The organism is Hoeflea sp. AS16, assembly GCF_038900095.1.
In the GTDB taxonomy this organism is placed as follows: Bacteria; Pseudomonadota; Alphaproteobacteria; order Rhizobiales; family Rhizobiaceae; genus Hoeflea.
Map to the genome: position 1 here is coordinate 461,374 of NZ_JBBMQQ010000003.1, position 111,913 is coordinate 573,286.

Below are 111,913 nucleotides of genomic sequence, written 5' to 3' on the forward strand. Positions count from 1 at the left end.
CTGGAAACCGTCGCGGTGACCGTCGACATGGACGATGCCGGCCTCGACGGGATCGTTGCTGCGGTCAAACCCGACTGGTTGCAGTTGCATGGCAGCGAAAGCCCGCAGCGCACCGCTTATGTGAAGGCCCGGTACGGTTTGCCGGTGATGAAGGCCTTTGCCATTCGCGAAGCCTCCGATCTCGAGCGGATCGCGCCCTATCAGGGCATCGCCGACCGGTTCCTGTTTGACGCCAAACCGCCAAAAGGATCCGATCTTCCCGGCGGCAATGGCGTCAGCTTTGACTGGCGGCACCTTGCCATGCTTGACGGGGCTGCCAGTTACATGCTTTCCGGTGGGTTGACCAAAGACAATGTCGGCGAGGCGCTTGATATCAGCCGGGCGCCGGGTGTCGATGTCTCCTCCGGTGTTGAATGCGCGCCCGGGATCAAGGACCTCGGCATGATGAATGACTTTGTCCAGGCCGTCCGCGATGCGGACAATGTGAGAACAGGCAAGGGACGGTCTCAGGAGTAGATGATTTGAACCAGACAAGTACCCCGAATTCATTCCGTACCGGCCCTGATGAGCAAGGCATGTTCGGCATCTTTGGTGGCCGTTTCGTTGCCGAAACGCTGATGCCGCTGATCCTTGAGCTGGAAGAGGAATGGACCAAGGCGAAAGCCGATCCGGCCTTCCGCGCCGAGCTCGACCATCTCAACGCGCATTATGTCGGACGGCCGTCGCCGCTCTATTTCGCCGAGCGGCTGACCGAGCATCTCGGCGGCGCCAAGGTCTATTTCAAGCGCGACGAGCTCAACCACACCGGTTCGCACAAGATCAACAACTGCATCGGCCAGATTCTTCTGGCCAAGCGCATGGGCAAGACCCGGATCATCGCCGAAACCGGTGCCGGCCAGCATGGTGTGGCTTCGGCCACCGTTGCCGCGCGCTTTGGCTATCCGTGCGAAGTCTACATGGGCTCCACCGATGTGCAACGGCAGGCGCCGAACGTGTTCCGGATGAAGCTGCTGGGCGCGCAGGTGCACCCGGTCACATCGGGTCACGGCACGCTGAAGGACGCTATGAACGAGGCGCTTCGGGACTGGGTGACCAATGTCGACGATACCTATTACCTGATCGGCACCGCCGCAGGTCCGCATCCCTATCCGGAAATGGTTCGCACCTTCCAGTCTGTGATCGGTCAGGAAACCCGCGAACAGATGATGGCGGCAGAAGGCCGGTTGCCGGACATGCTGATTGCAGCTGTCGGCGGCGGTTCCAACGCCATCGGCCTGTTCCATCCGTTCCTTGACGACAAGGACGTGCAGATTGTCGGTGTCGAGGCCGGCGGCAAGGGCCTGGAAGGCGAAGAGCACTGCGCCTCGCTGACCGCCGGTTCGCCCGGCGTGCTGCACGGCAACCGCACCTACCTGCTGCAGGACAGCGACGGGCAGATCAAGGAAGGCCATTCCATTTCGGCCGGCCTCGATTATCCCGGCATCGGGCCGGAGCATTCCTGGCTGAAGGAATCCAACCGGGTCGAATATGTGCCGATCATGGATACGGAAGCACTGGAAGCCTTCCAGCTGCTGACCAGGCTTGAAGGCATCATTCCGGCGCTGGAGCCCAGCCATGCGCTGGCGGAAGTGATCAAGCGGGCACCGAAAATGGGCAAGGACCAGATCATCGTGATGAACCTGTGTGGCCGCGGCGACAAGGACATCTTCACCGTCGGCAAGATTCTCGGCGTGGAGCTCTGATCATGGCCGGATTTTCCGATCTCAAGGCGGTGTTCATCAACACCACGCTCAAAAGCACGGCACAAGGCGAAAGCCACACCGAACGGCTGATGCGCAACGCCATGGCGATCATGGAGACCAATGGCGTGCAGGTCGACTATTTGCGCGCCGCGGATCATCACATCGCCTTCGGCGTACAGCCCGACATGCGCGAACATGGCGCCGACAGGGATGACTGGCCGGAGATCTTCTGGCCCAAGGTTCGTGATGCCGACATCCTGGTGATCGGCACGCCGTTGTGGCTGGGCGAGGAATCCTCGCTGTGCCGGGTGATCATCGAGCGGCTCTATGCCCATTCCGGCCAGCGCAACGACCGCGGCCAGTACATATTCTACGGCAAGGTCGGCGGATGCATCGTCACAGGCAACGAGGACGGCGTCAAACACGCCTCGATGACCTGCCTTTATGCCATGCAGCATGTCGGCTACACGATTCCGCCGCAGGCCGATTGCGGCTGGATCGGCGAAGTCGGACCGGGTAAATCCTATGGCGATGACGGTGCCGGATACGACAATGATTTCACCAAGCGCAACACCACTTTCATGAGCTGGAACCTGATGCATCTGGCACGGATGCTCAAGGACGCGGGCGGCATTCCCAATCATGGCAACGATGTCGGAGCCTGGAACGATGGCGCACGTTTTGACCACCCCGAGATCGGAAAATCCTGAATGACCACTCGCATCGACACACGTTTTGAGAGACTCAAGGCCGAGGGACGACCGGCGCTGGTGACCTATTTCATGGGCGGCGACCCGGATTACGACACCTCGCTGAAAATCATGCAGGCGCTGCCAGGCGCCGGTTCCGACGTGATCGAACTCGGCATGCCGTTTTCCGATCCGATGGCCGATGGCCCGGCGATCCAGATGGCAGGGCAGCGGGCGCTGAAAGGCGGTCAAAGCCTCAAGAAGACGCTGGCGCTGGCGTCTGATTTCCGCAAGGGCGACAACGAAACGCCGATCGTGCTGATGGGCTACTACAACCCGATCTACATCTACGGTGTCGAGCGCTTTCTGGTCGACGCCAAGGAAGCCGGGATCGACGGACTTATCGTCGTTGACCTGCCGCCGGAAATGGATGAGGAACTGTGCCTGCCGGCGCTGAAGGCGGGCATCAACTTCATCCGGCTGGCGACGCCCACCACAGACGACAAGCGGCTGCCGCGGGTGCTGAGCAACACGTCAGGTTTTGTCTATTACGTATCGATGACCGGCATCACCGGCTCGGCGATTGCCGACACTTCGAAGGTCAACCAGGCCGTCGACCGGATCAAGAGCCATACCAGCCTGCCCGTGTGTGTCGGCTTCGGGGTGAAAACCGCCGAACAGGCGCGCGCCATCGGCCAGTCGGCAGATGGCGTCGTGGTCGGCACCGCGATCGTCAACCAGATCGCCAACACGCTTGACGCCAAGGGTGCAGCGACCTCCGACACGGTCGAGAGCGTTGCCACCATGGTGCGCGGGCTTGCCACCGGCGTGCGCGCCGCACGCCTTGCACCAACGCAATAACAACCCCACATTGGGTGACGAACCGGAGATAACGCGTTGAACTGGATTACCAACTACGTCAGGCCCAAGATCAATTCGATTCTGGGTCGCCGCGAGGTGCCCGAGAATCTCTGGATCAAGTGTCCCGAGACCGGCGAAATGGTGTTCCACAATGACCTGGAAGAAAACCATTTCGTGATTCCCGCCTCGGGCTATCACATGAAGATGTCGGCCGAAGCCCGGCTCAAGCACATGTTCGACGAGGGCAAGTACGAGCTGCTGCCGTCGCCGAAAGTGCCGCAGGATCCGCTCAAGTTCCGCGATTCGAAAAAGTACATCGACCGGCTGCGCGACAGCCGGACCAAGACTGGTCTCGAAGACTCTGTCGTCGCCGCACACGGCACGGTCGAGGGTGTCGAGATCGTTGCCTGCGTGCATGATTTCGCCTTCATGGGCGGCTCGCTCGGCATTGCTGCCGGTGAAGCCATCATCCAGGCCTTCGAAGCAGCAATCGCGCGGCACTGTCCGCTGGTGATGTTTCCCGCATCCGGCGGAGCCCGCATGCAGGAAGGCATCCTGTCGCTGATGCAATTGCCGCGCACCACGGTGGCCGTCGAAATGCTCAAGGAAGCGGGTCTGCCCTACATCGTGGTGCTGACCAATCCGACCACCGGTGGCGTGTCAGCATCCTATGCGATGCTTGGTGATGTGCATCTGGCCGAGCCCGGTGCGGAAATCTGCTTTGCCGGCAAACGGGTGATCGAACAGACCATCCGCGAGAAGCTGCCCGAAGGCTTCCAGACATCGGAATATCTGCTCGACCACGGCATGATCGACATGGTGGTGCATCGTCACGACATCCCGGCCACCGTTGCCCGGTTGCTGCGGATTTTCCTCAAGATGGATGCCCCGGCACCGGCCGCACTGCCAGCGCCGGCAGACGAACCTGCTCCGGCCGAGGCCGCCGAATAGGGCTTTCGCGCCAACAGCACACAGGCCGATGACGTCGGCGAGAGGAGCGGTCGTGTCGGCTGCCGAGCAGGAAATCAACGCGCTCATGGCGCTGCACCCGAAGGGCTTCGACCTGTCGCTCGGGCGGATTACACGGCTGCTCGAGCGGTTGGGTAACCCGCATGAAAAGCTGCCGCCGGTGATCCATATCGCCGGAACCAACGGCAAGGGATCGACCAGCGCGTTCTGCCGAGCGATCCTCGAGGCGCAGGGGCTTACGGTCCACGTCCACACATCGCCGCACCTGGTCAACTGGCACGAGCGCTTCCGCCTTGGTGCGGAGGGCGGCGGGCAGCTGGTCGGCGACGAGATGCTGGCCGACGCGGTGCGGCGGGTGGCCGAGGCCAACCAGGGCGAGATGATCACCGTCTTCGAGATCCTGACCGCTGTCATGTTCGTGCTGTTTTCAGAGCATCCGGCCGATGCCGCGCTGATCGAGGTCGGACTTGGCGGCCGGTTTGACGCGACGAACGTGATTGCCCATCCGGCAGTCTCGGTGATCATGTCGATCTCGCTCGATCACCAGGCCTATCTCGGCGACAGGGTGGAACTGATCGCGGCGGAGAAGGCCGGCATCATCAAGCCCGGGTCGCCGGTTGTGATCGGCGCACAGACCGAAGACGCGGCGCGCGAGGTGCTGACCGAAACCGCCGAACGGCTCAGATGCCCCTTCAGCGTTTACGGCCAGGATTTCTTCGCCGTGCAGGAAAACGGGCGGCTGGCTTACCAGGATGACGAGGAACTGCTCGACCTGCCGTTGCCAAGGCTCACGGGCCGGCATCAGCAGGCCAATGCGGCTGCGGCCATTCGGGCGCTGAAAGCTGCCGGGTTCCGTTTGAGCGAAAACGCCATTGCCGATGGCCTGGTCAATGTCTCCTGGCCCGGACGGCTGGAACGGCTGAGCCATGGCCGGCTTGTCGAGGGCGCCATGGACGGTGTGGAGTTCTGGATCGATGGCGGGCACAATCCCGGCGCGGGACTTGTGATCGCCGAGGCCATGGCCAATCTCAATGACCGTGAATCGCGGCCGTTGTTCCTGATCACCGGGATGATCAACACCAAGGATCCGATCGGCTATTTCGAAGCCTTTGCCGGCATGGCCCGGCATGTGTTTACCGTGCCGGTGCCCGGGTCCGACGCCGGCCTGGACGCGGAATTCCTCGCCGATACCGCCGGCGAGGCGGGACTGACCGCCGAGCCTGCCAAAGATGTCGAAAGCGCGATTGCCGCCATCTGCAGCAGCTGGGACGGGCTCGAACGGCCACCGCGGATCCTGATCGGCGGTTCGCTCTACCTTCTCGGTGACGTTCTCAGGGACAACGGCACGCCGCCGGTCTAGACTTCCTTCGATCCGGTTAGCGCATCAAAAAACCCGCCCGGTTTCCCGGACGGGTTGGATATTGCTGCGAAACCGGGTTCAGGCGATGGCGCCGGAAATCCAGCTCGAAAGCGCAGTCTTGGGCGAAGCGCCAACCTTGATGTCGGCCACGGCACCGCCCTTGAACATCGCCAGCGTCGGGATCGAGCGGACACCGAACTGCGAAGCGAGTTCCGGGTTCTCGTCGATGTTGAGCTTGACGACCTTGACGCTGCCTTCCATCTCGTTGGAAATTTCCTCGAGGCTCGGTGCGATCATCTTGCACGGTCCGCACCATTCGGCCCAGAAATCGACGACGACAGGCACGGTTGAATCGAGCACTTCGCTCTGAAAATTGGCGCTGTCTACTTTAACGGTTGCCATGATTGGGCACTCCTTTGGTGGATGACTCAGATGGCCCCAATGTGATGATTCGCCCATGAGTATTCAAGGCATTTCGGCGAGCTTCACCGAGCTGTGATGTTCTTGGGCCGATTACCGGTCGAGACCGGCCATGGCCTGATCCAGCACCGGACCGGGAATCTCGACGAGAAACGGGCCGGAAACATAGACCAGCGCAGCGTCGATTCGCCGCCCCGGGTAGAGTGGTGTCAGCAGCGCGCGATAGATGGCGAGCTGGGAAACATGACCTGACGGCGGTTCTTCTCCGGGAGCCGGGGCAAGCCCTGTCTTGTAATCGATGATCAGAACCCGGTCGTTATCCAGCGCGATGCGGTCGATCCGGCCAGAAACGGCACGATCCTCGCCCTTGATCCGCAAGGTGCCCATGACGGAAACCTCCGCCTCGCCGGGTGCATCGAACACCGGCGCAAAACGCGGATCCTGCAGCACCGCGAGCACCTGGCGCTCGATGGTTTGCGCAGTGGCGGCCTGTGCTTCGGGCAGCGCCCGCGCCAGGTAGCGCGAAAGCACGGTCTGGCGCTCGGCCTGCGGGACAGCCGGCAGCACCTGAAGCAGGCGATGGATCATGCTGCCGCGTTCAAGCGCCGCCGCCGATCCGCTCTGACTGTCGGCAAAGGGTGAGCGCGACGTCACATCTGCACTGTCCTCGAGCACGGCGCTGACGCCGGATGGCGCCAATGGCCGGGGCAGACGCGCGGGCGGTGGCAAGGGCTCGGTCGGGATGACGAGAGCGCTTGCGGACGGTGCTGCCGCGGCCTCGGTTTCGGGGATGACATCGGCCGTAGTCGGTTCGGAGCGGATGCGGCGGAAGCGGCGAACCTCGAAAGGCTCGCCACCGGCATCATGCACGCCATCGGAGACGGTGTAGCCGGTCTCGCTGACAGCGCGCTCCAGGCCGGCGGACGCCATTGAATGCCAGGTCGGAGTCTTTGCTTCCCTGAGGCCGCGGTATCCACAGATGACCAGCCGGTCCGCCGCGCGTGTCAGCCCGACATAGAGAAGCCGGCGATATTCTTCTTCGGCCTGCTCGCGCATTTTCTCACGCACCGGCGTGGTGGCCTCGTTCTCGTAGGTCTTGTCGGGCAGCCAGACCGGGATCGACGGTGCATCGGCGGCGCCGGACGCGGGCGGCAGCAGCCAGAGCCGGGGCTGATGGCTGTGCTGGAAGGCTTCGCCGCCTGAATCGACCAGAAACACGATCGGGGCTTCCAGTCCCTTGGCGGCATGCACGGTCATGATCCGCACCGCGCCCGACTGGCCTTCCATTTCACGCTTGATCTCCGGCGTATCGGTTTCAAGCATGGCAAGGAACGACTGCATTCCGGGCAGGCCCGCCTGCTCATGATCGAGCGTCAGGCCGAGGAACTCGTCGAGCACATCGCCGACTTCATGGCCAAGGCGAGCGAGATAGGCCTTGCGGCCACCATCGGGACCGAGCAAAGCCGCATAGAAATCATGCGGAGACTGATGCGCGGACCGCGCACTCCAGCGCTTGAGCCTTTCAACCACGTCGGCAAAGCGCGGCTCTGCTCCCGCCAGCTCCTGCAAACGACGCCAGACAGACACTCCGGCCGCCCGGCCGGCGGTGACGGCAAACAGGTCTTCCTCGCTCAAATCCAGCAACGGGCTCTTGAACAGTGCGGCCAGCGAGAGATCATCGTCGCCAAGAAGCACAAAGCGGCCAAGCGCCATCAGGTCCTGAACCGCGATATGATCCGTCAGGCGCAAGCGGTCGGCGCCTGCCACCGGAATGTCCGTCGTGGCCTTGAGCGTGCGCAGCAGCGTCGGCACGAAGCCGTCGCGCTTCCTGACCAGCACCAGAATGTCGCCCGGCGCCACCGGCCGCATCTGTTTCGACTTCTGATCCTCGATCACCTCGCGGCCAACCCATTGGCTGAGCACATCAGCGATGCGGTGGGCCAACTGGGCCGCGGGGGCGGTTTCGAGCACCTCGTCGAAAGCGGCCGTCCAGTCTTCGTCATCTCCGGTCTGCTCGCGGGCGATCATCGGCCAGACCTCGACCAGCCCCGGTGCCTGCATCCGGGCCGTTTCGTGGATCACCGGCTCATCGGCAGAGCCCATTCCGCGCAACGCATCGGCGTCGGCAAAAACATGGTCGACGAGTTTGAGCACCTCGGTGGAAGAGCGGAAGGACACCCTCAGCGAGACCTGCTCGAATTCCGCATCCGCCGCACGCGCAATCCTGGCAATCCGGGCGCGTTCTTCGGCGAAGCGTTCGGGCCGGGCGCCCTGGAACGAGTAGATCGACTGTTTCTCGTCGCCGACGGCAAAAAGCGTCCGGGTGGCAGGCCGGGCTCCTTCGCCGGCAAAGAACTCGTCGGACAAGGCGCCGATGACGTTCCATTGCAGCGGTGCCGTGTCCTGGGCCTCGTCGACAAGCACATGGTCGATACCCTGGTCGAGCTTGTAGTGAACCCAGGCGCTGGCGCCGCTTTTCGACAGCAGGGCCTCGGTCGCACCGATCAGATCATCATAATCAAGCAGGGCCTGCCGGGTTTTCAGCCGCTCGAACTCGCCAAGATAGCGCCGCGCCAGGCGGAAGGCGGTCAGCGAGGCCGCCAGCATTTTCAGCCGCGCCAGGCGATCGAAGATCGCGACCACCTGGGCCTGAGCCTCGGCAACGCGTTCCGCAAGATCGGGAAACCGTTCCTGGATCGTTTTCGAGGCCGCACTGCCAAGCTTGGCGGGCGATCCGGACTTGGTGAAGAACACCTGCCTGAGAAGATCCAGCCGTTGTTCTGCTCCGGGCTCCGATCCGACAGCGAGCAGTCCATAGGCCAGATTGTAGGCCTTGGCCGACGACTTGGCCGAACCGGCAAATTCGAAAAGGCCGCGGATATAATCGACCGGCAAGGCATCGAGCGGCCATGCGGTCTGGATCAGCGAGGCCTCGGTTTCTTCCGGCAACACGCCCAGGGCCGCCCTGATCATCGCCTCGGCGCCGCCCTGCGTCCGGGCCTTTGCGTCAAAGGCAAGGTATTCACGGCGGCGGGCATAGAGGCCATCGAGCAGCTTGTCGAAACCGGCCTCGCCGCCGATGTCGAGCGCCGAGGTGACGGCGGAGGCCAGTTCAGGGTCACTCTCGAAAGTCCGGGCCGACATCAGATGGCGGCGCGCTTCGCCGAGCAATTCGGCAGCTTTCTGGTCGTCAAGCACGCTGAAATGGCCGGGAATGTTGGCCTCGAGCGGAAACCGGTGCAGCACGGCTTCACAGAAGGCATGAATGGTCTGGATCTTGAGGCCGCCGGGGGTTTCCAGCGCCGTGGCAAACAGCCTGCGCGCACGCACCAGCTGATGCGGCTCCGCCTCGCGCCCCTCGAGCTCGGCTATCCTTTCGGCCAGCCCGGCATCGTCAAGCCGGACCCACTCACCGAGGGTCTTGAAAATCCGGTTGGACATCTCCGCCGAGGCGGCCTTGGTGTAGGTCAGGCAGAGAATCGCCGAAGGCCGCGCACCGCGCAGCAGAAGCCGGATGACCCGGCGGGCCAGAACATGGGTCTTGCCGGATCCGGCATTGGCCGACACCCAGGCCGACAGCGTCGGTGTCGCCGCAAGGTTCTGGCGCATGGTGGTGTCGGAAATGATGGACATGCCGCTGTCGTCAGTCATCGCCATCACCTCCATCGCCATCCACCGCGGTCTGCCATTCGGCAACCCGGGCCAGGTGGTCATATTCGCCGCCGAAATCCCGAGCACTGCGCGGGATGGCGCGGGACAGGAAACCGCGCTTGCCGGAGCGGAGCAGACCGACAAGCCGGCAGAATTCATCAACCGCCTTTGCCGCCAGATCCGCCGGGCTCAGAAACTCGTCGCGGCCGGGTTTTTCCGGGTCGGTGTCGACGCGCTCGGCAAAGGGATCCCGTCCGGTCAGCCGCAGATAGAACAGCCCCGATACCGGCATTTTTCCGATATCGGCAAAGCCGCCATTGATCAGCGCGTGGGCCTCGAGCGCCAGCTGCGGATCGAGCAGGATCCGCGCCTCCTTGCGCGACGGTGTGCCGCCGGTCTTGTAGTCGATGATCCAGGCGGTTCCGTCACGGCGCAGATCGAGCCGGTCGGCCATTCCGGTCAGCCTGAGCCCGGGGAGCGGCAGATCAAGGCTGGCGCGGGTTTCGACCAGCGAGCGGACCAGGTCATTGGCCGTCTCGGCCTCCCAGTCGGCGATGGCCCCGGCGGCCTTGTCAAAACGCATCCGCCAGACCAGCGCGGTCGCGTCGGGCAATCCTGCGCCGGCGAAATGCTCCGCTGCAATCCGCCGGAGTGTTTCGAGCGACCGGTCGCCGGGACTGGCCGTGGAGACAAACTCCTCGAGAATCTCATGGTAAAGCGTGCCGCGCTCCCGCGGACCGGGATCGGCGAGAAACGGCTCCAGAGGATCAAGTCCAAGAATGCGCCGGGCATAGATCGTGTAGGGATCGCGGCGCAGCTTGCCGACTTCGGAAAAGGAGTAGGATTTTGGCTGCAGATCTTCCGGCGGGCGCGGCTCCGGGCGGGAAGAGGCCGGGCTGGACGGCCCCTGGTCCAGCGTACGGGCATGCGCCAGCAGCGCCTCGCCACGAGACCTGAGCTGGGCGGCCGGTTCCGGACCGATAACGGCGAGAAGCCGCTGCAGCCAGCGCGATGCAACGGTCGGCGCCTTTCCCGAGCGGAAGGAGCGCGACAGCACCACCTCCGGTGCGCCCATCGCCATCTGAAAATCGTGTGCCGCCTGGCCGATCCGGCGTTCGGGCGGCTCCAGACCGATTGCGGCCTTCATCGAGCGCGACAGGAACGGATCTTCCTGACCGGCCTGCGGCCAGACACCTTCGTTCAATCCACCCATCAGCAAGGTGTCGACATGCTGAAGACGCGCCTCGAGCGCGCCCCAGATAAAGGCGCGGGGATGGCCACCGGCGCGCGGCTTGACCATTCGCCCGGAGATCAGCGCATCGAGCGCACCGATCCACTCATGGCCGGTCATGGTCAGCATCGAGCCGCTGTCACGGGTTTCAAGCAGAACGGCGGCGAGATCGGCGCCGGCTTCATCACCCCAGAGCGCATCCAGCGCACCGGTGTCATCGATGCAGATCCGCTCCAGCGCCTCAGCAGTCAGGGCTGCGAATTTGCCGATCGGGATCTCGTTGGTGACGCCGGCGCCGGCGCGTTCGACCAGAAGCGAGGTGAGCGGCGACAGCGCATCGGAAGCGCGAGCGGCGAAGTCGCGGGCCTGATCCGCTTCATCATCGCCGATGCGTTTCAACCATTGCGCCGCATGGCGATCTTGCCGGCCCGCGTCGCGCGCACTGACGAGGGCTTCGAGCTCGTCAATGTCGGCCGAGCCGCTGCCGCCGCGCAATGCGATCCGCTCGACAAAACCGGCGCGGGTTTTCGCCTCACGGCGGGAGAGGCCAAAGCGGGCCAGCGGGTGCTTGATGAGGGCTGCAATCGCCACCGGATCGCCCGGAGTGAAGGCCACATGCACCGCCAGCCGTGCCAGTCCGCCCTGCAGGCTCGACGTCAGGGGAGACCCGCCCGAATCATTGGCTTCGATCCCGTAACGGGCCAGTTCCGTCACCACGCGGCGGGCCAGGTTGCGGTCGGGAGTGACAAGCGCCGCTGTCGGCTCGGGGACACCGGGGCGCGGTTCAAGCGCACGGCGCATGGCGGATGCCAGGGCGGATGCTTCCTCGCGCTCGTTGGCGGCCTCGACCAGGCTGACATGCTCAAACCCCGGACCAATCGAGCCGGGATCGGGCAGAAAGCCTGCCTCGCCCCAGGCTTCCGTGGCGACGGCCGGCAGCAAGGCATGCGACACCATCGTGCGGCGAACTTCCAGTTCGGGCGTAAGCCGGCCCAGCTCCGGGATGCTCTCGATCCCGCCGGTCTCGACGCCGCAGCTGTTGAGCAGGGTGAGAAGACCGTATTGCGGATGGCTGCGAATGGCGACATCAACCAGGATACGGCCATCATCGGATTGCCGGGTCAGGGCCGCCTCGGTCAACGCCTGCCAGTGCGACGGCCGCATGGCATGATCGAGGCCGGGCAGCACCACGGCTCCATGGGGCAAATGCGCGACGGTGGCGATCAGCCGTGCCGTCGATGGCCGGGTACCGGTCGACCCGGCAACGATGACCGGCCGATCGGCCGGGGATTCGGCGAGGCTGCGGGTGAAGACATCCAGCATCGCATTGTGATGGCGGGCCGGGCTGGAACGGTGGATTTCATTGAGAAGCGCGGGCCAGAACTCGCGGGCGATCTTGAGAAACTCGGCTGTCAGCTGCCACCATTGCTGCAGATCCGCGGACGCGACGTTATCGAGACCGGCAAAATCGCACTCCTCGGTCTCCACCGCCTGGATCAGGTCCGACAGGGCGCGGCCAAGCCAGATGGCATCCGCCGGATTGGCGGGTGCAACCAGCGGCACGCCGCCGAGATGATCCCTGACCGTCTGCGGCAGCGCCTGTTTCCAGGCCAGCACCAGGTCCGCCAGCCGCAGGGTGGCGGCAATCGGCGGGATCGGCGGATCCAGCGCCAGTGTTTCGGGGTCGGCGGAATCCAGGAAACCGGCATCGTCATCGGTTTCACCGAGGGGGCGAATCGACGGCAGGATGGCCGAGCCCTTGCCGATGAGATCGGTGAGTTCGGACCGAAGCACCCTTGCGGCACGCCGTGTTGGCACAAACACCGTGGCGCCGGCCAGGGACAGCGGATTCTCGGGGTCATAGGCGAGGCCGGGGACCAGTCCGCCACCTATGATCTGGCCGGCAAGCGTGGCAAGGAAATCCACACCGGGCGGAATGGTTGCAATACGGGCGGACGGCCGGGTCACTGGAGCGCTTCGCCGAGATAGGCGGACCGGGCCGCTTCGGCCTCGCCGATTGCCTCGGGCGTGCCGACGGTCAGCCAATGCCCCCGCATCGCCGTGCCGAACAGGCGGCCCTGGCTTATTGCCGCGTCGAAACAGCGGTTGAGGGAAAAGCGCTTCTCGGAGATACCCTTGAAAATGCGCGGATGAAGCACAATCGCGCCGGCATAGATAACCGGATCACCGGCTCCCTTGTAGCGATGCAGGCGGCCGTCTTCGGCGATGGTGAAATCACCGGCGCCGGTATGGCCCGTTGCCTGGTCGAGCCGGGCGGTCATCAGCAGGATATCCATTGATTCGGGGTCGAAACGATCCATCATCCGGGCAAGATTATCCGGTGTGGCTCCGGGTTCTTCAAGCCAGAACGTATCGGCGTTGAGAACCAGGAACGGCTCGTTCCCGAGCATCGGCAGGGCATTGACGATGCCGCCGCCCGAATCGAGGAGTTCCGTGGTTTCATCGGATATGCGGATGTCGGCACCGGGCCATGCCGAAAGCCAGTCGACCAGAAGCGGCGCGAGATAATGCACGTTGACGACAATATTGCTGACACCGGCCCGGCCGAGCGCCTCCAGCCCGTAGGCGATCAGCGGCTTCCCCGCCACTTCGACCAGAGGTTTGGGCAGTGTCTCGGTGATCGGACGCATGCGGGTGCCAAGCCCCGCGGCCAGGATCATGGCGGTCTTGATGGTCATCGCTCGGGCAATTCCGGTTTATGATTCGCTCTGCCCGATACCAGCCTTTGCGAACCAGTTACGCAAGGGTTGGAGCGCCGGATGAGCCAGGGAAGCCGCAATATAGGCCTCCATTCGCGGCAAATGCCGCAAATATCCGGGTTTTCCATCCCGCTGCTTGAGACGGACGAAGATGCCGAGGATTTTTGCGGCGCGCTGGGCAGCCATGATCGCATAGGCTTCGCGGAACCCGGCCTCGTCAAAACCCGGACCCGCCGCATGCCGGGCGGCGATGTAACGCTCCAGCAGCCGACCGGCGAGGACCGGATCGACGGTCACCCGCGCATCCTGGCACAACGAGGCCACGTCATAGGCAGCCGGGCCGATCATCGCGTCCTGAAAATCGATGATGCCGAGCCGGTCAAACCCGGTCTTCCCGGCCCGCCAGATCAGGTTGGGCGAGTGATAGTCGCGCAGGACCAGCGCTTTCTCGGCATTTTCGAGTCGCCCGAACAGCTCACGCCAGAGCACGAGATATTGCAGGCGTTCCTGCTCGGGAACCGCCGCACCGCGCCGCCATGGAAGATACCAGTCAGTGAGCAGCTCGACTTCGATCTGCATGGCGCGGGGATCGTAAGCCGGCACATGATGGACCGTATTGCCGACGGGAAGCGGGCCTGGAAGCTCCTTGCCGTGCAACCCGGCGAGACAATCGATCGCCAGGCCATAGCGTTCCGGATCGGGGTTTCCGTCGGTGTCGAGGACGCCTTCCGTGCCGAGGTTTTCGATCAGCAGAAATCCCTGATCGAGATCCTCGGCAAGAATTTCCGGTGCTGCGAAACCCTGCGCGCGCAGCCAGCGGGCGATCGCGACGAAGGGAACCACGTCTTCGGCCAGATGGGCGATCTGCGAATAGGGCAGACCGTCGCGCACCGGCGGGCCATCGGGTTGCCGCGGCGCGTTCATCAAAATGACCGGATCCTGCCCCTGCGGCCTGATGGTCTCGTAGGTGCGTGACGACGCATCGCCCTGCAGATGACGGCGGACCACCGGGCAGTCGAGATTTGCCGCGAGAAAGGCGCGGGCGGCGCGGGAGCGTTCCAGCCTGGCAACAAAGGGTTCCGGTGCCGAAATTGTCACGGTGCGACTGTCACCGATGCCGTCAAACCGCATCATGACCTTGTCATCAGGCAGCAGTTCGAGCGCCTTTTCCGGCCATTCGACCAAGGCCGCGCCTTCGGCCAGTGCATCATCGAGGCCGAGTTCATCAAGCTCTTCGGGCGATCCGATGCGGTAGAGATCCAGATGCGCGACCGGCAGCCGCAACTGGTAGCTCTGCACCAAGGTGAAGGTAGGGCTTGGGGCTTCGAGGTCCGGATCGTCGGCAATCGCGCGGATCAGCGCCCGGGCGAATGTCGATTTTCCGGCGCCAAGGTCGCCCGACAGGCACAGGCAATCGCCCTGCTTGAGAGCAAGCGAGACGTCTTCGGCAAACAAGGCTGTTGCTTCAGGGTTTTCCAGTTCCACGCGGAGGGGCGCAGGTGCCATCAAGGCTTACTCGGCCGCGTCGCGGGCAAGCGGACGGCTGGAGGGGAAGCGGCAGACAATGGTCGCGCCGCCTTCTTCGCCGCCCTCGATGGAGACCGTGCCGTTGTGCAGGCCGACAAAGCTCTGGACGATGGACAGGCCGAGACCGGCACCACGGCGGCGTCCGGACTGACCGTTGGTCTCGAAACGGGCAAAGACATCCTTGCGCGCGTCTTCGGGGATACCGGGACCGGAATCGGTCACCGAGAAACAGATTGCCTCGTCGTCCTGGCGGCAGCTCAAACGCACCACGGAACCATCGGGCGCGAAATTCGCCGCATTCATCAAAAGCTTGAACAGGATCTGCTTGAGCCGCTGGTGATCGCCGATCATCTCGGCCGGAGCTCCGGCGGTGTCGATGTCGAGCGACAGATCGTTTTCCTTGAGACGGTCGGCGATCTGCTCGCCTGCCTCGGCAAAAAGGGCCGGAATATTCACCACGCCGGTGTCGAGGCGCATGATACCGGCATCGACGGTGGCAAGATCAAGGATGTCGTTGACGATGGTCAGCAAGACGGAAGACGATGTGGCGATGTGATCGAGATATTCGGACTGGCGCTCGTTGAGCTCGCCAATTCCGGGGGTCTGCAGCAGTTCGGTGAAGCCGATGATGTTGGTCAGCGGCGAGCGCAGCTCATAGGAGACGTGCTGGACGAAATCATTCTTCAGCGCGTCGGCCTTGCGCAGCGCCTCGTTCTTTTCGGTCAGCATGCGTTCGGCGCCGACACTGTCGGTGACATTGACGAACGCAATCATGGTCTGGCCATTGGGCAGCGGCACGATGGCATAGTCGAGAATGAGCCCGGTGATCAGTTCGATGCGGCCTTCATGGGTGCGCCGCTCTTCCTCGAAACCGGTGATCGCGCCGGCAAACAGTTTCCAGCCGTCCGGATCGCGATAGGACGGCTCGCAGGCTTCGGCGATCTGGCGGATATGGGTGCCCGGCTTGACCTGCTGTTCGGTCAGGCCCCAGAGCGCACGGAAGGATGGATTGGACAGGCGGATCTTGCCGTCGGGTCCGAAAACGCCGACGCCTTCGGCCAGATGGTCGATGGTTTCGCCCTGCGCCTGGAGAAGCGTGTTGTAGCGGGTTTCCAGATCGAACTTCTCGGTGAGGTTCTCGAACACCCAGGTGACTCCGCCCTGCGGATGGGCATTAGCGAAGACATTGAGGGTCTGGCCATCGGGAAGATGCCACAGATGCGGCGTTGTCTCGACCGAGCGGTAGACCGAGAGCATCTGCTCCTTCCAGTCGCGCCAGGCATGCGGTTCGGGCAGTTTTCCGTCCGCACGGAGCCGTTCGAGAAATTCGCCATTGTCGGGACGGCGGGAGAGAAACGGCGTGTCGAGTTCCCACAAACGCTGAAATGCCTGGTTGTGGAACTGCAGCCGCTGATCGCGGTCGAAAATCGCCACCGGCGTGGCCAGGTGATCAAGCGTTTCGGCGTGGCTCTGGATGGTGCGCTTGAGTTCCTGGCGCAGATCCTCCTCGACCGACACATCCAGTGCCAGTCCGGCATTGCCCGCAGACGTCTTGGCGTCGGCAACCTCGAAGAAGCGGCGATGACCGCGAATGACAGTCGAAACCTTGTCAAGGAACGGCCTCTCGGGCGTCGCGGTGGCGCGAACCCGTTCGCGCGTCGCGGTTCCGAGCAATTCCAGCCCGCGCTGCAGCGTGTCATGCCGGTCCTCGCCCTCGACCGCTTCCACATAGGCATTGTTGACCCAGACGAGCTTCGCGTCCGGTCCGCGCAGCCACACCGGCATGTCGATGATGTCGAGCAGGGCCTGGAAGGTGTCGAGCGATGTGAGCAGACGGTCGCGTTCGGTCTTGAGTTCGGCAAGTTCGGCGCGAACATTCGACAGGGTGACGAAGCGGACAAAGGCCCGGCCGCCGGAGACCCTGCCCTGCGCTTCGATGACGTGGCCGCGAACGGTTTCAATGATCATGTCAAAGCGTTCGGCATGGGAGCGCAGCCGGTCGATCGATTCATCGAGCCCCGCGGCCGATCTCGGCTCAAGCCAGCGGCCAAAAGCGAGGAATTCGGCCGGTTTCTGCGGCGCACCGGTTTCCGGGGCCAGCTGGCCAAGCACTTCGGCGGGCAGTCCGACGCCATCCCAGACAACAATCTGCCGGTCACGATCGACTATGAGCGCCTCGTGGCGCGAGATTTTGGCATTGGCGTCGGCAAGGGCGGCGCGCAGGCCGACATTTTCGAGGTCGATCTTGCCGCGTTCGCGAATAAGCCAGATGGCCGAGATCATGGCCGCCGAAATGGCGCCGATGACCATGGCGAAATTGACAACTTCCAGCGAGGATACGGCAGCAGCACCGCCAGAGGCCGTGTTGCTGGTGGCCTGCGCCAGAACGGGGAGTGCGGATGCGAACATGCCGCCGCTGAGCAGCGCTGTTCCGGTCAAGATCTTGCGCCGGAAACGGCTCAGGTCCCTGATCACAGTTTGCTTGAGTCCAAGTCGCCCCTTGCGCCCAAGTGAATCTGTCTTCACCGGCATGTCCCAGTCCCCTCGTGGTCTGTCTGACAAGACATCGCCAATCCGTTGGCCGATTCGTTTCCAGCGCCGCCACAACGTGAAAACGAATCATCGGCTAAAAACATACCTGTTTCGCGAATCACGGTGAAGGGGACGACGCGCAAAAAGAAACCGCGCCCTTTTTGTCAAGGACGCGGTTTCAATATCTTGTGGGTATCGATTAGAAAATCAGTACCTGTAGTGTTCCGGCTTGAACGGGCCTTCGACGGTCACGCCAATATAATCGGCCTGTTCCTTCTTCAGCTGGGTCAGCTTGGCGCCAATCTTGTCCAAATGCAGACGCGCGACCTTCTCATCGAGATGCTTGGGCAGGACATAGACCTCGTTCTTGTACTGGTCGCCCTTGGTCCAGATTTCCATCTGCGCCAGCACCTGGTTGGTGAAGGAGGCCGACATGACGAAGCTCGGGTGGCCGGTTGCGTTGCCGAGGTTGAGCAGGCGGCCCTGGCTCAGAAGGATCATGCGGTTGCCCGAAGGCATTTCAATCATGTCCACCTGGTCCTTGATGTTGGTCCACTTGTGGTTCTTCAGCGCGGCGACCTGAATTTCATTGTCGAAATGGCCAATATTGCCGACGATGGCCATGTCCTTCATCTCGCGCATATGCTCGAGCCGGATCACGTCCTTGTTGCCGGTCGTGGTGATGAAGATGTCGGCCGACTTGACCACATCCTCAAGCAGGACCACTTCGAAACCGTCCATTGCCGCCTGCAGCGCGCAGATCGGATCAACTTCGGTGACCTTGACGCGGGCGCCGGCGCCGCGCAGCGAAGCCGCCGAGCCCTTGCCGACATCGCCATAACCGCAGACGACAGCGACCTTGCCGGCCATCATCGTGTCGGTGGCGCGGCGGATGCCGTCGACCAGGCTTTCCTTGCAGCCGTACTTGTTGTCGAATTTCGACTTGGTGACCGAGTCGTTGACGTTGAAGGCCGGGAACGGCAGCAGGCCCTTCTTCTGCAGGTCATAAAGACGATGCACGCCGGTGGTGGTTTCTTCCGAAACACCCTTGATGGCTTCGCGGGTCTTGGTGAACCAGCCCGGGCTTTCCTTCATGCGCTTCTTGATCTGGGCAAAGATGGCTTCTTCCTCTTCCGAGGTTGCCACTTCGATCAGATTGGTCTCGCCGGCTTCAACGCGGGCACCGAGGAGCACGTAGAGCGTGGCGTCACCACCATCATCGAGGATCAGGTTGGGGCCTTCGGGGAACATGAACGAGCGATCGAGGTAGTCCCAGTGTTCGACAAGGCTCTGGCCCTTGACTGCAAACACCGGCACGCCGCTCTTGGCGATGGCCGCTGCGGCATGGTCCTGGGTCGAGAAGATGTTGCACGACGCCCAGCGCACATCGGCGCCCAGTGCTGTCAGGGTCTCGATGAGAACCGCCGTCTGAATGGTCATGTGCAGTGAACCGACAATCCGGGCGCCCTTCAGGGGCTGCTGCGATCCGTATTCCTCACGGAGCGCCATCAGGCCCGGCATTTCGGTTTCGGCGATATCAAGCTCCTTGCGGCCGAAATCAGCCAGCTCGATGTTGGCGACGACATAATCCTGGTTCGCGGTCATATGATTTTCCAAAGTTCTGGGATCCAGCCGGGACAGGCTGGATTGCATGGGCGGTGCCATAGCAGGAAACACCCAAGCTGGCAATACGATATAAAGATGTCTTTATGTCGGAATGTTCAGGCTTCTTCGCCGAAGCGGTCGGCAATCAGCGCCTCAAGCGCGTCCAGCACCTCTGTGGCCTGGCGGCCCTCCGCTTCGACATCAATCGAGCAACCGGTGCTCGCAGCCAGCATCATCAGCCCCATGATCGAGGTGCCGCCGACGGTCGAGCCTTCGCGGGTGACCCGCACGACGGCATCAAACCCCTCGGCGGTCTGGACAAAGCGGGCCGATGCGCGGGCATGCAGGCCGCGTTTGTTGATGATCTTGAAGGATCTCGACAGAACGGGGGAAGCAGACGTCATTTGCCGGTCAGCAGGCGACTTGCAACATTGATGTATTTGCGTCCGGCATCCTGCGCGTCGGCGAGGGCCTTCTGCATGTCGTTGGAACCGCGGACACCCGCGAGCTTGATCAGCATCGGCAGGTTGACGCCGGCAATGACCTCGATGCGCCCGGAATCCATCACCGATATCGACAGGTTCGAGGGGGTTCCGCCAAACATGTCTGTCAGAATGATGACGCCGTGACCGCTTTCCACACGCGAAACCGCTCCGACGATATCCAGCCGGCGCTGGTCCATATCGTCTTCCGGCCCGATACAGACGGTTTCAAGAGCGGTTTGCGGTCCGACAACATGCTCCAGCGCATGCCTGAACTCCTCCGCGAGCTTGCCATGGGTGACAAGCACCAATCCGATCATTTTGCCTCCAGCAGCATGCGGCCAGCGTGATATTTCACCAAGCCATGCCAATTGCTTCGCAGCCGCGAACAGTTCGAAATTTCATCTTGGACAGAAGCAGGCGAAGTTCAAGCCAAAAAACGTCACCGACGCGGCAAAATTCCCTGCGATTGTCTTCAACCGCGGAAAAACAGCTCCGGGCACACGGCCCGCAGACGCGAGAGCGGGTGTGCTGCGCCATCGTGCCACAGACGCATAAGAGGCATTGATGCGCCATCACACGAAAAGGTTTCAGAATCGGCAGGAATCCGGGATGCCGCGGAAGGCTCGGTGAGGGCCACCGCGCAATGCATCACCGCCCGGTCAATCTGCCGAAACGGGATGATGCCGGTGCCGCGCAATTCGATCAGCCCGCGGATCGGATCCGGACAGGATGCGATGCAGCGGCCGGCATGAACCGTCAGGATGGTCCGGTCATCGGCGACCAGCGCCGCGTTCCAGCCCAGCGCCATCGCTTCGCAAAGACAGGCAAAGGCCGTGCTGCTCTTTCCCGAACCCGAAGGCCCGAGAAACAGGATCCCGGTCTGGCCGATGACAATCGACGTTGCATGCAGGCTATCACCCGCGCTCACGGAACTGCCGGTCATTTGGTTTCGGCCGGCAATTCGATGATGAACCGGGCGCCGGCCCATTTGCCGGCCTCTTTACCGGGAATGTTCTCGGCCATGATCGTACCGCCATGCGCCTCGATAATCTGGCGGCTGATCGAGAGGCCGAGGCCTGAATTCTGGCCGAAATCCTCGCCATCCGGCCGGTCTGTGTAGAACCGCTCGAACACCCGCTCGATCACTTCGGCACGAATTCCCGGGCCATTGTCCTCGATGACGACCTGAACCATGCCGCGGCGGCGGCCAAGGTGGATGGTGATGCGGCCACCGGTTTCGGGCACAAACGAGCGGGCGTTCTCGATCAGGTTGGTGACAACCTGGCCCAGCCTGAGATCATGGCCGAGCACAATGAACGGGGACTTGCCGGCGCTGCGTTTGTCGACTTTCAGCTCGATGACAACGTCCTTGCCGCTGGCCCGGGTTTGCCGGGCTATATCGACGAGCTCGGTCAGCAGTTTCTGCATGTCGACCGCAACGCCGTCCTGGCGCGCGAGTTCGGCATCGAGCCGTGAGGCGTCGGAAATGTCGCTGATCAGGCGGTCCATGCGGCGGACATCGTGCTGGATCACATCCATCAGCCGCTTGCGGGAATGCTCGTCGCGCGCCAGCGGCAGGGTTTCCACCGCGCTGCGCAGCGAGGTGAGCGGGTTCTTGAGCTCGTGGCTGACATCGGCGGCAAAACTCTCGATGGCGGCAATCCGGTCATAAAGCGCGTTGGTCATGCCGCGCAGCGCCACCGACAAATTGCCGATCTCGTCCTGGCGGTCTGAAAAATCCGGAATTTCCTCGCGCGCCCTGGCGCCGCGCCGGACGCGGACGGCAGCCGCCGACAGCCTTCTCAGCGGTGTGGCAATGGTGCTTGCAAGCAGCAGCGACAAGACGATGTTGACCATAGCGGCGACGCCGAACACGCGGAAGATAGCCATGCGCTCGGCATGGACGATCTTGTCGATGTCACCGGCCTGGGTGGAGAGCAGCAAAACCCCGAGGACCGCGCGGAAGCGCTGGACCGGCACCGCCACCGAGACAATCAGCTCGCCCTTTTCGGTAACCCTGACCACGGCGCCGCGCCCACCGGTCAGCGCGTTCATCACTTCCGGATAGATCGATCCGTCAGCGCCCGGCGGCTCGCGGTAAAGCGGCAGGTCGCGGCGCTGGAAGAAGCGGTTGAACCAGCTTGTCACGGTTTCCTTCAGGCTGAAGGGCGGGGATTCGGCCGGCGGCAGGTCATACCGCAGCACCTGGCCGCTGGTGTAGAGATAGCGCGAATCGAGGATCAGGCTCGCATCATCATCATAGATGCGGGCGCGGGTGCGGGTTGGCGAGATCAGCCGGCGCAACACAGGTGCGACGCGCTCCGGATTGATCGGGAAATCGAGGTTCTCGTTGGAATTGCTCGGCGATATGCTCTGCCCGGCCTGCAGCTCGAGCAGCTTTTCCGGATCGATGGTGATCGAGTTGGTGTCGACCGAAGCCGAGGCGGCGACCGCGCCGGCAATGATCTCGCCCTGGGTGAGCAGGCTTTCCACCCGGGCATCGATCAGGCCTTCGCGGAACTGGTTGAGATAGAGGATCCCCGACACCAGAACGACCAGTGCCGCCAGGTTGAGGAACAGAATGCGGCGCGTCAGGCTCGAGAAGATGAGATTTCCGAACATCCGGCGGACCAGCTTGACCGGGTGAGCCCAGCTTGCCAGCGTCCGCACGTCGGAAGGCGCTGCCTCCCTGCCGTCCGCATTGTCCTCGGTTTCAATTGCCATTTGCGTTATCTGCTACATCCCACGGCCAGTGCGGGAACAGGGCGATCTCACGCCGCTTCCCTGAACCGGTACCCGACCCCGTAGAGGGTTTCGATCATGTCGAAATCATCATCGACCATTTTGAACTTCTTGCGCAGACGTTTGATGTGGCTGTCAATGGTGCGGTCGTCGACATAGACCTGCTCGTCATAGGCTGCATCCATCAGCGCGTCGCGGCTCTTGACCACGCCGGGCCGCTGGGCCAGCGACTGCAGGATCAGGAATTCGGTGACCGTCAGCGTGACGGGCTCGTTTTTCCAGGTGCAGGTATGGCGTTCCTGATCCATGACCAGGTTTCCGCGCTCCAGCGACTTGGTCGGCGCGGCATCGGTCCGGCCAGGTGCGGCCGCGGCTGCTTCCCGGTTTGCCGCCCGGCGCAGAACGGCCTTGACCCGCTCGACCAGGAGCCGCTGGGAGAACGGCTTGGTGATGAAATCGTCTGCCCCCATCTTGAGACCGAAGAGTTCGTCGATCTCTTCGTCCTTGGAGGTGAGAAAGATCACCGGAATATCGGATTTCTGGCGCAGGCGGCGCAGAAGCTCCATCCCGTCCATGCGGGGCATCTTGATATCGAAAATGGCAAGCTGCGGAGGACGGGCCAGCAATCCGTCCAGAGCGGATGCGCCATCGGTGTAGGTCTCAACACGATACCCTTCTGCTTCGAGTGCGATCGAAACCGAGGTAAGGATGTTGCGGTCGTCGTCGACGAGCGCGATTGTCTGCATGTCTGTCGTCTCCATCATGGTCTTGCACACCTCCGGGAAGTGCCCCCGCTTATCCGGATAAGCCGCTGAAAAGCGTCATTTCCGGATCCCGCCGTCACGTCCATGAGGATAAAGTGAGAACAAAATGTGGCACAGTTCCAAACGGGAGTCATTCCCTGATTGCGCAGCAGGTAAACCATCGGCTCCATTTGAACCGATTTAAACAAGTGCAAATTTTTTTAAATCGATTAATACCCTGATTTCATTAATCAATCCTAGGATTGCTTGTTGTTTTTTAAAACTCCTCTCCCTATGGTCCGGCCAAATTTGAACCTGTCCTGCGCCAGAACGAAAAGGAATCCGACATGAGTAAGGATTTGGGAGTGCGTAATCCGTCAGCTGGAATCGACCTGTGCGGTCTGAACACCACTGGCCTGGTGCGATACAACACGAAAGAGGCCGAGCTGGTTGAGCTCGCCGTGCTGCGGGGCGAAGCAACCCTGACAGCGCACGGCGCGCTTCGGGCGCTGACAGGCCAGCACACCGGCCGGTCGGCCAAGGACAAGTTCGTGGTCCGCGACGCCACCACCGACAGCCAGATCTGGTGGGACAACAACAAGCCGATGACACCGGAGGCGTTCGACACGCTGCATGCCGACATGGCAGCGCACGCCAGGGACCGGGACCTGTTCGTCCAGGATCTGGTCGGTGGCGCGGACGAGGACAACGCACTCAATTCCCGCGTCATTACCGAATATGCATGGCATGCGCTGTTCATCCGCAACCTGCTGATCCGCCCCGACCGCTCGGAGCTGACAAGTTTCATGCCTGAGCTGACGATCATCAATCTGCCGTCCTTCCGCGCCGACCCGGCGCGCCATGGCTGCCGTTCGGAAACCGTGATCGCGGTTGACCTGGTGCGCGGGCTGGTCCTGATCGGCGGCACCTCCTATGCCGGCGAGATGAAGAAATCGGTCTTCACGGCGCTCAACTACCTGCTTCCGGCCAAGGGCGTGATGCCGATGCATTGCTCCGCCAATGTCGGCCCCGATGGCGACACCGCGGTGTTCTTCGGTCTTTCGGGCACCGGCAAGACCACGCTTTCGGCCGATCCGAAGCGCACACTGATCGGCGATGACGAGCATGGCTGGGGCGAACACGGCGTGTTCAATTTCGAGGGCGGCTGCTACGCCAAGACCATCCGTCTGTCGCGCGAAGCGGAGCCGGAAATCTTCGGCACCACCGAACGGTTCGGCACGGTTCTCGAAAACGTGGTGCTGGATGAGCACCGCGTTCCCGATTTTGATGACGGATCGCTGACCGAAAACACCCGCTGCGCCTACCCGCTGCATTACATCCCGAATGCCAGCGACACCGGGCGTTCAGAGCATCCGCACAACATCATCATGCTGACCGCCGACGCCTTTGGCGTGATGCCCCCAATCGCCAAGCTGACGCCGGAACAGGCGATGTATCACTTCCTGTCGGGCTACACCGCAAAGGTGGCCGGTACCGAAAAGGGCGTCACGGAACCCGAAGCGACGTTCTCGACCTGCTTCGGCGCACCGTTCATGCCGCGTCATCCTTCGGAATATGGCGATTTGCTGCGCCGGCTGATCAATGACCACAAGGTCAATTGCTGGCTGGTCAACACCGGCTGGACCGGTGGCGCCTATGGCGAAGGCCAGCGCATGCCTATCAAGGCAACCCGGGCGCTGCTGAGCGGTGCACTGGACGGTTCCCTGGACAGTGCAGAGTTCCGCATCGATCCCAATTTCGGTTTTGCCGTGCCGGTGGCCGTTGATGGCGTGGACAGTGCCATCCTCGATCCGCGCTCGACCTGGGCCGACAAGGACGCCTACGACGCATCCGCCAGCCGTCTGGTCAGCATGTTCATCGAGAATTTCGCCAAGTTCGAAGCTCATGTCGATGGTTCGGTGCTTGATGCGGCGCCGGGCTTCAAGGCTGCCGCGGAATAAACACCCCAATACACCATGCGATCTTTGGCAGGCCCCGTTGACCCAACGGGGCCTGTCGCGCATTTTCCGCTGGTCCAACCCCGCAAGGAGCATCCCGCCATGACCAGAACCGTCGAAACCGTTGCACATTCGATTGCCCGGAAGACGGATGCCGAGATGCGGGCTGAAGCGCAGCGGTTCTTCGAGTTGATGCAATCGCGCCGGACGGTTCGGGATTTTTCCGCTGATCCGGTCGATCCTGAAATCATCCGGCTTGCGGTCCGGGCTGCCGCGACGGCCCCGTCGGGCGCCAATCAACAGCCATGGGCCTTCGTCGCCATCGGCGATCCGGAGACCAAACGTGCGATCCGGATCGCCGCGGAAGAGGAAGAGCGGGCCTTTTACCAGGGCCGGGCGGGCGAGGAATGGCTGGGCGCGCTGGCTCATCTCGGCACGGATTCGGACAAGCCGTTCCTGGAAACCGCGCCCTGGCTGATTGCCATCTTTGCGCAGCGCTGGGGTGTCGACGCCGATGGCCGCAAGGTGAAGCACTACTACGTGCCCGAATCGGTCTCGATCGCCATCGGCCTGCTGATCGCCAGCCTGCATTCGGCAGGCCTTGCCACGCTGACCCACACGCCTTCGCCGATGGGATTTCTGAACCAGATCTGCGGCCGGCCGGACAACGAGAAACCGCTGGTGCTGCTGGTGGTCGGGCATCCGGCTGAAGGCGCACGGGTTCCGGCGATCAGCCGCAAGGATGAAGATGAAGTGCTGTTCTGGAAAACGTCGCCATGAGCACGGACCCTCTCCATGCAGCCCGCGACATCGTCATCGCCGGCTGGGAGCTCAGCGAGAGTTTCATCCGCGCCTCCGGACCGGGCGGGCAGAACGTCAACAAGGTGGCAACCGCGGTCCAATTGCGTTTTGACATCCGCAACTCGCCGTCGCTCCCCGAGCGGGTCAAGAAAAACGCGCTGCGGCTTGGCGGCAGCCGGGTGTCGAAGGACGGCGTCATTATCATCGAAGCCAACCGGTTCCGGACCCAGGAGCGCAATCGCGCTGATGCACGTGACCGGCTGGTCGAGTTGATCAACCAGGCTTCCGAGCCACCGCCGCCGCCGCGGCGCAAGACAAGACCTACCAGAGGCTCGGTAGAGCGCCGCCTGGCAGCCAAAACCGGCCGCGGCGTGATCAAGAAAGCGCGCGGCAAGGTGCGCGACGAATAGATTAGCAAAAGCTTTCGGTTGGCAGATGCACGCCGGAATGGTTATGTTGCGCTACATTCAATCTTGGAGACGAAGACACATGGGCATTTTTGATTTCATCAAATCAGCTGGCAAGAAGCTCGGTATTGGCGGCGATGATGACGCACCTGATGCCGATGCAGTCAAGAAGGAGCTGGATTCGCACGGTCTGGGCACCGACAAGGTCGATGTGAAGGTCGACGGCGACAAGATCGTTCTCTCGGGCGTGGTCGAAGACCAGTCGATCTTCGAGAAGGCCATCGTCGCGGTGGGCAATACGCTGGGCATTTCCAAGGTCGAGGCATCCGAGCTGAAAGTGGTCATTCCGGACTCCGGCCTGTCGCTCGCAAGCGCCGACATGACCGAACTGGTCAAGGCCTCCACCCCGGCAAACGAACCGAAGTTCCATACCGTGCAGAAGGGCGACAATCTCTGGAAAGTTGCCGAAGCTGCCTATGGCAAGGGCAAGGGTTCCAAATACACGGTGATCTTCGAAGCCAACAAGCCGATGCTGTCGGATCCCGACAAGATCTATCCCGGCCAGGTGTTGCGCATTCCCGAGATCGAAACCGCCTGAACCGGCGCTAGAAAACAGAAGGCCGGAGATGTTTGTTCTGCCCAAAGGGGTACGCCACATCCCCGGCCATCTCGATCGTCCGGCACAGCAGGCCTTGCTCGACGATATCCGGGAAGTGGTGCGCCAGGCACCGCTTTACCGCCCGGAAATGCCGCGAAGCGGCAAGCCCTTCAGCGTCCGGATGACCAATTGCGGCGACCTGGGGTGGGTCGCCGACAAGACCGGCTACCGCTACCAGGACCGGCATCCGGTCACCGGCCTGCCGTGGCCGGCAATCCCCGCCAGCCTGATCACACTTTGGGAAGATCTGACCGGACATGCGGACTTGCCGCAGGCCTGCCTCGTCAATTTCTACGATTCCGGCGCCCGCATGGGGCTGCACCAGGACCGCGATGAAGACGATTTCTCCGCGCCGGTGCTGTCCGTGTCGCTCGGAGATGCCTGCCTGTTCCGGATCGGCGGCACCGAACGCGGGCAACCAACCAGGTCCTTCCGGCTGGAAAGCGGTGATGTTGTCATCCTGGGGGGTGAAAGCCGGCTGGCTTTCCATGGCGTGGACCGGATCTACCCGACCACCTCGACCCTGCTCAAGGACGGTGGCCGCATCAACCTGACGCTGAGGCGGGTAAACCGGAGCTGAGGATTTCGCCGGTTTGCAACGCTCAAGCTAGAGTTTCCTGAGCGCCACCTGTTCGATGAGATGGTTGGGCCCCTTGCGCAGGATCAGGTCAGCCCGCGGACGGGTCGGCAGGATGTTCTGGCGCAGGTTTTTCAGGTTGATGTTTTCCCACAGGCTCTCGGCGATGGCGCGGGCGGCATCCTCCTTGATCGCGGCATAGCGGTGGAAGAAGGATTCCGGGTTGCGGAAAGCGGTCTGCCGCAGATTCATGAAGCGGTCGACATACCATTTGTGAATGTCGACCTCCTCCGCATCGATATAGATCGAGAAGTCGAAGAAATCCGAGACGAACGGGACGATCTTGCCGTCTTCGGGCAGATCGCGCACCTGCAGGACATTGATGCCTTCGAAGATCAGGATGTCGGGCCGGTCGATGGTGGTGTATTCGCCCGGCAGCACATCATAGGTCAGGTGCGAATAGCACGGCGCCTTGACGCTGTGCTGGCCGGCCTTGATCTCGGAGAGAAAGCGCAGCACCGCGCCGACATCGTAGCTTTCCGGAAACCCTTTCCGGTCCATCAGGTTTTCGCGCCGCAACACTTCGTTGGGATAGAGAAAACCGTCGGTGGTGACCAGGTCCACTTTCGGGCTGGAGGGCCAGCGCTTCAACAGTTCGGCCAGAACGCGGGCGGTGGTGGACTTGCCCACCGCCACCGATCCGGCGATACCGATGATGAACGGGGTCTTGGCGACATTGGAGAGATTGAGGAAGCGCTTGCGCTGCTCGAACAGAAGCTGAGAGGATTCCACATGCGCCGACAACAGCCGCGACAGCGACAGATAGATCCGCCGCACTTCGTCGAGATTGACCGGATCGTTGAGAGAGCGAAGCCTGCGGACTTCATCCTCGGTCAGGGTCAGTGGCGTATCGGCGCGAAATTCAGCCCAGTTGTCCGCCGTGAAAAAGCGGTAGGGTGATAAATCGTCACCCTTGAAATGATCAAGGGCCGGGGGTTGGATATTGGTCTGGTCCATGCTCACTCCGCCGTGCGGCTCGCCTTCTCGGTGAGGCCCGATTGCACGGTCCGGCCTTCCAACTCTGCCATCACCTCGCCAAGAGGGATATCTGCTATCTTTAGCACGACCATGAGGTGATACAGAAGATCAGCGGTTTCACTGACCAGTTCGCCGCGGCCCTGCGCGGTTGCGGCAATCACTGTTTCGACCGCTTCCTCGCCGAGCTTCTTGGCAGCTTTCGGCATGCCGGCGCTCACAAGCTTCGCCGTCCAGGATTGCGCCGGATCGGCCAGGGACCGCTCGGAAACTATCCGTTCAAGATCGGCAAGAGTGAAGCTGGTCATCGCGGATATCTCTCCTGGGGCATTGTCTCGACAGAACCCGTTCAATTGAGGCGCATGTCGAGCCCGGCATTGGCCATGTGGTGCTTGGCTTCGCTGATCGTATAGGTTCCAAAATGGAAAATCGAGGCTGCCAGCACAGCGGTGGCATGCCCGTCGCGAATTCCCTCGACCAGGTGATCGAGGTTTCCGACACCGCCCGACGCGATCACCGGCACCCGAACGGCATCGGCAATGGTTCGGGTCAGCGCGATATCGTAGCCGGCCTTGGTGCCGTCACGGTCCATCGAGGTGAGCAGCAACTCGCCGGCGCCGCGTTCAACCATCTGCACGGCAAATTCCACCGCATCGATCCCGGTCGGTTCGCGGCCACCGTGGGTGAAGATCTCCCAGCGGTCAGCCTCTCCGGGAGCGGAGACCTTTTTTGAATCGATCGAGACGACGATGCACTGGTTGCCGAACTTGTCGGCGGCTTCGGCGACGAAATCCGGGTTTTTGACCGCGGCGGAGTTGATCGACACCTTGTCGGCGCCCGAAAGCAGCAATCTGCGGATATCGGCCACGGTGCGGACACCACCGCCAACAGTGAGCGGCATGAAGCAATGTTCCGCCGTCTGGGCGACGACATCGAAGATGGTCTCGCGGTTGTCGGAGGACGCTGTGATGTCGAGAAAGCAGAGCTCGTCCGCACCCGCCGCATCATAGGCCTTGGCGGCTTCGACCGGATCGCCGGCATCGATCAGGTCAACGAAATTGACGCCCTTGACGACGCGGCCGTCCTTGACGTCGAGACAGGGAATAACGCGGGATTTCAGGGTCACGAGCGATCCGCCTCTTCAAATTTCGCGGCCTCAACCGCAAGCGTGCCATTCAGGACACCCAGTGCCTCGGCCGGGTCGATGCGACCGTCATAGAGCGCCCGGCCCGAGATCGCGCCTTCGAGACGCGCCGCATCGGGCATTTTCATCCGCACGATGTCGGCGATCGAGGCCAAGCCGCCGGAAGCGATGACCGGGATCGAGACGGCGTCGGCCAGTTCGATGGTCGATTCCCAGTTGATGCCTGTCAGGACGCCATCGCGGTCGATGTCAGTGTAGATGATGGCTGCGACGCCGGCGCCTTCGAAACGCCGGGCCAGTTCGATGACACCGAGTTCGGAGGCCTCGGCCCAGCCTTCAACGGCCACCTTGCCGCCCTTGGCATCAATGCCGACAGCGACGCGGCCCGGGAACAATTTGCAGGCCTCGCGCACCAGATCGGGATCGCGGACCGCGATGGTGCCGAGGATCACACGGGCCAGGCCCTTGTCGAGCCAGGCCTCGATATGGGCCAGGGTGCGGATGCCGCCGCCCAGCTGAACCGGGTTCTTCGTCGCCTTGAGGATGGCCTCCACGGCCGCGCCGTTGACCGACTGGCCTTCGAAGGCACCGTTGAGATCGACTACATGCAGCCATTCAAAGCCCTGCTCCTCGAAGGCACGCGCCTGGGCTGCGGGATCTTCGTTGTAGACCGTGGCCGAGTCCATTTCGCCCAGCTTGAGCCGAACGCACTGGCCGTCTTTCAGATCGATTGCGGGAAACAGGATCATGTCAGGGCTTCCATTTGAGGAAATTGGCGATCAGCGCCAGACCCAGCGTCTGGCTCTTTTCCGGGTGAAACTGGGTGCCTGCCTTGTTGCCGCGCGCCACCGCGGCGGTCACCGGCCCGCCATAATCGGTCATGGCGATCACGTCGGCCGGATCTTTAGCCGACAATTGATAGGAGTGGACGAAATAGGCATGCAGCCCGTCCGGGCCGGTGGGAATGCCATCGAAGAGCGGGTGCGGGGCTTTCAGATCCAGCGTGTTCCAGCCGATCTGGGGGACTTTCAAAGCCGGATTCGATGGCTTGATCTCGACCACGTCGCCGGGGATCCAGTCGAAGCCTTCGGTCACGGTTTTCTCAAGCCCCCGGGTCGACATCAGCTGCATGCCGACGCAGATGCCGAGGAACGGCCGGCCCTTGTCCTCGACCGCGTGGCGAAGTGCTGCATTCATGCCATCGATGGCGTCGAGCCCGGCGCGGCAATCGGCATAGGCGCCGACACCGGGAAGCACCACCCGGTCGGCCCTGGCGACATGATCCGCATCGGCGCTGAGCCTGATCGTGGCCGACACGCCGGCTTCGCGGGCAGCGCGTTCGAAAGCCTTGAGCGCCGAGCGCAAATTGCCCGACCCGTAATCAACTATGACAACCTGCATCAGGTTCAGTTCCTTTCAACCGGCACAAGACCGATGGAGCCGGTTTCCCGGCTGGCCTGACGGCCCAGCTTCAATGACGGGAGGCTGGGTCTGGCGCTTGCGGGCATCGCATTTTTCCTGTCCGCCGTGGCCCGCGCCGCATGGATTTCGAAAGCAATATCCGGATCATCGGCTTCGACCACATCGACAAGACGCCAGCCGCGGCGCTGCAGCGCTGCTGCCCGCCAGCCACGGCCCTCAAGTGCCGTTATCAGCGAAAGCGCCAGATCGAGCGCGATCCCGAGGGCGGGCTGGCCGGCAACACCGGCAAGAACACTCGCAGCGGCCATGACGAGCAGCGCGGCAAAGGCTTCCAGCCACAAGCGGTTGAACAAAAGCCAGATGACCGGCGCGATGATTGCCCATGGCGCAAAGCGGTCAGCGATCACGATCGAACGCTCGTCAGGTACCTGTGCACCGGGACTGGCCAGAACAAGATGGGCGGTCATTGCGGTTTTCTCCGATCAGCCTGAGCCCGAAAGGGATCAGGCCAGCGACCCCTTGGTTGAGGGAATCCGGTCCTTTTGCCGTGGATCAACCTCGCATGCGACGCGCAAGACGCGCGCGACCGCCTTGAAGCAGGTCTCGGCAATATGATGGTTGTTGGCGCCATAGAGATTGGTGACATGCAGCGTGATGCCGCCGTGCTGGGCCAGCGCCTGGAAGAACTCGCGAACCAGTTCGGTGTCGAAGGTGCCGATCTTCGGTGATGTGAAGGTCACATCCCAGACCAGAAACGGCCGGCCGGAAATGTCGATGGCTGCGCGTGTCAGCGTCTCGTCCATCGCCAGGTCCAGCGAAGCGTAACGATTGATGCCCTTGCGGTCACCCAGCGCCTTGGCCAGTGCCTGGCCGATGGCGATGCCGGTGTCCTCGACCGTGTGGTGATCGTCGATGTGCAGATCGCCCTTGGCCTTGATCTCCATGTCGATCAGCGAATGGCGCGACAGCTGCTCCAGCATGTGATCGAAAAAGCCAACGCCGGTGGCGATGGATCCGGTTCCGTTGCCGTCAACAGACAGGGATACGGAAATATCGGTTTCGTTGGTCTTGCGGGCAACGGCAGCGCGGCGCGCGGTCTCGGTGGTGGCCATCAGTCGTCTCCGAACGGTGCATTGCTGCGCTCATTATCAGTCTGCAATCCAAATATCCAGAACGGCTTTGGTCGTTGACGCAGCCCGGATGCGGATAGTTCGCGGCCGGAGACGGATTTGCATTCGCTCCCGAGACACTTACATAGGGCTGACCTCATCATATTGCGGCCGGTCGCGCCGCTTGCAGGAAAGGATGCCACATGGGCGAGCACAACCCCTTCGGCGATATGCACGCAACAACGATCATCACCGTGCGCAAGGGTTCACAGGTGGTGATGGCCGGAGACGGCCAGGTCAGCCTTGGCCAGACGGTGATGAAAGGCAATGCGCGCAAAGTCCGCCGCATCGGCAAGGACAACAACGTGATTGCCGGATTTGCCGGCGCCACGGCCGATGCGTTCACGCTTCTGGAACGGCTGGAAGCCAAGCTCGAGCAATATCCCGACCAGCTGACCCGCGCCGCCGTGGAACTTGCCAAGGACTGGCGCACCGACCGCTATCTGCGGCGGCTCGAGGCGATGATGCTGGTGGCCGACAAGACCGTGACGCTGGCGATCACCGGCAACGGCGACGTACTGGAGCCGGAACACGGTACCATGGCAATCGGCTCGGGCGGCAATTATGCCTACGCCGCCGCGCGGGCGCTGATGGACAGCGACAAGAACGCCGAGGAGATTGCCCGGCGGGCGATGGAAATTGCCGGCGACATTTGCGTCTACACCAATTCGAACATCGTGATCGAAACACTTGACCTCGATTGATCCCGTCAACGCCGGTATGCTGCGCCCGAGTGTTTCACGTGAATCACACGGCGAGGGTCGCACAACCGGGCTGACGGACGCTTCCCTGGCCCTGGGTAATGCGTCGACGGCGAGGAAATCTGATGATTGATGAAACGACGCTCGATCGCGCGGTCAGCACCGGCATTGTCAGCGCTGCGCAGCGTGATGCGCTCTTGTCCCTGGTCCGCGCCCAGGCCGGCGATCGGCAGGTGCCCGCTGAAAACACGACACTGTCGGTCGATGACCAGATGCGACTGGTCGGCGGTGGAAACGATATCTTCGTTACCGTCGGTATCGTGTTGCTGTTTTCCGGCGCGCTGTTTGCGCTGCAGGCGGTGTTGCCGCGTGACAGCATGATGCTCGCCGCCCTGCTGGCTGCGGGAAGCTGGATTGTCGCGGAAATTGTCACACGGCAGAAGCGAATGCGGCTGTCGAGCACCTTGCTGGCCCTGGTGTTCAGCGCATCGGTCCTGACAATCCTCACCGATTTCGTCGGCGCCCAATTCAATGTGCCGGACGTGATCAACACCTTTTCGCTGCTGGCGCTCAAGGATGATGCGCTGCCGATGGGGCTGATACTGGGCGGCGGCCTGATTGCGGCGGCGGCGCTTTATTTCGTCCGCTTCAAGGTTCCGGTGCTTGCGGCAGTCGTGGCGATTGCCGCGACCGGCCTCGCCTTCCTCGCCGCCATGCTGATCTATTACGAACGGATGGTCAGCGGCAGCATCGCCGCGCCTGCGCCGGACCAGTTGGCGCAGGTGGTTTCAAGCGCGCTGGCAATTCCGCTGGTTTGCGGGCTGGTGGTGTTTGCGGCGGCGGTCGCTCTCGATCTGCGCGACCGGGAACGGCAAACCGTCTGGTCCGATTGCGCGTTCTGGCTGCATGTGGTTTCGGCGCCGCTGCTGGTGCACCCGCTGTTCATCCTGGCCACCGGCCAGGACGTGCTTGCCGGCCGCATCGAGCCGGGCATGGGCGCAGGTATCATGCTTGGCCTGATGATTGCCCTGTTCGTGCTGGTGGCGCTGGCGATTGACCGGCGGTCCCTGCTCGCCCCGACGCTGGCCTATTTCGGCTCCGTCGGGATCTACTATCTCGTCAACGGCGCGGCCAACACCACCGGCATTCCGCCATTTGCGCTGATCCTGCTGAGTATCGGCGCCATCGTCATCCTGTTCGGTGCCGGCTGGCAACGGATCAGACGCTTGATAATCCACCCGCTTCTTCCCACATCGCTCCTCGAGAGACTTCCCCCGATAAAGGCATGAACCCGACATGAGCAATTTCTCCCCCCGTGAAACCGTCACCGAACTCGACCGCTTCATCATCGGTCAGCAGGACGCCAAACGTGCTGTCGCGATTGCACTGAGAAACCGCTGGCGGCGGCAGCAGCTCGACGGGATGCTGCGTGAAGAGGTGATGCCCAAGAACATTCTGATGATCGGACCGACCGGCGTCGGCAAGACGGAGATCTCGCGGCGGCTGGCCAAGCTCGCCGGTGCGCCGTTCGTCAAGGTGGAAGCAACAAAGTTCACCGAGGTCGGCTATGTCGGCCGCGATGTCGAGCAGATCATCCGTGATCTGGTGGAAGTCGGTATTTCGCTGGTGCGCGAACGCAAGCGCGCGGAAGTCCAGGCAAAGGCGGTGTTGAATGCCGAGGAGCGCGTGCTCGACGCACTGGTTGGCACCACCGCGTCCCCGGCAACCCGGGAATCGTTCCGCAAGAAGCTGCGCGACGGGCAACTTGACGACAAGGAAATCGAGATCGAGGTGGCCGACACCTCCGGCGGCATGCCGCAATTCGAGCTTCCGGGGATGCAGGGCGCCAATGTCGGTGTTCTCAATCTCGGCGACCTGTTCGGCAAGGCGATGGGCGGACGCACCCGCAAGATCAAGACAACGGTCCGCGAATCCCATGATTCGCTGCTCAATGACGAATCCGACAAGCTGCTCGACATGGAGCAGATCCACCAGGAAGCGTTGAAATCGGCACAGGACGACGGCATCGTCTTCATCGACGAGATCGACAAGATCGCATCCCGTGAAGGCGGTATGGGCGCAGGCGTTTCCCGCGAAGGCGTGCAGCGCGATTTGCTGCCGCTGGTGGAAGGCACGACGGTGGCGACAAAATACGGGCCGGTGAAGACCGATCACATTTTGTTTATCGCGTCGGGCGCGTTCCACGTGTCAAAGCCATCCGACCTGTTGCCGGAGCTTCAGGGCCGTCTGCCGATCCGGGTGGAGCTCAGGGCGCTCAACAAGGATGACTTCCGGCGGATCCTGACGGAGACCGAGGCCAGTTTGATCAAGCAGTATGTGGCCTTGATGGCGACGGAGGATTTGACGCTGGTGTTCACCGAGGATGCAATCGATGCCCTGGCGGAGGTCGCCGTGCATCTGAATTCGAGCATCGAAAACATCGGTGCGCGGCGTTTGCAGACTGTCATGGAGCGGGTTCTCGACGAGATTTCTTTCACCGCTCCGGATCAGCCGGGCTCGACAATCACGATTGATTCAGACTATGTCCGGGAACACGTTGGCGATCTTGCGCAGAATACAGACCTGTCGCGTTTTATTCTCTGAACCGCGATCCCTCGAAGCGCTTCGCAAGCATGATGTGAACACTGGCCTGTGTCAGGTCCGATATCTGTTTACGTGGTGGAGAGGAATATGATTGTGCCCAGCAGCAAGCTCAACGCCGTGATAGCGATCGCAATCGCGTTCACCATGAGCTTCGCCGCCATACCACAGGCCTATTCAGTCGAGCCGGTGCCCAAGGGCAACCGCAATGCCAAGCAGCCTGACATTCCCGGTGCATCCAAGCGCCGCACTGCGGCGACCAAATCGACGTTCGATGCAAAATACGAGAAGATTCGCGACCTGATCGCCGAAGATGCCAAGTTGCGCCGGAAAATACGATCGGTATCGAAGGCCTACAAAATCGATCCGATCCACATTGTCGGGGCGCTGGTTGGCGAACACACCTACAATGTGGATGCCTATGACCGGCTTCAGACCTACTACGTCAAGGCCATCTCCTATGCCGGCGAACGGTTTCGCTTCGAATATGACGGCGAGAGCGTTGTCGATTTCGTCAAGCGTCCGGAATTCGAGGACTGCAAGGAAGATTCAGGCTCGGCCGAGCTGTGGACCTGCCGCGAGGAAGTCTGGGAGAAAACCTTCCGCGGCAAGAAGGTATCCGGCAAATCCTTTCCGGATGACCGCTTTGGCGCGGTGTTCTTCCAGCCTTTCTATGCCGGGCAGACTTTCGGACTGGGCCAGCTGAACCCGCTGACCGCGCTGATGCACACGGATCGCGTCAACAAGGTTTCGAGACTGAGAAAACTCGATGCCGGCAATGCTTCTGAAGTCTACAAGGCAATCATGGAGCCAGATTCGACCTTGGCCTACATGGCCGCGTCAATCGCCGAATCGATCGAGAACTACCGCGACTTAGCCGGATTCGATATTTCCGGCAATCCGGGGCTGACCGCTACACTCTACAATGTCGGCAACAGTTTGCGCAGGGCCCAGGCGCTGGCCTCTGAAAACGCGAAGCGGAAGAAACGTGGTTTGAAACCGAAGCCCCCGAGCGAAAATTACTACGGCTGGCTGGTCAACGAACACGAAGACGAGCTTCGCGAAATCATAGAACGCTGAGTCCCGGCCCGCGCGGCCAGACCTGACCAATCGGATTGGCCGGACTGGCGCTACGGCTTGTCTGCCGGCGGTTCCGACTGGCCAATGTCCGCAGCGGGCCCGGAGGCCAACGCGTCGCTGTCGATCAGTGCTTCGATCTTTTCCAGGGTCGGGACATCGAGTTGCCCAATCGCCGCGGCCAGCTTGTTGGCAACTTTCGTGGCTTGAGGGGTCAGGCCAGAGGTGTTGATGACAACTTTCGGCCGCGACAGGCCGGCGAGCATCTGCAATTCCTCGGCTTCATCCCAGATAATATTGAAATAGCCGATGACGCGCTGGACGAATTCCCAGCTCGGCTCCGAGCGGTTTCCATGCTCCAGCGCCGACAGATAGGCCGGGGAAACGCCAATCGCCATGGCCATCTGCCGCTGGGTAACACCGCGCTCGGCGCGCAATCGCCTCATCGCCTCGCCAAACGGGGTCATCGCGGATTTCCCTTTTCCCGGCGCAGGCGGATGTAAAGCGCGCCCTCGCCGCCATGACTGCGGGCGGCGTCTTCGTATCCCGATATCAGGAAGCGGAACTCGGGCTTGGTCAGCCAGACAGGAACCGCGCGCTTGAGCGCGCCCTCACTGCCGCGCGAGGCGCCCTTGCCGGTGATGACGAGCACATGCCTCAAGCCGCGCTCATGCGCACGCGCCAGAAACCCGAACAGCAGATTGTGCGCCTCACTCTGGGTCAATCCGTGCAGGTCGATGCGGCCATCGATTGGCAGACGGCCGCGCGCCAGCTTGCGGATGACCGGTTTTTCGATCGGATGCGGCGGTTTCCGGGCTGGCGTACGTGCAGCAGGTGCCGGTTGCGCCGGTTTGGCCGGCCTTTCCGGAGCCGCGGGCGGTACGGGTGGCTGGGGTTCGACCGCGAACCAGTCGTCTTCCGGAATTTGCTTTCCCGGGAACGCCTCGATGGTGCGCGTAATCCTGGCCCATATGATCCGGTCTTCGTGGCTCAGTCTGGACTTGTCATTGCTCATGACCGGCCCGCCGTGCAATTTCCGATCCGACCGGAGCAAGAATGACAAACCGGGCGGATGCCTTGATCGAACCGGCCTTTTCGCCGGCTTCTGATCCGCATCCGGCAAACAGGTCACCGCGGGCCGGGCCGACAATCGCGGTACCGGTATCCTGGGCGATCATCAGCCGGGCGAATGGCCGTGGCTCGTCGAAGTCTTCCAACTCAGGTGCTGAAACAAATATCGGTGTGCCGAATGTGTGAATATGCCGGTCGACCGCAAGAGACCGCCCCGGCTCCAGCGGAACCTTGGCAGCCGCCACCGGGCCGAGAAAGTCGTTTTCAACCGCCGCTTTCTCGAAAAAGATGAAAGAGCGGTTCTCCCACATCAGCTTTTCGGACTGCTCGGGATGATCTGCAAGCCATTTCCTGATGCTGGACATGGACACCGTGTCAGCGGAAATCTCGCCGCGTTTGACCAGCAATCCGCCAATCCCGGTAAACGGATGCCCGCTTTTGGCAGCATAGGTTATCCGCTCGATCCGCCCGTCAGCGAAACAAAGCCGGGCACAGCCCTGTATATGGGCAAAGAACACATCGACCCGGGAACTTGCCCAGGCGATCTCGAGGCCCTTGCCGTCGAAAGCGCCGGATTCGATGGCTTGCCTGTCCGGGCAGCAGTCTGTGCTATCCGCACCGGCAAGCATGAAAGCATGGCCGGCGGGGATACCGGCGGGCGGATTTTCCGGGTCCGGAACCTTGATCAGGTTCTCCGGCTTGCGCAGGAAAGGAAATCGATAGCCGGATTCAGGTGTGCTACTGACAGCCACTTCCGGTTCGTAATAGCCGGTGACCAATCCATCGTCGTCCAGCGGCGTGACTGCCACCGGCCTGAACCAGGTTTCAAAGAACGAGCGGGCTTCGGCATCCGGTAGATAGCCGGATTCAGAGGTTGATTGCGCCAGGGCCGCGGCATAAGCAGGCTGGAATTCAGCGTGGCTCAGGCCAAGTGAACCGGTACGGTAGGATCTAATTGTTGTCGCGTGGGCGGCAGAACGGCGAAATGCGGCGAAGGCCGCCGCCGGTCTGTCTTCCGCCCAACCGGGAAGGGTCGAGAAGTCTTCCCGGCCAAGCGACAACCTCATTACTGATCGGCTTCCGTCGCAATCAGACGCCAGTTGGGATCGCGTGAGCGCGTGTCCCGGGCGAAGGTCCAGACATCGTTGACATCGGTGACCTCAACGAGATCACCCTCGATGACTTCGCCATCCTTGTCGAGCGTCGCTGAAATCAGCTGGCTGATGATCCGAAGCGTGATGTTGGCTTCCGTGCCCTTCATCTCGGCCTGAATGATCGAGGCTTTCTCGATGCCGACGAAATTGGACCGGACGGTTTCGCCCTTCGATTCGCGTTCTTCGATGGCAGCGACGAAGCCATCGAAGACTTCACGCGACAGCAGGCTTTTCAAGGTTTTGCGATCGCCTTCGGCATAGGCCGACACGATCATCTCGTAGGCCATGCTGGCGCCACCGACAAACTCCTTGGGATCAAAGGACGGATCGGCGGTTACCACCTCACGCAGACCCTTGTTGAGTTCCGTGCCCGGCTCGGCATAGGCGTCGACAGCGGCAAACATGTCGGGCTCCTGGTTTTCCCGGCCACGGCGCGGCAATGTCACCACCTTGGGATCGTCCAGCCCTTCAGGCGCCTCTGCCTGTTCACGGCGGGCGATCTGGTCCTGCGGCGGGCGTTCATGGCCGGTGCGTTTGCCAAGCACCGACCTGAGCTGGATGAATATGATCACCGCCGCCACAAAAAAGAAGAACGTCACAAAATCAAAGGAACCCATTCCCGCCTTCTTTCGGTTACATCATCAATCAGGATGCATATAATCCCCTCGGGCCCATCAATCAAAGGGTCACGCGATTCTATTTGTCATCGGCTCAACAAACAGGCCGGTCCCGACTTCGGATAATCCCTCATGCGCTTTTCCCTGATCCCGTTTTTGCTGCTCGTTGTGCCATTGGCCGAGATTGCTGCTTTTGTTGTCATTGGCGGCCAGATCGGCGTCTGGGCAACGCTCGGCATGGTTCTGCTGACCGCGATTATCGGCAGCTTTCTGCTCAGGTGGCAGGGCGTGGGCCTGTTCAACCGGATCAACACGGAACTGCGGGCCAATCGCGTTCCCGGCCGCGAACTTGTCCATGGGGTGATGATCCTGGTGGCCGGCGTGTTGCTGCTGACACCCGGGTTCGTCACCGATAGCCTGGGATTCCTGCTTTTCATTCCCGCCCTTCGCGATCTCGTGTGGCGATCTGTGAAGGACCGGATTGTCGTGCAGACCATGTCGAGCGGCTTTTCCAGCACGACGCGGAGGCCCGGCGCCAGCGAAGGGGTCGTGGATCTCGACGAGGATGAATTCAGCCGCAACCCGGACCCGTCGTCTCCCTGGTCGGAGCAGACAGATCGTCTGTCCAGGCCCGGCAAGCCGGACAGCAACAGCTCAAACGGGTTGTAAGGCTTGTGACGAAATGCTAGCCCAAGGCCGAACAATTTACCGGATAACCGCATTCGCGGATGAACAACAGGGAAGAGCCAGATGGCAAAAGATACTACCGGCAAAGGCGGCGCAGCAGCAGCAACTGAAGCACAGGGAAATGGTCAGGCACCGACACTGAACATTCTGGCCCAGTACATCAAGGATCTGTCTTTTGAGAACCCGGGCGCGCCGAAGTCGCTTGGCCCGCGCGAGAAGGCTCCCGACATCAACATCAATGTCAACGTCAATGCCAATCCGTTGAGCGAGACCGAATTCGACGTTGTGTTGACCATGAACGCCGAAGCCAAGAGCGGCGATGCAGTGCTGTTCAATGTCGAGCTGACCTATGGCGGCGTGTTCCGGGTGGCGAATTTCCCGCAGGAACACATGCTGCCGCTGCTTTTCATCGAATGCCCGCGGATGCTGTTCCCGTTCGCCCGTCAGATCGTTGCCGACGCAACCCGCAATGGCGGCTTCCCGCCGCTTCTGGTTGATCCGATCGATTTCGCGCAGATGTTCCAGCAGCGCATGGCGGAAGAAAACGCCAAGGCCCAGGTTGAGCCCAAGGTCAACTGAGACCTGTTTTCGCAACAGAATTCAGCCAATTGAAAGCCGCCTTCGGGCGGCTTTTTTCATGGCACCGAAGACAGGATCAGTTTTCGCCGGACACCTTGTGCCACAACGCATCCTTGCCGATGCGTTCGATCAGGGCCGCGTGGGCCTCGATCTCGATTTCGGTGATGCGCGGAGGAAGCGGCCGCGGCCGTTGTCCAATGGTGGCAACTTCTTCATTTTCCGTGCGCTCGACGGTGGCTGTGTCCTTGTTCGACAGGCCAAGCGCTGCCTGACGGCCACCGAGCATCTCGATATAGACGTCGGTCAGCAGTTCGGCATCAAGAAGCGCGCCATGCTTGGTCCGGTGCGCGTTGTCGATGCCATAGCGGCGGCAGAGCGCATCGAGGCTGTTGGGGCCCATTGGATGGCGGCGGCGCGCCAGTGACAAGGTATCGATCACCAGTTCCGGCGCGACCGCGGGAATACCAACCCGCTGATATTCGGTATTGAGAAAGCCCATATCGAAGCTCGCATTGTGAGCGACGTAGTGGGCACCCTCGAAAAACGCGGCGATTTCTTCCGCGACTTCGGCAAAGACCGGCTTGTCCGCCAGAAATGCGTCGGTGATTCCGTGCACCGCCAGCGCGTCAGGATGCACCTTGCGGCCGTCCGGATTGATGTAGAGATGCAGCGACCGTCCGGTCGGAAACTGGTTTTCGAGTTCAACACACCCGATCTCGATGATCCGGTCGGCCTGGTTATCAAGGCCGGTGGTTTCCGTATCGAAAACAATCTCGCGCATATTATTCACCCTGCCTGCTGGATTTTTGAAGCGCCGCGACAATATCGGCGACCTGACGCCGGGCCGCTTCAAGCCCTTGCCCGGTATCTATCACATAGTCGGCGCGGGCACGCTTTTCCGCGTCCGGTGTCTGCCGCGCCAGAATTGCCTCGAATTTCTCGGCTGTCATTTCCGGGCGCGCCAGAACCCGCTGGCGCTGGATTGCGGGTGCGCAGGTGACGACGACGACCACATCGACCCGGTCGGTGGACCCGGTTTCAAACAGCAGCGGAATGTCCAGAAGCACCATGGGCGCACCACGCGCCGCCGCTTCATCGACAAACTGCTTCTCGCGGGCCCGCACCAGCGGATGGATGATCGCTTCGAGGCGTTTGAATTCCTCCGGCGCGGACATGAGCTTGGCTGAGAGAACCTGCCGGTCGACCACGCCATCGGGCGCGGTTCCAGGAAAGGCTGCCTCGATCAGCGGGGCGGCTTCGGCGCTGTAGAGGTCATGGACAATCTCGTCGGCACTGATAACCGGCACGCCGAGAGATTTGAACATGTCGGACGTGGTCGATTTTCCCATTCCGATCGAGCCGGTCAGGCCGATGATGATCATGCATGCGCCTCCATGTCTGCAACGATCAGCCGTCGCAGTTCCGGGGTAACTTCCGGGGTCAGCCCGAACCATTTTGCAAAACCGGGTACCGCCTGGTGAAGCAGCATTCCCAGCCCGTCAACCGTTCTCAAACCCTGGCTCCTTGCCATGGCGAGGATCGGGGTTTCGAGCGGAATGTAGACAATATCCGTGACCAGGGCGTTGTCTGCCATGACGGTAAAATCGATTGCGGGGGCTTTGCCGCCCTCCATGCCGAGAGAGGTGGTGTTCACAAACAGGTCAGCCCCGCGCAAAAGACCGGAAAGCCGGTCCATGCCATGGGCTGCAACGCGCGGGCCGAATTGACCGGCCAGGGCCTCTGCCCTTTCCACCGTGCGATTGACGATGTGGACCGCTTGGAAACCGCGTGAGAGCACAGCATGGATGACCGCCCGGCTGGCACCGCCGGCGCCGAGGATGACGGCGGTCTTGCCGGTGTCCCATCCGGGCGCGTGATCATCGAGATTGGCGGCAAAACCGTGCGAATCGGTGTTGGTTGCCATCAAGCGCCCATCCTCGAGCCAGAGCGTATTGGCCGCACCGATCTGCCGCGCGATATCGTCAACCTGATCGACCAAGGCCAGGATGGCCTCCTTGTGCGGGATCGTGACATTGCCGCCGACAAGGCCGGACGACCCGTCCTTCAGCGCCGCGACAAAGGATGGCAGCTCTTCGGGCGAGACCTGAACCGGGTCATAACTGCCCTCAAGGCCTGCCTGGCTGAGCCAGTATCGATGGATCAGGGGCGAACGCGAATGGCCGATCGGATAACCGATAACGAATGCCTGGCGCCGGTTGTCATCAAGATCAGCCATCTATGGCTTCCAATTGCCTGAGTTCGGAGAGCAAGGGCAGCAGCGGGAGCCCGATGATGGTGAAATAGTCACCCTCGATACGCTCGAACAGCTGGATCCCCTCGCCTTCGAACTGGTAGGCGCCAACAGATGAAAGCGCGGCGGCACCGACATTGGACAAATGGCGGCCGACAAATCCCGGATCGAGATCGCGCATTTTCATCCGCGCGACAGACATATGCCGCCAGATGGTTTCGCCGTCCCTTGCCAGAACCACGGCGCTGTTGAGTTCATGGGTCTTGCCGGATAGCGCAAGAAGCCGGCGGCGGGCTTCATCCATGTTGGCCGCCTTGTGATAGATCTCGCCTTCGAACGACAAGGTCTGATCGGAGCCAATGACAATCGCACCGGGATTGCGGGCGGACACATCCTGGGCCTTTGCTTCGGCAAGAACCGACGCGACATCCTCGGGTTCCAGCCCGTCGAGGGTCTCCTCGACTGCCCGTTCATCGATCTGAGCAGGCTCGACATCAAATGTCAGGCCGGCATTTTCAAGCAGGGCTTTCCTGAAAGGGCTGGCCGAAGCAAGTACGAGGCGCGGCGGCATGGACGTCTCCTGGTTCGAGGCCGGTCAAGGCTTGGGGGTTAACGCCACTTCGGGCGCAAGGCAAGAATCGCCGCGGCGGTCTCCTCGATGGAGCGGCGGGTGACATCGATCACCGGCCATCCGTGACGTTCACACAGGGATCTCGCATATTTGAGTTCCTCGCTGATCAGGGAGCGGTCGGTGTAGTGCTCGCCCTGGTATCCGGCGGTTGCGCCGAGAACCCGGTTTTGCCTGACCTGGGCAATGCGGTCGACCGACGCGATCAGGCCGACGACAACCGGCTTCGTCGCCTTGATCAGGCCTTCCGGCAACGGCACGCCATGCACGATCGGGATATTGGCGGTCTTGATGCCGCGATTGGCGAGATAGATGCTGGTCGGTGTTTTCGAAGTCCGGCTGATACCGAGGATAACGAGATCGGCCTCGTTGAAATCGAGCGGCAGCTGGCCGTCGTCATGATCGAGGGTGAAATTAAGTGCGTCGATGCGTTTGAAATATTCCTCGCCCATATAATGCTGGGCGCCGACCCGGCGGCGCGACGGGGCACCGAGATAGGACTGGAACACATTGATCACCGGTTCCAGGACAGAGACGCTTGGAAGGCCCATATCCCGGCATTTGAGCTCGATGATCGATGCAAGTTCGGAATCGACGATGGTATAAAGCACGATTCCCGGCGCACCATCGATGGCGTCGAGGACCGCGATCAGCTGCTTGCGGGTACGGATCAGCGGATAGACATGTTCGAGCGCCTGGGCGCCCTGGAACTGCGCTGCCGCCGCACGGCCGGCGGCCATCAGGGTTTCACCGGTCGAATCGGAGATCAAATGCAGATGGAAATAGTTTTTTGTCTGCTCCACAATATTCTCCGGGGGGTGTTGATAAACCGGGACAAGAACGAACTAGGCGGCCCGCACCCGAGATTGCAAGGGATAACCCACCGGTTTTTCCACAATGGCTGTTTTGAGGAAAGTCTCAGCGGCGGTTTGTTGAACAATCGGGATAAATCCGGACTGTGGCTGAAGACGGACATTTTCTGATTTTGTTAGAGTCTTGGAATTATGCGTCAATTTGAAGCCGGACCGGTCAAACCGGCAAATCAGATTGGTCTTCCGCGTTGTCCCCGTCTATATGAGCAAGCTGTGGATGAAATGTGGATAAACACGGATCCCCGTAAAACACAGAGTCTAAGAATCAGAATCCTTTTCAAGAAGGATTTATTTAAGGGAAGTGGTGGATGACAAAACCCGGCGATCGCAAAGTCATGAAGGTATTGGCCGGAGAAACCGTGTTCCCTCCACCCGTGTGGCTGATGCGTCAGGCAGGGAGGTATCTGCCGGAGTATCGAGCGACACGATCAAAGGCCAAGGGGTTTCTCGATCTGTGCTATACGCCGGATCTGGCCGTTGAAGTGACACTGCAGCCGATAAGGCGATTTGGCCTTGATGCGGCAATCCTGTTTTCTGACATCCTGGTGATCCCGGATGTGCTTGACCGGAATGTGCGGTTTGTCGAAGGCACGGGTCCCCTGATGGATCCAATTGCTCCGGAAGCGATTGCTTCGCTTGATGCGTCGAACATGCACACGCACCTTGCTCCGGTTTACGAGACTGTCCGGCGGCTGCGGGCCGAATTGCCTGCTGAAACAACGCTGCTCGGTTTTTGTGGCGCACCCTGGACTGTTGCCACCTACATGATTGCCGGCCGCGGGACACCGGACCAGGCACCGGCGCGGCTGTTTGCCCTGCAGCATCCTGAAGCCTTCATGACGCTTCTGACGCTGCTTGCGGAGATATCGGCGGACTATCTGATCGCCCAGATCGATGCGGGCGCGGACGCGGTGCAGATTTTCGATTCCTGGGCAGGCGTATTGTCGGAACGGGATTTCGGCCGGTTCTCGATTGCACCGGTGAAACACATGGTCGACCGGATTCACCGGGAAAGACCGGGCGTGCCGGTTATCGGCTTTGCCAAGGGTGCCGGCGCAATGCTTGAAACCTACAGGGAAGCGACGGGTGTGGACTGCGTTGGTCTCGACTGGACGGTTCCATCCAAGCTTGCACGGAAAATCCAGTCCGGTGGTGCGGTACAGGGCAATCTGGATCCGTTGCGGATGGTGGCCGGCGGTGCGGCGATCGATGAAGGTGTCGACGAAGTGCTTGAAACGCTGGGCAACGGTCCGCTGATCTTCAATCTCGGGCATGGAATCACACCGCAGGCCGATCCGGAAAACGTCACCCGTTTGGTGAACCGTATCCGAGGAGCTGAAAAACGGTGACAGGCGACAGCGCGACAAGTCACAGCGAAGGCCGCAAGGCCCGCACCAAGGCCTATGCCAGCATTGCCGTGGTGGTGCTGATGGCGGTGGCCGCCTGGTGGTTTGAACCCGACTGGCTCTATGGCTGGCTCAAGGTGCTGCATGTCGTTGCCGTCATCTCGTGGATGGTCGGGCTGTTCTATCTGCCGCGGCTGTTCGTCTATCATGCGGATGCGGCGACGGCGGGCGAGCCGTCGGCGACGTTCGTGGTGATGGAACAACGCCTGGTCAAAGTCATCATGAACCCGGCGATGATGGTGTCCTGGGTGGTGGGGCTGTGGCTGGCCTGGAGCGGGTTCGGGTTTTCCGGTGCCTGGTTGTGGATCAAGATCGCAGCCGTGGTCGGGCTCACCGTGTTCCACGTCTTCCTCAGCCGTTCTGCGCGCAGGTTCGCGGCTGGCGAGAACACCATGACGGCGCGGCAATGGCGGATGGCAAACGAGATTCCCACCCTGCTGATGATCATTGTGGTGATCATGGTAATCATCAAGCCATTCGCCTGATATCGGCGATTGCCGGCTGCAGTATCTGCGATGGGTCCAGAATCTGTGGTAACGGGGCTTGCGACGTTTCACGTGAATCGCTATCTAGCAAGCAACGCCTTCTATGGCGGGCGCCAGTATCAGTCTGGCCGGTTTCCCAAAACCGGATCCCATATGCCCGCCGCTCCCCATATCTACAAATACAGAATTTGGATTTCCCATGCAGGAAATGAAGCTTCAAGAGCTCAAGAACAAAACCCCGACCGATCTTCTGGCGTTCGCCGAATCAGTCGAGGTCGAAAACGCCGGTGTGATGCGCAAGCAGGAACTGATGTTTGCGATCCTCAAGCAACTCGCCGCGCAGGAAGTCGAGATTATCGGCGAAGGTGTTGTCGAGGTCTTGCAGGACGGATTCGGGTTCATGCGGTCGGCCAATGCCAATTACCTGCCTGGTCCTGACGATATCTATATTTCGCCATCGCAGATCCGCCGGTTCTCGTTGAAGACGGGCGATACGGTCGAGGGCCCGATTCGTGGACCCAAGGAAGGCGAACGCTATTTCGCACTGCTGAAGGTCAACACGATCAATTTCGAGGATCCGGAAAAGATCCGCCACAAGGTGCATTTCGACAACCTGACGCCGCTTTATCCCGATGAGCGGTTCAAGATGGAAATCGACAACCCGACCACCAAGGATATTTCCGCACGTGTGATCGATCTTGTCGCTCCGCTCGGCAAGGGCCAGCGCGGGTTGATCGTGGCACCGCCGCGGACCGGTAAGACCGTTCTGCTGCAGAACATCGCCCATTCGATCACCGCCAACCATCCCGACTGTTACCTGATCGTGCTGTTGATCGACGAACGGCCAGAGGAAGTGACCGACATGCAGCGGTCGGTGAAGGGCGAGGTCGTTGCCTCGACCTTTGACGAACCCGCCGTGCGCCACGTCCAGGTGGCTGAAATGGTCATCGAAAAGGCCAAGCGCCTGGTCGAACATGGCCGCGACGTCATCATCCTGCTCGATTCGATTACCCGCCTTGGCCGCGCCTACAACACCGTTGTGCCGTCATCGGGCAAGGTGCTGACCGGTGGTGTAGATGCCAACGCGCTGCAGCGGCCGAAGCGTTTCTTTGGTGCTGCGCGTAACATCGAGGAAGGTGGATCGCTGACGATCATCGCGACAGCGCTGATCGATACCGGTTCTCGGATGGATGAAGTGATCTTCGAAGAGTTCAAGGGCACCGGCAACTCGGAAATCGTTCTTGACCGCAAGGTTGCAGACAAGAGAATATTCCCGTCAATGGATATACTCAAGTCGGGTACCCGCAAGGAAGACCTGCTGGTTCCAAAGCAGGATCTGCAGAAGATCTTCGTCCTCCGCCGTATTCTGGCGCCAATGGGTACCACCGATGCGATTGAGTTCCTGATCGACAAGTTGAAGCAGACCAAGACCAACAGCGACTTCTTCGATTCAATGAACACCTGACGTTTCGCACAAACCTCCGATTCGATTCGAAACCGGTACAATTATGCGGGATACAATATTCGCCCTGTCTTCGGGCGCACCGCCGGCCGGTGTGGCGGTTATCCGCATATCCGGGCCAGGGGTTCGATTCGGACTCGAAACAATAGTCGGGACAGTGCCCTCGCCCCGAATGGCGCATCTTGCTCATTTGCGCGACGAAGCGGGTCAGGTCCTTGACCACGGATTGGTTCTGTTTTTCCCCGGTCCCAAATCGTTCACCGGCGAGGATGTTGCCGAATTCCAGATTCATGGCGGTCGCGCCTCTGTATCCTCGGTTCTTACAGTTCTCTCGAAGCTGCCCGGCTTCCGGCTCGCGGAACCTGGTGAATACACCAAACGGGCTTTCGAGAACGGCCGGATGGATCTGACCGCGGTTGAAGGCCTGTCGGACCTGATACGGGCAGAAACCGAGGCCCAACGTCAGCAGGCTCTGGGCCAGGCTGATGGTGCCCTCAAGCATCTCTACGAGGGCTGGGCGAACCAAATTACCCATGCGCGGGCCATGATAGAGGCCGAACTGGACTTCTCCGACGAAGAGGACATACCTGGTTCGGTGACCGACCGGATCTGGCCTGAACTGAACCAGCTTGCTTCTGACATTTCGGCACACCTATCGCAGGCGAAGGCCGGCGAGATCATTCGTGATGGGTTTCGGATCGCCCTGATCGGCGCTCCGAATGCCGGAAAGTCATCCCTGCTGAATGTGTTGGCGCAACGGGATGTCGCAATTGTCTCCGATATACCCGGGACCACCAGGGACGTTGTGGAAGTGAGACTCGATATAGGCGGAAACCTGGTATTGCTCCAGGATACCGCCGGCCTCAGGGAATCTGATGACGAGATCGAACTTGAAGGTATTCGCCGCAGCCTTTCTACCGCGGAAAGTGCCGACCTGGTTCTGGAATTGCGTGATGCCCGGGAATTGATGGAGAATTCCACCAAGGAACGACCACGGATTGGTGAATCACTGGTGGTCTGGTCGAAATCCGACTTGCTGGACAGTGCCGACCTGCCGCCCGATACAAGCGAATTGCTGATATCCAGCAAATCTGGTGTAGGCATCGATATGCTGTTATCGGTGATCAAACAAAGAATAACGAGTTTCACGATACAGGCCGGTGAAATCCTCCCCACGAGGGAACGGCATATCCAGCATTTGGTGATTTGTGAGCGGGAACTGCGAAACGCGATCGGTGACGAAGATCTTCCGATTGAAGTTCGATCCGAATATTTGCGCAACGCCGCTACCGCTTTGAGCCGCATTACGGGACGCGTCGACGTTGAGGATTTGCTGGGTGTGATATTCTCCGAATTCTGCGTCGGAAAATGATTCACGTGAAACACTTGCGGCTGGAATATGTCCTGTCGTGATTCACGTGAAACACTTTGGCTACAGTGACTAGCTGGAACCGGCATATCGTTTCACGTGAAACATATTGTCTTGACTCCAAACCACCCATAATCAAGAAGTCTGCCTACCGGAGACGAATGATGAAATATGATGTGATTGTTATCGGTGGCGGACATGCGGGCAGTGAAGCCGCTGCCGCATCGGCGCGCTTGGGTGCCAGGACGGCGCTGGTTACACACCGTCTGGACACGATCGGAACCATGTCGTGCAACCCGGCGATTGGTGGGCTCGGCAAAGGGCATCTGGTCCGTGAGATAGATGCCATGGACGGGCTTATGGGGTTGGCGGCTGATCGCTCCGGCATCCAGTTTCGTATGCTCAACCGCCGCAAGGGCCCGGCTGTATGGGGCCCAAGGACCCAGGCTGATCGCAAGCTCTACAAGAAGTCCATTCAGGACCTGCTCACGGCCACTCCGAATCTCGATATCATCGAGGGAGAAGTGGACGACCTGCTGATGGATGACGGAACTCTGGCGGGTGTGGTGCTGAAGGATGGCCAAAATATCAACAGTGCAGCCGTGGTTCTGACGACCGGAACGTTTCTTCGTGGGCTGATCCATATCGGCGATCGGAAGATACCGGCCGGCAGGATGAACGAAGCCCCTTCCCTGGGACTGTCCGGTACGCTTGAGCGGGCCGGGTTTGAACTTGGCCGTCTCAAGACCGGCACACCGGCGCGGCTGGATGGAAGCACAATCGATTGGGACCGCGTTGACTGGCAGGAGGCCGATGCGGACCCTATCCCGTTCTCCTTCATGACGGACAGGATTGAAGTGCCACAAATTCGCTGCGGCATTACCAGAACGACCGATGCCACGCACAAGATCATCCAGGACAACATTCACCGCTCGGCGATGTATTCCGGCCAGATAGAAGGCGTCGGACCACGGTATTGTCCGTCGATCGAAGACAAGATCGTCCGGTTCGGCGAGCGGGACGGACACCAGATTTTCCTCGAGCCAGAAGGTCTCGATGATTCAACGGTTTACCCCAATGGTATTTCCACCTCGCTGCCGGAAGACGTTCAGGATGCATTTCTTCGCACCATTCCCGGCCTGGAGAACGTCAAGATCATACAGCCCGGCTATGCAATCGAATATGACCATGTTGATCCGCGTGAATTGAATCAGACGCTGGAAACCCGCCGGATCAGCGGGCTTTACCTGGCTGGTCAAATCAATGGAACCACCGGCTATGAAGAAGCTGGAGCGCAGGGACTTGCTGCCGGGTTGAATGCGGCGTTGAAGGTCATGGGCAAATCGCCTTGCCTGTTCAGCCGGACCGATTCCTACATCGGCGTGATGATCGACGATCTGACAACCAAGGGTATCAGCGAGCCTTATCGTATGTTTACGTCGAGGGCTGAGTACCGGTTGTCTCTCCGGGCTGACAATGCAGAATTGCGCCTGACGCAGAAGGGTATTGATCTGGGATGCGTGTCTGCGGAGCGTCATTCGAGGTTCGAAACATATTTTGATTCGCTTGCGAAATGTTTGGATGCTCTCAAGGCGCTCAGCCTGTCACCAACAGAAGCCCAGAAACATGGTTTGTCCCTGAACAAGGATGGCATCCGCAGAACCGCGTTTCAGTTGCTGTCCTATCCGGACATTACACTGGAACGTATTCTTGCCATCTGGCCGGAACTTGCTGAGCACGATTCGAAGGTGTTGAATGCTGCTGCAGTTGATGCGACCTATGCCGTCTACCTCGAGCGTCAGAATCAGGACATTGCCGAGCGCCGGCGAGAGGAAAGCCGCCGGATCCCGGACAGTTTCCGTTACGACAACCTGCCGGGCCTGTCCCAGGAGCTGAAATCCAAGCTGGAGCGGATCCGTCCACCTTCGGTTGGCCATGCGGAACGGATCGAGGGAATGACTCCGGCCGCAATTGCGTTGCTATTGGTGCATTTGCGAAAAAGTCCGAAGGGCGATCAAGCCGAATTGGCTGGTTAGGTTCAATAATGGATATTTCAAAAGGCTTCTTTCCGGATTCCGATTTTGTTTCACGTGAAACATGGGGGAAACTGAACGTCTATGCGGATCTGGTGCGAAAATGGCAGGCGTCGATCAATCTGATCTCGCCAAAAACCCTGCCGGAACTGTGGGAGCGACATATACTTGACAGTCTGCAACTGTTTCGTCTCAAGCCGGAGCCTCTGACATGGCTCGATATGGGCAGTGGCGCCGGATTTCCCGGGTTGGTGACAGCCATATGCCTGGCGGAACAGGACCAAGGCTGGGTCAATCTGGTTGAAAGCAACAACAAGAAGGCGGCTTTCCTGCGCCAGGTGATTCTGCAAACCGGCGCCAGAGCCAGTGTTTTGCCGATTCGCGTTGAAGATGCGCGGGCCAAGCTGGGCAAAATCGATGCAATTTCCGCCAGGGCCTTGGCATCACTGACGGAATTGTTCGGATATGCCGCTCCATACGCGGAAGATAATCCCGATGTACAGATTTGGTTTCATAAAGGCTTGGATTACATTGGAGAAGTTCGATCAGCACGTGACCTTTGGTGCTTTGATCTGGTAGAACATCAAAGTCTGGCACAGGATGGATCGGCAATCCTGGAGATCAGTAACCTTTCCAAGCGCAACTAGGCCGCGGACCCTTTTCGATGCAACTTTCGAAGAACCGGATCATCACCATCGCCAACCAGAAGGGCGGCGTTGGCAAGACAACCACAGCAATCAACCTCGCCACAGCACTGGCTGCGATCGGCGAAGAGGTGCTGATCGTCGATATCGACCCGCAGGGCAATGCCAGTACCGGACTCGGCATTGACCGGAAGGATCGCGGCGTTTCGGCGTATGATCTGCTGACGCAGAATGCGACAGTGGCCGAGACCGTCATGCAGACGGCCGTGCCGCATCTTAGCATCATCCCCTCGACGATGGACCTGCTTGGTGTGGAGATGGAAATCGCCGGCATGCCGGACCGGGTGTACAAGCTCAAGAAGGCGCTGCAGGCCGACGATGCCAAACATTACGACTATGTGCTGATCGATTGCCCACCCTCGCTCAACCTGCTGACCATGAACGCAATGGCGGCAGCTCACTCCATCCTGGTTCCGCTGCAGTGCGAGTTCTTTGCGCTGGAGGGTTTGAGCCAGCTTCTGGAAACAGTTGGCCAAGTGCGTGATTCGCTCAACCCCACCCTGGATATCCAGGGAATTGTCATGACCATGTATGACGCCCGCAACAATCTGGCGCTGCAGGTCGTGGAAGATGTCCGGTCACATTTGGGCGACAAGGTCTACAGAACCCTGATCCCGCGCAATGTGCGGGTCTCCGAAGCGCCCTCCTACGGGAAGCCGGCGATCCTGTATGATCTGAAATGTGCCGGCAGCCAGGCCTATCTGCAATTGGCCTCGGAAGTTATTCAGCGGGAACGCAATCGCAAGGCTGCCTGATCCTGAAAGCAGGCAGCAAGAGTGGATATGACGATGTCAGACGATGTTTCAAAAAAGCGCCTCGGGCGGGGACTGGCGGCTCTGATCGGAGAGATCGACCAGCCTGTTCAATCACAGTCGAAGCCGACCGTATCTGCGGACCGGACGGTGCCGATCGAGCATGTCAGCCGCAACCCACGCAATCCGCGGCGGAGCTTCGATCCGGCTGATCTTGAAGATCTGTCGAGATCCATCCGTCAGCACGGCATCGTACAGCCGGTGATGGTACGCCAGTCCGGCGATGACCGCTACGAGATCATTGCCGGTGAACGTCGCTGGCGGGCCGCTCAAATGGCTGGCCTGGTGGATATTCCGGTCATTGTCCGGGATGTTGATGACCGGACGGCACTCGAAATCGCCATTGTCGAGAACGTGCAGCGTGCGGATCTCAATGCACTGGAAGAAGCGCAGGGTTACGAGCAGCTGATCGCGCAATATGGTTATACCCAGAACGATCTCGGTGAAGTCATCGGCAAGAGCCGCAGCCATGTCGCCAATTCGCTGCGCTTGCTGAAACTGCCCGACGAAGTGCGGCAGATGCTGGCCGAGGGCGCACTGTCGGCCGGTCATGCCCGTGCCATCGTGTCGACATCCGATCCGGTTCGGCTGGCGCGGAAGATCGCTGACGAAGGGCTGTCTGTCCGGGATGCGGAAAAGCTGGCGCAGAAAGATGCTGACCAGGCCGCCAATCCGGGGGCTCTGGAGACAAAGTCCACAGGCCGCAGCGATGAAAAGGATGCCGATACGGTAGCCCTTGAGAGAAGCCTGTCCGATGTGCTGGGTCTCAAGGTGCAGCTGGCGCACAAGGGCCAGGGCGGTCAGTTGCGAATCGAGTACAAATCGCTCGAGCAGCTTGACGAGTTGTGCCGCCTTCTGGGCGAAAAATAGCAGTTTTTACAAAGAGATAATCGATCAGCGGCTGAGCAGGCAGGCTCTCAGCAGGGCTTGGCGCGCGATCGAGGCTTCAAGCTGAGGCCTGCGCCGGGTCTCCAGCACCGCGTCGGACAGCCGGCGCATTTCACGGTTGATTGCTTCAAGCCGCCAGTGACGCAATGCCCGCTCGACAACGGGTTTGCGCTTGAAATGGATGCCACGCCCCTTCTCGGTCATGGCCTGGGCCGGCTGGCGCCCGTGGTTCTCAACGAGTGCGCGCATGGCGTCGAGTTGTTCGAACTGCATGATGCAGCTGCGCAAGACCAGAAACACCGAGGTCTTTGAGGCGAGGATCCGTTCCAGTGCCGATTCCAGGCGTACCGGGTCGCCGGAAAACACCGCGTCGACCGCGTCATCGACCGACAGCGCCGCAACGTCGCCAATTGCCTCGATCACATCCTCGTCGGTGACCTGTCCTGAGCCGTGGCAATAAAGTGCTAGTTTTTTCAATTCGTTACGGCTGGCCAAACGGTCACCGCCAAGCAGTTGCGCAAGACGCTGACGGGCTTCACTCTGGATGGTAAGCCCTGCTCCGCCGAGTTCCTCATCGATAAGCGTCTGGATGCCACGTGCATCATCGGAATAGCAGGGAATGGCAAGCGCCGTGCGGGCATTCTCGAACAGCTTGCGCAGCGCGCTGCCCTTCTTGAGGTCGCCAGCCTCAATGAGAAGGTGCGAAGACCCCGGCTCCGTTTCTGTCAGGGCTGTCAGGGCCTGAACCAGCCCCCGCTCATTGCCTGCATTCTTGACCCAGACCAGGCGGTCGCCGCCAAACAGGCTTATGGCACCGAATTCGTCGGCCAATCGTCCAGGATCGCCAGACAGGTCTGAGGCTTCAAGCTTGAGGACGGCGAAATCATCCTTGAGGTCAACGCCGGTCTTCGCGGCGATTTCGGCTGTCCGCTCGGACACCAGCCCCCGGTCGGGGCCGTAGACCAGGATGATCCTGTAGGGCGTGCCTTCGCGCCGGACAAAAGCGGCAAATTCATGGGATTTGAGTTGTGCCATGATGCCCGTTCAAGCCGGTTTGAGGTCTATCGTGCAAGAATTGCCGCGATATCAGCGCGGACGAGGGCCGCAACCTGCCGCGCTGCACGATCTTCCGCTTCGAGCTTGGCCCGTTCCTGAGCGAAGTTCTGCGAGGGAAGGTCGAGCTGTGCATCGATAAAGCGCGAGCCGGATTTGACGGTTTCGCCGGTACTTTCCGATTTGAGGGCGTAATTTGCGGTCACCGTGGTGCGGGCGGCGGAAAACTCGTTGTCCACGCCGCCGGGCAACAGTCCGGTCACGCTCGATGTCACGTCCAGATCAAGCCGGTAGGCGGCGTTCTTCTGCTCGCCACCGAAACCAAGCACCAGCTCGTTGCGAACCATCTGTTCGACGCGCGAATCGGCCTCCGAGACGGCAATTGACTGGGTGGTGCCGGCCATCGACCCGTAGAGCGGTCTTGCCTGGCAGCCTGCCAGCAGTCCGAGGCCGAGTACGGCAGCCAGAACCCGAGGCTTCCATCCCGATCCGGGAACTTCAAACGACAACATTGACGATCCTCTGGGGTACGATGATGAGTTTGCGCGGCGGATTGCCTCCGGTCGCGTTCTGGACGAAATCCAGCGCCAGCACGGCTTGTTCTACCGCAGCTTGATCGGCATTGCGGTCAATTGTCAATTCTCCGCGCTTCTTGCCGTTGATCTGCACCGGCAGGGTGACCTGGTCATCCGTTACCAGCCCGGGTTCGTAATCCGGCCAGCGCGTTGTTGCCACCATGCCGTCATTGCCGAGCAGTTTCCAGCATTCTTCTGCCAGATGCGGCATCATCGGCGCAATCATCAGCACCACCATGTTGGCGGCCTGCTTGCAAGCTGCCGTGAGATCCGCGTCGGCCTTGCCGGCAGCAACCTCCGACAGCGGGGCTGCCAGGGTATTGACCAGCTCATAGAGCCGGGCCACCGCCTTGTTGAAGGCGAGTTTCTCGATGTCGTCGCCGATTGCCTTGACTGTCTTGTGGGCCGCGCGGGAGACGGTGAGCGCCTGCCCCTGAGTTCCCGTGGCAGCTTCGGTTTTGCTCAATTCCGGGGCGGCTTCACCCAGCAGGCGCCAGACGCGCTGAACGAAACGGTGGGCGCCTTCGACGCCGGCTTCGGTCCAGATCACATCGCGATCGGGCGGTGAGTCAGAAAGCATGAAAAAGCGTGCAGTATCAGCACCATAGCTGTCTATGATGTCGTCTGGATCAACGACATTCTTCTTCGATTTGGACATTTTCTCGATCGAGCCGATGGTCAGCGCCTCGCCGGTCTTGGCGTGGCGGGCCTTGCGGCCACCGTCGACTTCCTCGATCACCACCTCGGCGGGTGGAACCCAGTCGCCCTTGCCACTATCGCCTGTGCGATAGGTTTCATGTACAACCATGCCTTGTGTGAACAAGCCGCGGAACGGCTCCTTCAGGTCGACATGGCCGGTCTGGCGCATGGCGCGGGTGAAGAAGCGCGAATAGAGAAGATGCAGGATCGCGTGCTCGATGCCGCCGATATACTGGTCGACCGGCAACCAGGCGCTGGCAACGGCCGGATCGGTCGGCGTGTCGTGGCGCGGTGCGGTGAAACGGGCAAAATACCAGGACGAATCGACAAACGTGTCCATCGTGTCGGTCTCGCGGCGCGCGGCTTTGCCGCAGGCCGGGCAATCGACGTGTTTCCAGGTCGGGTGATGGTCGAGCGGATTGCCCGGCTTGTCGAGCGTGACGTCATCGGGCAGCTGCACCGGGAGGTCCTTGGCCGGCACGGGAACCACGCCGCAGTCATCGCAGTGGATCACCGGGATCGGTGCACCCCAGTAGCGCTGGCGTGACAGACCCCAGTCGCGCAGGCGGAAATTGGTCTTGCGGGCCGCTTGCGGTGCATCTCCGAGCGTTTTCGCCTCGAGCAGGTCGGCGACAACATCGAAAGCCTTGTCCGGGGTCAGGCCATCAAGATTGCGCGAATTGATCATTACGCCGTCGCCGACATAAGCTGTATCGGTGATGACGAAACTCGAGGCATCGGCATCCGCGGGCATGACCACCGGGGTGACCGGCAGATTGTACTTGCGGGCAAAATCAAGGTCGCGCTGGTCACCGGAAGGGCAGCCGAAAATGGCGCCGGTGCCATAATCCATCAGCACGAAATTGGCGATGTAGACCGGGATGGTCCACTCGGGATCAAGCGGATGAATGACATTGATGGCTGTCTTGAGACCGGTCTTCTCGGCGGTTTCCAGGGCTGCCAGCGATGTACCCGCACGGCGGCATTCATCACAGAACGCGGCGACCGCAGGATCCTTGGCGGACAGTTCCTTTGCCAGCGGATGATCGGCGGCGATTGCCAGGAACGAGGCACCGAAAAGCGTGTCCGGACGGGTGGTGTAGACTTCGATGTCGGTCGCGCCGCCGGCCTCGGCCGGATCGGCGATTTCCCAGCGCAAAGACAGGCCCTCGGACTTGCCGATCCAGTTCTTCTGCATCAGCCGGACCTTTTCAGGCCATTGATCGAGCTCGTCGAGCGACTGCAGCAGATCGTCAGCGAAATCGGAAATGCGGAAGAACCACTGTGTCAGCTCGCGCTGCTCGACAAGTGCGCCCGAGCGCCAGCCGCGGCCGTCGATAACCTGCTCGTTGGCGAGAACCGTGTTGTCGACCGGATCCCAGTTGACCTTGGAATTGCGGCGGTAAATCAGGCCGGCCTTGAGGAAATCCAGGAACAGGGCCTGCTGCTGCTTGTAGTATTCGACGTCACAGGTGGCGAATTCCCGGCTCCAGTCGAGCGACAGGCCCATGGACTTGAGCTGTTTGCGCATGGCGTCGATGTTGGCATAGGTCCAGTCGCGCGGGTGAACCTTGTTCTGGATCGCGGCATTCTCGGCCGGCATGCCGAACGCGTCCCAGCCCATCGGGTGCAGCACGTTGAAGCCTTTTGCGCGCTTGTAGCGGGCGACCACATCTCCCATGGCGTAATTGCGCACATGTCCCATGTGGATCCGACCGGAGGGGTAGGGAAACATCTCGAGCACGTAGTATTTCGGGTCCGGACTGTCGTTGTCCGTCTCGAAAATCCGCGCTTCTTCCCACATGCGCTGCCAGCGGGTTTCCGCCTGTTTGGGATTGTATCGTTCAATTGCCATAAAAGATCACCAGAAAACCTGTCAGATTTTGTCGCGACCTTCACCATGAAACCCGTCAAGCGTCAACCATTGAGCGGTCCTTGAGCCGAAGTTCGGGGCTGTTTGGAAGATCCTGGCGGATGCATCTTGGCTGGCGATCGGGTTGGCGGAGCAATTGGCAAGCCGCACGGGCTGCGCTAACACCTGTAGGCGGAGTTGAAAGCAAGCAAATGGAGCAGGGCGTGAACGCACGGGAAAACCTTGAAAAAGTGCGCGCGGCAATCGCTGCAGCAGAAAAGGAAGCGGCAAGGGAAAACGGCTCGGTGCGGCTGGTTGCGGTCTCCAAGACCAAAACCGCGGAGGAGATCAGGCCGGTGATCGATGCGGGCCAGCGTGTGTTCGGCGAAAACCGGGTTCAGGAGGCGCAATCGAAATGGCCCGGCCTGAAAGCCGAAACCGCCGGAATCGAGCTTCACCTGATTGGCCCGCTTCAATCCAACAAGACCGCCGATGCGGTGGCGCTGTTTGATGTGATCCAGACCGTGGACCGGGAAAAGATCGCCAGGGAAATCGCCCGGGAAATCAAAAAGCAGGACAAGCGTCCCGGGCTCTATGTTCAGGTCAATACCGGTTCGGAACCGCAAAAGGCGGGCATCGAGCCGGACGAGGCGGCGGCATTCATTGCCATGTGCCGCGACGAACTCGGGCTGAAGATTACCGGCCTGATGTGCATTCCGCCGGTGGACGAGAATCCGGGCCCGCATTTCGCGCTGCTGGCAAAGATTGCCCGGGAGAATGATATTGATACGCTGTCGATGGGCATGTCGGACGATTTTCAGACAGCAATCGCCTTTGGCGCGACCGAGGTCAGGGTAGGCTCGGCAATATTTGGCGCACGCTAATCGATTTGATGCGGCGACCTAGCCCAACGTCTAGTTTTCGCGCTGTGCCGACAGGCATAGGGTGCCGCGAAATATGGGAATCGACGGTTTGTGTGCAGCATCCATGCGCTGCAGCCAAATTTTTATGGAGGAGATGATCATGTCGAGCCGTTATGCTGAGGTTTATGAGAGCTGGCGCGGGAATCCGGAAGGATTCTGGATGGATCAGGCTGCTGCGATTGACTGGTTCACCAAGCCGGAAACAGCGTTCGATCCGGATATCGGAGTCTATGGCGGCTGGTATCCGGATGGTGTCACCAACACCTGTTACAACTGCCTTGACCGGCATGTTGCCGGTGGCCGTGGCGAACAGGCGGCGCTGATCTACGACAGCCCGATCACCGGCTCCAAACGGTCCATCAGCTATGCGGAGATGCTGGCGGAAGTGGAGGCTTTCGCCGGCGCCTTGTCCGACAAGGGCGTTGGCAAGGGTGACCGGATCGTCATCTACATGCCGATGGTGCCCGAGGCGATCGTGGCGATGCTGGCCTGCGCCCGGCTTGGCGCCATCCATTCGGTGGTGTTTGGCGGGTTCGCGGCACATGAACTGGCCACCCGGATCGAGGACAGCCAGGCCAAGCTGATCATCAGCGCGTCCTGCGGTATCGAACCGGGGCGGATCGTTGCCTACAAGCCGCTGCTTGATGCCGCGATCGAGCACTCGCAGCACAAGCCGGAAGCGACGATCGTGCTGCAGCGCGAGCAGCATCGCTGCGAGCTGATCGAGGGACGCGATTTCGACTACGCAAGCCTGGTGGCGGCAAATGCCGGCCGGAAAATAGCCTGCACGCCGGTTGCGGCCACCGATCCGCTCTATGTTCTCTATACATCGGGCACGACAGGCCAGCCAAAGGGCGTGGTGCGGGACAATGGCGGCCACATGGCTGCGCTCTACTGGTCCATGCATGCGATGTACGGGGTCAAGCCGGGCGAAGTGTTCTGGGCGGCATCCGACATCGGTTGGGTCGTCGGTCACTCCTACATCGTCTATGCGCCGCTGCTGCACGGCAACACGACGATCGTGTTCGAAGGCAAGCCGGTCGGGACACCCGACGCGGGAACCTTCTGGCGGGTGATTTCAGAGCATGATGTTGCGGTACTGTTCACCGCTCCGACCGCTTTTCGCGCCATCCGCAAGGAAGACCCGGAAGGCAGCTTTATTGGCAAATACGATATGTCCGGTTTCAGGGCGCTGTTCCTGGCCGGGGAACGGGCGGATCCGGATACGATCAAGTGGGCCGAGAGGATGCTCAACGTGCCCGTCATCGATCACTGGTGGCAGACAGAGACCGGCTGGACCATTGCCGGCAACCCGATGGGGCTTGGCCTGCTGCCGGTGAAATACGGCTCTCCGGCCGTGCCGATGCCCGGCTATGACGTGCAGGTGCTTGATGATGATGGTCATCCGGTTCCCGCCGGGACGCTCGGCAACATCGTGGTCAAATTGCCGCTGCCGCCGGGATGCCTGCCGACGCTGTGGAATGCCGAAGACCGGTTCCGCGACGCCTATCTGGCCGAATTCCCCGGCTACTACAAAACCGCCGATGCAGGGTTCGTCGACGAGGATGGCTATCTGTTCATCATGGCGCGCACCGATGACATCATCAACGTGGCCGGCCACCGGTTGTCGACCGGCGGGATGGAAGAAGCGGTCTCGGGCCATCCGGATGTGATGGAATGCGCGGTGATCGGCATTGCCGACAGCATGAAGGGCCAGATTCCGGCCGGTTTCATCGTCGTCAACAACACCCATGGCCGGAGCGATGACGACGTCGAGAAGGAAGTCGTGAAGCTGGTTCGCGAGGAAATCGGGCCGGTGGCGGCGTTCAAGACAGTGATGGTGGTCAAGCGGCTTCCGAAAACCCGGTCCGGCAAGATCCTGCGGGCAACCATGCAGAAGATCGCCGATGGCCAGGAGTGGAAGATGCCGGCAACCATCGATGATCCCGGGGTTCTCGACGAGATTGCCGAGGTTCTGGCAAAGCGCGGGATCGTCAAGAAGAGCGATTGACCTCGCGTTGCGTCCGCGTCAATGTCCCGCCGCTTCGCTACAGCATCAGTCCGGATCTCAATTGCGATTTGCGGACTGGTGCGTGGAACTGACAGGTTAGAGCGATCCATGCGCCTCACTTACAAGGCGCGGGGCTCTATGAAAGGGATAGACTCATGAGACTGGATGGACGAACAGCCATTGTAACCGGTGGCGCCAAGGGTATCGGGCTGGCCATCGTGCGCCGCCTGGCGGCCGAGGGCGCCAAGGTGATGATCGCCGATATTGACGAGGCCGCCGGTGCGGCTGCGGTGGACGCGGTTTCCGGCGATGGCGAGGTGCGGTTCACGCAAACCGATGTCTCCGAACGGCTTGATGTGCACAACTTGGTGGCCAAGACGATCGATGCCTTCGGTTCGATCAATGCGCTGGTCAACAATGCCGGTATCGTTCACGGCGCCGATTTCCTTGATATAGAAGAAGCCGATTTCGATCGGGTTCTGGGCGTCAATCTCAAGAGCGTGTTCCTGTGCGGGCAGGCCGTGGCGCGGCACATGGTGGAGCAGGTCGCAAACGGCGAAGAACCGGGTTCGATCGTCAACATGTCCTCGATCAACGATACTTTCGCCATCGCCAACCAGGTTCCCTACTCGGTTTCCAAGGGCGGCGTGAGCCAGTTGACCAAGGTGATGGCGCTGTCGCTGGCGCCGCACGGCATCCGCGTCAACGCGGTCGGGCCAGGCTCGATCATGACCGACCTGCTGGCGTCCGTGGCCGATGATCCCGAAGCCCGGAACCGGATCTTGTCGCGCACCCCGCTTGGGCGTATCGGCGAACCGTCGGAAATCGCGGCTGTGACCGCATTCCTGCTTTCCGGCGATGCCAGCTATGTGACCGGCCAGACGATCTATGCCGATGGTGGCCGTATGCCGCTGAACTACACGGTTCCGGTCAAGGAATAGTGCTGCGGCGAAACCGCCCCAGAGGCAGGTTTAACCTGCCGAAGATACAAAAAGGCCCGGCATTGCCGGGCCTTTCGCATTCCTGATGAGGAAAAATTCTAGTTGTCTTCTTCTTCTTCCGGCTCGGTGCGCTTCATCGAAGTCAGCTTGGCAAAGACCGCATCTGCGTCGATCTCCTTCTCGCCGTCTTCCTCGAGCGGCATTGCCGATTCGGTTTCGCGGGCAGATACCAGAACGCTGTCATGTTCCGACCCGGCGAGTGCGCCACGGTTCTTGGAAGCGCGTTCGACTTCGAGATCGAGATCGATCTGGGTGCAGAGCCCCAGGGTCACAGGATCCATCGGTGTCAGGTTGGCGGCGTTCCAGTGGGTGCGGCCGCGGATCTGTTCGATGGTCGACTTGGTGGTGCCGACCAGGCGCGAAACCTGCGCGTCCTTGAGTTCGGGATGGTTGCGCACCAGCCAGAGGATGGCATTGGGCCGATCCTGGCGCTTGGAAACCGGGGTATAGCGCGGTCCCTTGCGCTTGGCTTCGGGAACGCGAACCTTTGGTTCCAGCAATTTCAGCCTGAGTTCGGGGTTGGCTTCCGCGGCGGCGATGTCTTCGCGCGAGAGCTGTCCGGTGCCAATCGGGTCGAGGCCCTTGATGCCTTGAGAGGCTTCGCCGTCGGCGATCGCCTTCACCTCGAGCGGGTGAAGTTTGCAAAACTGCGCGATCTGATCGAAGCTCAATGCAGTGTTGTCAACGAGCCAGACGGCGGTCGCCTTAGGCATGAGAAGCTGCTGTGCCATGAATACAATCCTCCTGTCCGTCCGCTCCGGGGGCGCGGGCCGTGGATGAAACCACCATTTCCGGGAAATCGGCGTTCTTATAACCGCAAGCCCGTTTAATTGCAATTGTTGCTGCATGGTTTCGCAAACCGGCCCATTGTCTAATTGCAGCAATGATTTGCGCTGGTATTAATGGTCGTCATGGAAGTCGGGTTGCGTTTAAATTGTTGTCAGGCGTATGCCCGTTAGTGAGGAGGTCCCAATGTCGCAGAAAACCTACAAAGTCCTGAAAGACGCCAAATCCCGCGCGTTGATTGATGATGAAACCTACCAGAAATGGTATCAGGAAAGCATCAAGGATCCGGACAAGTTCTGGGGCAAGCACGGCAAGCGAATCGACTGGTTCAAGCCTTATACCAAGGTCAAGAACACCAGTTTTACCGGCAAGGTGGACATCAAGTGGTTCGAAGACGGCCTGACCAATGTGTCCTACAACTGCATTGACCGCCACCTGGAAAAGCGTGGCGATCAGGTCGCGATCATCTGGGAGGGAGACAATCCCTATGATGACAAGAAGATCACCTATCGCGAACTTTACGACCAGGTTTGCCGGCTCGCCAATGTGATGAAATCGAATGGTGTGAAGAAGGGTGACCGGGTCACCATCTACATGCCGATGATTCCGGAAGCAGCCTATGCGATGCTCGCCTGTACCCGCATCGGTGCAATTCATTCGATCGTTTTCGGCGGGTTTTCGCCGGATGCGCTCGCCGGGCGAATCAGCGACTGCGAATCAACCTTTGTGATCACGGCCGATGAAGGCCTGCGCGGCGGCAAGAAAGTACCGCTCAAGCACAACACCGATCTGGCCATTGAAATTGCCCAGCGCGATGGCGTCGTCGTCAAGAACGTGCTGGTGGTGCAGCGGACCGCCGGGAAGATCGAGTGGTTTGAAGACCGCGACATCTGGTACCACGAGGCAGTGGCAGCGGCGAAGCCGGATTGCCCGCCGGCCAAGATGAAGGCCGAGGATCCGCTTTTCATCCTCTACACGTCCGGTTCGACCGGAAAGCCCAAGGGCGTTCTGCACACCACCGGCGGTTATCTGGTCTACGCCGCGATGACCCATGAATATGTCTTCGACTATCACGAGGGCGATATCTACTGGTGCACCGCCGATGTCGGCTGGGTCACGGGGCACTCCTACATTGTCTACGGGCCGCTCGCCAACGGCGCCACCACGCTGATGTTCGAAGGTGTGCCGAACTTCCCGTCACCGAGCCGCTTCTGGGATGTGGTCGACAAGCACCAGGTCAACATCTTCTACACCGCGCCGACCGCAATCCGCGCGCTGATGGGCGCGGGCGACGAGCACGTCAAGAAATCCTCGCGCAAATCGCTGCGGACACTGGGATCGGTGGGTGAACCGATCAATCCGGAAGCCTGGGTCTGGTATTACAACGTTGTCGGCGAGGCGAGATGCCCGATTGTCGACACCTGGTGGCAGACCGAGACCGGCGGCATCATGATCTCGCCGTTGCCGGGCGCTACCGATCTCAAGCCCGGATCGGCGACACGGCCGTTCTTCGGTGTGCTGCCGGAGCTGGTCGACAGTGACGGCGATGTGCTTGAAGGCACCGCAGAGGGCAACCTGTGCATCACCGATTCCTGGCCGGGGCAGATGCGCACGGTCTATGGCGACCATGAGCGGTTCATCCAGACCTATTTCTCCACCTACAAGGGGAAATACTTCACCGGTGACGGCTGCCGCCGCGACGAGGACGGTTACTACTGGATCACCGGCCGCGTTGACGACGTCATCAACGTCTCGGGTCACCGGATGGGAACCGCGGAAGTGGAAAGTGCACTGGTGTCCCACGATGCCGTCTCGGAGGCCGCCGTCGTCGGTTATCCGCATGACGTCAAGGGCCAGGGGATCTACTGCTACATCACGCTGATGGCGGGCCAGGAAGGCGATGATGCGCTGCGCAAGGCGCTGGTTGCCCATGTGCGCCAGGAAATCGGCCCGATCGCCTCGCCGGACAAGATCCAGTTCTCGCCGGGTCTGCCGAAAACCCGCTCGGGCAAGATCATGCGCCGGATTCTGCGCAAGATCGCGGAGGATGAATTCGGCGCGCTGGGTGATACCTCGACGCTTGCCGATCCGAGCGTTGTCGATGACCTGATCGCAAACCGGCAGAACAAGAAGGGCTGATTTTTCAGCATCCTGATCGAGAGGCCCGCCTGGCAGATCCGGGCGGGCCTTTCTCGTTCGGTAACCGGCTACTTGTCGGTGAATTCAGTCAGCAACTCTGCATAAAGCCCGGGATCGAGGATTTTTTCTCCGGTGTGCAGCAACCAGGGTTCGGCCTGCCGCGTCGGGTCCTGCAGGATGGTTCCGCAAGCGTCCACATAGCCACGAAAGATCCTGTATGTGGTGCAGCTGCCTTCAAAACCGCTGATCTCGAAGCCGCGATATCCGAGGTCCGGAAGCGGGGGCATCGCCCCCGGTTCGGCCGCGGAGAGACCTGAGACAAGCGAGACCATCGCAAGCGACTGTTCCACCCCGAGTTGCCATTGCGGGTTGGGCAGTCCCGAGAATATGTCCAGAATTACACGCAGATTCATCGGATTGTCCTGGGCCGGACCCCGGCAGCGCCGGAGCCCGGATGGTGGTTGTTGCCAAGTCTATCTGATCGTAACCCAACTGCCGGTGATCATATAGGTGCAAAAAGCGGTGTAGGGGCCGCGGTCGCAGGTCTTCGGATCGGCGATCGCATTGCCACTGCTGTCGGTGTTGCGCGCAGCCGTCTGGCCGGGTTTGTGCGACCAGCATCCGACATTGTCCTGCCGGTACCAGTGATAATCGCGTCCGGGCCATATCACCAGGGCGACATACCAGCCCTGGCCAGGTTTGAGCTGCCCGGCGAACCCTGCAGCGGGAATGAGCCCGTCGCTCTGGGCCGAAGGCTGAACGCCCTTGCAGGACAGTGCGGTGATCGGTTTCCCTGTCGCCCGGCCCGGCTGGGCGAAGGTGTTGGTGGCCTGATTGTTGGCGTAGTTGTAGCAATTGTTGTACGGCTGGCGGTTCGGCTGGTTCCAGAAACCCGGGTTGTAGGCGGGCGCGTCAGCCGCATTGCAGGGCGGGCATTTGACCTGGGTCTTGGCCAAGGTTTCAGCCCAGCCGATGCCGGACGTGCGCTCGAATTCCGCAAACAGGAGCGATTTCAGATCATCGTCGCGCAGTGCCTGACCCGAGAGTTCGATGAGCTGTTTCTCGATCTCGGGAAGGTCGTAAACCTGGAAGGTTTCCTCCGCTCCCCTGGACGCAAACAGCTCAGGCGTCTGCTTGTCCTGCCCGCCGATGTGGCTCACCCTGAAACCGCGGTATCCAAGCACCGATGGACGGGGCAATTCCGCCAGCCGGCTCTGGTTTGCCTCGAGGCCGGACAGGATGTTGCGGCTCTCGTCGTCTCCGATCACGAAACTCGGGTTTTCCAGACCCGAAAACATATCGACAGTTACTAGCAACGGCATGGCGGTTCTCCTCCCGTAAAGGTTTAGCGAGAACTGATAATACGCTCGAAATGCAATTTATGCTATTAAAATTGAATTTGTAAACGCAATAGGTGTGTCTCACAAAATCACCCGCGGTTTTCCTGAAACTCCCAATTCTTTGGATTTACTGCGTTTATTTGATTGTTCCGGTGATGTCGCGCACTCTGGAGGATCGGCGGAAATACCGCCCGGATAATGTCGTGAAAAGGGTTGGCAAGTGCCGGACTTTGTCTCACACTGATTGCGTCTTCAACAATTGAAAGGAGGTGATCCGATGTCGAGTGATTCCCAAAAGCCGGTTCGTACGATTCGGATTGCCGGACTTCGGAGCAGCCTCTGAAGAGCCGGGGATACTGGCAAGTCCCGATCCATTGCTGATGTGATCGGGCAGGCGTCCAACCGGCGCTGGAATTCACGAAGGCCACCCCTTGGGGGTGGCCTTTTTGATGTCTGCCTTCGTCCCGTTCAACCGGACCTATCCGGCGCATTGCGGCTTGTGGCGCCTGCCGCCCTGGTAGGGCCGGGCCAGTCCGCTCTCCAGCATGGCGGAGGCGACGTCGCGGGTTCCGGCCCTGATGTCGGCCAGCACCCTGCCATAGTACTTTCCGCCTGCGACATTGATCAGCTCGACTGTCGGGAAGCCTGTCACCAGCCGTTCAAGCTCATTGCGCGCCAAAAGTGCTGCGGCGCGCTGGTCTGCGCAGCGGGAGCGGCGCTCCGGTGTGTCGATGCCGCGCAGGCGGACCGATACGCGTACCGCATGTCCGGGCCAGGGATGGGCATCGACCTCGATGGTATCGCCGTCGATGATCCGTACGATTTGCGCGGAGACCGGCCCGGGGACGCTGCTCCATTGCCTTTCGGTCGCGCCAACGGTGTCGATCAGGCCCCAGGCGAGGCCAAGTGACAAAAGGAAGGCAAAGACCGGGCGCGAATCATTGAACATGGATGCGGAATATATTCCTATATCCCGGGTTGATCAACTGCAGGCGGCTCAGAAATCGATGGCGCGGCCGTTGATCTCCCAGTCGCCGAACCGGGCCGGGTCGGCACCGCCGCGTCCGCCGATTTCCCTTTCAGCCGCACGGGTTTGCAGATCCTGAGCCTTGCGCCGGGCTTCTGCTTCCGCCAGCGCACGCCGGGCCGCGGGGGTCAGGGGACGCTTCGGTGCAGTTTCCGCACCGTCAGCCTGATGCCCGGCTTGGTTTTCGGGCGGCTGGTTCATCGTGTCATCGGGATTGTCGTGTTTGCTCATGGGAGAGGTCTACCAGTCCGGCATCACATTGAAGATTAACTTGAAACAACCCATATCTAGCGCCACAAGCGACAAATTCCAAACCCTTGCGCCGGTTAAGGCAAAAGGCGCGAGGTCGCCGGAAAGGATGATACGCATGAACCTTGTTCGCACTGCTATGCTGATTGCCCTGATGACCGCCCTGTTCATGGGTGTTGGTTACATGATCGGTGGCACTGGCGGGATGATGATTGCCTTCGTTATCGCCGCTGCGATGAACCTGTTTTCCTACTGGAACTCGGACAAGATGGTGCTGCGCATGCACCATGCTGTCGAAGTGGATGCGCGGACAGCGCCGGAATTCTACCAGATCGTCGCCGATCTGGCGCAAAACGCCGGTCTGCCGATGCCGAAAGTCTATGTCATTCACAACCGGCAGCCGAACGCGTTTGCGACCGGCCGCAATCCCCAGAACGCAGCGGTGGCCGCTTCGGTCGGCCTGCTCGAAAGTCTGAGCAACGAGGAAGTCGCGGCTGTCATGGCGCATGAGCTGGCGCATGTGCAGAACCGCGATACGCTGATCATGACGATCACGGCGACGCTGGCGGGTGCCATTTCCATGCTGGGCAATTTTGCGCTGTTTTTCGGCGGCAATCGCGATAACAACAATCCGTTCGGCTTCATTGGGGTTCTCGTGGCGATGATTGTGGCGCCTTTTGCGGCGATGCTGGTGCAGATGACGATCAGCCGGACCCGCGAATATGCTGCCGACAGGCGCGGCGCGGAAATATGTGGTAATCCGCTCTGGCTGGCCTCGGCACTGCGGAAGATTGCAATGGGCGCCAGCCGTGTCGTCAACGAAGATGCCGAACGCAATCCGGCGACGGCGCACATGTTCATTATCAATCCGCTGAATGGTCAACGCATGGACAGTTTGTTTTCTACCCACCCGGCAACGGAAAACCGCATCGCGGCACTGGAAGCGATGGCTGCGGAGATGGCAGCGCCCTCGCCCCGCCGCCCGGCGCGTCCTGGCAGCACTTCGGTTCCCCGGTCCGGGCCGTGGGGCCGTGACGGTTCAACCCGCAAGGGGCCCTGGTCTTGACCGGTCCACGGCCGGCCGGGCAGCGCAAGAGAGATCACAAGCCACACAATCGCCGCGATCCGGCCGATCTGAAGCCGGGGCTTGCGGCCCGCCAGGCGGCTGCACGGTTGTTGTCGGCAGTCACCGAAAGCCGCGCCTCGCTGGACGGACTTCTCGATCCGGCTGGCGGCAACCCGGCATTTACCGGGCTTGGTGATCAGGACCGGCTTCTGGTTCGGGCCATTTTGCTGTCGGCGCTGCGCCATCTTCAGGTCATCGACGCCTTCATCGACCGGCTGGTCGACAATCCGTTGCCCGAGGGCGCAAAGGCCCTGCGGCAAGTGCTGCGGGTCGGCGCGGCGCAGATCCTGTATCTCGACGTGCCCGATCGTGCAGCGGTTGATCTGGCCGTGACCCAGGCGGATTCCGATCCGCGCAATCGCCGTTTTGCCGGCCTCGTCAATGCCCTGCTGCGCCGGATGGCGCGGGAGAAAGACGAGTTGCTGCCGAAAGTTGCGGCGTCGACGCCGGACTTCCCCGAATGGTTTGAAAGCCGGCTTCGCAAGTCTTATGCGGCGGATGCCGAGGCAATCCTCGATATCCTGTCCGAGCCTCCCGCAATCGACCTGACGGTCAAGGAAGACGCGGCGGGCTGGGCCGGGCGGCTTGGCGGCGTTGTGCTGCCGACGGGCTCTGTTCGCATCGGCCGGCCGGAAGGCCCGGTATCGGGGCTGGAAGGCTACGATGACGGCGGCTGGTGGGTTCAGGATGCCGCGGCCAGTCTTCCCGCGCAGTTGTTTTCAAGGCTCGAAGGGCTGGAAATCGTCGATCTCTGTGCGGCTCCGGGCGGCAAGACCGCACAGCTGGCGCTGGCAGGGGCCAGGGTGACGGCGTGTGATCAGTCGGCGACACGGCTCGAGCGCTTGCGGGGCAACCTGGCGCGGCTCGGGTTTGACGTCGCCACGCAATTGAGCCGCGCCCAGGACCTGGTTGCACCCGGTGGTTTTGACGGTGTGCTGCTCGATGCGCCCTGCTCATCGACCGGAACAGTGCGGCGCCATCCCGATATTCCCTACACAAAGGGACCGGACGACATCATGCGGCTGGCCCGGGTGCAGCGCGATCTGCTCGATCATGCGGCCGGTCTTGTCCGTCCCGGCGGTGAACTGGTGTTTTCCAACTGCTCGCTTGATCCCGAAGAAGGCGAAGAGATGGTGGCGGGCTTTCTTGCCGACCATCCGGCCTGGCAGATCAGGCCGGTTGACCCGGCGCGCTGGCCGGGGCTTGAAGCCGCAATCACCGCGAAGGGCGAAATCAGGACCCATCCGGCGATGCTGGGCAACGAGGATCCGCGACTTGCCGGGCTTGACGGCTTCTATGCCGTGGTGTTGGTCCATCCGTAAGCAGACCACATGTTAAAGCCGGCTCGCGGGATGGCAATTTCGACTGCTCTCCGACAGGTTCACTTTAGCGACAGTTGAACAATCAAGTGTCTGTGTTACGATTCTCGTCCGGTGGAGGGCCGGGACCCGGTTTCAGGAATTCCCGATTGGCATTTTCAATTCTCGATTCGCAACGTGCAGGGCAGTTGTATGGAACAGAGATCTGGCGGCGGTTTGCGCGCCGGATCGCTTTGGGCCGAATCAATGCCTTGCGGTTTACCGGCGGGACCCCGGACCGGCTGGTCGTGGCGCCGATAGATCTGCGCATTGCCGATCCGCACATTGCCGAGGAAATCTATTCCGGCCGTTTCGCCATGGGCGGCAGCATGATCGACACGGCCGGGGGAAGCCCGTTCCAGATCGAGGTTGCGAACGAATCGTTCAACCGCAGCCTTCACGGGTTTGGCTGGCTCCGGCATATGCGTGCAGCCGATCACGACCTGGCTTTCGCCAATGCCCGGGCGCTGGTGGATGACTGGATCGCGGTGGAAGGGCGTGAGCTTGCAGGGCTTGCCTATGAGCCCGATGTGCTGGCCAACCGGCTGATCGCCTGGTTTTCGCATTCGCCGATCGTGCTGCGCGGTGCCGATCACGGCTTTTACCGCCGGTTTCTCAAGAGCATCGCGCTGCAAACGCGGTATCTGAAGCATGTGGCGGGGACCATGCCGGGTGATGCCACCCGCTTCAAGGCCCGGATTGCGCTGGCGATGGCAAGCTTGTGCCTGCCTTCCAGTGCCGGGGCGGTGCGGACTGCGGCGCGCAATCTCGACAGGGAAATCGAAGGCCAGATCCTGCCCGATGGCGGGCATGTTTCACGCAATCCGATGGTTCTGATCGAGTTGCTGACAAACCTGCTGCCGCTGAAGCAAACCTACATCAATCTGGGTCAGAAACCGCCGCGCAACATGGTTGCGGGGATGGACCGGATGTTTTCGGCCTTGCGGTTTTTCCGCCATTCCAACGGCGAACTGGTTCTGTTCAACGGGGCGTCGGCCGTTTCCGCGGACCGGCTTCTGGGTGTGTTGCGTTATGACGAGACTTCCGGCACCGCGTTCCGGGAAATGCCGCATTCGCGCTATCAGAGACTGTCGGGAGGCAATGTCGTGCTGGTTGCCGATACCGGTCCTCCGCCCAAGGGGATCCTGTCGAGCGAGGCACATGCGGGATGTCTTTCGTTCGAGCTTTCCTCGGGTGCGAACTGTTTTATCGTCAATGCCGGCGCGCCGGTGATTTCGCATACGCCCTATGCCGATTTCGCGCGAATGACCGCTGCCCACAGCACCGTCACACTGGATGACCGGTCATCCCTGAGTTTCTCGCATTCGCCGTTCCTCGGCCCGATTGTCACCGGCGGCGTACGCAGGGTGACGGTGCGACCGCTTGACGAAGAGGGCAAGCATCAGGGCTTTGACGCGACCCATGACGGATATGTTGGCAGCCTGAAGCTTGTGCATCGCCGCAAGGTCAGATTGCTCGCATCAGGCCACGAGGTGCAGGGCCGGGACCAGATCCTCAGGCCCGATGAAAGCGAGCCCAATCCGGAAGACCGGACCGTGGCGGTGGCGCGGTTTCATGTCCATCCGACGATCTCGGTTGCCCAGGACGAGGATGGCGTGGTTCATCTGACCGCCGGGGACGGGGAATCCTGGGCTTTTGTCGGGCGAGATCTTATCCCGCAGGTCGAGGAAGACGTGTATTTTGCCGACCTTGCCGGCGCCCGGACCAGCAAGCAGATCACGCTGGAATTCACAGTCGGCGATCAATCGCAGATTGACTGGAAGCTGATCCGCACCACCCTGCCGAGGGCATAGAACCGCTCATCCGCTGCGTGCCGAACCCGGATTTGCTCCACAGATAAGCCCAATTGCGTGTTTTATCAGCCTTCGGCCTGTGTTAACGCATCCTCGCCGCCGGGCTGATGCGGCTGTTTTCGAAGGATTTTCCATATGGCTGTCGTCTCCAAGAACCATCCTGTGCCGGATCTGGTGCACATTCGCCGTGCCTTGCTGTCGGTCTCCGACAAAACCGGGCTGGTGGAATTCGCGCGTGGCCTCGCCGAGCTTGGCGTGGAACTGGTGTCCACCGGCGGCACCCGGGCGGCACTTGAAGCGGCAGGGCTTGCGGTCCGCGATGTTTCGGATCTGACCGGATTTCCGGAAATCATGGATGGCCGGGTCAAGACGCTGCATCCGGGCGTTCACGGCGGTTTGCTGGCGATCCGGGCCGACGAGGAACACCGTTCGGCGATGCAGGCGCATGATATTGCCGAGATCGACCTGGCGGTGGTCAATCTCTACCCGTTCGAGCAGACCGTGGCAGGCGGCGCCGATGCCGCGACGATTGTCGAGAATATCGATATCGGCGGACCGGCGATGATCCGGGCATCGGCGAAAAACCACGCCTATGTAACCGCAATCACCGACCCTGAGGACTACAACCGCGTGCTCGAAACGCTGCGCAGCCATGACGGCTCGGTTCCTTTGGCGCTGCGCCGTGAACTTGCAGCGCTGGCGTTCGCTCGGACCGCGGCCTATGACGCGGCGGTTTCGGGATGGTTCGCAACGGATCTCTCGCTTGAGGCGCCGCGGCACCGTGCCTTTGGCGGCCGCTTGCTGGACGTGATGCGCTATGGCGAGAATCCGCACCAGGCGGCAGCGTTCTATTCCAATGGCGAGCAGCGTCCCGGTGTGGCCACCGCGAAGCTCCTGCAGGGCAAGCAGCTGTCCTACAACAACATCAACGATACAGATGCGGCGTTCGAGCTGGTCAGCGAATTCGATCGCGACCGTGCGGCCTGCGCCATCATCAAGCATGCAAATCCCTGTGGCGTCGCAGTCGGCGAAAACCTGGTTGAGGCTTATCGCCGGGCGCTTGAATGCGACCAGACTTCGGCGTTCGGCGGCATCATTGCGCTCAACCGCACCCTCGATGCGGAGACCGCAAGCGAAATCGTCAAGCTGTTCACCGAAGTGATCATCGCTCCGGATGCCAGCGAAGAGGCAAAAGAAATCCTGTCGGCCAAGAAAAACCTGCGGCTGATGGTGACCGGCGAACTGGCGGATCCGCGCCAGCCGGGCCTCACGGTCAAGACGGTTGCCGGCGGGTTGCTGGTGCAGGGCCGCGACAACGGCATCGTTCTGCCTGAAGATTTCAAAGTGGTGACCAAGCGGGCGCCCGATGCGCGCGAACTCGCCGATCTGGGCTTTGCCTTCCGCGTCGCCAAGCACGTCAAATCCAACGCCATTGTCTATGCGCTCAACGGTGCCACTGTCGGAATCGGTGCGGGCCAGATGAGCCGCGTCGATTCGGCCCGGATCGCGGCGCGCAAGGCGGTCGATGCAGCGGATGCGCTGGGCTTGGCAGCGCCGCTGACCAAGGGCAGCGTCGTGGCATCGGACGCGTTCTTCCCGTTCGCGGACGGTTTGCTGTCGGCGATCGAGGCCGGCGCCACGGCGGTGGTGCAGCCGGGCGGCTCGATGCGGGACCAGGATGTGATCGATGCAGCCGATGCAGCCGGTATCGCGATGGTGTTTACCGGAATGCGGCATTTCCGCCATTGATGGCCTGACGGACACCCGGCGCAGCTGTTCGGGTGGTCTGGTCTAAGCTTTGCGGCGCGGCTGGTCGGCCGGGTAAGGCGTGGTCCAGAGAACGATCAGGCCGACCGCGAAGAAGATGGTGATGGTTGCCATGCCGAGACGCGCCGATCCGCTGAGAGCGGTGACTGTGGCGACCAGGAAGGGTGCCGTGAAACTGGTGGCGCGGCCTGCCAGCGCGTAAATGCCGAAATAGCGGCCGGCTTCGTCCTCGGTTACACTTCGGGCCATATAGGCGCGCGACGAGGCCTGCACCGGGCCAAAGGCAATTCCGATCAGCAGACCGAAGGTGATGTAGGCTTTCTCGGCCGATGTTCCGAACAGTCCGCCGGTGTCTCCGTCGCCGAAAGGCAGCGCCCCGAACAGGGTAAAGCCCGGTCCGGTCGAAACGATGCCCAGCGTGGCGATCAGCAACAGCAGGATAGCGATCAGCACGACCAGCTTGGATCCGAGCTGGCTGTCGAGCCGGCTTGCATAGAGGCATGAAAAGATCGCGACCACATTGAGCATGATGCCGTAAACGCCGATCTCGGTGATCGACCATCCGAACATCGCGGCAGCAAAACCACCGCCCAGGGCCAGCAACGCGTTGACGCCATCCTGGTAGATCATTCGTGCAATCAGAAACCGGAATATGCCCGAGCGCTGGCGCACTTCCCCCAGCGTTGACCTCAGTTCGGCCAGACCATCGCGCACGGCCCCCTTCAGCGCCCTGCGTCCACCCGCGTCCGGGGTGAACAGGAACATCGGCAGGATAAAGACGGCGTACCAGAGCGCCGAGATCGGTGCTGAAGCACGAGCGTCTTCGCCCTGCAGCGGATCGAGGCCAAACAACGGATCGATGCCGATCAGTGTTTTGCCGGTTTCCGGCGATGCGGCGAGAAAGGCGATGATGAAGATCAGCACAATCATGCCGCCGAGATAGCCCAGCCCCCAGGCAAGATTGGAAACACGGCCGATATCGGCCTTCGGCACCAGCCGCAGCAGCATGGAATCATTGAAGACGATGGAGAATTCCGCTGCCACCGAGGCCAGGGTGAAGAGCATGACGACAGCGACGATATTGGAGCCGGGAGCCGCGAACCACAATCCGCACAGCGCCACGATCTTGATGACGGCAAAGAATGCAATCCAGGGTTTGCGCGGCCCGGTCTGGTCGGCAATCGAGCCGAGCAGCGGGGAGAACAGGGCAATCAACAAGCCGCCTGCGGCAATGCCGTAGCCCCAGGCAGCCTGGCCGGTTGCCGGGTCGCTGGCCATGCGGCTGATGAAGTAGGGACCGAAGATGAAGGTTGTGACGACCGTGAAGAACGGCTGCGCCGCCCAGTCAAACAACATCCATCCCCATACTCCACGGCGCTCGACAACGGGTGCGGGCGGCAATCCGGTTACATCAGTCATCTTGCTGCCCTTTTTCAGCCCGGTATCGGTTCACGCTCGCAGGGATCGAGCAAGATCGCTCAGCATGCCGGCGGCGACCGTGAGTTTTGCCACGGACAATTCACCGCTGTCGGTCAGCGTCAGGATCTGACCCCGGACGTGGGCGATGCGCTCCTTGTTGGCCTTGAGCCATTCCTCGGCAGGGTTTGCAGCTTTCGGATTGCTGTCGAGTGCTGCGCCGGAAATGATCCTGCGGGCCTGGGAGATCTCGTCGAGGCTGCGCGCCAGCGCCAGGCCCTCGAAGTGATCCGAGACCGGGATGCGGTCCACTGCCGCGGCAATCCGGCCAAGCTGGAATGCTTCGGTGACGGCAAAGAATGCCTGTGTTGCCCGGCCGAGGTCCGCATTTGAATGCGCGGCGAGATGGCAGATGTCGGGCGCCAGCGTCAGTGCTCCCAGTCCGGCGATGCGGGTTGCCAGTTCGAGCGGAACCGACTGGGCAACGAGGTCATCGCGGGCCTGTTCGGCTTCGTGGAGCATGAAATCAGGCATCGCCGCGGACAGCTTGCCGTCAAGCTTGGCAATGCTTTCCTGCATTGTCTTGACAGCCGTGCCGAGGTCGCCCTGCGCCGCGCCGGTCTTGAGCGCCCAGCCGGTTACATTCTTCAGCGTGTCGCCGATCCGGGCGTAGAGCTCGTTCTGCACCGCGCCTGGCACCTTGGTGTCGAGATCATCAACCTGGGCATAGAGCTGGTTGAGCGAGAGCCCGTCGCGGGCAAGAACGAAGGCCTTGACGATTTCAGCGGCAGTGGCGCCGGACTTGTCGCCCATGCCAATGACAAATGCAGGCCCGCCGCGGTTGATCGCATCGTTGCCGAGCAGGGTCGAGATGATCTCGCGCCGCAGCCTGTGGCTGGCAATGTCTTCCGCGTGCGGCTTCTGCATTTTCTTAGGGAAATAGGATTTCAGGGTCTCGTCGAAATAGGGATCGTCCGGCAGGGTGCTGGCGACGATTTCATCGAACAGCACCAGCTTGGCGTAGGAGAGCAGCACCCCGATTTCGGGCCGGGTCAGGGCGTGACCGGCCGCTACCCGTTCTGCGACCGCCACATCGTCCGGGAGATCCTCGACCTTGCGGTTGAGCAGGCCGCGAGATTCGAGATTGCCCATCACCCTGTTGAGTTCGCCGACGCCGGAAATCCCCTCGGCCTGGGCAATCGATATGGACAGTGTCTGCAGGTAGTTGTTGCGCAGCACCAGTTCGGCGACTTCATCGGTCATCGTCGCAAGCAGGGTGTTGCGCTTGGCCCGGGTGAGCCTGCCTTCGCGCATGGCGTTTGCCAGCGCGATCTTGATGTTGACCTCGACGTCGGAGGAGTTGACGCCGGCGGAGTTGTCGATCGCATCGGAGTTGCAGCGCCCGCCGTTCAGGGCATAGGCGATGCGGCCCTTCTGGGTGACGCCCAGATTGGCGCCCTCGCCGATTACCTTGGCGCGGACCTGGCGGGCATGGATGCGGATTGCGTCGTTTGCGCGGTCCCCGACATCGGCGTCATTCTCACCGGCGTCCTTGATGTAGGTTCCGATGCCGCCGAACCACAGCAGATCGGTTTCCATCGACAGGATTGCCGTCATGATGTCCTGCGGCGTGGCCTTGCCGGGCCGAAGTCCGATCACGGCGGCGGCCTCGGGCGTCAGCTCGACCGATTTCAGCGAGCGCGGAATGATCATGCCGCCCTTCGAGAGCTTCGAGGTGTCGTAATCCTGCCAGCTTGAGCGGCCCAGCTCGAACAACCGGCTTCGCTCGGCAAAGCCGACGGCGCAATCGGGATCCGGATCGATGAAGATGTCGCGGTGATCAAAGGCGGCCAGCAGCCTGATCTGTGTCGACAGGAGCATACCGTTGCCGAACACGTCGCCGGACATGTCGCCGACGCCCGCGGCGGTGAAGGGCGTTGTCTGGATATCGATGTTCATCTCGCGGAAATGCCGTTTCACAGCTTCCCAGGCACCGCGCGCGGTGATTCCCATCTTCTTGTGGTCATAGCCGGCAGAGCCGCCGGAGGCGAAGGCGTCATCGAGCCAGAAATCCTGCTCCTGGCTGAGTGCGTTGGCCGTGTCGGAGAATGTGGCTGTGCCCTTGTCCGCGGCCACCACGAAGTAAGGATCGTCCGCATCATGGCGGACAGTGTTGGCCGGCGGGATGATGGCGTCGCCGACGATGTTGTCGGTGACAGAGAGCAAGGTGCGGATAAACAGCTTGTAGGCGTCGCGCCCGGCTTCGAATACCGCATCGCGGCCGCCTTCAACGGGCAGCTTCTTGGGGTAGAAGCCACCCTTGGCGCCGACCGGCACGATGACCGCGTTCTTGACCTGCTGTGCCTTGACCAGGCCGAGCACTTCGGTGCGGTAATCCTGCGCCCGGTCGGACCAGCGAAGCCCGCCGCGGGCGACGGGGCCGAAGCGCAGGTGAACGCCCTCGACTTGCGAACCGTAGACAAAAATCTCGCGGAAAGGCTTTGGCTCCGGAATGCCTTCGAGTCTCTTGGGGTCAAGCTTGATGGCCAGAGCCGGACGGGGCGCACCGTCGGGGCCGGTCTGGAAGTAGTTGGTTCTCAGCGTGGCTTCGATTGCATTGACGTAGCGACGGAGAATGCGGTCATCATCCAGACTCGGGACCTCGGCCAGCGCGGCTTCGATCTCTTCGGTCAGGTTGGTGTCCTGTTCCGCGCGCTCGGTATTGTTAAGCGCAATATCGAACCGGATCCGGAACAAATTGAACAGTTGGGCGGCAATGGCCGGATGATGGTTGAGACTTCTGGCAATGTATTCCTGTGAATAGGCGATGCCTGCCTGGCGCAGGTAGCGGGCGTAGGCCCGCAGCACAGTGGCTTCGCGGACTGTCAGGCCGGCATTGGTGACAAGGCGGTTGTAGCTGTCATTGTCGGTATTGCCGTGCCAGACCGAGAGGAAGGTTTCTTCAAGCCGCTCGCCGTCGAGGGCCAGATCAATGCCGCGCTTGTCCTCATGGATGATTTCCATGTCGTGCAGCACAACGGTGCTCGAGACGCCTTGCTTCTCGTCGAGGAAGATCTCGTGCGTCTGTTCGCTGATTACCTTGAAGCCGAGGTTTTCCAGCAGCGGAACCCGGCGCGACAGGGCCACCGGTTCGCCGGCGTGAAAGATCTTCAACGCCAGATGATCATCCGACATGCCCTGGCCGCGATAGAACGCGATCTGGATGGCGCCGGTGTCCTTGCAGGCGATGATGTTGTCGAGGTCGGCCAGCGCTTCTTCGGGCTGGAACCGTTCCTTGTAGGACTGGCTGACGCTCATCCGCTCGGAACGGGTACCGCCGATGGCGCGGAACTGGTCCTCCCAGCGGGTGACGATGGAGCGGATGTCGCGTTCAAGCTGTTCCTGCGGGATTTGCGGTGTCTTGCCCTCGGAACGGCCGATGATGAAGTGAACCCGGGCGACGCCGCCCTCGGGGAAAGCCGGGTAGTAAGCCGACACACGACCATTGTAGACCGTCTTGAAATAATCGCCGATGCGCTCGCGGGCGATGGAATCGTACTGATCGCGCGGCACATAGACAATGAGCGACACAAACCGGTCGAACCGGTCGATCCGGGGCAGCACGCGGACGCGCGGCCGGTCTGCCAGTTCGTTGATCTGCATGCAGAACCGCGCCAGCAGATGGCTGTCTATCTGGAACAGGTCGTCGCGCGGGTAGGATTCCAGCGTGTTGAGCAGCAGCTTGCCGGAATGGCTTTCCGGATCGAAGCCGAACTCGGAGACGACGGCCTGCACCTTCGAGCGCAGCAACGGAATCTTGGTGACCGATCTGGTGTAGGCGGTGGAGGTGAAAAGCCCGACGATGCGCAATTCGCCGACCACCTTGCCCTTCGAGTTGAAGCGCTTGATGCCGATGTAATCCATATAGGTGCGGCGGTGAATGACCGAGCGGACATTGGCCTTGGTGATGATCAGGAAATCCGGCCCCTGGAGGAAATCGAGGATTTCCGGTGTGGTGGTGACCTGATCCTTGCCGAGCCGCAGGACGAGCACGTCCGGATCCGACAGGATGCCGAGACCCTCGGTCGAGGCGCGGCTCAGTTCAGCCGACTTGCCGTCGCCGGTGTAGACATATTCGCGCATGCCCAGGAAGGTGAAATTGTTGTCGCGCAGCCAGGCAATGAAGGCCAGGGCTTCCTGGCGCGCCGGCTCGGTTTCCTTGTCGACATCGAGCGCCACGAGATCGGCGGCGCTGTGGTCGATCATCGCCAGCATGGATTTCCAGTCGCTGACGGCGGCCTGAACCTGGTCGAGCACATGGCGAACACGGGTGGTGAGGTCTTTTGCCGCGGCTTCGCTGAGCCGGGGCATGTGGATCTGGATATGGCTGACCCTCTGGGAGGGCTCGCTGCCGTCGCCATGGGAGAAAAGCACGGCCGGCTTCTTGCCGGAGATGACCAGGATGGGGTGCAGCGCCATCAGGATGTCGCGAATGTCCGAGGTGACCTCGCCCATTACCGAATCATACAGGAAGGGTTTGTTGAGTGTGGTGATCGCCAGAATCGAGGTGTCGCGACCGTCTTTCGTCGCCTGATCCGTGTCCACGAGGCTCAGCCGGGACGATTTTCCATCCCATGCGCGGACCTCGGATTCGGCCAGAACTGCTGCCGCAGCAAGGCTTTCTGCCGGAAAAAGGTCAAGATCGTCGGTGCTGACGCTGGAAAAGAGCACCTCGGGATTGATGTGCGGCTTCTTGCCTTTGGATGCAACCGCCGCTGTTTCCGCGATGAGTGTTTCCGACTTGCGGGTGTTTTTGACCCCCATCCCAATCCCTCCAAGACTTGATCTTTGGTCGAATCCTAGCAGAAGTGTGTATCAAAGCGACCCGATTTCGTGAACAAAACCAGTTATTGGAGGAATTTTGATGAAAAGCCCGCAAGAAGCCGTAACCGCACTGGATCTGGAGCAGGAAACGCCGTTGAGCGCGGAGATGACCGCGTATTTCGCCAAATGCCAGGACAAGCTCGGCATGGTGCCGAATGTGCTCAAGGCCTATGCCTTCAACAATGAAAAACTCGAGGCATTTGCCGCCTTCTACAATGACCTGATGCTGGCCGGCTCCAATCTGAGCAAGCTCGAGCGCGAACTGATCGCCGTGGCGGTCTCCTCGGTCAACAAGTGTTTCTATTGCCTGACAGCGCATGGTGCGGCGGTGCGGCAATTGTCCGGAAAGCCGGAGCTGGGCGAACAGATGGTGATGAACTACCGGGTGGCCGATCTCGAGCCGCGGCAGCTTGCAATGCTTGATTTTGCCATCCTGGTCACCGAGGATCCGGCCAGGATTGTCGAGGCCGACAGGCAGAAGCTGCGCGATGCCGGTTTTACTGACCGTGATATTTGGGATATCTCGGCAGTTGCGGCATTCTTCAACATGACAAACCGGATGGCGTCGGCAACGGACATGCGGCCAAATCCCGAGTATCACGGGCTTGCCCGCTGATCCGGCCGGATGAAAAATGACGGAGGACTCCGGTGCCCGGATCTGGAACCGGACCTGCCGTCCAGTGTGCAGCCTGGTGTCAGGCTGCATGTGACCGAACCGGGCCGGGAGCCCTCGTGATGAAAGACGATGAAACAGTTCGCCAGGCAAAACGCGCCCTCGACCGGCTTGGCGAGGAAGGCGGGCTGTCTGCCACTCCGGTGATGAAATCGGCGGCCAGCAGCGTGCGCGATCATTTTGCCGCCAGGGACGCCGACGGAGACGACAAGATCGAGATCTGGGGAACCCGGATCGCCCGCGGACTGGCGCTTGTGGCGTTTGCCGGGCTGTTGATGTGGATGATCGGCCAGGTGTGGCGATGAGTTCGCAAGGCGAGCGCAATCCCGATATCAGGCTGTCGGTCATCGTGATTTCCAGCCACGTGGTCCGGGGTTCTGTCGGCAACCGCGCGGCGGTTTTCGCGCTGGAAACGCTGGGTTTTCCGGTCTGGGCAGTGCCGACGGTGGTTCTGCCCTGGCATCCGGGACACTCGCGGGCGACCCGAATCGTGCCGTCAGCTGCAGACTTCTCGGCCCTGATCGATGATCTTTGCGGCTCTTCCTGGCTTGGCGAGGTTGGCGGCGTGCTCAGCGGCTATCTGGGTGACGCGGGGCAAGCCGCCGACGTGGCGCGCCTGGTGAGGGCCGTGCGAAAGGCAAATCCGGATGCGCTCTACATGTGCGACCCGGTGATTGGCGATACGAGCGGTCTTTACGTTCCCGAAGCCACCGCCACCGCGATTGCATCCCAACTGATCCCGATTGCCGATATCGCCACGCCGAACGTGCACGAACTTGCCTGGCTGTCGGGTGCGACGCTGAGCGATTCCGCATCGATGATGGCGGCGGCGGAAACCCTGGGTCCGGCGCGGGTTCTGGTTACCTCGGCGATCGCGATGATGGCAGGCAGCACCGGAAACCTGCTGGTCAGCGGCCGGCAATCGGTGATGGCCGAGCACCGCCTTATCCCCAATGCGCCCAATGGGCTGGGGGATCTGATGTCGGCTACTTTCTTTGCCCGGCTGCTGGAAGGCGTGCCGGAGGAAAAAGCCCTGCAGATGGCAACCGGTGCCGTGTTTGAAATCCTTGCGCGGACGGCGCGGCGCGGCGCCGACGAGCTGACGCTCGAGACCGACGCGCAAAGTCTGCGGACGCCGATGGCCATGGTCAACATGCGCCGGGTGATGTCGATGGCGGGCCGCAAGAAACCGTGAGGGACGTTTCTCCGTCCGACGAGGTTCTTGTCGGCGTGGACGGATGCCGGTCCGGCTGGATCGCGCTGGTGCTGCGCCCTTGCGACACGACGCCCGAGGTAACGATTTTCGTGCGCTTCGCCGATCTGGTGGCGGAGTTTGGCGCGGGTGCAATCATAGCGGTGGATATGCCGATCGGGCTGCCTGACAGGATTGGCGGATCGGGACGCGGACCGGAACAGGCCATCCGGCCCTATCTCGGGGCACGCCGGTCGAGCGTGTTTTCCATCCCTGCGCGGGCGGCGGTGGAGGCCGAAACCTATCGCGAGGCCTGCGATATGGCACAGAAATGCTCGGATCCGGCGAAAAAGGTTTCCAAACAGGCGTTCCATCTGTTCGGCAAGATCAGGGAGATCGATCAGCTGCTGCAGGCTGACGTCAGCTTGCGCGACCGCGTGATCGAGTGTCATCCGGAATTTGCCTTTTGCCGGCTCAACAACATGGTTCCGATGGCGACACCGAAAAAGATCCGCGGGGCGGTCAATCCGGAAGGCATTGCCGAGCGGGTGGAAGTGCTTGCGTCTCACGGGATTGATCGTGGTCTCTTTACCAAGGGTCCGCCGCGTGGGGCGGCCATGGATGATCTGCTTGATGCGAGCATCAATCTGCTGGTGGCCGGGCGTCATGCTGAGGGTTTGACAGAAACCTTTCCAGCCAGCCCGATGCGGGACAGGAACGGGATCCTGATCGCGATCCACGGCTGATCCGGCGGTCTCGCGAACCGCGAGGGCGAGACAAACCAGCCCTGGAGAGGTGGCTCAGCCCGTTCCCGCCGGCGATGGATTTGTTCACGCTGATATCGCGGTGATGCAAATGGTTGATTGATCTTCACCGCGCGTCCGTTTATGTGCGGAGTCATGTCGAATTTCCCGGCCCGCCTGCTTGAAGGCTACCAGAATTTCATGAGCGGCCGTTATACGGCCGAGCGGCAACGTTACAGGGACCTGGCTGAATCCGGCCAGGAACCGCATACGCTGGTGATCGCCTGTTGCGATTCACGTGCCGCGCCCGAGACCATATTCGATTGCGGTCCCGGCGAATTGTTCGTTGTGCGCAACGTCGCCAACCTGGTGCCGCCTTATGCGCCGGACAGCAATTACCACGCGACCTCGGCTGCGCTGGAATTTGCCGTGCAGTCGCTCAAGATCCGCCAGATCGTGGTAATGGGGCATGGCCGCTGCGGCGGTATCAAGGCGGCTCTCGATCCCAATGCCGCACCGCTGTCGCCCGGCGATTTCATCGGGCAATGGATGGGGTTGCTGAAACCTGCCGCACAGCAGATTCAGGACAGCCAGTTGATGACCAGCGGCGAACGCCAAGTGGCGCTGGAACGGATTTCGATCCGCAACTCGATGGCGAACCTGCGAACGTTCCCTTGCGTCAAGATCCTGGAAGACCGCGGCAAGATGGTGATCAGTGGTTCCTGGTTCGACATCTCAACCGGCGAATTGTGGGTCATGGATCCCAAGACCGGAGATTTTTTCAGGCCTGAAGCACCCGGCGCTTGACATCGGGTGCTGCCCTCCGGTTCCATGAGTCTTTAAGCGTCAAAAGGCGCGCGATGACTTTGGGAGCCTGCGATGATTGCAATCCGGACTTTGTTTTTGGTGTTGGCTTTCGGGTTATTGCTGCCGGTTTCGTCGGCTGTCTCTCAAAATTCATTGCTTGATCGCTGGTATACAGCGCTGTTCGACGTCAATCGCCTGGCAATTGCCGATCTGCTGGCCGACGACGCCGTCATCACGATCGAGGATCTGGGCGTGATCCAGACCAAGGCCGAATTCATCGAGGCGCTGGATGAATGGGAAGATGCAGTGGAGAACGCCAATCTTGCCTGGCAACTCGAAGCAGGCACCGAGGCTGATGCAACAACCGCCTCGGTCCTGGTGTGTTACCAGTTCCCGGAAAACGAGAAGATGATCCGGGAGGTTTTCGGATTTCGCGACGCCAAGATCGTCAGCAGCGTCCAGACAACTGTCGGTGACAGCTGCGAGAATTTCTAGCCACCGTCGATTTCAGCGCCGATCTTGGCGATGGCTTTCTGATACACGCCTGCCGCGTTCCAGCCCTGAATGGCGCGGAAATTGGGTTCACCAGGCTGGTAGCCAGCACCCCGGCGCCAGCCATGGCCGCGCAGAAAATTGGCGGTCGAAGCCAGTGCATCGGCTGACGATCCGAGATTGATACCGGCACTGTTGTCGCCATTGACACCAAAGCGGACCACGTTGGCCGGCAGGAACTGGGTCTGGCCGATTTCACCATGGGCGGCCCCCTTGAAGTCGGGCGACATCCAGCCCTTCTGGATCAGCTGCAGCTGGGCATAGAGCTGTTCGGTGAAGAAGGCGGAGCGGCGGCAGTCGTAGGCCAGCGTTGCGACCGCGGACATGGTGTGCTGGTTGCCGGTGAAGGCGCCAAAGCCCGACTCCATGCCCCAGATCGCGATCAGCGGACCGGCCGGAACGCCGTATTTCTTCTCGATGGCCGCGAACAGGCGGGCCTTCTGCTTCTTGATCCGCTTGCCCTTGGCGATGATGGTCGCGGCGCCGCGTTTGCGCATGAACTGGTCAAACGACAGCTTGAAGCTCTTCTGGTTGCGGTCAAGGGAAATGGTCTTGGTGGCGTAGCGGACATTCTTGAAGGCCCGGTCGAGCGTGCGCTTGGAAATGCCGGCTCTTGCCGCTTCGGTCTTGAATTGATCAATCCAGGCCGGAAAGCCGCTGGAATTGTTGCCGCATTGGGCTGCTTGCGCCGGCCCGCTCAGCCCGGCTGCGATGAGTGCTGCGATACCCCATGCTTTCAGTTTTCGAGCCTTGTCGTCCATGCAAAATAACCCCTGCGCCAGGTGAAAAACGGTCCGGAGCGGACTTTGCCAGCGATTCGGGCAAAAGTCACGTTGCGGCAGAAGATGAAAAACCCTGCCATTGACGGGCAATGGCAGGGTTTCTTGTTTCAGGCCTGTTTGACCTCAGGCTTCGGCGCGCGGCTTGATCAGGCGCCGGTTGACCAGCAGCTCGGCAATCTGGATGGTGTTGAGTGCAGCACCCTTGCGCAGATTGTCGGACACAACCCAGATGTTGAGGCCATTCTCCACTGTCGCGTCCTCGCGAATGCGCGAAATGAAGGTGGCGTCCTCGCCGGCGCATTCATAAGGCGTGATGTAGCCACCGTCCTCATGCTTGTCGATGACCTGGCAGCCGGGCGCGTCGCGCAGGATGTCACGGGCCTCTTCGGCGCTGATCTCGTTTTCGAACTCGATGTTGACCGATTCCGAATGACCGATGAAGACCGGCACACGCACGGCGGTGCAGGTAACCTTGATCTTCGGATCGAGCATTTTCTTGGTTTCGGCCAGCACCTTCCATTCTTCCTTGGTGTAGCCGTCTTCCATGAAGTCATCGATATGCGGGATGACGTTGAAGGCGATCCGCTTGGTGAACTTGTGGGTGGAAATCGGATCGGCGACGAAGACCGCGCGGGTCTGGTTGAACAGCTCGTCCATGCCGTCCTTGCCGGCGCCGGAAACCGACTGGTAGGTCGACACCACGAGACGCTTGATCCTGGCATGGTCATGCAACGGCTTGAGCGCGACAACCAGCTGGGCGGTCGAGCAGTTCGGATTGGCAATGATGTTGCGCTTGGTATAGCCGGTAATCGCGTCCGGGTTCACTTCCGGCACGATCAGCGGCACATCGGAATCGTAACGCCAGGCGGAGGAATTGTCGATGACGATGCAACCCTGCGCACCGATCTTCGGCGACCATTTCTTGCTGACCGTGCCGCCGGCCGACATCAGGCAGAGATCGGTGTCGGAGAAATCATAGGTCTCGAGATTTTTCACCTTCAGGGTCTTTTCACCAAAGGAAACTTCGGTGCCGACCGAGCGGCTCGAGGCGAGGGCTACGACTTCGCTGACAGGGAAGGCGCGCTCTGCAAGGATATTGAGCATTTCGCGGCCGACATTGCCCGTCGCCCCGGCGATTGCGATTTTGAAACCCATGGTTCCCGTGCTCCTCTCTCCCCTTGTTAGCGGTCAAGCGCCACTCTTCCCGCCCCGGGGAGAGTGAGGGGCGGAACGGGTCAGATCGTGGTTTTGGTTTTGATCGTGGTGCGCATGGTGGCGGTGTTTTGCTGCAAGTGTGCTGAAATGTCAATTCGACTCCGATCGGGACAATTGTCCGGCAGGCGTGGCCCTGCGCAGCGGATTACGCCCGCCGGGATTTCATGGCCTGCCTGAGGCATTTGCCGCCGACCCGCAGCGGCGTTGACCGGTGGTTATGGTGCTGGGCGTCCAGCTGGTGCTGGCGCCCTTCGGCAGGCACGTGGAGGCCATTCGTTCTCAGCATCGCCAATCCATGTTACAGCGCCTGCTCGATAGAACCGCCGGGGACACCAGATGACTGATTTTCTGCTGCTTGCATTCGTGTTTCTCGTCGCCGGCGTTTTCTCGGTGCCGATTGCCACGCGGCTGGGCCTGGGCTCGGTGCTTGGCTATCTCATCGCCGGTATCCTGATCTCGCCGGTGCTGGCGCTTCTCCAAGTCGACGTGTTGTCGATCCAGCATTTTGCCGAGTTTGGCGTTGTCATGATGCTGTTCCTGGTCGGGCTGGAGCTGGAGCCGAAACTGCTGTGGCAGATGCGGGCCCGTTTGCTTGGCCTTGGTGGTGCGCAGGTGATCGGCAGCACGCTGATCGTCATGCTGGTGGCAATGATGCTCGGGCAGCCCTGGACGGTGAGCCTGGCGATCGGTCTGGTGCTGTCGCTCTCGTCGACCGCAATCGTGCTGCAGACGCTAAACGAGAAGGCGCTGATGAAAAGCGATGGCGGCCAGTCAAGTTTTTCTGTGCTTCTGTTCCAGGACATTGCCGTCATCCCGATGCTGGCGCTGATCCCCCTGCTGGCGCTGCCGGAGCTTGTCGAGGTCCAGCATGCGGTGACAGCCGGTCACGGCGCTGAAGAGGCCGGTCATGGGATGACGCTCAGCCTGGTTGACGGGCTCAATGCTTGGCAGACCACACTTGTGACCCTGGCTGCCGTGGCCGTTGTCATCGCTGCCGGAAGTTACCTGACGCGGCCCCTGTTCCGGTTCATCGCCGGATCGCAATTGCGCGAACTGTTCACGGCGACAGCGCTGCTGATGGTGATCGGCATTGCGCTCTTGATGTCGCTGGTCGGGCTGTCACCGGCGCTCGGCACCTTTCTGGCCGGGGTGGTGCTGGCCAACAGCGAGTATCGCCACGAACTCGAATCCGACATCGACCCGTTCAAGGGGCTGCTGCTCGGGCTGTTTTTCATGAGTGTCGGCGCGGGGGTGAATTTCGCGCTTCTGGCAGACAATCTGGTGCTGATCGTTGCTCTCACCGTGGGCCTGATGACCATCAAGGCCTCGGTGCTTTACGTGCTGGCGATGGTGTTCAAGCTGCGCGGGTCCGATCGCTGGCTGTTTGCCCTGGGGCTGGCGCAGGCGGGTGAATTCGGCTTCGTGCTGCTGTCGTTCACTGTGGCCAATGCGGTGATACCTGCCGCGATTGCCGATCAGTTGCTGCTGGTGGTGGCGCTGTCGATGTTGCTGACGCCTGCCCTGTTCATCTTCTATGACCGGGTGATTGCTCCACGATATATCAAGGCTGAGGGCCGTGCGGCGGACACGTTCGAGGAAGAAAACCACATCATCATCGCCGGCCACGGCCGCGTCGGTGGGTTGATCCGGCGGATGTTGTCGGCTGCCGGCTACACCTCCACGGTGATAGACTTCAATTCCAAACGCATTGACATGATGGGGCGGTTCGGACTGAAAACCTATTATGGCGATGCCACAAGGCCTGACCTGCTGCATGCGGCAGGTGTTGCCAACGCGAAACTGTTCATCATCGCCATCGATGACCGGGAACAGATAACCGAGCTGACCAGATACCTGATCAAGACCTATCCCAAACTGCATGTACAGGCCCGGGCACTGGATCGCGACCATGTCTATGATCTCTGGCTTGCCGGTTGCCGCGATGTCGTGCGTGAAACCTATGACAGCACGATCCGCATGGGGCGGTCCTCGTTCGAGGCGCTGGGGATCAAGACCGAGCACGCGCACGCCATGGCTGACGCCTTTGACCGGATGGACCGGAAGGCGCTGCTCGAAGTGGCGAGCGCCTACAACCCGGATATTCCGCTGGCGGAAAACGACGCCTACATCAACAAGGTCAAGGAAGCCATGGTGCTGCGGCAGGGGGAACTGTCGCAGGAGATGAGGGCCATCCGCGAGGCGGACTGAGCAGACTGGGCTGTCGCGGGGACAGGGATTTGCCCCCGTCACCCGTGACCGCGGATTACCCGATCGTGCGGGTGGCGCCGGACACCCTGATCGAGCTGCCGGGCTCGCCGGTGAACTGCGCTTCAATGACGGATTTCTCGCCCATGTCTTCGCCCTGGGTGAGCCGGATGCTGTTCTGGTGCGGCCAATTCAGATCGCGCAGGTAACCGGCAAAGGCTGCTGCGGCTGCCCCGGTTGCGGGATCTTCCAGAACACCACCGGAGGCGAAGGCATTGCGCACGTCGAATTCGCTGTCGCTGCGGACATAGACCAGCATGATGGTGACAAGACCATGCTCGCGCATCAGGGCGCGGCCTGCGTCGAGGTCGTAGTTCATGGCGGCAAGATCGCCACGGTCCCTAAGCGCCAGCACAAGATGATCGGCGCCGGCATGGATTTCGGCTGGCGGCAGCGCCGGGTCGAGTTGCTCCCTGCGATAGCCGAACAGCGCCAGCGCCTGACCGACCAGCTTTTCATTGGCGGCAGTGCTGCGCGTCGGCGGGGACTGAAGTGCAGCCATATAGCCTTGCGCGGAAGCAGCAGCCTCGACGGTGATATCGGCGTTGTTGAGCTGCAGCGCAAAGCGTCCATCGCCCGCGTGCCGGGCAAGGGCTGCTCCCAGCGCGATGGTCGCGTGGCCGCAGAACGGGACTTCCGATTCAGGCGAGAAATAGCGAACCCGCCAACGGTCCGATCCGCCATCGGGCATGGCGAAAGCGGTTTCGGAATAGCCGACCTCGGCTGCAACCCGGCGCATCTCGGCCTCGTCGGGAAAACGCTCGGTGATGACGATGCCGGCAGGGTTTCCACCCTTGCCCACATCGGAAAAGGCGGCGATGCGCTGAACAGTCATGTTGATTTCCTTTCCATTCGATGTGGCCTCAGGATAGGGGTTTTCAGTCAGTTTGGCCTTGAGTTATCTTAGGTGTTTGGGACTATTTGCATAGAATTGAAAGCTTGGAACAGCTTGGAGGCTTCAGAATGAATATTGATGAGAAGGATCGCCTGATTATCAAGTTGCTGGGCGCCAATGCCCGGATGCCGGTCAGCGAGATGGCGAGGCAGGTTGGCCTGTCGGGTCCAGCGACCAGCGAGCGGATACGGCGGCTGGAGAATAACGGCATCATCTCCCGGTTTACCGTGGAACTCGACCTTGCGGCGCTGGGGTATCCGCTGCAGGCCATTGTCCGGATCAAGCCCCGGCCTGGCAACATGCACATTGTCGAGGAGATGATCTTCAACGAGCCGGGTTTTCTCGATTGCGACAAGGTGACGGGCGATGATTGCTTCGTCACCAGGCTGGCGCTGCGTTCGATCGCCGATCTTGATCCGGTCCTGCTGCCGTTTCACGAAAAGGCTGAAACCAACACCGCGATCATCAAGTCATCGCCATTGCGCGCCCGGGTTCCGGTTTGAAAGCTGCATCAAAAAACCCGGACCGGCATGATGCCGGCCCGGGTTGAAGCGAGTGGACCTTGTGTCCGGTTTGTCAGCCGGCGTAAGCGGCCAGGATTGCATCACCCATTTCAACGGTCGAGACCTTCTGGCAGCCATCGGACATGATGTCGCCGGTGCGCAGGCCCTTGTCGAGCACGGTTGCAATCGCGGCTTCGAGACGATCGGCCTCGGCCACCATGTTGAAGGAATACCGCAGGCACATGGCAAACGACGCGATCATGGCGATCGGGTTGGCGATGCCCTGGCCGGCGATGTCCGGAGCCGAACCGTGCACCGGTTCATAGAGCGCCTTGCGCTTGCCGGTCGTGGCATTGGGTGCGCCGAGCGAGGCCGACGGCAGCATGCCGAGCGAACCGGTCAGCATGGCGGCGATATCCGACAGCAGGTCGCCGAACAGGTTGTCGGTGACGATGACGTCGAACTGCTTGGGCCAGCGCACAAGCTGCATGCCGCCGGCGTCGGCCAGCATGTGGCTCAGTTTGACGTCGGAGAAGCGTGCCTTGTGGGTGGCGGTGACCACCTCGTTCCACAACACGCCGGATTTCATGACATTGCGCTTTTCCATCGAACAGACTTCGTTCTTGCGGGTGCGCGCCAGCTCGAAGGCAACAGCGGAAATGCGCTCGATTTCGTAGGTGTCGTAGACCTGCGTGTCGATGCCGCGCTTCTGGCCGTTGCCGAGATCGATGATTTCCTTGGGTTCGCCGAAATAGACGCCGCCGGTGAGTTCGCGCACGATCAGGATGTCGAGACCTTCAACCACGTTCTGCTTCAGCGACGACGAATTCGCCAGCGCCGGATAGCAGATGGCGGGCCGCAGGTTGGCGAACAGTTCCATGTCCTTGCGCAAGCGCAGCAGGCCGGCTTCGGGGCGGACTTCGTAGGGAACGGCATCCCACTTCGGTCCACCGACAGCGCCGAACAGCACCGCGTCGGCTGCCATCGCCTTTTCCATGTCGGCATCCGAAATCGCCTGGCCGCAGGCATCATAGGCGCAGCCGCCAACGAGGCCTTCATCGGTTTCGAAGCCGGTGGACTCCTTGTCGTTCATGAAGCCGATGACCTTGCGGACTTCAGCCATGGCCTCAGGGCCAATGCCATCACCTGGGAGGAGGAAGAGAGTGCGTGTTGCCATTTTGAAGTCCCCGGACCAAAATCGAAAAGATGAAGCGTCCTTAAACACCCTGCGGAGGGTTTTCAACTGTCTGGCTTGCGAACTCGCCTTTTGACCCGGTTGTGCCGGACGGTTCAACTTGTTGTTCTGGTTGCCGTGCCGGCCTTTCCGGTTGCAGCGGAACCGCTGTTCGGGCTGCCGCTTGTCTGCCCGCAGGGCTCGATCTGCCCGATCCAGCAATTTGCCGATCTCGACCCGGGTCCCGGCGCACGGGATCCCTGGTGCGGAACCAAGACCTATGATGGTCACAAGGGAACGGATTTCCGGGTTCTGTCAATGCAGGATGTGGCGCGCGGGGTCGAGGTTGTCGCCATGGCCGACGGTGTCGTCAAAGCGTCCCGCGACGGAATGGCCGACCGGCTGGTGGCGACCGACGCGGACCGCAAGGCGGTCAGTTCACGCGAATGCGGCAATGGCCTGATCCTTGATCATGGCGAAGGATATGAAACCCAGTATTGCCATATGCGGCAGGGTTCGCTGCGGCTGGCGCCGGGGGCGAAGGTGCGCAAGGGCGATGTGCTCGGCCTTGTCGGGGCATCAGGGATGGCCCAGTTTCCGCATGTGCATGTGACATTGCGCCGCGATGGCAAGGTGACGGATCCGTTTACCGGGCTGGAAGCCGGCCAGGCCTGCGCCGTCTACGAGACAGCGGCAGAATTCAGCGGACGGATGGATGCCAAAGCGCTGGCAGATTTCGCCGCGCCTGAGCTGCCGACGGTGTTGTCCGCCGGATTTGCGGATCGCCCGGTCAACGACAGGGAACTCGTGCAGTCGGGCGTTCCGACGCCTCCGGGCAGGCTCTCACAGGCGCTGGTCGGCTATATCTGGGCGATCAACCTGGCAAAGGGAGACCGTTTCATGCTGCGGATCGAAAAGAACGGGCAGGTGTTCAGCGAGCAGACCACCGAGCCGCTGGATCGTTCAAAGGCGGTCTATGTCGCCTATTCCGGCAAAAAGGGCGCACCGGCAGCCGGGCACTACCGGCTGGAAGCCGCAATCGTCCGGCAGGGCAGGAAGATTGCGCTGGAGAGCAGTGAACTGACGCTCAAATGAATCGTTAGGCTAGATCTTCTGCACCGCGATCACCGCATTGGTGCCGCCGAAGGCAAATGCGTTGGAGATGGCGATATCGACCTTCTTTTCGCGCGCCACGTTGGGCGTGACGTCGAGATCGCAGAGCGGGTCAGGCGTTGTGTAATTGATGGTTGGCGGGATCACGCCCTCGCGCACCGCATTGACGCAGGCAATCAGTTCGATGGCGCTTGATGCGCCAAGGCAATGGCCGTGCATGGATTTGGTTGATGAAACCGAAACCGTATCGGCGGCAGAGCCGAAAACTTCGCGGATGACGCGGGTTTCGGTCTGGTCGTTGGTCTGTGTGGCGGTGCCGTGAGCGTTGATGTAATCGACCTGGTCAGCGGAAATGCCGGCGTCAGCGAGGCAATTCCGAACCGCCGCCGCAGGCCCCTCGACCGTCGGGTTGACGATATCGGAGGCATCTCCGGACATGCCGACGCCGATGATTTCGGCCAGAATGTTGGCGCCGCGCGCCTTGGCATGCTCATAGGATTCGAGAACCGCGATTGCTGCGCCATCGCCGAGCACCAATCCGTCACGGTCAGCCGAGAATGGCCGGCAGACCGAACGGGCGAGAACGCGGAGCGATTCCCAGGCCTTGAGCGGACCGTAGACCAGGGCCAGTTCGGCGCCGCCGGCGAGCATCACGTCGGCGCGGCCAAGCCTGATCTGGTCAATGGCCGAAATGAAGGCGTGATTGCCTGACGCACAGGCCGAGGTGACGCCAAAGACCGGGCCCTGCAGCCCCATGGCGATGGAGACATGTCCCGATGGACCGCTCGGCATCACCCGCGGAACCGTGAAAATGTGCGCGCGCTTTTTCTTTTCCAGGAAAATGTCGACATAGCTCTGGTCGACCGCATCGGTGCCGAAGATGCCGACACCGACAACCGCGCCGGAGCGCTGCGGGTTGAATTCACCCGCCTCCAGGCCGGCCTGTTTCATGGCCTGGCGCGCGGCGATCACCGAAATCCGGCTGATCCCGCTCATGGTCAGGCTCTGGCGCTTGTCGATTCCGTCGTCTTCGGGGTAGCCGACGATGCCGCAGCCGGTGGTGACCTTGAGGTCGCGGGTTTCCATCTCCAGCGGACGGCAGCCGTCACGGCCTTCCTTCATGCTGGTCCAGATGTCGTCCGAATTTCCGCCGAGGGCACAGATGCCGCCCATTCCGGTGATGACGACACGCCGCTGGTTCATGATCAGTTCTTGTCCGCGACGAGCTTCTTGACCATGTCGACGATGTCGCCGACGGTCTTGAGCGATTCCCAGGCTTCTGCTGTGTTCAGATCGATCTCGATGTCGTGCTGATCCTCGATATCCATAACGATCTCGGTCAGGACGAGGGAATCGATTTCGAGTTCAGCCAGTTCGGTGTCGCGAGTGATCGCGCCAGCTTCGATTTCCCCGGAGGATGCAATCAATGCGATGATTGATGCTTCGATATCCTTGGACATAGATACTCCCCTCTGCGCGCGTTGATAACGCGAAATTCATCATGAAGTCCGGCTGCCGATTGCCAGCAGACCAGACCTAAAGCCAAGGGTGATTGTCAGATGCCCTGGATTCATACGTATCGATGGCGCTGGCTTTCTCGAGAGTCAATCCTATGTCGTCCAGTCCATTGAGAAGGCAGTGCTTCTTGAAGGCATCGATATCGAATGTGATCACGCCGCCGTCCGGCCCGCGGATTTCCTGCTCTTCGAGGTCAATCGACACGGTTGCATTGGCGCCGCGGCGTGCGTCGTCCATCAGCTTGTCGAGGTCTTCCTGGCTGACGACGATCGGCAGGATGCCGTTCTTGAAGCAGTTGTTGTAGAAAATGTCGGCGAAGCTGGTGGAAATCACGCAGCGAATGCCAAAATCCAGCAATGCCCAGGGCGCATGTTCGCGCGAGGAACCGCAGCCGAAATTGTCACCGGCGATCAGGATCGATGCATTGCGCCAAGCAGGCTGATTGAGCACGAACTCGGGATTTTCCGAACCGTCTTCATTGTAGCGCGCTTCGGCAAACAGGCCTTTTCCAAGACCGGTGCGCTTGATCGTCTTGAGATAATCCTTCGGGATGATCATGTCGGTGTCGATGTTGACAACCGGAAGGGGTGCGGCAACGCCGGTGAGGCGAGAGAATTTTTCCATGACTTGCTGGTCCTGTCTGTCTGTGCCGGAGCATTTAACAAACATGGAGCGGAAAAAGAAGAGGCTGACCGCCACTTCGCCGCAAGAAGGCAGCTTCCTGCGGCAAAAGTCAGGAATTACATGTCGATAATGGTGCCGCGCCCGTCGTTCCAGACCCTGTATTCGGTCCTGGACCTGTCAGCGTTTGCAGCCGTGGAGGCCTTGGCCATCGCAGGCTGAAACCGTCCGGTCAACCGGGCCAAGGCAATAGCGCCGGCCGCAACCGTGCCAATAACCAGCGCCAGGGCGACGCCTGCGAAGGCCGCGAACACCAGGCCCAGACCGGTCAAGACTGCGAGAATGTTTCTCATAACCACTTTCCCTTGTTTCATGTATCTGGATGTGGGGATCGCAGCCTCGGCGTTCAATAGGGCCCCTGTTCGGTCCGCGTGACCGCGCTGGCAACCGCACATATCTGTTGTGCCCGGGATGGGGCCCCTTGCAAGGCTGTACCGTCGAAGGCAATAAATGCGGCATGAACCAGTCATCCTCATTCAGGCCGGTCCGGCCGCGCCGTTCCGTGCTTTACCTGCCGGCAAGCAATTCCCGCGCTCTCGACAAGCTGCCGGGTCTTTCCTGTGACAGCGCTGTATTCGATCTCGAGGATTCGATCGCGCCGGGGGCCAAGGCCGAGGCGCGCGAGAATCTCCGCCGCTTCTTCACCGATGGCCGGGCTGACGCGCTGCCGTCCGGGATGGAGACCGTGATCCGAATCAACTCGCTGTCGTCGCCATGGGGCGGCGAGGATCTGCTTGCCGCGCGCGGCTGCAAGCCGGACGCGATTCTGATTCCCAAGGTCGAGGCGCCTGAAGATATCGCGGCGGTGGAGGATGCGCTCGAGCAGACCGATGCGCTCCCGAGCTTGCGGCTCTGGGCCATGATCGAAACCCCGCACGGGGTGATGAACGCTGGCCAGATTGCACGGTCGGCGCGTTCGGATGGTGCGAGGCTCGATTGTTTCATCACCGGAACGAACGACCTGATCAAGGAAACCGGTGTTGCCGCCCTGCCTGGGCGGCCGTGGTTGTCATCCTGGCTGATGCAGATCGTGCTGGCGGCACGCGCCTACGGGCTCGATGTGCTCGATGGCGTTTACAATGACTTCAAGGACGAGGCGGGACTGATCCGCGAATGTAGCGAAGGCCAGGCGATGGGCTTCGATGGCAAGACGCTGATCCACCCGGCGCAAATTGGCCCGGCAAACACGGCGTTTGGCATTTCGCCCGAACGGCTCGCGGATGCCAGGGCGATTGCGGACGCTTTCGCGATCCCGGACAACCAGGGCCGCGGCGTCATCAGTCTTGACGGAAAGATGGTCGAGCGGCTGCATCTGGAGATGGCCGAACGGCTGATTGAAAAGGCGGCGCTGATTTCGGCGCGGCATGGCGGAGACCAGACCAGATGAAGCTCTATCGTTTTCTCACCGGGCCCGACGAAGGCGCCGATTTTTGCCACAAGGTCAGTCTGGCCTTGTCCAAGGGCTGGCAATTGCATGGATCGCCTTCATTGGCTTTCGACGCGACAACCGGCAAGGTTCTGTGCGGCCAGGCGGTGACCAAGGATGTGGACGGCAAGGATTACCATCCCGACATGAAACTTGGCGAGCAGTGATCTTGACCGACTTCCTGACAGCGGCGGATACGGCCGAACTGGTTGCCTTGCGGCACGCGCTTCATCGCAGGCCGGAGCTTTCAAGCCAGGAGCGGGAAACCGCCGCCCGGATTGCAGCCGAGCTTGAACGCTGCCGTGCCGACGAAATCCTGACGGATCTTGGAACCCATGGAGTGGCGGCTGTCTATGACAGCGGTGTCGAGGGGCCGACGGTGCTGTTCCGGTGCGAACTTGACGGATTGCCGATCACCGAAATCTCCACCTTCGCATGGCGTTCGGAGATCGAAGGCAAGGGGCATTTGTGCGGCCATGACGGCCACATGGCGATCCTGTGCGGCCTGGCAAGGTATCTGGATGCAAACAGGCCGGCTCGCGGCCGGGTGGTGCTGATGTTCCAGCCCGCCGAGGAAACCGGGGCCGGGGCTGCAGATGTTATCGCCGATGCCCGGTTCGGGCAGATCCGGCCGGATTTCGCCTTTGCCCTTCACAATCTGCCGGGCCTGCCGCTGGGTGCGGTCGGTGTCCGGCCGGGCCCGTTCACCTTCGCGTCCGAGGGACTGGCGATCAGGCTTTCGGGCCGCACCTCTCACGCGGCTCAGCCCGAGGCGGGTCTAAGTCCTGCGGCGGTGATGTGCAGGCTCATGGAGGCGCTTCCGGCGCTGCCTGAAACGCTGGGCCATACGCCGGGTCACTCGCTGGTCACGCTTTCGCACGCGCGGCTGGGCGAGGCTGCTTTCGGGATTTCTCCGGGCGAGGCCGACATCTTCGTGACCGTGCGCGCCATCGACGATGAATTGCAGGCGGCATTGATGGACCGGGCCGAGACCCTGGCGCGGGATCTGGCCAAGGCCGGCGGCCTCGGCGTGGATTTCGACCGGCACGAGAATTTCGCCGCGGGGCACAATGACGAGGAGGCCGTGGCGCGGATCGAAAAGGCAGCAGACGCACTGGGAGTGAAGCGCGTCGTGGTCGGCGATCCGTTCCGCTGGTCGGAAGATTTCGGCCGTTTCGGCAGCGTGGCCAAAACCGGCCTGTTCGTGCTCGGCTCGGGCGAGGACCATCCCGGGCTGCACAATCCCGATTTTGATTTTCCCGATGAACTGATTCCGGCGGGCGTCAGCCTGTTCGCGTTGATCGCGCGGGATCTCTGCGGCTGAGGCCGTCGGAGCCGCGTCCCGGTCGCGAGCCGGATCTCAGGTGACCCCGGCCTCGATGCGCTCCATGTCGTCATCGGAGAGGCCGAAATGATGGCCGATCTCGTGGATCAGGACATGCGTGATGATGTCGCCGAGCGTTTCGTCATTTTCGGCCCAGTAATCAAGGATCGGCCGGCGATACAGGATGACCCGGTTGGCAAGTTCTCCGGTTTCCATGGTGAAACGCTCGGTCAGGCCGCGCCCTTCGAAAAGTCCCAGGAGATCGAAAGGGGTTTCAAGCCCCATGTCCTCGAAGATGTCGTCTTCGGGAAAATCGGCAACGATGATCGCCACATCGCCGGTATGGGAGCGGAAGCTTTCCGGCAAATTGGCATAGGCATCGATTGCCAGCGATTCGAACTCGGCAAGAGAGGGCGCATGCCGGTCTCGCCAATCCCCTGTCTGATCAATTCGCGCCATGAAAAGTCCCTTCGCCTGAATCGTCCGGTCAAGCCACGAATGTGCATATAAGAGAAACCGCCCGGCATTTCGAGGGCAGGATTTTACGGGGCAGGCATCAGTGCCGCGGAATGTAACGGTCCGACAGGCCCCTGATGATCTCGATCAGCACCGCGGTGAAAACACCGAAGGCCAGCAGGCCGTTGACCGCGACAAAACCAGAGAGCACACGCCAGCCCTTTTCGACAACGACGTCGCCATAACCGACCGTGCTGAAGGACACCATCGAGAAGTAGACGGCCTCCTCCAGGGAGGGAAAAACGCCAAGGAAGTAGAAGAGAACCGCCCAGAGCCAGACGCAAAGCGTATTGGCGAGCAGTATCAGCACGACCGCGCTCGAGAGTGTCTGGAAGAATTGCCAGATACCCGGGCGATGGCCGGAGTAATTGGCTTCAGCCCTGCGAACCAGCCGAATGGTAATGAGCATGAAGGCAATCATCACGGCGGTGGATGCCAGAATGGTCAGGGTGCCGATGATAAGTTCGCAGATCATGAAGTGTTTGTGCCTGCTGCGGTGATGCCGGTCAAATCGGACGAGCGATCCAGACTGGCGGGCAAGTGTGACGATTTGATTGATTCGGCTCTTTCCGATGCTCAGGCTCGGGCCAAAACCCGGGCTGCATCGAATCAGGTTCTTCCAGCAGATCGGAGGTGACGCCGAATCAGAAAAGCGGTTTTGGCGGCGGCGCGCATCACCGGTAGGCGGACCGAAGCCCATCCGGCTTCCCACCGCGAAAAGGCCAGTTTCATCATTGTCGAAATGTGGAGAAACTGGAGCGGGCGAGGCGATTCGAACGCCCGACCCCAACCTTGGCAAGGTTGTGCTCTACCCCTGAGCTACGCCCGCTCATAACCATGTCCGTGGGTAACTCGGACCGGCTGTCGAGGCGGTTCCGCCCCGGACCGGCGCTATATGGCGCAACCTGCTTTCAATTGCAACAGGGAATTTTCAGTCAAATGCAACATATCACAATCTGTCCTGATCGGAGCCGGCTTTGCTGCGGCTTTTGCCCGGTAGCGACAGCGCGGATTTCCTTTGAAAATGGCGGCCATTGCACAGCCCAGCCGGGTTGCTCTATCAAGAGCGGACATGAGGCTGACGTCATGCGGGCGATGCCGCCGGCGTTTCAGCTCCAGCCGACCTGACTTTTCGTTCCAGCAAGAGTTTGTTTCATGCCCAAGACCCGCCAAGATCTCTTCGATTGCCTGGATGCGCTGGGGATCGCGCATCCGACTGTTGACCATGTCCCGGTGTTCACCGTCGCCGAATCGCAATCGCTGAGAGACGAGATCCCGGGGGGGCACACCAAGAACCTGTTCCTCAAGGACAAGAAGGGCGCCTATTTCCTGGTCACGGTCGAGGAAAATGCCGAAGTGAACCTGAAGAGGATCCACACCCTGATCGGGGCCAGTGGCCGGGTTTCTTTCGGCAAGCCGGAAGCGCTGATGGAGAAGCTCGGGGTGACGCCGGGTTCGGTCACCATCTTCTGCGCGATCAATGATCCGGACCACGAAGTGACAATCGTCATTGACGAGCCGCTCCTCGAGCACGAGGTTATCAACGCTCATCCCTTGAGCAATGATGCGACCACGTCGATCGGGCGCGAGGATCTCAAACGCTTTCTCGCCCATACCGGTCATCAGCCGTTGATCTTGAAAGTTTCGGTCTAAAACACGATTTTGAACAGAGATATCTTCCAGCAGGCACGGAATCAGACCCATGAGTGACTTTGACAATCCCTATGCGCCGTCTACCGGCGGCCAGATGAGCGGTACGGTGACGTTCGGCGATACGCCGAAACCGGCCGGTGGCGCAGGAGTCGCCGCGGGAGATCTGATTACCGACACCACGACCGCGGGCTTTACTGCCGACGTGATCAACGCGTCGCGGGATGTGACCGTGCTTGTCGATTTCTGGGCGCCCTGGTGCGGACCCTGCAAACAGCTCACCCCGGTCATCGAGAAGGTGGTGCGCGAATCAAACGGCCGGGTCAAACTGGTCAAGCTGAACATTGACGACCATCCGGCGATTCCGGGTCAGATGGGAATCCAGTCGATTCCCGCCGTGGTCGCCTTTTCCGGCGGCAAGCCGGTGGACGGTTTCATGGGCGCGTTGCCGGAAAGCCAGATCCGCGAGTTCATCGAGAAGGTCGCCGGCCCTCCGGCCAAATCCTCGAACGAAGAGCAGATCGAACAGGTTCTGGCTCAGTCGCGGGAAGCGTTTGCCGCGGGGGATGTGGAAACCGCAGCGCGCGGCTTCGGTGCAATCCTGCAGATGGACCAGGCGCATGTCGGGGCGATTGCCGGCATGGCCGGCTGCATGCTGGAGGCGGGCGAACTTGACCGTGCGGAAAAGCTGCTGAACGCCGTTCCGATGGAAGAACGCAAGGATCTGGAAATCGCCGCCGTGTTCAAACGGCTCGAGATGGCACGGGAAGTGGCCGATCTTGGCGATCCGGTCGAACTGGAAGCGCGGCTGGCTTCCAATCCGGCCGATCACGAGGCGCGGATCAAGTTTGCCAAGATCCTCAATGCGCAGGGCCACCGGGAAGCGGCGGCCGATGAGCTGTTCACGGTCATGCGCATGGACCGGAACTGGGAAGACGAAGCGGCCCGCAAGACGCTGCTGGAGTTCTTCGAGGCCTGGGGCCCCGTGGATCCGGCAACGCTTTCTGCGCGGCGGAAGCTGTCTTCGCTGCTGTTTTCCTGAGAGCCTGATTTATCGCCAGACCCTTGAGATTTTGCTGGTTTGCCCCACATTCCGGTGTGTGATGAACATTGAGGCTTAATGGCATGCAGGTCGGGAACAAATCCTATCGAGTCGAAGCGGATATTCCGGAACAGGTTCCGGTGTTTCCGCTGTCCGGCGCGTTGTTGCTGCCGGGTTCGCAGTTGCCGCTCAACATCTTCGAGCCGCGTTATCTTTCGATGTTTGACGACGCGATGAGCTCGGACAGGCTGATCGGCGTCATCCAGCCGGCGCTTGGCGACACCGAGTCGTGCAAGGGGCCGGTGGAAGACCTGTGCCGGGTCGGCTGCCTCGGGCGCATCACCTCCTTCGCCGAGACAGGTGATGGCCGCTATGTCATCACCTTGGGCGGTGTTTGCCGGTTCAGGGTGATTGGTGAACCGGAACAAGGCCGCAAGCCCTACCGGTTGTGCCGGATTTCGCCGTTCCTTGGCGATCTCGAAGCAGCCGGTGAGGACGCGGAGGTCGACAGGAAGGCTTTGCTGGAAAGCTTCAAGGCCTATCTGGAAGCCAATGACCTGGAGGCCGACTGGAGTTCGGTCGAACGGGCGAGCACGGAAACCCTGGTCAATTCGCTGTCGATGATGTCGCCTTACGGGCCTGCGGAAAAGCAGGCGCTGCTCGAGGCGGACAATCTCAGGGTGCGGGCGGAAACGCTGATTGCCATCACCGAGATTGCCTTGGCACGAAATTCGGACGACTATGACCGGGTTCTGCAATAGGCCGGTTCCGTTGACATGAAAAACCAGACCCAGCCAGCCAAGAGTGCCCGCTCACGGGGGATTGTCGACCCCAAGATGCTGGAGCTTCTGGTGTGTCCGCTGACCTATGGTCCGCTGAAATTCGATGCCGAGAAGGACGAGCTGATTTCGGCTCGCGCCAAACTGGCCTATCCCGTGCGCGACGGCATTCCGATCATGCTGGTCTCGGAAGCCCGGCAGCTTCCCGAAGAAGACTGAGCCCCAACGGGCGCGAGCGGCGACTGAACCAGGCTTGACCGGAAACGGTGTTTCGCCCAAATGTAAGTCAGCCGACCAAATCAGAAAGGTGGACTTGTGTCCAAAAAGGGCGATCAACGCCGCGAAGCGATCGTGGCAGCCGCGGCGCGGCTGTTCTGGGTTCACGGATTTTCCGCGACCAGCATTGCCGACATCGCCCGCGATGCCGGAGTGCCGCAGGGCAACATGTTTTATTATTTCCGCACCAAGGCGGAACTGGCCCTGGCGGTGGCGGATGTTTTTGTCAGCGAAACCCAATCGCTGATCCTTGAAGCCGAGGCCGCATCGCCGGACCCGCGTCAACGCATCCGCTTCCTGTTGCAGCGTCTGGCCCAATCCAACCGCAGCCGGGTCGACAATGGCTGCCCGATCAGCGCGGCTGTCAGGGATTTCCGCCGCTCGGCGCCGGAGGCTTCGGCCCGCGCCAGCCAGAGTTTCGAGCTGCTGGTGAGTTTCATTGCCCGGGAGCTGCAGAAAACCGGCCCGCGGCCGTCCATCGCCATGGCCCGCGCCCGTGCAGTCGTCATCGAATGGCAGGGCGGCATCGCGCTGGCCCATGCTTTCAATGACATGACCGTGCTGACAGAAAGCCTGCGGCGCGCCGAACAAAGCCTGCAGATCGCGGCGTAATCAGGTTGCCGCAAACCGCGGAAAGCGGCGCGGGATCAGATGGTCTCGCCGCGCAGCAAGCGCGGGCCGGAAGCATCGGGGATGCCGGCTGCCTGGTTGATGAAATAGCGTTTCATCCCCGGCATCCTGTCGACAAGGCCGAGGCCGAAATCCCGGATCAGCCGCAACGGCGTGATGTCGTTTGAGAACATGCGGGTGAGGATGTCGCTGGTAACGCCCATGCGGACCGTGTCGAACCGCCGCCATGTCTGGTAGCGCTCGAGAACCGTGAGCGCGCCGATATCGAGGCCAAGCCGGTTTGCCTCGACAACCGTTTCGGCCAGGGCGGCAACATCGCGAAAGCCGAGATTGAGGCCCTGACCTGCTACCGGATGGATTCCGTGGGCGGCGTCACCGGCCAGCGCCAGCCGCGGCCGGACAAATTCACGCGCCAGCGTCAATCCGAGCGGGAAGGCCCGGCGGCCGCCTTCGACGGTCAATGTGCCGAGATGATGGCCAAAGCGGCGTTCCAGTTCGGCCTCGAAGACGAAATCGTCTTCGGCGACAAGCCGGTTGGCGTCCTCGGTGCGTTCGGTCCAGACCAGTGACGAACGGTTTCCGGTCAGGGGCAGGATGGCGAAGGGGCCGGAGGGCAGGAAATGTTCTTCGGCGCGCCCATTGTGCGGCCGCTCGTGCTTGACCGTGGTGACAATGCCGGACTGGCCGTATTCCCAGCGCTGGGTCTTGATGCCTGCCATCTCGCGCAGGCTGGATTTGACGCCATCGGCGGCGACCACGAGCCTGGCCGTGAATTCCCGGCCATCGGCTGTTTCAACGCGGGCACTGGTTTCGGTGATGGCGAGTGCGGATGCCGCCGCAGACTGGTGGATGGGAATGCCGATTTCGGCGGCCTTGTCGCGCAGTGCTCTCACCATGGCGACATTCGGCGCCATGTGGGCGAAAGGCTCGCCGTCCTCGATCGCACCGTCAAATGTCAGAAACACCGGGCGTACCGGATCGGAGGTGCGCGAATCGGTAATGACCATGTCGTTGATGGGCTGGGCCTCGGGTTCTATCGCCCCCCAAACACCCAGCGTGGTCAGCAGGCGCTTGGCGCCGGCCGCGATTGCCGAGGCGCGCTGGTCCTTGCGCCAGACTTCGGGCGGCGCCGCGTCGATCACGGCAATATCGAGGGAAGGGCCCGCGAGCTTGAGCGCCACGGCAGCCGAGAGGCCGACATATCCGCCACCACATACCAGGATATCGAGGCTTGGGGTCGTCATCGCATCTTCCTTCTCAAGATCTGTCCGGCCTTTATTGTGCGGGCAGCATCACAGCGGTTGTCCTGCCGCATATGGCGGCTACGCTCTTTGCAGTGGCGTCTTGACACCGTATACCGCATTGTCATCCTTCAGCCCACCTCTGCGAGAATACCAAAATGTCGCGACCAGCTCCCACCGCCATGGAACAATTGCTCTCCAGCCTCGATATCGAACGGCTCGAGCAGGACCTGTTTCGCGGAACCAGCCCGCAGGTCGGCTGGCAGCGTGTTTTCGGCGGGCAGGTGATCGGCCAGGCGCTGGTGGCGGCGCAGCGCACGATCGCGGCGGACCGGCCGGTGCATTCGCTGCATGCCTATTTCATGCGGCCGGGCGATCCGGCAGCGCCGATCATCTACGAGGTTGACCGGATCCGCGACGGCCTGAGTTTTGCTACCCGCTCGGTGGTGGCGATCCAGCATGGCAAGGCGATCTTCTCGCTGTCGGCTTCCTTCCAGAAGGTCGAGGAGGGGCTTGAGTACCAGGACCCGATCCCCGACGTGGCCCAGCCGCAGGACCTGCCGGGCAAGGAGGAAATGCGGGAGGCATTCCTGACGGGCGCACCCGATCACATCCGCAGCTACTGGGAGCGCGAGCGCCCGATCGAGGTGCGGCCGCTGTCGCTGGAGCACTATATTTCCGACAGGAAACTCGAGCCGCAGCAGAAGGTGTGGGTCCGGACCACCGGCCCGGTGCCAGATGATCACATCATCCAGGCGGCGATCCTGGCATACCTGTCCGACATGACGCTTCTCGACACGGCGCTGTTTGCACATGGGCGGTCGGTGTTCGACCGCAACCTCCAGGTTGCCAGCCTCGACCACGCGATGTGGTTTCACCGGCCTTCGAAGCTTGATGACTGGCTGCTCTACAGCATGGATTCGCCCAACACCAATGGCGGGCGCGGCTTCACCCGGGGCAGCCTTTACCAGCGCGACGGGAAGCTGATTGCCTCGGTGGCGCAAGAGGGATTGATCCGGGACCGGACAAACGCCTAAAAAATAGACACGCAATATTTTATGCCTAATAATTAGCCATACGCTGCACAACAGATTGCGCGGCAGATCTCCCATTCAAATTTTTCCCCTGAAATAACAATGTGTTGTCCGGTTTTTGCGAAACTGGCACGGCATTTGATTTGCTTGTGGTCAGGCGGGTGATCCAACGCGTGTTGGGGATCCTGTCATGAGGGGCGGCATGGCCGCGGACAACAAGGATGGGAAACCAGATGAAAATTGTGATGGCCATCATCAAGCCGTTCAAGCTGGACGAAGTGCGTGAAGCACTGACAGCGATCGGCATTCAGGGCCTGACCGTCAGCGAAGTCAAAGGCTACGGCAGGCAGAAGGGGCATACCGAGATTTATCGCGGGACCGAATATGCGGTGAGCTTTCTGCCAAAACTGAAGATCGAAATCGCGGTTGCAACAGATGCAGTCGACAAGGCGGTGGAAGCCATCGCCGTGTCAGCCAAGACCGGCCAGATCGGCGACGGCAAGATCTTCGTTTACTCGATTGACCAGGCCATGCGCATCCGCACCGGCGAAACCGACGCCGACGCGTTGTAAGGCAACAGGAGATAATCCCATGACACTTCAGATGTCACATAAATCCCCGCTTCGGCTTGGCCTGATGGCCGCGGGCGCACTGGCGGCCTTTGCCGCTCCGGCCTTCGCCCAGGAAGCGACAGAAGCCGCACCGGAATTCGCAACGGCTGCGGAAACCGCCTTCATCTTCAACACGCTGCTGTTCCTTATCGGCGGATTTCTCGTCATGTGGATGGCGGCAGGCTTTGCCATGCTGGAAGCCGGGCTGGTCCGTTCCAAGAACGTCTCCATGCAGTGCCTGAAAAACATCGCGCTGTATTCGATCGCCGGCCTGATGTTCTGGGTCATCGGCTATTCGCTGATGTACACCAATGTCGACGGCGGCTATTTCGGCACGCCAATGCCTTACAGCTGGCCTGATGCGGGCGCCGCCAATGAGGGCGACTACTCGGTTGCATCCGACTGGTTCTTCCAGATGGTGTTCTGCGCCACCACGGCCTCGATCGTTTCGGGCACGCTGGCCGAGCGCATCAAGCTGTGGCCTTTCCTGATCTTCACCGCCATCCTGACCGGCGTTCTCTACCCGATCACGGGTTCCTGGCAGTGGGGCGCCGGCTGGCTTTCCGAAGCTGGCTTCTCCGACTTTGCCGGTTCGACACTGGTTCACTCGGTCGGTGGCTGGGCGGCTCTCGCAGGCGCCATCATCCTCGGCGCACGCCGCGGCAAGTATGGCGCGGACGGCAAGGTCACCCCGATGCCGGGTTCGTCGATGGCGCTCGCCACGCTCGGCACCTTCATCCTGTGGCTCGGCTGGTTCGGCTTCAACGGCGCTTCGCAGCTTGCACTGGGCTCGAACGGTGACGCATCCGACATCAGCCGCATCTTCGCCAACACCAATCTCGCAGCCTGTGGCGGCGTGGTTGCAGCGATGATCCTGACCCAGATCCTCTACAAGAAGGTCGACGTTACCATGGCGCTCAACGGCGCGCTTGCCGGCCTGGTCTCGATCACGGCCGAACCGCTGATGCCTTCGCCGCTGACGGCGATCGTCATCGGTGCCATCGGTGGCGTGATCGTGGTGTTTGCCGTGCCGATGCTCGACAAGCTCAAGATCGACGATGTGGTTGGCGCGATCCCGGTTCACCTTCTGGCCGGCATCTGGGGCACATTCATCGTGCCGTTCTCCAACCCCGACATGTCCTACGGCACCCAGATCCTGGGTATCGTCTCGATCGGCGCCTTCACCTTCGTGCTCTCGGGCGTGATCTGGTTCGTGCTGAAATCGACCGTCGGCATCCGTGCCACGGAAGAGCAGGAAATGATGGGCATGGACATGGCCGAAGTCGGTGTCGAAGCCTATCCGGAATTCACCAAGGTCTGATCACCTTGTAAACGAATCCCGTCGGGGTGGATGTCCACCCCTTCTTTGGGGCCCGGTTCGCCGGGCCTCCTTTTGTTTGCGGCTCCTGCTCGTCATTCTTGCTCGAGATTCCGGGTTCACCACCAAAGCGGGCTGGGTTTCCGGGTTGGCGCACAAAGTGGCAGTGATGAAAATTACGCCATTTATCCGGACCATTGTGCTCAAAAAACCGACAACTTGCCGTCGGGCATAGCCGGATGCATGCGGATTCGGCTGATTTTCGCCGCCAATGGCGTTTGGCACGGCACTTGATTGGGAGAGGGGCAAGTGGTCGGTCCTGCATGTGCCGGACTGGCTGTCATGAGAGGCGCACTGGCCTCTGACAACCAGGATGGGAAACCAGATGAAAATTGTGATGGCCATCATCAAGCCGTTCAAGCTGGACGAGGTGCGTGAAGCCCTGACGGCAATCGGCATTCAGGGCCTGACCGTCAGCGAGGTCAAAGGCTACGGCCGGCAGAAGGGGCACACCGAGATCTATCGCGGCACCGAATACGCGGTGAGCTTCCTGCCCAAGCTGAAGATCGAGATCGGCGTCGCCTCGGATCTCGTCGACAAGGCGGTGGAAGCCATCGCCGTGTCAGCCAAGACCGGCCAGATCGGCGACGGCAAGATTTTCGTTTACTCGATTGACCAGGCCATGCGCATCCGCACCGGCGAAACCGACACCGATGCGTTGTAAGGCAACAGGAGACACTCCCATGACACTTCAGATGTCACATAAATCCCCGCTCAGGCTCGGCCTGACGACGGCAGGCGCTATGGCAGCGCTGGCTGTTCCGGCCTTTGCACAGGAAGCAACCGAAGCAGCCGCCGCAACGATCAACAAGGGCGACACCACGTTCATGCTGATCTCGACCATCCTGGTCCTGTTGATGATCCTGCCCGGCCTGGCGCTGTTTTACGGTGGCCTGGTGCGAACCAAGAACATGCTTTCGGTGCTGGTCCAATGCACGCTGATCACCGCGATGGTGATGGTGATCTGGGTCCTGTACGGCTATTCCTTTGCCTTCGGTGGTTCGGAAAGCGCCTTCTGGGGCGGAACCGCCAAGATGTTCCTGGCCGGTGTCACGCCTGCCAGCGAAGCGGCCACCTTCACCGATGGCGTCAATATTCCGGAATATATCTTCATCGCCTTCCAGATGACGTTTGCCTGCATTACCCCGGCGCTGATCGTCGGCGCATTTGCAGAGCGCATCCGGTTCTCGGCGGTGATGCTGTTTGTGGCGCTGTGGGTCACCTTCGTCTACTTCCCGATCGCCCATATGGTCTGGGATGCCAACGGCCTGCTGTTCAAGATGGGCGCGCTCGACTTTGCCGGCGGCACCGTCGTGCACATCAATGCCGGTATTGCCGGCCTGATCGGCGCGATCATGGTGGGCAAGCGCACCGGCTTCGGGCGTGACATGATGGCACCGCACTCGATGACGCTGACAATGGTCGGGGCAGCGCTGTTGTGGTTCGGCTGGTTCGGCTTCAATGCCGGCTCCAACCTTGAAGCCAATGGTGGCGCGGCGCTGGCGATGATCAATACGTTCACCGCAACTGCCGGTGCAATTCTTGCCTGGACAGCGATTGAAACGCTGCATCGCGGCAAGGCTTCGCTGCTGGGTGCCGTTTCCGGCATGATTGCTGGCCTGGTGGCCGTGACGCCTGCTGCCGGCTTCTCCGGCCCGGTTGGCGCCATTGCGCTGGGCGCAGTCGCCTCGGGCGTGTGCTACTACTTCGTTGCCGTGGTGAAGAACAAGTTCGGCTATGACGACACCGCAGACGTGTTCGGCATCCATGGCGTTGGCGGCATTGTCGGTGCGCTTGGCACCGCGGTCGTCAACATGCCGGGCCTTGGCGGCGCTGGCGGCGAGGGCTATGCCGCCGGTTCGCAGTTCGTGATCCAGGCCTCGGCGGTCGGCATCACCATCGCGTGGTGCGGTATTGCCTCGTTTGTCCTCTACAAGATTGTCGACATGACCCTTGGTCTGCGTGTCAGCATCGAAGACGAACGTCAGGGCCTCGACCTGGCCTCGCATGGCGAAGCTGCCTATCACGGCTGACCAGGCCTGATCTGACGACATTCAAGACGCGGTCCGGCACTCCGGGCCGCGTCTTTGCGTTGGGGCGGCCAATATTGCCGCCCCCGCGTGCTGCATGGTTAATGCCACATTAACCCGCCACCGGTTAGATTTGCCGGAGATGGGTTCGTGTAAGGGCCCAAAAACCCGATTCGGACATTGTGTACCCATGCAGTCAGGCTCTTCCTCACTTCCGTCAGGCGTTCCCTCCCACAGCACCCTTGTGGGTGAACTGGTGCGGCGGCAGGTCCGGTTCATTGCCGGCCTGGCAATTCTTGCCGGGCTGATGCTTGCGGTTGCGGCCCTGGCTACCTGGAATGTCACCGATCCGAGTTTCTCCAATGCCAATGGTGCGATTCCGCACAATGCGCTGGGTTTTTCCGGTGCGGCGTTTGCGGATCTTGTCATGCAGTTCTTCGGGCTTGCTGGGGTTATCGGCCTGCTTCCGGCGCTGTTCTGGGCCATCGGTCTGCTGCGCAACCGGCCTGTCGACCGGATGTCCCGCCGCGGCGCCGCGTGGTTCGGTGGCGCCTGGCTGACGGCGGCCCTGTTCGGCCTGCTGCCGCGCTCGGAGAGCTGGCCGCTGCCCAACGGGCTTGGCGGCGTGCTCGGTGACATGGCGCTGAAGATCCCGTCGGTGTTTACCGGTGGCTTCCCCTCCGGCCTGGTTGCCGTGATCCTCGGCTTGCTGATTGCCCCGGTGGCGTGCTGGTTGCTGGTGTTCGGCGCCGGCCTGATCGGCCGCCCGGTATCAGCCGATGTCAGGGATGCGCCTGTTGCCGAGGATGACGAGGAGATCGACGAGGCTACGAGCGGTTCGCTGGTCCTCGGTGCGATCACCCATGGCTGGTTTACCATCCGTGGCCGTGTCCGGCGGCTGACCGGTCTGGCAGGTTTGCGGAAACTCCGGATCATGCCGGATTCGCCACTCGATCTGAACGGTGCCTATGCGCAGGGCGGTGGCGAGACCCTTGAAGGCGGCCCATATCCGGCCGGGGAGAGAATAGAGCCCGGCTTCGCAGCGGCACCGGCAGCCCGTGCGCGGCCCGTGCCGGTTGACGACGCGCCGCCATTCGACATTGATGACGAGCCGCTTCCGGACGGCGTTCTGTCCGACGACATGGGGGATGACGAAGACCCTGCAGCAGACTGGCGGCCCCAGGCTGCGCCGCCCCAGGCTCGAGCCACGCCGTCTCCACGTATTTCAGCCCCCGCCGAGCGGCCCAAGCCGGGTGCCCGTCTGCACCGCGATGCGCAGGGCTCCATGCTTGACGATCACGGCTTTTCACTGCCGTCGGTCCACCTGCTGACCGAGGCACGGAATGTGGCCAAGGACACCTCGCTGTCGCCGGAGGCGCTCGAGCAGAACGCGCGCATGCTCGAAGGTGTTCTGCAGGACTTCGGGGTCAAGGGCGAGATCATTCACGTCCGGCCCGGTCCTGTCGTGACCCTGTACGAACTCGAGCCCGCGCCCGGTATAAAATCCTCTCGGGTCATCGGGCTTGCCGATGACATCGCCCGTTCGATGAGCGCCATTGCCGTTCGTGTGGCCGTGGTGCCCGGACGCAATGCCATCGGCATCGAATTGCCGAACCAGAAGCGGGAAACCGTCTATCTGCGCGAACTGATCGCCAGCCGCGATTTCGAGACCTCGAAGGCCAAGCTCGGGCTGGCGCTCGGCAAGACCATCGGCGGCGAACCGGTGATCGCCGATCTCGCCAAGATGCCGCACGTGCTGGTGGCGGGTACCACCGGCTCGGGTAAATCGGTTGCCATCAACACGATGATCCTGTCGATCCTTTACCGGATGGACCCATCGAAGTGCCGGCTGATCATGATCGATCCGAAAATGCTCGAACTGTCGGTCTATGACGGTATTCCGCATTTGCTCACGCCGGTGGTGACTGATCCGAAAAAGGCCGTCGTGGCGCTCAAATGGACCGTCCGGGAGATGGAAGAGCGCTACAAGAAGATGTCGAAGATCGGCGTGCGCAACATCGATGGTTTCAACTCGCGGGTCGAGCAGGCAAAGGCCACGGGCGAACCGATTACCCGCACCGTTCAGACCGGCTTTGACCGCCAGACCGGCGAGGCTGTCTATGAGACCGAAGAGTTCGAACTGACGCCGCTGCCCTATATCGTCGTGCTGATCGACGAGATGGCCGACCTGATGATGGTCGCAGGCAAGGATATCGAAGGCGCGGTGCAGCGCCTGGCGCAGATGGCGCGTGCTGCCGGCATCCATGTGATCATGGCGACGCAGCGTCCGTCGGTGGATGTCATCACCGGCACGATCAAGGCCAACTTCCCGACCCGTATCTCCTTCCAGGTCACCTCGAAGATCGATTCGCGCACCATTCTGGGCGAGCAGGGCGCCGAACAGCTCTTGGGCATGGGCGACATGCTCTACATGGCCGGCGGCGGGCGTATTCAGCGTGTTCACGGACCCTTCGTCTCGGACAAGGAAGTCGAGGACATCGTCTCGTTCCTCAAGACACAGGGCGTACCGGAATATCTCGATGCGATCACCGAGGATGACGACGAAGCGGATGGCGGTGGCGGACCGGCGGGAACCTCGAACCTCGCCGATTCCGACGACCCCTATGATCAGGCCGTGGCCATCGTGCTGCGTGACGGCAAGGCATCGACATCCTATATCCAGCGCCGGCTCGGGATTGGCTACAACCGTGCCGCCTCGCTGATCGAGCGGATGGAAAACGAAGGCATTATCAGCCCCGCCAATCATGCCGGAAAACGCGAAATCCTGGTGCCGACCGAAGACGATATCGATCCGCGCTAGGTGAGTGCGAGCGCGAACCGCACGTCACACTGGCGCCGCAGTCTTGGGCGAGACAGAGGCTGAGAGAAAACGGAGACAGAGATGTCGAAGCAGAGCATATCCACCACGATGACCGACCGCCCCGATTCCGTCCGCCGCGCCCTGCTGGGCGGAGGCTTGGGCCTTGGCCTGACCCTGATGGCGGCCGCCGCCGGACTTGTGGCATTTCCGGGCAGCGCAGGTGCGGCGCAGACGGCGCAGAAGGTGGCCGATCACTTCGCCTCGGTCAAAACCATGACCGGCGAATTCATCCAGTTCGGACCCAATGGCGAGCAGACCGGTGGCAAGTTCTTCATCGAGCGCCCGGGCAAGCTGCGGTTCAACTATGAAGCGCCTTCGGCGGTGCGGGTGATCGCCGACGGCAAGAATGTCGTGATCGGCAATCGCAAGCTCAGGACATGGGATCTCTATCCGCTGGGCAAGACACCGTTGAAACTGCTGCTTTCGGAACGGATCGACCTGTCGGGCGAAACGGTGCGTTCGGTCAAGGAAGATCCGGACCTGACCACGATCGTGCTGGGCAACAAGTCGATTTTCGGGGATTCGACCATCAGCATGATGTTCGACCCGAAAACCTTCGAGTTGAGGCAGTGGACCATCCGCGATGCACAGGGCAAGGATACGTCCGTGATGATCTTCAATGTCCGGAACGGGGTCAGGTTTGCCGACGACGTCTTCGAGGTGCCCTATGCGCAGGTCCAGCCGCAGAAGCGCCCGAGCGATCGCTGATCCGGCGGTTTTCCCGATCGAAGCCTGAATTGTTTGTGGATGAGCGCTGAAAAGCTCCGGCGCCGCCGGATCGGCTTGCCCTTGCCTGGGTAATCGGCCACATAAGGCTGGTTCCCATCCAAGAAGGCGATTTCGATTTGGCGTTCTCCGTTACGACCTGGAATATCAACTCCGTCCGGCTCCGGCTTCCGCTGGTGCAGCATTTTCTGGAAACCGAGCAGCCTGACGTGTTGTGCCTGCAGGAGACCAAGTGTCCCAACGACGCCTTTCCGAGCGCTGCATTCCGCAAGCTCGGTTACGAGCATCTCGCGATACATGGCCAGAAGGGCTACCACGGCGTTGCGATCATCTCGCGGTTGCCGCTGACGGATGACCGCCGGCAGACCTATTGTGCGATCGAGGATACCCG

107 protein-coding genes and 1 tRNA gene (2 of these 108 running past the window's edge) are annotated in these 111,913 nt (G+C 61.1%); 58 read left to right on the forward strand and 50 right to left on the reverse strand.

The window, feature by feature from the left end; all coding sequences use genetic code 11:
• The 6 genes in view from WNY80_RS10545 to WNY80_RS10570 are tightly spaced (at most 36 nt apart) and all read left to right on the forward strand, a layout consistent with a single transcriptional unit that may run on beyond the window.
• Positions 1-516: the 3' portion of a phosphoribosylanthranilate isomerase gene (locus WNY80_RS10545; protein ID WP_342887321.1), read on the forward strand. It extends 165 nt beyond the left edge of the window; only the last 516 of its 681 coding nucleotides appear in the window; its start codon lies beyond the left edge, outside the window; the stop codon is at positions 514-516.
• A gap of 5 nt (positions 517-521) precedes the next feature.
• Positions 522-1,742, forward strand: coding sequence for a tryptophan synthase subunit beta (gene trpB, locus WNY80_RS10550; RefSeq protein ID WP_342887322.1), 1,221 nt, complete (start codon positions 522-524; stop codon positions 1,740-1,742).
• A 2-nt stretch (positions 1,743-1,744) separates the two neighbouring features.
• The gene (locus tag WNY80_RS10555) at positions 1,745-2,452 is read left to right on the forward strand and encodes a flavodoxin family protein (protein ID WP_342887323.1); all 708 of its coding nucleotides are present in this window, start codon (positions 1,745-1,747) and stop codon (positions 2,450-2,452) included.
• Positions 2,453-3,292: a tryptophan synthase subunit alpha gene (gene trpA / locus WNY80_RS10560; RefSeq protein WP_342887324.1), complete on the forward strand. Its 840-nt coding sequence runs from the start codon at positions 2,453-2,455 to the stop codon at positions 3,290-3,292. It abuts the gene before it with no gap.
• A 36-nt stretch (positions 3,293-3,328) separates the two neighbouring features.
• Positions 3,329-4,243 (forward strand): acetyl-CoA carboxylase, carboxyltransferase subunit beta, encoded by a 915-nt coding sequence (accD, locus tag WNY80_RS10565; protein WP_342887325.1) that lies wholly within the window; start codon positions 3,329-3,331, stop codon positions 4,241-4,243.
• Between the two features lie 28 nt (positions 4,244-4,271).
• Positions 4,272-5,621 (forward strand): folylpolyglutamate synthase/dihydrofolate synthase family protein, encoded by a 1,350-nt coding sequence (locus WNY80_RS10570; RefSeq protein WP_342887326.1) that lies wholly within the window; start codon positions 4,272-4,274, stop codon positions 5,619-5,621.
• A 78-nt stretch (positions 5,622-5,699) separates the two neighbouring features.
• Here WNY80_RS10570 and trxA (WNY80_RS10575) read toward each other — a convergent pair whose 3' ends face one another.
• From trxA (WNY80_RS10575) to WNY80_RS10630, 12 genes are all read right to left on the reverse strand, one after another.
• Positions 5,700-6,023 (reverse strand): thioredoxin, encoded by a 324-nt coding sequence (gene trxA, locus WNY80_RS10575; protein WP_342867294.1) that lies wholly within the window; start codon positions 6,021-6,023, stop codon positions 5,700-5,702.
• Positions 6,024-6,134: 111 nt separating this feature from the next.
• The gene (gene addA / locus WNY80_RS10580) at positions 6,135-9,692 is read right to left on the reverse strand and encodes a double-strand break repair helicase AddA (protein ID WP_342887327.1); all 3,558 of its coding nucleotides are present in this window, start codon (positions 9,690-9,692) and stop codon (positions 6,135-6,137) included.
• Positions 9,685-12,891 (reverse strand): double-strand break repair protein AddB, encoded by a 3,207-nt coding sequence (gene addB / locus WNY80_RS10585; protein ID WP_342887328.1) that lies wholly within the window; start codon positions 12,889-12,891, stop codon positions 9,685-9,687. Before addB ends, addA begins: the two co-directional genes overlap by 8 nt.
• Entirely contained in the window at positions 12,888-13,622 is a 735-nt protein-coding gene (locus WNY80_RS10590; protein ID WP_342887329.1) for a nucleotidyltransferase family protein, read from the reverse strand. The genes addB and WNY80_RS10590 overlap by 4 nt, the downstream gene beginning before the upstream one ends.
• Positions 13,623-13,640: 18 nt before the next feature.
• Complete coding sequence (gene tsaE / locus WNY80_RS10595) at positions 13,641-15,149, reverse strand: tRNA (adenosine(37)-N6)-threonylcarbamoyltransferase complex ATPase subunit type 1 TsaE (protein ID WP_342887330.1); 1,509 nt, start codon at positions 15,147-15,149, stop codon at positions 13,641-13,643.
• Positions 15,150-15,155: 6 nt separating this feature from the next.
• Positions 15,156-17,702 (reverse strand): ATP-binding protein, encoded by a 2,547-nt coding sequence (locus tag WNY80_RS10600; RefSeq protein WP_342887331.1) that lies wholly within the window; start codon positions 17,700-17,702, stop codon positions 15,156-15,158.
• A gap of 207 nt (positions 17,703-17,909) precedes the next feature.
• On the reverse strand, positions 17,910-19,307 hold the full coding sequence (gene ahcY / locus WNY80_RS10605; RefSeq protein WP_342887332.1) for an adenosylhomocysteinase: 1,398 nt from the start codon (positions 19,305-19,307) through the stop codon (positions 17,910-17,912).
• Positions 19,308-19,423: 116 nt separating this feature from the next.
• Positions 19,424-19,711, reverse strand: coding sequence for an HPr family phosphocarrier protein (locus WNY80_RS10610; RefSeq protein WP_342887333.1), 288 nt, complete (start codon positions 19,709-19,711; stop codon positions 19,424-19,426).
• On the reverse strand, positions 19,708-20,109 hold the full coding sequence (locus WNY80_RS10615) for a PTS sugar transporter subunit IIA (protein WP_342887334.1): 402 nt from the start codon (positions 20,107-20,109) through the stop codon (positions 19,708-19,710). The genes WNY80_RS10610 and WNY80_RS10615 overlap by 4 nt, the downstream gene beginning before the upstream one ends.
• A 155-nt stretch (positions 20,110-20,264) precedes the next feature.
• Complete coding sequence (locus tag WNY80_RS10620; protein WP_342887335.1) at positions 20,265-20,735, reverse strand: HPr kinase/phosphatase C-terminal domain-containing protein; 471 nt, start codon at positions 20,733-20,735, stop codon at positions 20,265-20,267.
• A complete protein-coding gene (locus tag WNY80_RS10625) occupies positions 20,732-22,516 on the reverse strand; it encodes a sensor histidine kinase (protein WP_342887336.1) in 1,785 nt (594 codons plus the stop codon). The genes WNY80_RS10620 and WNY80_RS10625 overlap by 4 nt, the downstream gene beginning before the upstream one ends.
• A 47-nt stretch (positions 22,517-22,563) precedes the next feature.
• A complete protein-coding gene (locus tag WNY80_RS10630) occupies positions 22,564-23,280 on the reverse strand; it encodes a response regulator transcription factor (protein ID WP_342887491.1) in 717 nt (238 codons plus the stop codon).
• Positions 23,281-23,624: 344 nt separating this feature from the next.
• Between WNY80_RS10630 and WNY80_RS10635 the strand changes: the two genes are divergently transcribed.
• The 5 genes from WNY80_RS10635 (at position 23,625) to WNY80_RS10655 (ending at position 27,681) form a co-directional block, all read left to right on the forward strand.
• Positions 23,625-25,238: a phosphoenolpyruvate carboxykinase gene (locus tag WNY80_RS10635; RefSeq protein WP_342887337.1), complete on the forward strand. Its 1,614-nt coding sequence runs from the start codon at positions 23,625-23,627 to the stop codon at positions 25,236-25,238.
• Positions 25,239-25,337: 99 nt separating this feature from the next.
• Positions 25,338-26,015 carry a nitroreductase family protein gene (locus WNY80_RS10640; RefSeq protein ID WP_342887338.1) on the forward strand — a complete coding sequence of 226 codons (678 nt, stop codon included), beginning with the start codon at positions 25,338-25,340 and terminating at the stop codon, positions 26,013-26,015.
• On the forward strand, positions 26,012-26,446 hold the full coding sequence (gene arfB / locus WNY80_RS10645; protein WP_342887339.1) for an alternative ribosome rescue aminoacyl-tRNA hydrolase ArfB: 435 nt from the start codon (positions 26,012-26,014) through the stop codon (positions 26,444-26,446). The genes WNY80_RS10640 and arfB overlap by 4 nt, the downstream gene beginning before the upstream one ends.
• A 79-nt stretch (positions 26,447-26,525) precedes the next feature.
• Positions 26,526-27,041, forward strand: coding sequence for a peptidoglycan-binding protein LysM (gene lysM, locus WNY80_RS10650; protein WP_342887340.1), 516 nt, complete (start codon positions 26,526-26,528; stop codon positions 27,039-27,041).
• Positions 27,042-27,069: 28 nt separating this feature from the next.
• On the forward strand, positions 27,070-27,681 hold the full coding sequence (locus WNY80_RS10655) for an alpha-ketoglutarate-dependent dioxygenase AlkB (protein WP_342887341.1): 612 nt from the start codon (positions 27,070-27,072) through the stop codon (positions 27,679-27,681).
• Positions 27,682-27,708: 27 nt separating this feature from the next.
• Here WNY80_RS10655 and coaA read toward each other — a convergent pair whose 3' ends face one another.
• From coaA to hisB, 7 genes are read right to left on the reverse strand one after another with little or no spacing between them, the layout of a single operon-like run.
• Positions 27,709-28,701: a type I pantothenate kinase gene (coaA, locus tag WNY80_RS10660; RefSeq protein WP_342887342.1), complete on the reverse strand. Its 993-nt coding sequence runs from the start codon at positions 28,699-28,701 to the stop codon at positions 27,709-27,711.
• Positions 28,698-29,021: a phosphoribosyl-ATP diphosphatase gene (locus WNY80_RS10665; protein ID WP_342887343.1), complete on the reverse strand. Its 324-nt coding sequence runs from the start codon at positions 29,019-29,021 to the stop codon at positions 28,698-28,700. The genes coaA and WNY80_RS10665 overlap by 4 nt, the downstream gene beginning before the upstream one ends.
• A gap of 41 nt (positions 29,022-29,062) precedes the next feature.
• Positions 29,063-29,839 (reverse strand): imidazole glycerol phosphate synthase subunit HisF, encoded by a 777-nt coding sequence (gene hisF, locus WNY80_RS10670; protein WP_342887344.1) that lies wholly within the window; start codon positions 29,837-29,839, stop codon positions 29,063-29,065.
• A complete protein-coding gene (gene hisA / locus WNY80_RS10675; protein WP_342887345.1) occupies positions 29,836-30,606 on the reverse strand; it encodes a 1-(5-phosphoribosyl)-5-[(5-phosphoribosylamino)methylideneamino]imidazole-4-carboxamide isomerase in 771 nt (256 codons plus the stop codon). Before hisA ends, hisF begins: the two co-directional genes overlap by 4 nt.
• A 1-nt stretch (position 30,607) precedes the next feature.
• Positions 30,608-31,258 carry an imidazole glycerol phosphate synthase subunit HisH gene (gene hisH, locus WNY80_RS10680; protein ID WP_342887346.1) on the reverse strand — a complete coding sequence of 217 codons (651 nt, stop codon included), beginning with the start codon at positions 31,256-31,258 and terminating at the stop codon, positions 30,608-30,610.
• 5 nt (positions 31,259-31,263) lie between these two features.
• On the reverse strand, positions 31,264-31,746 hold the full coding sequence (locus tag WNY80_RS10685; RefSeq protein WP_342887347.1) for a DUF2628 domain-containing protein: 483 nt from the start codon (positions 31,744-31,746) through the stop codon (positions 31,264-31,266).
• 36 nt (positions 31,747-31,782) lie between these two features.
• Complete coding sequence (gene hisB / locus WNY80_RS10690; protein WP_342887348.1) at positions 31,783-32,391, reverse strand: imidazoleglycerol-phosphate dehydratase HisB; 609 nt, start codon at positions 32,389-32,391, stop codon at positions 31,783-31,785.
• A gap of 200 nt (positions 32,392-32,591) precedes the next feature.
• Here hisB and hslV point away from each other — a divergent pair, with 200 nt between their 5' ends.
• The 4 genes from hslV (at position 32,592) to WNY80_RS10710 (ending at position 36,830) form a co-directional block, all read left to right on the forward strand.
• On the forward strand, positions 32,592-33,152 hold the full coding sequence (gene hslV, locus WNY80_RS10695) for an ATP-dependent protease subunit HslV (RefSeq protein ID WP_342887349.1): 561 nt from the start codon (positions 32,592-32,594) through the stop codon (positions 33,150-33,152).
• Between the two features lie 122 nt (positions 33,153-33,274).
• Positions 33,275-34,438 (forward strand): hypothetical protein, encoded by a 1,164-nt coding sequence (locus WNY80_RS10700; protein WP_342887350.1) that lies wholly within the window; start codon positions 33,275-33,277, stop codon positions 34,436-34,438.
• A gap of 7 nt (positions 34,439-34,445) precedes the next feature.
• Positions 34,446-35,753: an ATP-dependent protease ATPase subunit HslU gene (hslU, locus tag WNY80_RS10705; protein WP_342887351.1), complete on the forward strand. Its 1,308-nt coding sequence runs from the start codon at positions 34,446-34,448 to the stop codon at positions 35,751-35,753.
• Positions 35,754-35,897: 144 nt separating this feature from the next.
• Positions 35,898-36,830 carry a DUF1402 family protein gene (locus WNY80_RS10710; RefSeq protein WP_342887492.1) on the forward strand — a complete coding sequence of 311 codons (933 nt, stop codon included), beginning with the start codon at positions 35,898-35,900 and terminating at the stop codon, positions 36,828-36,830.
• 50 nt (positions 36,831-36,880) lie between these two features.
• Here WNY80_RS10710 and WNY80_RS10715 read toward each other — a convergent pair whose 3' ends face one another.
• The 4 genes from WNY80_RS10715 to WNY80_RS10730 are packed head-to-tail and all read right to left on the reverse strand — an operon-like array spanning position 36,881 to position 39,669.
• Positions 36,881-37,294, reverse strand: coding sequence for a helix-turn-helix domain-containing protein (locus WNY80_RS10715; protein WP_342887352.1), 414 nt, complete (start codon positions 37,292-37,294; stop codon positions 36,881-36,883).
• On the reverse strand, positions 37,291-37,842 hold the full coding sequence (locus WNY80_RS10720) for a Smr/MutS family protein (RefSeq protein ID WP_342887353.1): 552 nt from the start codon (positions 37,840-37,842) through the stop codon (positions 37,291-37,293). Before WNY80_RS10720 ends, WNY80_RS10715 begins: the two co-directional genes overlap by 4 nt.
• Positions 37,832-38,965 carry an MltA domain-containing protein gene (locus tag WNY80_RS10725; protein WP_342887354.1) on the reverse strand — a complete coding sequence of 378 codons (1,134 nt, stop codon included), beginning with the start codon at positions 38,963-38,965 and terminating at the stop codon, positions 37,832-37,834. The genes WNY80_RS10720 and WNY80_RS10725 overlap by 11 nt, the downstream gene beginning before the upstream one ends.
• A complete protein-coding gene (locus WNY80_RS10730) occupies positions 38,965-39,669 on the reverse strand; it encodes a Tim44/TimA family putative adaptor protein (RefSeq protein WP_342887355.1) in 705 nt (234 codons plus the stop codon). Before WNY80_RS10730 ends, WNY80_RS10725 begins: the two co-directional genes overlap by 1 nt.
• Positions 39,670-39,801: 132 nt before the next feature.
• On the opposite strand from WNY80_RS10730, the gene WNY80_RS10735 reads away from it, so the two are divergent.
• Both WNY80_RS10735 and secB read left to right on the forward strand, forming a co-directional pair.
• Positions 39,802-40,338 (forward strand): FxsA family protein, encoded by a 537-nt coding sequence (locus tag WNY80_RS10735; RefSeq protein WP_342887356.1) that lies wholly within the window; start codon positions 39,802-39,804, stop codon positions 40,336-40,338.
• 81 nt (positions 40,339-40,419) lie between these two features.
• Positions 40,420-40,935, forward strand: coding sequence for a protein-export chaperone SecB (gene secB, locus WNY80_RS10740; protein WP_342887357.1), 516 nt, complete (start codon positions 40,420-40,422; stop codon positions 40,933-40,935).
• 76 nt (positions 40,936-41,011) lie between these two features.
• Here the strand turns inward: secB and dnaQ are convergent, their stop codons facing one another.
• Genes dnaQ through WNY80_RS10765 form a run of 5 tightly spaced genes read right to left on the reverse strand, consistent with a single transcriptional unit; the run spans position 41,012 to position 44,617 of the window.
• Entirely contained in the window at positions 41,012-41,716 is a 705-nt protein-coding gene (gene dnaQ / locus WNY80_RS10745; protein WP_342887358.1) for a DNA polymerase III subunit epsilon, read from the reverse strand.
• A 1-nt stretch (position 41,717) separates the two neighbouring features.
• Positions 41,718-42,317 carry a dephospho-CoA kinase gene (gene coaE, locus WNY80_RS10750; protein ID WP_342887359.1) on the reverse strand — a complete coding sequence of 200 codons (600 nt, stop codon included), beginning with the start codon at positions 42,315-42,317 and terminating at the stop codon, positions 41,718-41,720.
• Entirely contained in the window at positions 42,314-43,171 is an 858-nt protein-coding gene (locus WNY80_RS10755; protein WP_342887360.1) for a shikimate dehydrogenase, read from the reverse strand. The genes coaE and WNY80_RS10755 overlap by 4 nt, the downstream gene beginning before the upstream one ends.
• On the reverse strand, positions 43,164-43,757 hold the full coding sequence (locus WNY80_RS10760; protein ID WP_342887361.1) for a Maf-like protein: 594 nt from the start codon (positions 43,755-43,757) through the stop codon (positions 43,164-43,166). Before WNY80_RS10760 ends, WNY80_RS10755 begins: the two co-directional genes overlap by 8 nt.
• A 38-nt stretch (positions 43,758-43,795) precedes the next feature.
• Complete coding sequence (locus tag WNY80_RS10765) at positions 43,796-44,617, reverse strand: pyruvate, water dikinase regulatory protein (RefSeq protein WP_342887362.1); 822 nt, start codon at positions 44,615-44,617, stop codon at positions 43,796-43,798.
• Positions 44,618-44,994: 377 nt separating this feature from the next.
• On the opposite strand from WNY80_RS10765, the gene hemE reads away from it, so the two are divergent.
• From hemE to WNY80_RS10805, 8 genes are all read left to right on the forward strand, one after another.
• Positions 44,995-46,035, forward strand: a complete 1,041-nt coding sequence (gene hemE, locus WNY80_RS10770) for a uroporphyrinogen decarboxylase (protein ID WP_342887363.1) — start codon at positions 44,995-44,997, stop codon at positions 46,033-46,035.
• 80 nt (positions 46,036-46,115) lie between these two features.
• Positions 46,116-46,577: a protoporphyrinogen oxidase HemJ gene (gene hemJ, locus WNY80_RS10775; protein WP_342887493.1), complete on the forward strand. Its 462-nt coding sequence runs from the start codon at positions 46,116-46,118 to the stop codon at positions 46,575-46,577.
• A gap of 199 nt (positions 46,578-46,776) precedes the next feature.
• A complete protein-coding gene (gene rho / locus WNY80_RS10780) occupies positions 46,777-48,042 on the forward strand; it encodes a transcription termination factor Rho (RefSeq protein WP_152011047.1) in 1,266 nt (421 codons plus the stop codon).
• 43 nt (positions 48,043-48,085) lie between these two features.
• Positions 48,086-49,411: a tRNA uridine-5-carboxymethylaminomethyl(34) synthesis GTPase MnmE gene (mnmE, locus tag WNY80_RS10785; protein ID WP_342887364.1), complete on the forward strand. Its 1,326-nt coding sequence runs from the start codon at positions 48,086-48,088 to the stop codon at positions 49,409-49,411.
• Between the two features lie 158 nt (positions 49,412-49,569).
• Positions 49,570-51,444, forward strand: coding sequence for a tRNA uridine-5-carboxymethylaminomethyl(34) synthesis enzyme MnmG (gene mnmG, locus WNY80_RS10790; RefSeq protein WP_342887365.1), 1,875 nt, complete (start codon positions 49,570-49,572; stop codon positions 51,442-51,444).
• Between the two features lie 8 nt (positions 51,445-51,452).
• The gene (rsmG, locus tag WNY80_RS10795) at positions 51,453-52,088 is read left to right on the forward strand and encodes a 16S rRNA (guanine(527)-N(7))-methyltransferase RsmG (protein WP_342887366.1); all 636 of its coding nucleotides are present in this window, start codon (positions 51,453-51,455) and stop codon (positions 52,086-52,088) included.
• Positions 52,089-52,105: 17 nt separating this feature from the next.
• Positions 52,106-52,900 (forward strand): ParA family protein, encoded by a 795-nt coding sequence (locus WNY80_RS10800; RefSeq protein WP_342887367.1) that lies wholly within the window; start codon positions 52,106-52,108, stop codon positions 52,898-52,900.
• Between the two features lie 33 nt (positions 52,901-52,933).
• Positions 52,934-53,827, forward strand: a complete 894-nt coding sequence (locus tag WNY80_RS10805; protein ID WP_342887368.1) for a ParB/RepB/Spo0J family partition protein — start codon at positions 52,934-52,936, stop codon at positions 53,825-53,827.
• 24 nt (positions 53,828-53,851) lie between these two features.
• On the opposite strand, the gene holA is transcribed toward WNY80_RS10805, so the two are convergent.
• From holA to leuS, 3 genes are read right to left on the reverse strand one after another with little or no spacing between them, the layout of a single operon-like run.
• The gene (gene holA / locus WNY80_RS10810) at positions 53,852-54,880 is read right to left on the reverse strand and encodes a DNA polymerase III subunit delta (RefSeq protein WP_342887369.1); all 1,029 of its coding nucleotides are present in this window, start codon (positions 54,878-54,880) and stop codon (positions 53,852-53,854) included.
• Between the two features lie 26 nt (positions 54,881-54,906).
• Complete coding sequence (locus WNY80_RS10815) at positions 54,907-55,410, reverse strand: hypothetical protein (protein ID WP_342887370.1); 504 nt, start codon at positions 55,408-55,410, stop codon at positions 54,907-54,909.
• Complete coding sequence (gene leuS / locus WNY80_RS10820; protein ID WP_342887371.1) at positions 55,397-58,027, reverse strand: leucine--tRNA ligase; 2,631 nt, start codon at positions 58,025-58,027, stop codon at positions 55,397-55,399. The genes WNY80_RS10815 and leuS overlap by 14 nt, the downstream gene beginning before the upstream one ends.
• A gap of 209 nt (positions 58,028-58,236) precedes the next feature.
• On the opposite strand from leuS, the gene WNY80_RS10825 reads away from it, so the two are divergent.
• From WNY80_RS10825 to WNY80_RS10835, 3 genes are all read left to right on the forward strand, one after another.
• Positions 58,237-58,908 (forward strand): YggS family pyridoxal phosphate-dependent enzyme, encoded by a 672-nt coding sequence (locus tag WNY80_RS10825; protein ID WP_342887372.1) that lies wholly within the window; start codon positions 58,237-58,239, stop codon positions 58,906-58,908.
• A gap of 139 nt (positions 58,909-59,047) precedes the next feature.
• A complete protein-coding gene (locus WNY80_RS10830; RefSeq protein ID WP_342887373.1) occupies positions 59,048-60,958 on the forward strand; it encodes a propionyl-CoA synthetase in 1,911 nt (636 codons plus the stop codon).
• 155 nt (positions 60,959-61,113) lie between these two features.
• A complete protein-coding gene (locus tag WNY80_RS10835) occupies positions 61,114-61,899 on the forward strand; it encodes an SDR family oxidoreductase (protein ID WP_342887374.1) in 786 nt (261 codons plus the stop codon).
• Between the two features lie 98 nt (positions 61,900-61,997).
• Here WNY80_RS10835 and WNY80_RS10840 read toward each other — a convergent pair whose 3' ends face one another.
• Entirely contained in the window at positions 61,998-62,690 is a 693-nt protein-coding gene (locus WNY80_RS10840) for a DUF1013 domain-containing protein (RefSeq protein WP_342887375.1), read from the reverse strand.
• 241 nt (positions 62,691-62,931) lie between these two features.
• Here WNY80_RS10840 and acs point away from each other — a divergent pair, with 241 nt between their 5' ends.
• A complete protein-coding gene (gene acs, locus WNY80_RS10845; protein ID WP_342887376.1) occupies positions 62,932-64,884 on the forward strand; it encodes an acetate--CoA ligase in 1,953 nt (650 codons plus the stop codon).
• Positions 64,885-64,952: 68 nt separating this feature from the next.
• On the opposite strand, the gene WNY80_RS10850 is transcribed toward acs, so the two are convergent.
• The 4 genes from WNY80_RS10850 to WNY80_RS10865 form a co-directional block, all read right to left on the reverse strand.
• Positions 64,953-65,297: a hypothetical protein gene (locus WNY80_RS10850; protein ID WP_342887377.1), complete on the reverse strand. Its 345-nt coding sequence runs from the start codon at positions 65,295-65,297 to the stop codon at positions 64,953-64,955.
• A gap of 60 nt (positions 65,298-65,357) precedes the next feature.
• Positions 65,358-66,206 (reverse strand): hypothetical protein, encoded by an 849-nt coding sequence (locus WNY80_RS10855; protein ID WP_342887378.1) that lies wholly within the window; start codon positions 66,204-66,206, stop codon positions 65,358-65,360.
• A 496-nt stretch (positions 66,207-66,702) separates the two neighbouring features.
• The gene (locus WNY80_RS10860; RefSeq protein ID WP_342887379.1) at positions 66,703-67,173 is read right to left on the reverse strand and encodes a thermonuclease family protein; all 471 of its coding nucleotides are present in this window, start codon (positions 67,171-67,173) and stop codon (positions 66,703-66,705) included.
• A gap of 48 nt (positions 67,174-67,221) precedes the next feature.
• On the reverse strand, positions 67,222-67,452 hold the full coding sequence (locus WNY80_RS10865) for a DUF1674 domain-containing protein (RefSeq protein WP_342887494.1): 231 nt from the start codon (positions 67,450-67,452) through the stop codon (positions 67,222-67,224).
• 166 nt (positions 67,453-67,618) lie between these two features.
• Between WNY80_RS10865 and htpX the strand changes: the two genes are divergently transcribed.
• The 4 genes from htpX to purH all read left to right on the forward strand — a co-directional run bounded on the left by htpX (position 67,619) and on the right by purH (position 73,547).
• A complete protein-coding gene (htpX, locus tag WNY80_RS10870; RefSeq protein WP_342887380.1) occupies positions 67,619-68,566 on the forward strand; it encodes a zinc metalloprotease HtpX in 948 nt (315 codons plus the stop codon).
• 68 nt (positions 68,567-68,634) lie between these two features.
• A complete protein-coding gene (locus WNY80_RS10875; RefSeq protein ID WP_342887495.1) occupies positions 68,635-69,948 on the forward strand; it encodes an RsmB/NOP family class I SAM-dependent RNA methyltransferase in 1,314 nt (437 codons plus the stop codon).
• A 146-nt stretch (positions 69,949-70,094) separates the two neighbouring features.
• Complete coding sequence (locus WNY80_RS10880; RefSeq protein WP_342887381.1) at positions 70,095-71,798, forward strand: heparinase II/III family protein; 1,704 nt, start codon at positions 70,095-70,097, stop codon at positions 71,796-71,798.
• Positions 71,799-71,933: 135 nt separating this feature from the next.
• Positions 71,934-73,547 (forward strand): bifunctional phosphoribosylaminoimidazolecarboxamide formyltransferase/IMP cyclohydrolase, encoded by a 1,614-nt coding sequence (gene purH, locus WNY80_RS10885; protein WP_342887382.1) that lies wholly within the window; start codon positions 71,934-71,936, stop codon positions 73,545-73,547.
• A 42-nt stretch (positions 73,548-73,589) separates the two neighbouring features.
• Here purH and WNY80_RS10890 read toward each other — a convergent pair whose 3' ends face one another.
• The gene (locus tag WNY80_RS10890; protein WP_342887383.1) at positions 73,590-74,984 is read right to left on the reverse strand and encodes an MFS transporter; all 1,395 of its coding nucleotides are present in this window, start codon (positions 74,982-74,984) and stop codon (positions 73,590-73,592) included.
• 30 nt (positions 74,985-75,014) lie between these two features.
• Positions 75,015-79,805, reverse strand: coding sequence for an NAD-glutamate dehydrogenase (locus WNY80_RS10895; protein ID WP_342887384.1), 4,791 nt, complete (start codon positions 79,803-79,805; stop codon positions 75,015-75,017).
• Between the two features lie 100 nt (positions 79,806-79,905).
• On the opposite strand from WNY80_RS10895, the gene WNY80_RS10900 reads away from it, so the two are divergent.
• The 6 genes from WNY80_RS10900 (at position 79,906) to WNY80_RS10925 (ending at position 83,775) form a co-directional block, all read left to right on the forward strand.
• Positions 79,906-80,481: a peroxidase-related enzyme gene (locus WNY80_RS10900; RefSeq protein ID WP_342887385.1), complete on the forward strand. Its 576-nt coding sequence runs from the start codon at positions 79,906-79,908 to the stop codon at positions 80,479-80,481.
• A gap of 119 nt (positions 80,482-80,600) precedes the next feature.
• Positions 80,601-80,843 carry a hypothetical protein gene (locus WNY80_RS10905; protein WP_342887386.1) on the forward strand — a complete coding sequence of 81 codons (243 nt, stop codon included), beginning with the start codon at positions 80,601-80,603 and terminating at the stop codon, positions 80,841-80,843.
• Positions 80,840-81,733, forward strand: coding sequence for a pyridoxal kinase PdxY (gene pdxY, locus WNY80_RS10910; protein ID WP_342887387.1), 894 nt, complete (start codon positions 80,840-80,842; stop codon positions 81,731-81,733). Before WNY80_RS10905 ends, pdxY begins: the two co-directional genes overlap by 4 nt.
• The gene (locus WNY80_RS10915) at positions 81,730-82,476 is read left to right on the forward strand and encodes a DUF429 domain-containing protein (protein WP_342887388.1); all 747 of its coding nucleotides are present in this window, start codon (positions 81,730-81,732) and stop codon (positions 82,474-82,476) included. The genes pdxY and WNY80_RS10915 overlap by 4 nt, the downstream gene beginning before the upstream one ends.
• A gap of 153 nt (positions 82,477-82,629) precedes the next feature.
• On the forward strand, positions 82,630-83,280 hold the full coding sequence (locus WNY80_RS10920) for a carbonic anhydrase (RefSeq protein WP_342887389.1): 651 nt from the start codon (positions 82,630-82,632) through the stop codon (positions 83,278-83,280).
• Between the two features lie 153 nt (positions 83,281-83,433).
• Complete coding sequence (locus WNY80_RS10925; RefSeq protein ID WP_342887390.1) at positions 83,434-83,775, forward strand: nuclear transport factor 2 family protein; 342 nt, start codon at positions 83,434-83,436, stop codon at positions 83,773-83,775.
• Here WNY80_RS10925 and WNY80_RS10930 read toward each other — a convergent pair.
• Positions 83,772-84,593 carry a lytic murein transglycosylase gene (locus tag WNY80_RS10930; protein ID WP_342887391.1) on the reverse strand — a complete coding sequence of 274 codons (822 nt, stop codon included), beginning with the start codon at positions 84,591-84,593 and terminating at the stop codon, positions 83,772-83,774. The genes WNY80_RS10925 and WNY80_RS10930 overlap by 4 nt on opposite strands.
• Before the next feature lie 144 nt (positions 84,594-84,737).
• A complete protein-coding gene (locus tag WNY80_RS10935) occupies positions 84,738-85,769 on the reverse strand; it encodes an aspartate-semialdehyde dehydrogenase (protein WP_342887392.1) in 1,032 nt (343 codons plus the stop codon).
• Positions 85,770-86,165: 396 nt separating this feature from the next.
• Between WNY80_RS10935 and WNY80_RS10940 the strand changes: the two genes are divergently transcribed.
• Positions 86,166-88,037: a monovalent cation:proton antiporter-2 (CPA2) family protein gene (locus WNY80_RS10940; protein ID WP_342887393.1), complete on the forward strand. Its 1,872-nt coding sequence runs from the start codon at positions 86,166-86,168 to the stop codon at positions 88,035-88,037.
• Between the two features lie 55 nt (positions 88,038-88,092).
• Here the strand turns inward: WNY80_RS10940 and WNY80_RS10945 are convergent, their stop codons facing one another.
• Positions 88,093-88,929, reverse strand: a complete 837-nt coding sequence (locus WNY80_RS10945) for a PhzF family phenazine biosynthesis protein (RefSeq protein WP_342887394.1) — start codon at positions 88,927-88,929, stop codon at positions 88,093-88,095.
• Between the two features lie 128 nt (positions 88,930-89,057).
• On the opposite strand from WNY80_RS10945, the gene WNY80_RS10950 reads away from it, so the two are divergent.
• Positions 89,058-89,492, forward strand: a complete 435-nt coding sequence (locus WNY80_RS10950) for an Lrp/AsnC family transcriptional regulator (RefSeq protein WP_342887395.1) — start codon at positions 89,058-89,060, stop codon at positions 89,490-89,492.
• Positions 89,493-89,565: 73 nt separating this feature from the next.
• Here the strand turns inward: WNY80_RS10950 and leuB are convergent, their stop codons facing one another.
• Complete coding sequence (gene leuB / locus WNY80_RS10955) at positions 89,566-90,669, reverse strand: 3-isopropylmalate dehydrogenase (protein WP_342887396.1); 1,104 nt, start codon at positions 90,667-90,669, stop codon at positions 89,566-89,568.
• 75 nt (positions 90,670-90,744) lie between these two features.
• Between leuB and WNY80_RS10960 the strand changes: the two genes are divergently transcribed.
• Entirely contained in the window at positions 90,745-91,761 is a 1,017-nt protein-coding gene (locus WNY80_RS10960) for a M23 family metallopeptidase (protein ID WP_342887397.1), read from the forward strand.
• 9 nt (positions 91,762-91,770) lie between these two features.
• On the opposite strand, the gene WNY80_RS10965 is transcribed toward WNY80_RS10960, so the two are convergent.
• The 4 genes from WNY80_RS10965 to WNY80_RS10980 all read right to left on the reverse strand — a co-directional run bounded on the left by WNY80_RS10965 (position 91,771) and on the right by WNY80_RS10980 (position 94,271).
• The gene (locus tag WNY80_RS10965; protein ID WP_342887398.1) at positions 91,771-92,982 is read right to left on the reverse strand and encodes a beta-ketoacyl-[acyl-carrier-protein] synthase family protein; all 1,212 of its coding nucleotides are present in this window, start codon (positions 92,980-92,982) and stop codon (positions 91,771-91,773) included.
• 2 nt (positions 92,983-92,984) lie between these two features.
• Complete coding sequence (locus tag WNY80_RS10970) at positions 92,985-93,239, reverse strand: acyl carrier protein (protein ID WP_342887399.1); 255 nt, start codon at positions 93,237-93,239, stop codon at positions 92,985-92,987.
• 76 nt (positions 93,240-93,315) lie between these two features.
• The gene (leuD, locus tag WNY80_RS10975) at positions 93,316-93,921 is read right to left on the reverse strand and encodes a 3-isopropylmalate dehydratase small subunit (RefSeq protein WP_342887400.1); all 606 of its coding nucleotides are present in this window, start codon (positions 93,919-93,921) and stop codon (positions 93,316-93,318) included.
• Between the two features lie 116 nt (positions 93,922-94,037).
• Positions 94,038-94,271 carry a hypothetical protein gene (locus WNY80_RS10980; protein WP_342887401.1) on the reverse strand — a complete coding sequence of 78 codons (234 nt, stop codon included), beginning with the start codon at positions 94,269-94,271 and terminating at the stop codon, positions 94,038-94,040.
• Positions 94,272-94,435: 164 nt separating this feature from the next.
• Between WNY80_RS10980 and WNY80_RS10985 the strand changes: the two genes are divergently transcribed.
• The 3 genes from WNY80_RS10985 to WNY80_RS10995 are packed head-to-tail and all read left to right on the forward strand — an operon-like array spanning position 94,436 to position 96,728.
• Entirely contained in the window at positions 94,436-95,365 is a 930-nt protein-coding gene (locus WNY80_RS10985; protein WP_342887402.1) for a CoA ester lyase, read from the forward strand.
• Positions 95,362-95,571 (forward strand): DUF1737 domain-containing protein, encoded by a 210-nt coding sequence (locus WNY80_RS10990; RefSeq protein WP_342887403.1) that lies wholly within the window; start codon positions 95,362-95,364, stop codon positions 95,569-95,571. Before WNY80_RS10985 ends, WNY80_RS10990 begins: the two co-directional genes overlap by 4 nt.
• Before the next feature lie 2 nt (positions 95,572-95,573).
• The gene (locus tag WNY80_RS10995; protein ID WP_342887404.1) at positions 95,574-96,728 is read left to right on the forward strand and encodes an amidohydrolase; all 1,155 of its coding nucleotides are present in this window, start codon (positions 95,574-95,576) and stop codon (positions 96,726-96,728) included.
• Positions 96,729-96,764: 36 nt separating this feature from the next.
• Here WNY80_RS10995 and WNY80_RS11000 read toward each other — a convergent pair whose 3' ends face one another.
• The 3 genes from WNY80_RS11000 to WNY80_RS11010 form a co-directional block, all read right to left on the reverse strand.
• Entirely contained in the window at positions 96,765-97,187 is a 423-nt protein-coding gene (locus WNY80_RS11000) for a metallopeptidase family protein (protein WP_342887405.1), read from the reverse strand.
• A 97-nt stretch (positions 97,188-97,284) separates the two neighbouring features.
• A complete protein-coding gene (locus WNY80_RS11005; RefSeq protein ID WP_342887406.1) occupies positions 97,285-97,719 on the reverse strand; it encodes an ion channel in 435 nt (144 codons plus the stop codon).
• A 279-nt stretch (positions 97,720-97,998) separates the two neighbouring features.
• Positions 97,999-98,073 (reverse strand) — tRNA-Gly (locus WNY80_RS11010).
• Positions 98,074-98,399: 326 nt separating this feature from the next.
• Here WNY80_RS11010 and WNY80_RS11015 point away from each other — a divergent pair.
• From WNY80_RS11015 to WNY80_RS11035, 5 genes are all read left to right on the forward strand, one after another.
• The gene (locus WNY80_RS11015) at positions 98,400-98,897 is read left to right on the forward strand and encodes a prolyl-tRNA synthetase associated domain-containing protein (RefSeq protein WP_342887407.1); all 498 of its coding nucleotides are present in this window, start codon (positions 98,400-98,402) and stop codon (positions 98,895-98,897) included.
• A gap of 49 nt (positions 98,898-98,946) precedes the next feature.
• Positions 98,947-99,936, forward strand: coding sequence for a thioredoxin (gene trxA, locus WNY80_RS11020; RefSeq protein WP_342887408.1), 990 nt, complete (start codon positions 98,947-98,949; stop codon positions 99,934-99,936).
• 83 nt (positions 99,937-100,019) lie between these two features.
• Complete coding sequence (locus WNY80_RS11025) at positions 100,020-100,697, forward strand: LON peptidase substrate-binding domain-containing protein (protein WP_342887409.1); 678 nt, start codon at positions 100,020-100,022, stop codon at positions 100,695-100,697.
• Between the two features lie 15 nt (positions 100,698-100,712).
• On the forward strand, positions 100,713-100,934 hold the full coding sequence (locus WNY80_RS11030) for a Trm112 family protein (protein ID WP_342887410.1): 222 nt from the start codon (positions 100,713-100,715) through the stop codon (positions 100,932-100,934).
• Positions 100,935-101,030: 96 nt separating this feature from the next.
• Entirely contained in the window at positions 101,031-101,603 is a 573-nt protein-coding gene (locus tag WNY80_RS11035) for a helix-turn-helix domain-containing protein (RefSeq protein ID WP_342887411.1), read from the forward strand.
• Positions 101,604-101,638: 35 nt separating this feature from the next.
• Here the strand turns inward: WNY80_RS11035 and WNY80_RS11040 are convergent, their stop codons facing one another.
• A complete protein-coding gene (locus WNY80_RS11040; protein ID WP_342887412.1) occupies positions 101,639-102,865 on the reverse strand; it encodes a ubiquinone biosynthesis hydroxylase in 1,227 nt (408 codons plus the stop codon).
• A gap of 155 nt (positions 102,866-103,020) precedes the next feature.
• Here WNY80_RS11040 and tesB point away from each other — a divergent pair, with 155 nt between their 5' ends.
• From tesB to WNY80_RS11080, 8 genes are all read left to right on the forward strand, one after another.
• The gene (tesB, locus tag WNY80_RS11045) at positions 103,021-103,899 is read left to right on the forward strand and encodes an acyl-CoA thioesterase II (RefSeq protein WP_342887413.1); all 879 of its coding nucleotides are present in this window, start codon (positions 103,021-103,023) and stop codon (positions 103,897-103,899) included.
• A gap of 218 nt (positions 103,900-104,117) precedes the next feature.
• Positions 104,118-104,468, forward strand: a complete 351-nt coding sequence (locus WNY80_RS11050; protein WP_342887414.1) for a P-II family nitrogen regulator — start codon at positions 104,118-104,120, stop codon at positions 104,466-104,468.
• 31 nt (positions 104,469-104,499) lie between these two features.
• Positions 104,500-105,828, forward strand: coding sequence for an ammonium transporter (locus tag WNY80_RS11055; RefSeq protein ID WP_342887415.1), 1,329 nt, complete (start codon positions 104,500-104,502; stop codon positions 105,826-105,828).
• A gap of 370 nt (positions 105,829-106,198) precedes the next feature.
• Complete coding sequence (locus WNY80_RS11060) at positions 106,199-106,549, forward strand: P-II family nitrogen regulator (protein WP_342887416.1); 351 nt, start codon at positions 106,199-106,201, stop codon at positions 106,547-106,549.
• Positions 106,550-106,580: 31 nt separating this feature from the next.
• Positions 106,581-107,918 (forward strand): ammonium transporter, encoded by a 1,338-nt coding sequence (locus WNY80_RS11065; RefSeq protein ID WP_342887417.1) that lies wholly within the window; start codon positions 106,581-106,583, stop codon positions 107,916-107,918.
• Positions 107,919-108,105: 187 nt separating this feature from the next.
• On the forward strand, positions 108,106-110,736 hold the full coding sequence (locus WNY80_RS11070; RefSeq protein WP_342887418.1) for a DNA translocase FtsK: 2,631 nt from the start codon (positions 108,106-108,108) through the stop codon (positions 110,734-110,736).
• An 81-nt stretch (positions 110,737-110,817) separates the two neighbouring features.
• Positions 110,818-111,504 (forward strand): outer membrane lipoprotein carrier protein LolA, encoded by a 687-nt coding sequence (locus WNY80_RS11075; protein WP_342887419.1) that lies wholly within the window; start codon positions 110,818-110,820, stop codon positions 111,502-111,504.
• Between the two features lie 137 nt (positions 111,505-111,641).
• Positions 111,642-111,913 carry the 5' end (the start) of an exodeoxyribonuclease III gene (locus tag WNY80_RS11080; protein WP_342887420.1) on the forward strand. The gene runs 541 nt beyond the window's last position, so the window shows 272 of its 813 coding nt (coding positions 1-272); its start codon is at positions 111,642-111,644; the stop codon falls past the right edge of the window.

What these genes read in the sequence shown, in the direction of transcription:
- WNY80_RS10555 (WP_342887323.1), top strand. Translation starts at nt 1,745, where the DNA reads ATGGCCGGATTTTCCGATCTCAAGGCGGTGTTCATCAACACCACGCTC.
- trpA (WP_342887324.1), top strand. Translation starts at nt 2,453, where the DNA reads ATGACCACTCGCATCGACACACGTTTTGAGAGACTCAAGGCCGAGGGA.
- WNY80_RS10570 (WP_342887326.1), top strand. Translation starts at nt 4,272, where the DNA reads ATGACGTCGGCGAGAGGAGCGGTCGTGTCGGCTGCCGAGCAGGAAATC.
- trxA (WP_342867294.1), bottom strand. Translation starts at nt 6,023, where the DNA reads ATGGCAACCGTTAAAGTAGACAGCGCCAATTTTCAGAGCGAAGTGCTC.
- addA (WP_342887327.1), bottom strand. Translation starts at nt 9,692, where the DNA reads ATGACTGACGACAGCGGCATGTCCATCATTTCCGACACCACCATGCGC.
- WNY80_RS10590 (WP_342887329.1), bottom strand. Translation starts at nt 13,622, where the DNA reads ATGACCATCAAGACCGCCATGATCCTGGCCGCGGGGCTTGGCACCCGC.
- tsaE (WP_342887330.1), bottom strand. Translation starts at nt 15,149, where the DNA reads ATGGCACCTGCGCCCCTCCGCGTGGAACTGGAAAACCCTGAAGCAACA.
- WNY80_RS10600 (WP_342887331.1), bottom strand. Translation starts at nt 17,702, where the DNA reads ATGCCGGTGAAGACAGATTCACTTGGGCGCAAGGGGCGACTTGGACTC.
- ahcY (WP_342887332.1), bottom strand. Translation starts at nt 19,307, where the DNA reads ATGACCGCGAACCAGGATTATGTCGTCGCCAACATCGAGCTGGCTGAT.
- WNY80_RS10610 (WP_342887333.1), bottom strand. Translation starts at nt 19,711, where the DNA reads ATGACGTCTGCTTCCCCCGTTCTGTCGAGATCCTTCAAGATCATCAAC.
- WNY80_RS10615 (WP_342887334.1), bottom strand. Translation starts at nt 20,109, where the DNA reads ATGATCGGATTGGTGCTTGTCACCCATGGCAAGCTCGCGGAGGAGTTC.
- WNY80_RS10620 (WP_342887335.1), bottom strand. Translation starts at nt 20,735, where the DNA reads ATGACCGGCAGTTCCGTGAGCGCGGGTGATAGCCTGCATGCAACGTCG.
- WNY80_RS10625 (WP_342887336.1), bottom strand. Translation starts at nt 22,516, where the DNA reads ATGGCAATTGAAACCGAGGACAATGCGGACGGCAGGGAGGCAGCGCCT.
- WNY80_RS10630 (WP_342887491.1), bottom strand. Translation starts at nt 23,280, where the DNA reads ATGCAGACAATCGCGCTCGTCGACGACGACCGCAACATCCTTACCTCG.
- WNY80_RS10635 (WP_342887337.1), top strand. Translation starts at nt 23,625, where the DNA reads ATGAGTAAGGATTTGGGAGTGCGTAATCCGTCAGCTGGAATCGACCTG.
- WNY80_RS10640 (WP_342887338.1), top strand. Translation starts at nt 25,338, where the DNA reads ATGACCAGAACCGTCGAAACCGTTGCACATTCGATTGCCCGGAAGACG.
- arfB (WP_342887339.1), top strand. Translation starts at nt 26,012, where the DNA reads ATGAGCACGGACCCTCTCCATGCAGCCCGCGACATCGTCATCGCCGGC.
- lysM (WP_342887340.1), top strand. Translation starts at nt 26,526, where the DNA reads ATGGGCATTTTTGATTTCATCAAATCAGCTGGCAAGAAGCTCGGTATT.
- WNY80_RS10655 (WP_342887341.1), top strand. Translation starts at nt 27,070, where the DNA reads ATGTTTGTTCTGCCCAAAGGGGTACGCCACATCCCCGGCCATCTCGAT.
- WNY80_RS10665 (WP_342887343.1), bottom strand. Translation starts at nt 29,021, where the DNA reads ATGACCAGCTTCACTCTTGCCGATCTTGAACGGATAGTTTCCGAGCGG.
- hisA (WP_342887345.1), bottom strand. Translation starts at nt 30,606, where the DNA reads ATGATCCTGTTTCCCGCAATCGATCTGAAAGACGGCCAGTGCGTTCGG.
- hisH (WP_342887346.1), bottom strand. Translation starts at nt 31,258, where the DNA reads ATGCAGGTTGTCATAGTTGATTACGGGTCGGGCAATTTGCGCTCGGCG.
- WNY80_RS10685 (WP_342887347.1), bottom strand. Translation starts at nt 31,746, where the DNA reads ATGACCGCCCATCTTGTTCTGGCCAGTCCCGGTGCACAGGTACCTGAC.
- hisB (WP_342887348.1), bottom strand. Translation starts at nt 32,391, where the DNA reads ATGGCCACCACCGAGACCGCGCGCCGCGCTGCCGTTGCCCGCAAGACC.
- hslV (WP_342887349.1), top strand. Translation starts at nt 32,592, where the DNA reads ATGGGCGAGCACAACCCCTTCGGCGATATGCACGCAACAACGATCATC.
- WNY80_RS10700 (WP_342887350.1), top strand. Translation starts at nt 33,275, where the DNA reads ATGATTGATGAAACGACGCTCGATCGCGCGGTCAGCACCGGCATTGTC.
- hslU (WP_342887351.1), top strand. Translation starts at nt 34,446, where the DNA reads ATGAGCAATTTCTCCCCCCGTGAAACCGTCACCGAACTCGACCGCTTC.
- WNY80_RS10710 (WP_342887492.1), top strand. Translation starts at nt 35,898, where the DNA reads ATGAGCTTCGCCGCCATACCACAGGCCTATTCAGTCGAGCCGGTGCCC.
- WNY80_RS10715 (WP_342887352.1), bottom strand. Translation starts at nt 37,294, where the DNA reads ATGACCCCGTTTGGCGAGGCGATGAGGCGATTGCGCGCCGAGCGCGGT.
- WNY80_RS10720 (WP_342887353.1), bottom strand. Translation starts at nt 37,842, where the DNA reads ATGAGCAATGACAAGTCCAGACTGAGCCACGAAGACCGGATCATATGG.
- WNY80_RS10725 (WP_342887354.1), bottom strand. Translation starts at nt 38,965, where the DNA reads ATGAGGTTGTCGCTTGGCCGGGAAGACTTCTCGACCCTTCCCGGTTGG.
- WNY80_RS10730 (WP_342887355.1), bottom strand. Translation starts at nt 39,669, where the DNA reads ATGGGTTCCTTTGATTTTGTGACGTTCTTCTTTTTTGTGGCGGCGGTG.
- WNY80_RS10735 (WP_342887356.1), top strand. Translation starts at nt 39,802, where the DNA reads ATGCGCTTTTCCCTGATCCCGTTTTTGCTGCTCGTTGTGCCATTGGCC.
- secB (WP_342887357.1), top strand. Translation starts at nt 40,420, where the DNA reads ATGGCAAAAGATACTACCGGCAAAGGCGGCGCAGCAGCAGCAACTGAA.
- dnaQ (WP_342887358.1), bottom strand. Translation starts at nt 41,716, where the DNA reads ATGCGCGAGATTGTTTTCGATACGGAAACCACCGGCCTTGATAACCAG.
- coaE (WP_342887359.1), bottom strand. Translation starts at nt 42,317, where the DNA reads ATGATCATCATCGGCCTGACCGGCTCGATCGGAATGGGAAAATCGACC.
- WNY80_RS10755 (WP_342887360.1), bottom strand. Translation starts at nt 43,171, where the DNA reads ATGGCTGATCTTGATGACAACCGGCGCCAGGCATTCGTTATCGGTTAT.
- WNY80_RS10760 (WP_342887361.1), bottom strand. Translation starts at nt 43,757, where the DNA reads ATGCCGCCGCGCCTCGTACTTGCTTCGGCCAGCCCTTTCAGGAAAGCC.
- hemE (WP_342887363.1), top strand. Translation starts at nt 44,995, where the DNA reads ATGACAAAACCCGGCGATCGCAAAGTCATGAAGGTATTGGCCGGAGAA.
- hemJ (WP_342887493.1), top strand. Translation starts at nt 46,116, where the DNA reads ATGGCGGTGGCCGCCTGGTGGTTTGAACCCGACTGGCTCTATGGCTGG.
- rho (WP_152011047.1), top strand. Translation starts at nt 46,777, where the DNA reads ATGCAGGAAATGAAGCTTCAAGAGCTCAAGAACAAAACCCCGACCGAT.
- mnmE (WP_342887364.1), top strand. Translation starts at nt 48,086, where the DNA reads ATGCGGGATACAATATTCGCCCTGTCTTCGGGCGCACCGCCGGCCGGT.
- mnmG (WP_342887365.1), top strand. Translation starts at nt 49,570, where the DNA reads ATGATGAAATATGATGTGATTGTTATCGGTGGCGGACATGCGGGCAGT.
- rsmG (WP_342887366.1), top strand. Translation starts at nt 51,453, where the DNA reads ATGGATATTTCAAAAGGCTTCTTTCCGGATTCCGATTTTGTTTCACGT.
- WNY80_RS10800 (WP_342887367.1), top strand. Translation starts at nt 52,106, where the DNA reads ATGCAACTTTCGAAGAACCGGATCATCACCATCGCCAACCAGAAGGGC.
- WNY80_RS10805 (WP_342887368.1), top strand. Translation starts at nt 52,934, where the DNA reads ATGTCAGACGATGTTTCAAAAAAGCGCCTCGGGCGGGGACTGGCGGCT.
- holA (WP_342887369.1), bottom strand. Translation starts at nt 54,880, where the DNA reads ATGGCACAACTCAAATCCCATGAATTTGCCGCTTTTGTCCGGCGCGAA.
- WNY80_RS10815 (WP_342887370.1), bottom strand. Translation starts at nt 55,410, where the DNA reads ATGTTGTCGTTTGAAGTTCCCGGATCGGGATGGAAGCCTCGGGTTCTG.
- leuS (WP_342887371.1), bottom strand. Translation starts at nt 58,027, where the DNA reads ATGGCAATTGAACGATACAATCCCAAACAGGCGGAAACCCGCTGGCAG.
- WNY80_RS10825 (WP_342887372.1), top strand. Translation starts at nt 58,237, where the DNA reads ATGGAGCAGGGCGTGAACGCACGGGAAAACCTTGAAAAAGTGCGCGCG.
- WNY80_RS10830 (WP_342887373.1), top strand. Translation starts at nt 59,048, where the DNA reads ATGTCGAGCCGTTATGCTGAGGTTTATGAGAGCTGGCGCGGGAATCCG.
- WNY80_RS10835 (WP_342887374.1), top strand. Translation starts at nt 61,114, where the DNA reads ATGAGACTGGATGGACGAACAGCCATTGTAACCGGTGGCGCCAAGGGT.
- WNY80_RS10840 (WP_342887375.1), bottom strand. Translation starts at nt 62,690, where the DNA reads ATGGCACAGCAGCTTCTCATGCCTAAGGCGACCGCCGTCTGGCTCGTT.
- acs (WP_342887376.1), top strand. Translation starts at nt 62,932, where the DNA reads ATGTCGCAGAAAACCTACAAAGTCCTGAAAGACGCCAAATCCCGCGCG.
- WNY80_RS10850 (WP_342887377.1), bottom strand. Translation starts at nt 65,297, where the DNA reads ATGAATCTGCGTGTAATTCTGGACATATTCTCGGGACTGCCCAACCCG.
- WNY80_RS10855 (WP_342887378.1), bottom strand. Translation starts at nt 66,206, where the DNA reads ATGCCGTTGCTAGTAACTGTCGATATGTTTTCGGGTCTGGAAAACCCG.
- WNY80_RS10860 (WP_342887379.1), bottom strand. Translation starts at nt 67,173, where the DNA reads ATGTTCAATGATTCGCGCCCGGTCTTTGCCTTCCTTTTGTCACTTGGC.
- WNY80_RS10865 (WP_342887494.1), bottom strand. Translation starts at nt 67,452, where the DNA reads ATGAACCAGCCGCCCGAAAACCAAGCCGGGCATCAGGCTGACGGTGCG.
- htpX (WP_342887380.1), top strand. Translation starts at nt 67,619, where the DNA reads ATGAACCTTGTTCGCACTGCTATGCTGATTGCCCTGATGACCGCCCTG.
- purH (WP_342887382.1), top strand. Translation starts at nt 71,934, where the DNA reads ATGGCTGTCGTCTCCAAGAACCATCCTGTGCCGGATCTGGTGCACATT.
- WNY80_RS10890 (WP_342887383.1), bottom strand. Translation starts at nt 74,984, where the DNA reads ATGACTGATGTAACCGGATTGCCGCCCGCACCCGTTGTCGAGCGCCGT.
- WNY80_RS10895 (WP_342887384.1), bottom strand. Translation starts at nt 79,805, where the DNA reads ATGGGGGTCAAAAACACCCGCAAGTCGGAAACACTCATCGCGGAAACA.
- WNY80_RS10900 (WP_342887385.1), top strand. Translation starts at nt 79,906, where the DNA reads ATGAAAAGCCCGCAAGAAGCCGTAACCGCACTGGATCTGGAGCAGGAA.
- WNY80_RS10905 (WP_342887386.1), top strand. Translation starts at nt 80,601, where the DNA reads ATGAAAGACGATGAAACAGTTCGCCAGGCAAAACGCGCCCTCGACCGG.
- pdxY (WP_342887387.1), top strand. Translation starts at nt 80,840, where the DNA reads ATGAGTTCGCAAGGCGAGCGCAATCCCGATATCAGGCTGTCGGTCATC.
- WNY80_RS10920 (WP_342887389.1), top strand. Translation starts at nt 82,630, where the DNA reads ATGTCGAATTTCCCGGCCCGCCTGCTTGAAGGCTACCAGAATTTCATG.
- WNY80_RS10930 (WP_342887391.1), bottom strand. Translation starts at nt 84,593, where the DNA reads ATGGACGACAAGGCTCGAAAACTGAAAGCATGGGGTATCGCAGCACTC.
- WNY80_RS10935 (WP_342887392.1), bottom strand. Translation starts at nt 85,769, where the DNA reads ATGGGTTTCAAAATCGCAATCGCCGGGGCGACGGGCAATGTCGGCCGC.
- WNY80_RS10940 (WP_342887393.1), top strand. Translation starts at nt 86,166, where the DNA reads ATGACTGATTTTCTGCTGCTTGCATTCGTGTTTCTCGTCGCCGGCGTT.
- WNY80_RS10945 (WP_342887394.1), bottom strand. Translation starts at nt 88,929, where the DNA reads ATGACTGTTCAGCGCATCGCCGCCTTTTCCGATGTGGGCAAGGGTGGA.
- WNY80_RS10950 (WP_342887395.1), top strand. Translation starts at nt 89,058, where the DNA reads ATGAATATTGATGAGAAGGATCGCCTGATTATCAAGTTGCTGGGCGCC.
- leuB (WP_342887396.1), bottom strand. Translation starts at nt 90,669, where the DNA reads ATGGCAACACGCACTCTCTTCCTCCTCCCAGGTGATGGCATTGGCCCT.
- WNY80_RS10965 (WP_342887398.1), bottom strand. Translation starts at nt 92,982, where the DNA reads ATGAACCAGCGGCGTGTCGTCATCACCGGAATGGGCGGCATCTGTGCC.
- WNY80_RS10970 (WP_342887399.1), bottom strand. Translation starts at nt 93,239, where the DNA reads ATGTCCAAGGATATCGAAGCATCAATCATCGCATTGATTGCATCCTCC.
- leuD (WP_342887400.1), bottom strand. Translation starts at nt 93,921, where the DNA reads ATGGAAAAATTCTCTCGCCTCACCGGCGTTGCCGCACCCCTTCCGGTT.
- WNY80_RS10980 (WP_342887401.1), bottom strand. Translation starts at nt 94,271, where the DNA reads ATGAGAAACATTCTCGCAGTCTTGACCGGTCTGGGCCTGGTGTTCGCG.
- WNY80_RS10985 (WP_342887402.1), top strand. Translation starts at nt 94,436, where the DNA reads ATGAACCAGTCATCCTCATTCAGGCCGGTCCGGCCGCGCCGTTCCGTG.
- WNY80_RS10990 (WP_342887403.1), top strand. Translation starts at nt 95,362, where the DNA reads ATGAAGCTCTATCGTTTTCTCACCGGGCCCGACGAAGGCGCCGATTTT.
- WNY80_RS11000 (WP_342887405.1), bottom strand. Translation starts at nt 97,187, where the DNA reads ATGGCGCGAATTGATCAGACAGGGGATTGGCGAGACCGGCATGCGCCC.
- WNY80_RS11005 (WP_342887406.1), bottom strand. Translation starts at nt 97,719, where the DNA reads ATGATCTGCGAACTTATCATCGGCACCCTGACCATTCTGGCATCCACC.
- WNY80_RS11015 (WP_342887407.1), top strand. Translation starts at nt 98,400, where the DNA reads ATGCCCAAGACCCGCCAAGATCTCTTCGATTGCCTGGATGCGCTGGGG.
- trxA (WP_342887408.1), top strand. Translation starts at nt 98,947, where the DNA reads ATGAGTGACTTTGACAATCCCTATGCGCCGTCTACCGGCGGCCAGATG.
- WNY80_RS11025 (WP_342887409.1), top strand. Translation starts at nt 100,020, where the DNA reads ATGCAGGTCGGGAACAAATCCTATCGAGTCGAAGCGGATATTCCGGAA.
- WNY80_RS11030 (WP_342887410.1), top strand. Translation starts at nt 100,713, where the DNA reads ATGAAAAACCAGACCCAGCCAGCCAAGAGTGCCCGCTCACGGGGGATT.
- WNY80_RS11040 (WP_342887412.1), bottom strand. Translation starts at nt 102,865, where the DNA reads ATGACGACCCCAAGCCTCGATATCCTGGTATGTGGTGGCGGATATGTC.
- tesB (WP_342887413.1), top strand. Translation starts at nt 103,021, where the DNA reads ATGTCGCGACCAGCTCCCACCGCCATGGAACAATTGCTCTCCAGCCTC.
- WNY80_RS11050 (WP_342887414.1), top strand. Translation starts at nt 104,118, where the DNA reads ATGGGAAACCAGATGAAAATTGTGATGGCCATCATCAAGCCGTTCAAG.
- WNY80_RS11055 (WP_342887415.1), top strand. Translation starts at nt 104,500, where the DNA reads ATGTCACATAAATCCCCGCTTCGGCTTGGCCTGATGGCCGCGGGCGCA.
- WNY80_RS11060 (WP_342887416.1), top strand. Translation starts at nt 106,199, where the DNA reads ATGGGAAACCAGATGAAAATTGTGATGGCCATCATCAAGCCGTTCAAG.
- WNY80_RS11065 (WP_342887417.1), top strand. Translation starts at nt 106,581, where the DNA reads ATGTCACATAAATCCCCGCTCAGGCTCGGCCTGACGACGGCAGGCGCT.
- WNY80_RS11070 (WP_342887418.1), top strand. Translation starts at nt 108,106, where the DNA reads ATGCAGTCAGGCTCTTCCTCACTTCCGTCAGGCGTTCCCTCCCACAGC.
- WNY80_RS11075 (WP_342887419.1), top strand. Translation starts at nt 110,818, where the DNA reads ATGTCGAAGCAGAGCATATCCACCACGATGACCGACCGCCCCGATTCC.